General features: G+C 42.5%; 99 protein-coding genes (2 of these 99 cut by a window edge). 41 read left to right on the top strand and 58 right to left on the bottom strand.

What is annotated here, in order from left to right:
- Both ACOOE0_RS04620 and ACOOE0_RS04615 read right to left on the bottom strand, forming a co-directional pair.
- Nucleotides 1-296 carry the 5' end (the start) of a sensor histidine kinase gene (locus tag ACOOE0_RS04620; RefSeq protein ID WP_420401304.1) on the bottom strand. Its footprint begins 1,054 nt before the window's first position, so the window shows 296 of its 1,350 coding nt (coding positions 1-296); the start codon lies at nt 294-296; its stop codon lies beyond the left edge, outside the window.
- The gene (locus tag ACOOE0_RS04615) at nt 296-1,660 is read right to left on the bottom strand and encodes a sigma-54-dependent transcriptional regulator (RefSeq protein ID WP_420401303.1); all 1,365 of its coding nucleotides are present in this window, start codon (nt 1,658-1,660) and stop codon (nt 296-298) included. Before ACOOE0_RS04615 ends, ACOOE0_RS04620 begins: the two co-directional genes overlap by 1 nt.
- 204 nt (nt 1,661-1,864) lie before the next feature.
- Between ACOOE0_RS04615 and ACOOE0_RS04610 the strand changes: the two genes are divergently transcribed.
- The 12 genes from ACOOE0_RS04610 to ACOOE0_RS04555 all read left to right on the top strand — a co-directional run bounded on the left by ACOOE0_RS04610 (nt 1,865) and on the right by ACOOE0_RS04555 (nt 25,403).
- On the top strand, nt 1,865-3,205 hold the full coding sequence (locus tag ACOOE0_RS04610) for a TolC family protein (protein WP_420401302.1): 1,341 nt from the start codon (nt 1,865-1,867) through the stop codon (nt 3,203-3,205).
- Between the two features lie 8 nt (nt 3,206-3,213).
- A complete protein-coding gene (locus tag ACOOE0_RS04605) occupies nt 3,214-4,464 on the top strand; it encodes an efflux RND transporter periplasmic adaptor subunit (protein ID WP_420401301.1) in 1,251 nt (416 codons plus the stop codon).
- A 72-nt stretch (nt 4,465-4,536) separates the two neighbouring features.
- Nucleotides 4,537-5,232 (top strand): ABC transporter ATP-binding protein, encoded by a 696-nt coding sequence (locus tag ACOOE0_RS04600; RefSeq protein WP_420401300.1) that lies wholly within the window; start codon nt 4,537-4,539, stop codon nt 5,230-5,232.
- A gap of 98 nt (nt 5,233-5,330) precedes the next feature.
- The gene (locus tag ACOOE0_RS04595; protein WP_420401299.1) at nt 5,331-7,715 is read left to right on the top strand and encodes an ABC transporter permease; all 2,385 of its coding nucleotides are present in this window, start codon (nt 5,331-5,333) and stop codon (nt 7,713-7,715) included.
- A 50-nt stretch (nt 7,716-7,765) separates the two neighbouring features.
- Nucleotides 7,766-10,201 (top strand): ABC transporter permease, encoded by a 2,436-nt coding sequence (locus ACOOE0_RS04590; protein ID WP_420401298.1) that lies wholly within the window; start codon nt 7,766-7,768, stop codon nt 10,199-10,201.
- A 61-nt stretch (nt 10,202-10,262) separates the two neighbouring features.
- Nucleotides 10,263-12,695, top strand: a complete 2,433-nt coding sequence (locus tag ACOOE0_RS04585; protein ID WP_420401297.1) for an ABC transporter permease — start codon at nt 10,263-10,265, stop codon at nt 12,693-12,695.
- A 76-nt stretch (nt 12,696-12,771) separates the two neighbouring features.
- Complete coding sequence (locus tag ACOOE0_RS04580) at nt 12,772-15,156, top strand: ABC transporter permease (RefSeq protein WP_420401296.1); 2,385 nt, start codon at nt 12,772-12,774, stop codon at nt 15,154-15,156.
- Nucleotides 15,157-15,178: 22 nt separating this feature from the next.
- A complete protein-coding gene (locus tag ACOOE0_RS04575; RefSeq protein WP_420401295.1) occupies nt 15,179-17,551 on the top strand; it encodes an FtsX-like permease family protein in 2,373 nt (790 codons plus the stop codon).
- A gap of 27 nt (nt 17,552-17,578) precedes the next feature.
- A complete protein-coding gene (locus tag ACOOE0_RS04570; RefSeq protein ID WP_420401294.1) occupies nt 17,579-19,978 on the top strand; it encodes an ABC transporter permease in 2,400 nt (799 codons plus the stop codon).
- A 10-nt stretch (nt 19,979-19,988) separates the two neighbouring features.
- On the top strand, nt 19,989-22,403 hold the full coding sequence (locus tag ACOOE0_RS04565) for an FtsX-like permease family protein (RefSeq protein WP_420401293.1): 2,415 nt from the start codon (nt 19,989-19,991) through the stop codon (nt 22,401-22,403).
- 7 nt (nt 22,404-22,410) lie between these two features.
- Entirely contained in the window at nt 22,411-24,720 is a 2,310-nt protein-coding gene (locus ACOOE0_RS04560) for an ABC transporter permease (RefSeq protein WP_420401292.1), read from the top strand.
- Between the two features lie 20 nt (nt 24,721-24,740).
- Complete coding sequence (locus ACOOE0_RS04555) at nt 24,741-25,403, top strand: ABC transporter ATP-binding protein (RefSeq protein WP_420401291.1); 663 nt, start codon at nt 24,741-24,743, stop codon at nt 25,401-25,403.
- Nucleotides 25,404-25,544: 141 nt separating this feature from the next.
- Here the strand turns inward: ACOOE0_RS04555 and ACOOE0_RS04550 are convergent, their stop codons facing one another.
- The 7 genes from ACOOE0_RS04550 to pdxA all read right to left on the bottom strand — a co-directional run bounded on the left by ACOOE0_RS04550 (nt 25,545) and on the right by pdxA (nt 31,814).
- Complete coding sequence (locus ACOOE0_RS04550; protein ID WP_420401290.1) at nt 25,545-26,660, bottom strand: NAD(P)/FAD-dependent oxidoreductase; 1,116 nt, start codon at nt 26,658-26,660, stop codon at nt 25,545-25,547.
- Nucleotides 26,661-26,787: 127 nt separating this feature from the next.
- On the bottom strand, nt 26,788-28,140 hold the full coding sequence (gene accC / locus ACOOE0_RS04545) for an acetyl-CoA carboxylase biotin carboxylase subunit (protein ID WP_420401289.1): 1,353 nt from the start codon (nt 28,138-28,140) through the stop codon (nt 26,788-26,790).
- Nucleotides 28,141-28,220: 80 nt separating this feature from the next.
- Nucleotides 28,221-28,712: an acetyl-CoA carboxylase biotin carboxyl carrier protein gene (gene accB, locus ACOOE0_RS04540; RefSeq protein WP_420401288.1), complete on the bottom strand. Its 492-nt coding sequence runs from the start codon at nt 28,710-28,712 to the stop codon at nt 28,221-28,223.
- Nucleotides 28,713-28,739: 27 nt separating this feature from the next.
- The gene (locus ACOOE0_RS04535) at nt 28,740-29,735 is read right to left on the bottom strand and encodes a beta-ketoacyl-ACP synthase III (RefSeq protein ID WP_420401287.1); all 996 of its coding nucleotides are present in this window, start codon (nt 29,733-29,735) and stop codon (nt 28,740-28,742) included.
- 174 nt (nt 29,736-29,909) lie between these two features.
- Entirely contained in the window at nt 29,910-30,110 is a 201-nt protein-coding gene (rpmF, locus tag ACOOE0_RS04530) for a 50S ribosomal protein L32 (protein ID WP_138837132.1), read from the bottom strand.
- A gap of 8 nt (nt 30,111-30,118) precedes the next feature.
- Nucleotides 30,119-30,652 (bottom strand): YceD family protein, encoded by a 534-nt coding sequence (locus ACOOE0_RS04525; protein ID WP_420401286.1) that lies wholly within the window; start codon nt 30,650-30,652, stop codon nt 30,119-30,121.
- A 109-nt stretch (nt 30,653-30,761) separates the two neighbouring features.
- Nucleotides 30,762-31,814, bottom strand: coding sequence for a 4-hydroxythreonine-4-phosphate dehydrogenase PdxA (gene pdxA / locus ACOOE0_RS04520; RefSeq protein ID WP_420401285.1), 1,053 nt, complete (start codon nt 31,812-31,814; stop codon nt 30,762-30,764).
- A 58-nt stretch (nt 31,815-31,872) separates the two neighbouring features.
- Between pdxA and ACOOE0_RS04515 the strand changes: the two genes are divergently transcribed.
- Nucleotides 31,873-32,463: a riboflavin synthase gene (locus ACOOE0_RS04515; RefSeq protein WP_420401284.1), complete on the top strand. Its 591-nt coding sequence runs from the start codon at nt 31,873-31,875 to the stop codon at nt 32,461-32,463.
- Nucleotides 32,464-32,534: 71 nt separating this feature from the next.
- On the opposite strand, the gene ACOOE0_RS04510 is transcribed toward ACOOE0_RS04515, so the two are convergent.
- Both ACOOE0_RS04510 and ACOOE0_RS04505 read right to left on the bottom strand, forming a co-directional pair.
- Nucleotides 32,535-33,623 (bottom strand): acyltransferase family protein, encoded by a 1,089-nt coding sequence (locus ACOOE0_RS04510; protein ID WP_420401283.1) that lies wholly within the window; start codon nt 33,621-33,623, stop codon nt 32,535-32,537.
- A gap of 6 nt (nt 33,624-33,629) precedes the next feature.
- Nucleotides 33,630-35,438 (bottom strand): sodium:solute symporter family protein, encoded by a 1,809-nt coding sequence (locus ACOOE0_RS04505; protein WP_420401282.1) that lies wholly within the window; start codon nt 35,436-35,438, stop codon nt 33,630-33,632.
- A 75-nt stretch (nt 35,439-35,513) separates the two neighbouring features.
- On the opposite strand from ACOOE0_RS04505, the gene ACOOE0_RS04500 reads away from it, so the two are divergent.
- A complete protein-coding gene (locus ACOOE0_RS04500; RefSeq protein ID WP_420401281.1) occupies nt 35,514-36,269 on the top strand; it encodes a sulfite exporter TauE/SafE family protein in 756 nt (251 codons plus the stop codon).
- Between the two features lie 2 nt (nt 36,270-36,271).
- On the opposite strand, the gene ACOOE0_RS04495 is transcribed toward ACOOE0_RS04500, so the two are convergent.
- Together ACOOE0_RS04495 and ACOOE0_RS04490 are read right to left on the bottom strand one after the other, a co-directional pair.
- Nucleotides 36,272-36,676, bottom strand: a complete 405-nt coding sequence (locus ACOOE0_RS04495) for a response regulator (RefSeq protein ID WP_420401280.1) — start codon at nt 36,674-36,676, stop codon at nt 36,272-36,274.
- Nucleotides 36,673-38,493: a PAS domain-containing protein gene (locus ACOOE0_RS04490; protein ID WP_420401279.1), complete on the bottom strand. Its 1,821-nt coding sequence runs from the start codon at nt 38,491-38,493 to the stop codon at nt 36,673-36,675. Before ACOOE0_RS04490 ends, ACOOE0_RS04495 begins: the two co-directional genes overlap by 4 nt.
- A 175-nt stretch (nt 38,494-38,668) precedes the next feature.
- Between ACOOE0_RS04490 and ACOOE0_RS04485 the strand changes: the two genes are divergently transcribed.
- A complete protein-coding gene (locus ACOOE0_RS04485) occupies nt 38,669-39,379 on the top strand; it encodes an SDR family oxidoreductase (RefSeq protein WP_420401278.1) in 711 nt (236 codons plus the stop codon).
- Here ACOOE0_RS04485 and ACOOE0_RS04480 read toward each other — a convergent pair whose 3' ends face one another.
- The 4 genes from ACOOE0_RS04480 to ACOOE0_RS04465 form a co-directional block, all read right to left on the bottom strand.
- Complete coding sequence (locus tag ACOOE0_RS04480) at nt 39,380-42,106, bottom strand: PD-(D/E)XK nuclease family protein (RefSeq protein WP_420401277.1); 2,727 nt, start codon at nt 42,104-42,106, stop codon at nt 39,380-39,382.
- A 69-nt stretch (nt 42,107-42,175) separates the two neighbouring features.
- Nucleotides 42,176-43,534 (bottom strand): OmpA family protein, encoded by a 1,359-nt coding sequence (locus ACOOE0_RS04475; protein ID WP_420401276.1) that lies wholly within the window; start codon nt 43,532-43,534, stop codon nt 42,176-42,178.
- 104 nt (nt 43,535-43,638) lie between these two features.
- A complete protein-coding gene (kbl, locus tag ACOOE0_RS04470; protein ID WP_420401275.1) occupies nt 43,639-44,841 on the bottom strand; it encodes a glycine C-acetyltransferase in 1,203 nt (400 codons plus the stop codon).
- Nucleotides 44,842-44,851: 10 nt separating this feature from the next.
- Nucleotides 44,852-47,911: a UvrD-helicase domain-containing protein gene (locus ACOOE0_RS04465; RefSeq protein ID WP_420401274.1), complete on the bottom strand. Its 3,060-nt coding sequence runs from the start codon at nt 47,909-47,911 to the stop codon at nt 44,852-44,854.
- Nucleotides 47,912-48,089: 178 nt separating this feature from the next.
- On the opposite strand from ACOOE0_RS04465, the gene ACOOE0_RS04460 reads away from it, so the two are divergent.
- The gene (locus ACOOE0_RS04460; protein WP_420401273.1) at nt 48,090-48,698 is read left to right on the top strand and encodes a superoxide dismutase; all 609 of its coding nucleotides are present in this window, start codon (nt 48,090-48,092) and stop codon (nt 48,696-48,698) included.
- A gap of 379 nt (nt 48,699-49,077) precedes the next feature.
- Complete coding sequence (locus ACOOE0_RS04455) at nt 49,078-49,419, top strand: IPT/TIG domain-containing protein (protein WP_420401272.1); 342 nt, start codon at nt 49,078-49,080, stop codon at nt 49,417-49,419.
- A gap of 905 nt (nt 49,420-50,324) precedes the next feature.
- Here the strand turns inward: ACOOE0_RS04455 and ACOOE0_RS04450 are convergent.
- The 4 genes from ACOOE0_RS04450 to purN form a co-directional block, all read right to left on the bottom strand.
- A complete protein-coding gene (locus tag ACOOE0_RS04450) occupies nt 50,325-52,223 on the bottom strand; it encodes an amidophosphoribosyltransferase (protein WP_420401271.1) in 1,899 nt (632 codons plus the stop codon).
- Between the two features lie 45 nt (nt 52,224-52,268).
- On the bottom strand, nt 52,269-53,195 hold the full coding sequence (locus tag ACOOE0_RS04445) for a PfkB family carbohydrate kinase (RefSeq protein WP_420401270.1): 927 nt from the start codon (nt 53,193-53,195) through the stop codon (nt 52,269-52,271).
- Nucleotides 53,196-53,291: 96 nt separating this feature from the next.
- On the bottom strand, nt 53,292-53,927 hold the full coding sequence (locus ACOOE0_RS04440; protein ID WP_420401269.1) for a viroplasmin family protein: 636 nt from the start codon (nt 53,925-53,927) through the stop codon (nt 53,292-53,294).
- On the bottom strand, nt 53,917-54,522 hold the full coding sequence (gene purN / locus ACOOE0_RS04435; protein WP_420401268.1) for a phosphoribosylglycinamide formyltransferase: 606 nt from the start codon (nt 54,520-54,522) through the stop codon (nt 53,917-53,919). The genes ACOOE0_RS04440 and purN overlap by 11 nt, the downstream gene beginning before the upstream one ends.
- A 130-nt stretch (nt 54,523-54,652) precedes the next feature.
- On the opposite strand from purN, the gene ACOOE0_RS04430 reads away from it, so the two are divergent.
- The 5 genes from ACOOE0_RS04430 (at nt 54,653) to pyk (ending at nt 59,008) form a co-directional block, all read left to right on the top strand.
- Nucleotides 54,653-54,886, top strand: coding sequence for an acyl carrier protein (locus ACOOE0_RS04430; RefSeq protein WP_009778413.1), 234 nt, complete (start codon nt 54,653-54,655; stop codon nt 54,884-54,886).
- Between the two features lie 100 nt (nt 54,887-54,986).
- Nucleotides 54,987-56,237, top strand: coding sequence for a beta-ketoacyl-ACP synthase II (fabF, locus tag ACOOE0_RS04425; RefSeq protein ID WP_420401267.1), 1,251 nt, complete (start codon nt 54,987-54,989; stop codon nt 56,235-56,237).
- Between the two features lie 12 nt (nt 56,238-56,249).
- Entirely contained in the window at nt 56,250-56,987 is a 738-nt protein-coding gene (gene rnc / locus ACOOE0_RS04420; protein ID WP_420401266.1) for a ribonuclease III, read from the top strand.
- Nucleotides 56,988-57,098: 111 nt separating this feature from the next.
- Nucleotides 57,099-57,563, top strand: coding sequence for an IPExxxVDY family protein (locus ACOOE0_RS04415; RefSeq protein WP_420401265.1), 465 nt, complete (start codon nt 57,099-57,101; stop codon nt 57,561-57,563).
- A gap of 2 nt (nt 57,564-57,565) precedes the next feature.
- Entirely contained in the window at nt 57,566-59,008 is a 1,443-nt protein-coding gene (gene pyk / locus ACOOE0_RS04410) for a pyruvate kinase (RefSeq protein WP_420401264.1), read from the top strand.
- On the opposite strand, the gene ACOOE0_RS04405 is transcribed toward pyk, so the two are convergent.
- Nucleotides 59,005-59,523 carry a PAS domain-containing protein gene (locus ACOOE0_RS04405; RefSeq protein WP_420401263.1) on the bottom strand — a complete coding sequence of 173 codons (519 nt, stop codon included), beginning with the start codon at nt 59,521-59,523 and terminating at the stop codon, nt 59,005-59,007. The genes pyk and ACOOE0_RS04405 overlap by 4 nt on opposite strands.
- A gap of 174 nt (nt 59,524-59,697) precedes the next feature.
- Between ACOOE0_RS04405 and ACOOE0_RS04400 the strand changes: the two genes are divergently transcribed.
- The 3 genes from ACOOE0_RS04400 (at nt 59,698) to ACOOE0_RS04390 (ending at nt 61,792) form a co-directional block, all read left to right on the top strand.
- A complete protein-coding gene (locus ACOOE0_RS04400; protein ID WP_420401262.1) occupies nt 59,698-60,546 on the top strand; it encodes a helix-turn-helix domain-containing protein in 849 nt (282 codons plus the stop codon).
- Nucleotides 60,547-60,826: 280 nt separating this feature from the next.
- The gene (locus ACOOE0_RS04395; RefSeq protein WP_420401261.1) at nt 60,827-61,372 is read left to right on the top strand and encodes a carboxymuconolactone decarboxylase family protein; all 546 of its coding nucleotides are present in this window, start codon (nt 60,827-60,829) and stop codon (nt 61,370-61,372) included.
- A 27-nt stretch (nt 61,373-61,399) separates the two neighbouring features.
- Nucleotides 61,400-61,792, top strand: a complete 393-nt coding sequence (locus ACOOE0_RS04390; RefSeq protein ID WP_420401260.1) for a plastocyanin/azurin family copper-binding protein — start codon at nt 61,400-61,402, stop codon at nt 61,790-61,792.
- A gap of 48 nt (nt 61,793-61,840) precedes the next feature.
- On the opposite strand, the gene ACOOE0_RS04385 is transcribed toward ACOOE0_RS04390, so the two are convergent.
- Nucleotides 61,841-62,419, bottom strand: coding sequence for a TetR/AcrR family transcriptional regulator (locus tag ACOOE0_RS04385; protein ID WP_420401259.1), 579 nt, complete (start codon nt 62,417-62,419; stop codon nt 61,841-61,843).
- Nucleotides 62,420-62,456: 37 nt separating this feature from the next.
- On the bottom strand, nt 62,457-63,557 hold the full coding sequence (dinB, locus tag ACOOE0_RS04380) for a DNA polymerase IV (RefSeq protein ID WP_420401258.1): 1,101 nt from the start codon (nt 63,555-63,557) through the stop codon (nt 62,457-62,459).
- A gap of 27 nt (nt 63,558-63,584) precedes the next feature.
- Here dinB and ACOOE0_RS04375 point away from each other — a divergent pair, with 27 nt between their 5' ends.
- Complete coding sequence (locus ACOOE0_RS04375; RefSeq protein WP_420401257.1) at nt 63,585-64,058, top strand: CYTH domain-containing protein; 474 nt, start codon at nt 63,585-63,587, stop codon at nt 64,056-64,058.
- Between the two features lie 37 nt (nt 64,059-64,095).
- Here ACOOE0_RS04375 and ACOOE0_RS04370 read toward each other — a convergent pair whose 3' ends face one another.
- From ACOOE0_RS04370 to ACOOE0_RS04295, 16 genes are all read right to left on the bottom strand, one after another.
- A complete protein-coding gene (locus tag ACOOE0_RS04370; protein WP_420401256.1) occupies nt 64,096-64,572 on the bottom strand; it encodes a GyrI-like domain-containing protein in 477 nt (158 codons plus the stop codon).
- A 7-nt stretch (nt 64,573-64,579) separates the two neighbouring features.
- A complete protein-coding gene (pheS, locus tag ACOOE0_RS04365; RefSeq protein ID WP_420401255.1) occupies nt 64,580-65,599 on the bottom strand; it encodes a phenylalanine--tRNA ligase subunit alpha in 1,020 nt (339 codons plus the stop codon).
- Nucleotides 65,592-66,287, bottom strand: a complete 696-nt coding sequence (locus tag ACOOE0_RS04360; RefSeq protein WP_420401254.1) for a hypothetical protein — start codon at nt 66,285-66,287, stop codon at nt 65,592-65,594. The genes pheS and ACOOE0_RS04360 overlap by 8 nt, the downstream gene beginning before the upstream one ends.
- Nucleotides 66,288-66,311: 24 nt before the next feature.
- Nucleotides 66,312-68,168 carry a SulP family inorganic anion transporter gene (locus tag ACOOE0_RS04355; protein WP_420401253.1) on the bottom strand — a complete coding sequence of 619 codons (1,857 nt, stop codon included), beginning with the start codon at nt 68,166-68,168 and terminating at the stop codon, nt 66,312-66,314.
- Nucleotides 68,169-68,278: 110 nt separating this feature from the next.
- Nucleotides 68,279-68,905 carry a carbonic anhydrase family protein gene (locus ACOOE0_RS04350; RefSeq protein WP_420401252.1) on the bottom strand — a complete coding sequence of 209 codons (627 nt, stop codon included), beginning with the start codon at nt 68,903-68,905 and terminating at the stop codon, nt 68,279-68,281.
- A gap of 17 nt (nt 68,906-68,922) precedes the next feature.
- Complete coding sequence (locus tag ACOOE0_RS04345) at nt 68,923-69,738, bottom strand: universal stress protein (RefSeq protein WP_420401251.1); 816 nt, start codon at nt 69,736-69,738, stop codon at nt 68,923-68,925.
- Between the two features lie 6 nt (nt 69,739-69,744).
- Nucleotides 69,745-71,337, bottom strand: a complete 1,593-nt coding sequence (locus ACOOE0_RS04340) for a SulP family inorganic anion transporter (protein WP_420401250.1) — start codon at nt 71,335-71,337, stop codon at nt 69,745-69,747.
- A 73-nt stretch (nt 71,338-71,410) separates the two neighbouring features.
- A complete protein-coding gene (locus ACOOE0_RS04335) occupies nt 71,411-71,719 on the bottom strand; it encodes a hypothetical protein (protein ID WP_420401249.1) in 309 nt (102 codons plus the stop codon).
- Between the two features lie 56 nt (nt 71,720-71,775).
- Nucleotides 71,776-72,537 carry an SH3 domain-containing protein gene (locus tag ACOOE0_RS04330; RefSeq protein ID WP_420401248.1) on the bottom strand — a complete coding sequence of 254 codons (762 nt, stop codon included), beginning with the start codon at nt 72,535-72,537 and terminating at the stop codon, nt 71,776-71,778.
- A complete protein-coding gene (locus ACOOE0_RS04325) occupies nt 72,534-74,324 on the bottom strand; it encodes a BatD family protein (protein ID WP_420401247.1) in 1,791 nt (596 codons plus the stop codon). Before ACOOE0_RS04325 ends, ACOOE0_RS04330 begins: the two co-directional genes overlap by 4 nt.
- A complete protein-coding gene (locus ACOOE0_RS04320; protein ID WP_420402197.1) occupies nt 74,324-75,202 on the bottom strand; it encodes a tetratricopeptide repeat protein in 879 nt (292 codons plus the stop codon). Before ACOOE0_RS04320 ends, ACOOE0_RS04325 begins: the two co-directional genes overlap by 1 nt.
- The gene (locus ACOOE0_RS04315) at nt 75,195-76,241 is read right to left on the bottom strand and encodes a VWA domain-containing protein (protein ID WP_420401246.1); all 1,047 of its coding nucleotides are present in this window, start codon (nt 76,239-76,241) and stop codon (nt 75,195-75,197) included. Before ACOOE0_RS04315 ends, ACOOE0_RS04320 begins: the two co-directional genes overlap by 8 nt.
- Before the next feature lie 4 nt (nt 76,242-76,245).
- A complete protein-coding gene (locus ACOOE0_RS04310) occupies nt 76,246-77,244 on the bottom strand; it encodes a vWA domain-containing protein (RefSeq protein ID WP_420401245.1) in 999 nt (332 codons plus the stop codon).
- Nucleotides 77,245-78,885, bottom strand: a complete 1,641-nt coding sequence (locus tag ACOOE0_RS04305) for a BatD family protein (RefSeq protein WP_420402196.1) — start codon at nt 78,883-78,885, stop codon at nt 77,245-77,247. It lies immediately after the preceding gene.
- Nucleotides 78,886-78,905: 20 nt separating this feature from the next.
- The gene (locus tag ACOOE0_RS04300) at nt 78,906-79,772 is read right to left on the bottom strand and encodes a DUF58 domain-containing protein (RefSeq protein ID WP_420401244.1); all 867 of its coding nucleotides are present in this window, start codon (nt 79,770-79,772) and stop codon (nt 78,906-78,908) included.
- An 83-nt stretch (nt 79,773-79,855) separates the two neighbouring features.
- Complete coding sequence (locus ACOOE0_RS04295) at nt 79,856-80,857, bottom strand: AAA family ATPase (protein WP_420401243.1); 1,002 nt, start codon at nt 80,855-80,857, stop codon at nt 79,856-79,858.
- 157 nt (nt 80,858-81,014) lie between these two features.
- Between ACOOE0_RS04295 and ACOOE0_RS04290 the strand changes: the two genes are divergently transcribed.
- The 4 genes from ACOOE0_RS04290 to ACOOE0_RS04275 are packed head-to-tail and all read left to right on the top strand — an operon-like array spanning nt 81,015 to nt 84,269.
- A complete protein-coding gene (locus ACOOE0_RS04290) occupies nt 81,015-81,887 on the top strand; it encodes an aldo/keto reductase (protein WP_420401242.1) in 873 nt (290 codons plus the stop codon).
- A gap of 9 nt (nt 81,888-81,896) precedes the next feature.
- The gene (locus ACOOE0_RS04285) at nt 81,897-82,655 is read left to right on the top strand and encodes an SDR family NAD(P)-dependent oxidoreductase (protein WP_420401241.1); all 759 of its coding nucleotides are present in this window, start codon (nt 81,897-81,899) and stop codon (nt 82,653-82,655) included.
- A 51-nt stretch (nt 82,656-82,706) separates the two neighbouring features.
- The gene (locus ACOOE0_RS04280) at nt 82,707-83,087 is read left to right on the top strand and encodes a four helix bundle protein (RefSeq protein WP_420401240.1); all 381 of its coding nucleotides are present in this window, start codon (nt 82,707-82,709) and stop codon (nt 83,085-83,087) included.
- Nucleotides 83,088-83,132: 45 nt separating this feature from the next.
- Entirely contained in the window at nt 83,133-84,269 is a 1,137-nt protein-coding gene (locus ACOOE0_RS04275; RefSeq protein ID WP_420401239.1) for an ATP-binding protein, read from the top strand.
- Here the strand turns inward: ACOOE0_RS04275 and ACOOE0_RS04270 are convergent.
- The 4 genes from ACOOE0_RS04270 to ACOOE0_RS04255 all read right to left on the bottom strand — a co-directional run bounded on the left by ACOOE0_RS04270 (nt 84,266) and on the right by ACOOE0_RS04255 (nt 91,395).
- Nucleotides 84,266-86,194 carry an amylosucrase gene (locus ACOOE0_RS04270; protein WP_420401238.1) on the bottom strand — a complete coding sequence of 643 codons (1,929 nt, stop codon included), beginning with the start codon at nt 86,192-86,194 and terminating at the stop codon, nt 84,266-84,268. The two genes, ACOOE0_RS04275 and ACOOE0_RS04270, sit on opposite strands and share 4 nt — an antisense overlap.
- A complete protein-coding gene (locus ACOOE0_RS04265) occupies nt 86,194-87,138 on the bottom strand; it encodes a carbohydrate kinase family protein (protein ID WP_420401237.1) in 945 nt (314 codons plus the stop codon). The genes ACOOE0_RS04270 and ACOOE0_RS04265 overlap by 1 nt, the downstream gene beginning before the upstream one ends.
- Nucleotides 87,139-87,182: 44 nt before the next feature.
- On the bottom strand, nt 87,183-87,626 hold the full coding sequence (locus tag ACOOE0_RS04260; RefSeq protein WP_420401236.1) for a hypothetical protein: 444 nt from the start codon (nt 87,624-87,626) through the stop codon (nt 87,183-87,185).
- 94 nt (nt 87,627-87,720) lie between these two features.
- Nucleotides 87,721-91,395: a T9SS type A sorting domain-containing protein gene (locus ACOOE0_RS04255; RefSeq protein ID WP_420401235.1), complete on the bottom strand. Its 3,675-nt coding sequence runs from the start codon at nt 91,393-91,395 to the stop codon at nt 87,721-87,723.
- Between the two features lie 205 nt (nt 91,396-91,600).
- On the opposite strand from ACOOE0_RS04255, the gene ACOOE0_RS04250 reads away from it, so the two are divergent.
- Nucleotides 91,601-92,326, top strand: coding sequence for a metallophosphoesterase (locus tag ACOOE0_RS04250; RefSeq protein WP_420401234.1), 726 nt, complete (start codon nt 91,601-91,603; stop codon nt 92,324-92,326).
- 1 nt (nt 92,327) lies between these two features.
- Here the strand turns inward: ACOOE0_RS04250 and ACOOE0_RS04245 are convergent, their stop codons facing one another.
- From ACOOE0_RS04245 to ACOOE0_RS04215, 7 genes are all read right to left on the bottom strand, one after another.
- Nucleotides 92,328-92,894 (bottom strand): hypothetical protein, encoded by a 567-nt coding sequence (locus ACOOE0_RS04245; protein WP_420401233.1) that lies wholly within the window; start codon nt 92,892-92,894, stop codon nt 92,328-92,330.
- Between the two features lie 10 nt (nt 92,895-92,904).
- Nucleotides 92,905-93,456 carry an OmpA family protein gene (locus tag ACOOE0_RS04240; RefSeq protein WP_420401232.1) on the bottom strand — a complete coding sequence of 184 codons (552 nt, stop codon included), beginning with the start codon at nt 93,454-93,456 and terminating at the stop codon, nt 92,905-92,907.
- 353 nt (nt 93,457-93,809) lie between these two features.
- Nucleotides 93,810-95,363, bottom strand: coding sequence for an aldehyde dehydrogenase family protein (locus ACOOE0_RS04235; protein WP_420401231.1), 1,554 nt, complete (start codon nt 95,361-95,363; stop codon nt 93,810-93,812).
- A gap of 74 nt (nt 95,364-95,437) precedes the next feature.
- On the bottom strand, nt 95,438-95,809 hold the full coding sequence (locus ACOOE0_RS04230) for a DUF1304 domain-containing protein (protein ID WP_420401230.1): 372 nt from the start codon (nt 95,807-95,809) through the stop codon (nt 95,438-95,440).
- A gap of 2 nt (nt 95,810-95,811) precedes the next feature.
- The gene (locus ACOOE0_RS04225) at nt 95,812-96,351 is read right to left on the bottom strand and encodes a 3-hydroxyanthranilate 3,4-dioxygenase (protein ID WP_420401229.1); all 540 of its coding nucleotides are present in this window, start codon (nt 96,349-96,351) and stop codon (nt 95,812-95,814) included.
- Nucleotides 96,352-96,460: 109 nt separating this feature from the next.
- Nucleotides 96,461-96,979, bottom strand: coding sequence for a CAP domain-containing protein (locus tag ACOOE0_RS04220; protein ID WP_420401228.1), 519 nt, complete (start codon nt 96,977-96,979; stop codon nt 96,461-96,463).
- Nucleotides 96,980-97,166: 187 nt separating this feature from the next.
- Nucleotides 97,167-97,709, bottom strand: a complete 543-nt coding sequence (locus ACOOE0_RS04215) for a CvpA family protein (protein ID WP_420401227.1) — start codon at nt 97,707-97,709, stop codon at nt 97,167-97,169.
- 64 nt (nt 97,710-97,773) lie between these two features.
- On the opposite strand from ACOOE0_RS04215, the gene ACOOE0_RS04210 reads away from it, so the two are divergent.
- From ACOOE0_RS04210 to ACOOE0_RS04195, 4 genes are all read left to right on the top strand, one after another.
- On the top strand, nt 97,774-98,130 hold the full coding sequence (locus tag ACOOE0_RS04210) for a hypothetical protein (protein WP_420401226.1): 357 nt from the start codon (nt 97,774-97,776) through the stop codon (nt 98,128-98,130).
- A 15-nt stretch (nt 98,131-98,145) separates the two neighbouring features.
- Nucleotides 98,146-99,813 carry a glycerol-3-phosphate dehydrogenase/oxidase gene (locus ACOOE0_RS04205; RefSeq protein ID WP_420401225.1) on the top strand — a complete coding sequence of 556 codons (1,668 nt, stop codon included), beginning with the start codon at nt 98,146-98,148 and terminating at the stop codon, nt 99,811-99,813.
- Nucleotides 99,814-99,885: 72 nt separating this feature from the next.
- A complete protein-coding gene (locus ACOOE0_RS04200) occupies nt 99,886-100,971 on the top strand; it encodes a hypothetical protein (protein ID WP_420401224.1) in 1,086 nt (361 codons plus the stop codon).
- Nucleotides 100,972-101,093: 122 nt separating this feature from the next.
- Nucleotides 101,094-102,653 carry an alanine/glycine:cation symporter family protein gene (locus tag ACOOE0_RS04195; protein ID WP_420401223.1) on the top strand — a complete coding sequence of 520 codons (1,560 nt, stop codon included), beginning with the start codon at nt 101,094-101,096 and terminating at the stop codon, nt 102,651-102,653.
- A gap of 2 nt (nt 102,654-102,655) precedes the next feature.
- Here ACOOE0_RS04195 and ACOOE0_RS04190 read toward each other — a convergent pair whose 3' ends face one another.
- On the bottom strand, nt 102,656-103,987 hold the full coding sequence (locus ACOOE0_RS04190; protein WP_420401222.1) for an alpha/beta fold hydrolase: 1,332 nt from the start codon (nt 103,985-103,987) through the stop codon (nt 102,656-102,658).
- Nucleotides 103,988-104,110: 123 nt separating this feature from the next.
- On the opposite strand from ACOOE0_RS04190, the gene ACOOE0_RS04185 reads away from it, so the two are divergent.
- Nucleotides 104,111-104,863 carry a LytR/AlgR family response regulator transcription factor gene (locus ACOOE0_RS04185; protein WP_420401221.1) on the top strand — a complete coding sequence of 251 codons (753 nt, stop codon included), beginning with the start codon at nt 104,111-104,113 and terminating at the stop codon, nt 104,861-104,863.
- On the opposite strand, the gene ACOOE0_RS04180 is transcribed toward ACOOE0_RS04185, so the two are convergent.
- Entirely contained in the window at nt 104,860-105,861 is a 1,002-nt protein-coding gene (locus tag ACOOE0_RS04180; RefSeq protein WP_420401220.1) for an NAD(P)H-dependent glycerol-3-phosphate dehydrogenase, read from the bottom strand. The two genes, ACOOE0_RS04185 and ACOOE0_RS04180, sit on opposite strands and share 4 nt — an antisense overlap.
- A 122-nt stretch (nt 105,862-105,983) precedes the next feature.
- On the opposite strand from ACOOE0_RS04180, the gene ACOOE0_RS04175 reads away from it, so the two are divergent.
- Nucleotides 105,984-106,907, top strand: coding sequence for a nicotinic acid mononucleotide adenyltransferase (locus ACOOE0_RS04175; RefSeq protein ID WP_420401219.1), 924 nt, complete (start codon nt 105,984-105,986; stop codon nt 106,905-106,907).
- 114 nt (nt 106,908-107,021) lie between these two features.
- Here the strand turns inward: ACOOE0_RS04175 and ACOOE0_RS04170 are convergent, their stop codons facing one another.
- Nucleotides 107,022-107,885: an AraC family transcriptional regulator gene (locus tag ACOOE0_RS04170; protein ID WP_420401218.1), complete on the bottom strand. Its 864-nt coding sequence runs from the start codon at nt 107,883-107,885 to the stop codon at nt 107,022-107,024.
- 144 nt (nt 107,886-108,029) lie between these two features.
- Between ACOOE0_RS04170 and ACOOE0_RS04165 the strand changes: the two genes are divergently transcribed.
- The 4 genes from ACOOE0_RS04165 to ACOOE0_RS04150 all read left to right on the top strand — a co-directional run bounded on the left by ACOOE0_RS04165 (nt 108,030) and on the right by ACOOE0_RS04150 (nt 113,211).
- Nucleotides 108,030-109,001 carry a phytanoyl-CoA dioxygenase family protein gene (locus tag ACOOE0_RS04165; RefSeq protein WP_420401217.1) on the top strand — a complete coding sequence of 324 codons (972 nt, stop codon included), beginning with the start codon at nt 108,030-108,032 and terminating at the stop codon, nt 108,999-109,001.
- Between the two features lie 28 nt (nt 109,002-109,029).
- Nucleotides 109,030-110,709 carry a sodium:solute symporter gene (locus ACOOE0_RS04160; RefSeq protein WP_420401216.1) on the top strand — a complete coding sequence of 560 codons (1,680 nt, stop codon included), beginning with the start codon at nt 109,030-109,032 and terminating at the stop codon, nt 110,707-110,709.
- A 2-nt stretch (nt 110,710-110,711) separates the two neighbouring features.
- Nucleotides 110,712-111,506: an SDR family NAD(P)-dependent oxidoreductase gene (locus ACOOE0_RS04155; protein WP_420401215.1), complete on the top strand. Its 795-nt coding sequence runs from the start codon at nt 110,712-110,714 to the stop codon at nt 111,504-111,506.
- Between the two features lie 127 nt (nt 111,507-111,633).
- Nucleotides 111,634-113,211, top strand: a complete 1,578-nt coding sequence (locus ACOOE0_RS04150) for a SulP family inorganic anion transporter (protein ID WP_420401214.1) — start codon at nt 111,634-111,636, stop codon at nt 113,209-113,211.
- On the opposite strand, the gene ACOOE0_RS04145 is transcribed toward ACOOE0_RS04150, so the two are convergent.
- From ACOOE0_RS04145 to ACOOE0_RS04130, 4 genes are all read right to left on the bottom strand, one after another.
- On the bottom strand, nt 113,208-113,813 hold the full coding sequence (locus ACOOE0_RS04145; RefSeq protein WP_420401213.1) for a DinB family protein: 606 nt from the start codon (nt 113,811-113,813) through the stop codon (nt 113,208-113,210). The genes ACOOE0_RS04150 and ACOOE0_RS04145 overlap by 4 nt on opposite strands.
- Before the next feature lie 76 nt (nt 113,814-113,889).
- Entirely contained in the window at nt 113,890-114,378 is a 489-nt protein-coding gene (locus ACOOE0_RS04140; protein ID WP_420401212.1) for a hypothetical protein, read from the bottom strand.
- 34 nt (nt 114,379-114,412) lie between these two features.
- A complete protein-coding gene (locus ACOOE0_RS04135) occupies nt 114,413-114,820 on the bottom strand; it encodes a hypothetical protein (RefSeq protein WP_420401211.1) in 408 nt (135 codons plus the stop codon).
- Nucleotides 114,817-115,343 carry the 3' portion of a membrane or secreted protein gene (locus ACOOE0_RS04130; protein ID WP_420401210.1) on the bottom strand. 187 nt of this gene lie beyond the right edge of the window, so 527 of the gene's 714 nt are visible here — the last part of the coding sequence; its start codon lies off the right edge, out of view; the stop codon is at nt 114,817-114,819. Before ACOOE0_RS04130 ends, ACOOE0_RS04135 begins: the two co-directional genes overlap by 4 nt.

Below are 115,343 nucleotides of genomic sequence, written 5' to 3'. Positions count from 1 at the left end.
AGCCCGTTGACCCGATTAAGGCTTTGGTTAAGTTCCTTGAATGATTTTATCGTGACTCTTTCAGGGAATCGGAGCGTGAAGTCCTCATTTCGGATAGCATCAAAAAAATAGGCGATTTTACGGTTGGTTCTATTGATGAATCGGATCAAGGCATGCACTTGGGCTACCATCAAAATAATGGCTAGTCCCAAAGTAAAATACCAGCCCTCAACAACAGACCAAGCTAGAAGCAAAGCCGTAAGCGTAATCAAGATAACACTAAAAACAAGCTGCAAATAAAAATTCCGACTGGCCATTACCTATTCTTTTTTTTCATTTTGTTGTACAGGGTCTGTCTGGAAATTCCCAGCTGATCGGCCGCAGCACTATAATTTCCGTCATGCTGTTCCAAGGCTTTGGAAATCATTTGTTGTTCCATTTCATCCAAAGTTGCAGGTCCGGCATCAAAAGATTGTGAGGGTTTGGAGTGTAGTAAAAAATCCGTGGGTTTTAAAACATTTCCTTCGGAAAGAATTACCGCACGTTCCATGGTGTGCTGGAGTTCTCTTACATTGCCCGGCCATGGATATTCCATTAGCTTTTCCTGGGCCAAATTGTTGATTCGCAATCCCGGTTTATCGTATTTGCTGGCGAATTTCTTCAGAAAAAAATCGGCTAAAATCAAAATATCCCCTTCCCGCTCCCTTAAGGGAGGAACTTCTATATTGATGGTGTTGATCCTATAAAGTAGATCTTCCCTGAACAATCCGTCGGCAACCATCTGTGGCAAATTGCAATTGGTAGCACAAATGAGGCGTATATCAACATCAATGGGTTTGTTGGAGCCAACCCTAACCACAGTTTTGTTTTGTATGGCTGACAATAATTTGGCCTGCATTTGTAGGGAAAGGTTTCCCATTTCATCCATGAACAGGGTACCTTTATGGGCGGCTTCAAATTTACCGGCGCGGTCATCCTTGGCATCGGTAAATGCTCCCTTCATATGCCCAAACAGCTCGCTTTCAAACAGATTTTCTGCAATAGACCCCATGTCTACTCCAATGAAAAGCTCGTCTTTTCTTATGGATAGACGATGCAATTCCCTGGCAATAAGTTCTTTTCCCGTGCCATTTTCACCGGTTATCAAAACATTGACATCGGTCTTGGCCACTTTCCGAACCAAGTTTAACACGGAAGTCAACGCTTGGGAATTTCCTATTATGAAATTCTTGTCCTCATTAATGACCTGCTTGAGTTCATTTTCCTTTTTCTTGAGTTGATGAATTTCTTGTTTGGATTTCCTGAGCTCAAATGCGGATTTAACCGTGGTCAACAAACGCTCGTTGTTCCAAGGTTTTAGTACAAAGTCTGACGCGCCCTGCTTCAAAGCCTTAACGGCCAGGTCAACCGCTCCGTAGGCAGTCATCATAATTACAGAGGTATGGGGGGATTTTTTCTTGATTTCATTCAACCAGTACAATCCTTCATTGCCCGTGTTCACCCCGGCAGAAAAATTCATGTCCAAAAGCACAATGTCTATTTGATCCATATGGGCAAAAGAGGAAATTTGGTTGGGGTTGAAAAGCGTTTCCACACTTTTATACTCAAATTGCAATAGAATTTCCAGAGCACTCAACACGCTCTTGTTATCGTCTATCACTAAGATTTTGGCGTCCGTCATGGAATATCTATTTCGACTTTGGATTTAAAACTACAAATTGACCCACATAGTTTTGGAAAAGTGTAAAATAATTTGACATTTTTTGTATAAATATTTTACACTTGGGCAGCAGTCTAAATTATGGCAATCATGTTAATTGCTGAAATTCAACATGTTGAGTATTTGGCACAGGAATAGTAATAAGTTTGGCACAGTAAATAAAAAATGACTTTAAAACATCATATTTTCTTCTTTGCCTTGCTGATTTCAACAGCCGCCCTGAGTCAAAAAACGTGGTCGTTGGATGATTGCGTGGCATATGCCATTGCCCATAACCTTCAAGTGAAGAACACTTCCTATACGGAGGACTCCAATCAGGAAAGTTACAGGCAATCGGTACGGAATCTTTTGCCCAGTGTTACAGGTTACTCAGATTATAGAATACAGTTTGGTAGATCTGAAGATCCAAACACCAACGATTTTGTCAACACCGAATTTTTTAGAAACAACTATTCACTTGGAGCCAATTTGGATGTATTCCGAGGGTTTCAAAAAATCAATGCAATTAAAGCTTCCAAGTTTATCTATAAGGCGGCCCAGGAAGATGTGACCCAGCAAAAGTTTCTGCTGGCCTTTAGGGTAATGAGTGCTTTTTATGACATCAAATTTTTTGAAGGTGTGGTGGCCAATTCTTTGGAGCAACAAGAAATTTCCCAATCCAACTACGATTTGGTTCAAAAACAAGTGGAGTTGGGCATGATGGCCGGAGCCGATCTCTACGAAGCGGAATCCAATTTGCTGGGGGATAAATTACTGGTGACCCAAAATCAAAACTTGTTGGCCAATGCCAAACTGGTGCTTTTTCAGGAAATGAACTATACGGAAAATGAGGAAATCACATTGCAAACCGCCATTGAATCGGTTGGAGATGCCAACACCGAAGACGTGTCTTTGGATTCGCTTTACCAAACAGCGAGGGGATTTGTTCCCTTGGTAAAATCCCAAGAATATCGCCTAAAAGCAGCCAAAAAGCAATTACAATCAACGCGTGGAAATTTGTTCCCATCATTGGCATTAATTGCAGGAATTGGGACCAGTTACTTTGAGACCAACGTGGACGCCGATGGCAACCTCATTCCCTTTAGAACACAGATCAAGGACAACACCTCCAAGTTTATAGGAGCGGAGCTCAACATACCCATAAGCTTGGGTTGGTCCAATCGTTCACAGGTAAAGCAACAGAAGATCGCTTATTTACAAGCCAAGAACAATTTGGAAATTCAGGAACAAGAACTGTTTCAATTGCTACAGCAATTGGTTCAGACGCAAAGAGCGTTGGTGGCAGAATATGAGCAGAGCAATAAAAGAGTGCAGGCGCAGGAACTTGCCTTTACCATTGCCCAAAAAAGATATGAGAAAGGGCTGATCAATGCACTGGATCTTTTCCAAGCCAAGAATTTGTATGGGGTTGCCCAAAATGAAAATTTACAGGTAGGACTGCGGTTGAAAATAAACAAGAGCACGATAGATTTCTACAATGGACTACCAATTTTTAATATCAACTAAAAAGTAAAATGGATATACAACTCGAAAAAAAGAAAGGACTGCGTCCAAAACACTATGGCTACATTGCCCTAGGGCTATTGCTATTGTTTGTGGGATGGAAGTTGCTTTTCTCCACTTCGGTATCAACTTATAGAACCCAAAAGGAACGACTTTCCATTGCGCAGGTGAGTGAAGGTAAGTTTGACGACTTCATTACCATCAATGGCAACGTGGCACCCATAGCCACCATATATATGGATGCCTACGAAGGAGGGCGCGTTGCTGAAAAACTGATTGAGGAGGGCACCATGGTAAAGAAAGGGGATATCATCCTGAAGCTGGAGAATATTGGACTTTATGAGCAGATTCTTGCCAGCGAAAGCAACTTGGCCTTGAAACAGAACGACCTTCGTTCCACCAAACTGACCTTTGATTCAAGACAGGTGGAGGGACGTCGAAATTTGGCCACGGCGGAATACGACCTTCAGCGGTTGAAACGAAATTATGAGCAGAATGAAGCGCTCTATCAAGATGAATTGATTTCGAAAGAAGCCTATTTGTTGTCCAAAGAAAATTATGAGCTTTCCAAAAGACAATTTGATATTGTAAAACTGCAAACCGAGCAAGATGATGAGTTGCGCAAAACCTCCTTGACCAGTTTGGATGTGGACCTACAGCGTATGCGGCAAACCTTGTCCATGGTCTATGAACGTTTAGATCACCTAAACGTACGCGCTCCCGCGGATGGACAGTTGGGGTTTTTGGATGCTGAAATAGGACAGAACATCTCTCAAGGACAACGTATAGGACAAGTAAATGTCTTGACAGATTTCAAGATTGAAGCTGAAATTGACGAACATTATATTGATAGGGTAAAGCGGGAATTGTCCGCCACCTTGGAGCGCAACGGAAACGAATATGGACTTAGAGTCCGCAAAGTTTATCCAGAGGTGAGAAATGGAAGGTTCCAAGTGGACTTGGTCTTCACTGGAGAAAAGCCAGAAACCATAAGAACCGGACAAAGCTACAATATCCGATTGCAGTTGGGAGCATCCAATGAGGCCTTGCTTTTGCCCAAAGGAGGATTTTTCCAGAGCACTGGAGGACAGTGGGTCTTTGTGGTCAATGAAAATGAAAACGAAGCTTTAAAGCGTAATATCAGAATAGGAAAACAGAACTCGAGATATTTTGAAGTGCTGGAAGGACTGCAGCCCGGGGAACGGGTCATCACCTCCAATTACGACAGTTTTGGGACCGCGGAAAGAATTGTATTAAAATAAAATTGAAGTGTCACATCTAGCGCAGTCGAGATGTCTTTACATACAGAAGTCAAATTAGATAACAATCAAAAAATGATACAAATACAGAAACTAAAAAAAAGCTTTAGAACCGAAGAAGTGGAGACCCTGGCCCTTAACGGGGTAGACCTCAACGTTGCCGAAGGGGAATTCGTTGCCATTATGGGTCCTTCCGGATGTGGAAAATCAACTTTGCTCAACATCATTGGTATGTTGGACAATCCCACGGAAGGCAGTTATGAATTTGCTGGTCATCAGGTGGGTGGGCTTAAGGAAAGTCAACGCACCCAATTGCGGAAGGGGAACTTAGGTTTTGTTTTTCAAAGCTTTAACCTGATTGACGAGCTTACCGTCTATGAAAATGTGGAATTGCCACTCATCTATTTAAAGATGAACAAAAGCGAACGCAGGGAGAAGGTGAAAAAGGTTCTGGAGCGAATGAAAATTGCGCACCGCGAAAAACATTTTCCACAGCAGCTTTCTGGTGGACAACAACAAAGAGTCGCTATTGCCCGTGCCGTTGTGACCAATCCAAAGTTGATCTTGGCGGATGAGCCCACGGGTAATTTGGACTCCAAAAATGGGATAGAGGTCATGAACCTGTTGACTGAATTGAATCAAGAAGGGACCACCATCGTTATGGTGACGCACTCCGATCGAGATTCGCATTATGCGCACAGGGTCATCAACCTCTTCGATGGGCAAATTGTAACCCAAAGTCAAAACAAACCAATGGGAGCTATGGTTTAAAAGTGCTCCCGAGTTTATTCATCAATCTATGCTGAACTTGATTCAGTATCAAAAATCAGCCTGTGTTAAACCACAGGCACAATCAAAAAACGAGAACCATGTTTAAGAACCATTTCCGAATTGCCTGGAGAAATTTAATCAAGAGAAAGGTATTTACCGCAATCAACATCCTTGGACTTGCGGTAGGATTTGGTAGTAGCATCCTGATCTACCTGTTCTTAAACTATCATCTTTCATTTGACAATTTTCATGCAAATTCGGATCGGATCTACAGGATGGTCACCGAGGAACACAGGGATGATATTGAATATGACCCCAGTGTTCCCCCCGCTTTTGCCAAGACTTTTTTGAATGAATATGATTATGCAGAAAAGGTGGCAAAAATTGTCAACTATGATGGGCTGGTGGTCGATACAGAAATCAATGGTGTGGAAAGCAAGTTTAAGGAAGACATTGTTTTTGCCGAGGAAGATTTCTTCAAAATCTTTAATTATCCTCTTGTAGACGGAAGCAATAATATCTCCCTTGCAGCGCCCAATAGTGCGGTGTTAACGGAAACTGCTGCAAACAGACTTTTTGGGGAAACCGATATTGTTGGCGAAACTTTTGTGCTTGAAAATGACAGAACAATCCAAATCACAGGGGTTTTAAAAGATCTTCCAAAAACAACCTTCCTTAAAAGTGAGCTGTTTGTTTCCTTCGACAATGTCAAGGATTTCTTTGAGTTTGCAGGCTCGGAAAGCTGGGGTGGGATCACAACCAATCTTCAGTGCTACTCCCTGCTTAGGCCAAATCAGGATATAAGTACTATTGAAACAGCGCTTTTGGAACTCCCAAAAAAGCATAGGGCAAAAAGTAAAAACAAACATATTTATAAGTTGCAACCTTTAGCGGAAGCTCATTTGGATCCAGCCTATGGAGGTTTGGATCCAACCCTTCTTTGGGTGTTTGGGATTATCGGACTTTTCTTGATCATCATTGCTTCCATCAATTTCATCAACATATCAACGGCACAAGCTTTCTACCGATCAAAGGAAATTGGTGTGCGTAAGGTCTTGGGAAGCTTTAAACAACATCTGTTTTGGCAGTTTCTTTCGGAGACTTTTGTAATTGGGTTGTTTGCACTCCTTATCGGTATAGGATTGGCCATTTTGTTTCTACCGTCGTTTAATGCATTATTTCAGATTGAGTTATCGGCGTATAATCTTTTGAACACACAATTTATTGTCTTTTTGACCCTGGTATTATTGATTGTTTCCTTCCTTTCGGGAAGTTATCCTGGCATTCTCATGTCGCGTATTGTTCCCGTCCTTGCCCTAAAAGGAAAACTGGACCACAATGATACTGGAGGAGCAACTACCCGAAAAATATTGGTAGTTGCCCAGTTTGCCATTTCCATCACCTTGATTGCGGCCACTTTGATCATCTCCAGACAAATTGACTATGCCGTAAATACCGATTTAGGGTTTGACAAAGATTTTGTTGTCATGGTGGACATTCCTAGCGAGTTGGATCCGGTTCAGCTGAATGGGCTAAAGGAACGACTAGGTCAAATTGCTGGAGTTGAAAATGTTTCGGCTTGTTTAAGCAGCCCAGGGGGCTCCAACAGCAATTGGGGAACAAGTATAAAATATCACAACAAAGCAGAGTCGGAGGAATTCAGTATTGAGATTAAGGCGGGCGACACCAATTACCTGAACACATTTGATATTCCTTTGGTTGCAGGTCGCAACTTCTTTGAAAACGATTCCCTTGCAGAAGTATTGGTCAATGAGAGATTGGGAGAGAAACTGGGCTTGAATTCGCCCGAGGAGATGTTGGGCAAAAAATTTGAAGCCAGTGGAGGAAGTGTAAAAGCTACCATTGTTGGTGTGGTCAAAGATTTTCATGACACCGATTTTACCCATGCGATCAATCCAGTTTTTATTGGTGCCAAAAACTCCTGGTTTTCGGAATTGGCCATCAAGATAAACAACACCAATACCGCGCTTACCTTGGAGCAAATAGGAGAAGAATGGTCCAACGCTTTTTCGGGATATATCTACGAGTATCGCTTTTTGGATGAGAGAGTGGCAGAACAATACGAAACGGAACAACGTTACCTATCATTGTCCAAAGTCTTTTCGGCATTGGCCATTTTAATAGGTTGTTTGGGCCTATATGGTCTCATCCTATTCTATGTGGGGCAACGTACCAAGGAAATTGGGATTCGAAAAGTTTTGGGAAGCAATGTAGCCAACATATTGGCGCTTTTTTCCATGGACTTCTTTAAGCTTATCCTCATTGCGGGCTTGTTTGCAACCCCAATAGCCTGGTATTTAATGGAACAGTGGCTACAAGGGTACACGTATAGAACAGAGATTCATTGGTGGGTTTTTGCCTTGGCCATTTTCTCCATAATGGTGATTACCCTGCTTACAATAAGTTACCAAACGTTGAAGGCGGCCATAGCCAACCCGATTAAAAGTTTAAGAACAGAATAAACAACTTGCCCTGAGTAAAGTCGAAGGGCCAAATAGAAAAACGAACAGTCATGTTTAAAAATCATATAAAAATCGCATGGAGAAGTTTAAAAAAGCAGCCCTTTTTTACTTTTCTGAATTTATTTGGATTGGCCATTGGGATTGCAGGTGCGCTCCTGATTGCCCTTTACATTCAAGATGAACTGAGTTATGATACCATGTTTGCCGATGCTGATCGCATTCATAGGATAAATGCCGATATCAAATTTGGAGGTGAGGACCGCAAGTTTGCTGTAGCCCCGGCACCCTTGGCGGAGGCTTTGGACAACGATTTTGCTGAGGTGGAACTCACCACAAGATTTCGCACCAGGGGAAGTGTCCTGATCAAACGCACAGGGACCGAAGTGAACGTAAAAGAGCAGCAATCTACTTTTGTGGATTCCACCTTTCTAAAAATGTTTGGGCTAAAACTACTGGCAGGAGACCCCAACACAGCTCTAAAATTGCCGAACACACTATTGCTCACCAAAACTGCAGCAGAAAAGCACTTTAATGTTAACGAAGCTGTGGGCCAGACCTTGGAACTGAACAACACCCAGACTTTTACCGTGGCCGGGGTAGTTGAGGATATGCCAAAAAACTCGTTTTTAAGAGATCACTCTGTTTTTATGGCAATGTCTGGGTATGAGGATTCCCGAGTGGTAAATTGGGGCAGCAATAATTACCAAACATTTTTTAAGCTGATTCCTTCCGCCAAAGCTGCGGATTTGGAGGATCCGCTCCGCGCATTTTTAGGGAAATATGTTATTCCAGGAGTTCAACAATTTATGCCTGGAATTACTGAAGAACAATTCTTGGCCGCTGGAAATCATTTGTTCTATCATTCCATTCCACTTACGGATATTCACTTGAATTCGGATCGGGTTGCGGAAATAAGTCCAAACAACAATATCCAGAGTATTTATATCCTGTCCTTTATTGCCATTTTCCTCTTGGTGTTGGCCTGTGTAAATTTCATGAATCTTTCGACGGCCCAATCGTTGAAAAGAGCCAAGGAGGTTGGAGTACGAAAAACATTGGGATCCAACAAAGTTGATCTGATCCGTCAATTCTTGGTCGAGTCGGGACTGGTATCTTTTGGAGCCTTGCTCTTGGCCATTTTAGTGGCCGTTATTGCTTTGCCATTTTTCAATGATTTGGCGGACAAGGCAATTGTATTCCCGTACGCGAGTCCTGCTTTTTGGTTTAGTCTTGTGGCCGCTGGGGTCCTCCTAGGTGTTTTCTCAGGAAGTTATCCAGCATTCTTTATGTCAAAGTTTATTCCTGTAAAAGTATTGAAAGGCTCCAACAGCAATAGCCTCGGCGGAAGTAAGGTGCGCAACGGACTGGTTATTTTCCAGTTTGCCATATCTGTCTTCCTGATCATTGGCACCCTTGTGGTCTACCAACAGTTGGAGTACATTCAAAACAAAGATTTGGGCTTCTCCAAAGAACAGGTACTCGTTGTGAACGATGTATATACCGTAGGTGATCAGGCGGAGTCCTTTAAGGAAGAGGTCAAAAAATTGGGATTTGTAAAAAATGCGACCTTGACAAGCTTTTTCCCTACCCCTTCCTCTAGGGGCGATAGCACTTTTGCTCCAGAAGATGGGGTAACCGATCAAGAACGGGCTGTAAGTATGCAGACGTGGTATGTGGACCAAGACTATGTCAATACCATGGGATTTGATCTAATTGCCGGGCGGGACTTTGACAGAAGGTTCAAAAATGATTCCACCAGCATCATTATCAATGAATCCGCTTTGGCCACTATGGGTCTTTCCCCAGAAGAAGTGCTTGGAAAGCGTTTTACTAGCGATTGGGGATTGGAAAATCCCAAGTTTTATTCTGTAATAGGAGTGGTAAAGGATTTTCATTTCTCTCCATTCCGTGAGGACATTGAAGCCCTTAGCCTTTTTCTGGGCGACGATACAGGATCCATGGCCATTAAGCTGGAAACCGCAGATTTTCAAGGAGCTTTGACCAGCGTACAGGACATCTGGAGGAGATTGGCCCCTGGCCAGCCATTTGATTACTACTTTATGGAAGATTCCTTTAACAAGACCTATAAGGCTGAGCAACGCCTGGGCAGAATCTTTTTCATCTTTACCACCCTTTCCATCTTAATTGCCTGTCTTGGCTTGTTTGGTTTGGCGGCATTTAATGCAGAAAAACGCACCAAGGAGATCGGGGTCCGTAAAGTGTTGGGTGCCAGTGTGGGTCAAATCACATACAAGCTTTCTGCTGATTTCTTGAAATTGGTTGCGGTAGCCATTGTGATTTCGTTACCCGTGGGATGGTATGCCATGAACCAATGGTTGGCGGATTTTTCCTATCGTATAGAAGTGAAATGGTGGGTTTTGGTACTAGCCGCGGTCTTGGCAGTGGTTATATCGCTGCTCACCGTGAGCTACCAAAGTATTAAGGCAGCTATTGTTAATCCTGTAAACAGTTTACGCACCGAATGAAATAAAGAATTTATCATCAATCAACCCTGAGTGTAGTCAAAGGGTCTAAAAACGGACAATCATGTTTAAAAATCATATCAAAATTGCCTGGAGAAGTCTAAAAAAGCAACCCTTTTTTACTTTTCTGAACACCTTTGGCCTTGCCATTGGGATGGCTGGAAGCTTGCTGATTGCATTGTACATATATGATGAATTGAGCTATGACACCATGTTTACCGATGCCGATCGGATCTATCGTATAAATGCGGATGTTAAATTTGGTGGTTTGGCGGAAGAACTGGCAGAGGTTTCGGAACCCATGGCCGCCACCTTGAAACGGGATTGTCCTCAAATAGAAGAAGTTACCCGACTCGTAAACAACGGAAATCTACTGCTCAGGAAAAGCAATGTTACCACAAACATCAAGGAATTGCATACGGCATATGCAGATTCCACACTTTTTAAATTATTTGACCTAAATATGTTGGTTGGCAACCCCAACAATGCGCTCAGCAATCCCAATACGTTGGTAATGACCAGGACCGCTGCTGAAAAACACTTTGGCATAAACAATGCCGTGGGCCAAAAAATGGTCGTCAACAATTCACTAACCTATACAGTAACGGGGGTAATTGAGGATTTTCCCAAAAACTCCTTACTGCGCGACCATTCCATCTTCATGAATATGTCCGGCTATCCAAACATACAATTGGGGCATTGGGGGAGCCACAATTATTACACCTTTATCAAACTGGTTCCGTCTGCTCGTATCTCGGATTTAGAAGCGCCCTTAGGATCGGTTATCGGGAAATATCTAATACCGTGGATTCAGGTATATTATCCGGGCATGACCGAGGATTCCTTTGCCGCATCAGGCAACTATCTGAGGTATAGTACCATGCCTTTAAAGGATATTCATTTACACTCCTCCAAGAAGTCAGAGCTGAGTCCTAATGGCACCATGCAGAACATTTACATTCTTTCATTTATTGCGTTGTTCCTAATGGTTTTGGCCTGTGTCAATTTTATGAATCTTTCAACCTCATATTCCTTAAAAAGAGCAAAAGAAGTAGGCGTAAGAAAGACATTGGGATCCCAAAAAACAGATTTGGTGAGGCAGTTTTTGATTGAATCAGGGCTGGTTTCCTTTGTATCTCTCCTCCTGGCCATTGGGATTGCGTTACTAGCCATGCCTTACTTCAACGAATTGGCAGGGAAAGACATCGCTATCCCATTTTCCAACCCAATTTTTTGGTTGGTTTTGGTAGGAGCAGCGATAATTTTAGGGTTGTTTTCGGGAACCTACCCCGCCTTTTTTATGTCCAGGTTCATTCCTGTGAAAGTCTTGAAATCTGGTGGGCAAAATAGTGTGGGCGGCGGAAAGGTGAGGAATGCGTTGGTGGTTTTTCAATTTGCCATTTCGGTCTTCTTAATTGTGGGCACCTTAACCATTTTCCAACAACTGCGCTTCATTCAAAATAAAGAGTTAGGGTTTGAAAAAAGTCAGGTTTTGGTCATCAACGATGTTCGAAATGCGGGCAATCAGGTGCAATCTTTTAAGGAGGAAGTTACCCAACTTGCACAGGTAACCAATGCAACCTTAAGTGGTTATTTACCAACTCCGTCCGTTCGGAGCAGTAGTACCTATTTTAAGGAAGGTGCAAGAGACCAGGAAAATGCCATAAACATGGAGAATTGGAGAGTGGACCATGATTATGTCTCAACCTTAGATCTTGAAATTATAGCAGGAAGGGATTTTGATGTCAGGATTCCAACGGATTCTTCCGCAAGTATTGTGAATGAATCCGCTTTAAAGGTGCTTGGAATAGCACCCAATGAGGCCATCGGCACAAGAATTTCCACAGACTTGGGTTCAGAGAACCCATCGTTCACAACAATCGTGGGAGTAGTAAAGGATTTCCATTTTGAATCGCTAAGAGAACCCATTGAGGCTCTGGCCTTGACCATTGGCACTTTTTCAAACGCCCTGGTTGTAAAGTTGAATACGGAAAACCTATCCCAAAGCATCTCCAGTATTGAACAGCTATGGAACCAAGTGGCCCCAGGTCAGCCTTTTGACTACTACTTTATGGACGAGTCTTTTAACAACACCTATCAAGCGGAGCAAAGACTGGGTCGGATTTTTATGATTTTTACGGTTCTTTCCATTTTAATTGCTTGTCTTGGACTATTGGGCTTGGCTGCGTTCAACGCGCAAAAAAGGACTAAGGAGATCGGAGTCCGCAAGGTTCTAGGTGCTACGGTAAGTCAGATTACCTACCGATTGACGGTGGACTTTCTTAGGCTGGTTGGAATAGGAATCCTTATTGCGTTGCCCGTGGGTTGGTTTTCCATGGACCAATGGCTGCAAGATTTCTCATATCGAATTTCAATCAGTTGGGAGGTATTTGTGCTTGCCGCCATGCTGGCTGTAGGAACTGCGGTTCTCACGGTGAGCTATCAGAGTATAAAAGCCGCTATTGTAAATCCTGTAAAAAGCTTGCGTACGGAATAGAAAATGAAATGAACCCATGTTGAAAAACAATATCAAAATAGCTTGGAGGAGTATTTGGAAAAGCAAAATATTTTCCTTGATCAATATCGTTGGTCTTTCCATCGGTTTGAGCGCATCCTTTGTTATAGGTATTCTGATATATTATGACTTTACTTTTGACAAATTCCACAAGGACGCATCCCAGATTTATAGAGTTACTACGGATTGGTTTACTCCAGAGGGAGAGTTATATAATCGAGGGGTGGCAGTTCCCTTGGCGCAAACACTGAAAAGTGATGTTCCTGGAATTGAATCCGTTGGAACATTTTTCAACACCAACATATCCAAAGTAGAAGATCCCAGGAGTGAAAAAGCTTTCAAAGAGATTAGGGATGTTATCTATACAGATGCCTCGTATTTTGAAATGTTCAGTTACGAATGGCTTTCTGGAAGCCCCAAGGAAGTATTGTCCAACCCAATGGAAGTAGTCCTTACCAAATCCAGGGCAGCCAAATACTTTCCGTTGGAAACTGCCCAACAAATTCTGGGACATACCTTGATCTACAATGATTCCATTACGGTAAAGGTTGCTGGGGTGGTGGAAGACTTTAAGGAACGAAGTGATTTGAACTTTAACGAATTCCTTTCCCTTAAAACGGCAATCTATTCCCCACAAAAGACCTCAATCTTTACAGACTCTTGGATCAATACGAATTCAGCGACGCAGGTTTTCGTCAAGCTTGGAAACCAAAGCAGCATCGGAAATATTAGAACGCAATTGGACAAGATTGCGGAAGACAATGCCGATGAAAGTCTTACTGCTCTAGGCATGACCAGGGCATTTAAGCTGCAGCCCTTGTCAGATATTCATTTCAATGGAGCTTATGGTAAGTTTGACAACAATAGCGGTGTGGCCAACAAAGAAGTTCTTATGGGTCTGGCTATGTTAGCCCTATTTCTACTTTTACTGGGCTGTGCCAATTTTATCAACCTAAATACGGCCCAGGTAACCAAAAGAGCAAAGGAAGTAGGGATTCGAAAAACACTCGGAAGTTCAAGGAAGCAATTGGTCAGTCAATTTTTGGGAGAAACCTTTATTTTAATCTTAAGTGCCACGGTGCTCTCCTTGCTTGTTTCATTTTACTTGTTTCGCGCGTTTTCGGATTTCATTCCCTTTGATATTGGACTCCATCTATATTGGAATCCATTCGTTGTAATTACTATAGTGATTCTATTGCTCGTGGTAACTTTGTTATCCGGGTTTTATCCGGCTATGGTTCTTTCCCGATTCAGACCGGTAAAAGCCCTCAAGAGCAAAAACCTAAAGGTTGGGAAAAGCGGATCCTTGCGTAGATATCTAACCGTCTTTCAATTTACCATTGCCCAAGTTTTAATTGTTGCGACCCTTTTTGTCGGGAAGCAGTTGAATTTTTTGATGTCCAAGGATATGGGGTTTAAAACTGAAGCCAATGCTTATGTTCGAGCTTGGCATGGGGATCTTGGTAAACGCATCAATTTTGTCCAAGCCCTTGAAAGTATACCGGAGGTTTCCGCCATCAGTTTGGCAAAGGACCCTCCTGCTTCGTCAAACACCAATTCCACCATGGCAACCTTTTTTAAGGAGGGCCAGGAAATAAACACGGAGTTACAACAACTTTTTGGCGACTTGAATTACCTAAAGCTATATGATATTCAATTATTGGCTGGCCGGGACCGATTGAATGATACCATAAAAGAGCTTGTCATCAACGAGACTTATTCCCGAAATCTAGGGTTTGACAATCCTCAGGATGCACTGGACCAACAAATAGCTTTATGGGAAAACGAAACAGGGACCATTGTAGGAGTTATGGAGGATTTTTATCATCGCTCATTACATTTCGGTATCCGACCAATGGCTTTGATGGGGGATACGAACAGGGAGAGCTACACTCAGTTTAACACGATACATTTCTCCTTGGAAAGCACTGGAATGGCCAATCTGGACAATTCAATTGCAAAGGTTCAGCAAGTCTGGGAATCCATTTATCCAGAAGAAGAGTTTGAGGTAAACTTTGTAGATGATGCCATTCGGCAGTTTTATGAGCAAGAACGTAAAACGGCCAATTTATTAAAATGGGCCACAGCCTTGGCTATTCTAATTAGCTGTCTGGGCTTATTGGGATTGGTAATACATTCCACAGAAAGAAGAACCAAGGAATTAGGTATCCGAAAAGTTCTGGGAGCATCCATCCTGCAACTCAACCTCCTGCTTTGTAAGGAATTTTTGGCTCTAGTGGTGATAGCATTTGTGATAGGCGCACCCATTGCTTGGTATAGTCTCAATAATTGGTTGGAAGGTTTCGCATACAAGACTACACTAAGTTGGGGAACATTTGCTTTTGGGGGTCTAACGACTCTCATAATTGCCTTGCTGGTAATGAGCTTTAGAACAACTGTGGCCGCGAATACCAACCCAGTAAAAAGTTTGCACACGGAATGAAAAACTTGTAAAACGGACAATCATGTTTAGGAATTATTTAAAAACTGCCTGGAGGAACCTTTTAAAGAACAAGGTTTATTTCTTGATCAACACCGTGGGATTATCCATCGCCATTGCCGTTTCCGTGCTCATGCTGCTTTGGGTTTTTGACGAGTACAGCATGAACAAATATCACGAAAAGGATGATCAGCTTTATCTCGTGAAGCGAACCATTCCTTTGGAAGATGGCATCTTGGATGTGTATGCAGGTATTTCCTATCCGTTGCTAAACGCAGCCAAAGAAAAGTTTCCAGAGATAGAGGACTATATTACCTTGGGCGCAACTTTTGAAGACAACCTTAGAATAGGGGATACCGATTTTAGGGCTCCAGGCGCATTTACCAATGCTGCATTTTTTAAACATTTTACGGTTCCAATCCTTTTGGGAAACGTGGATGATTTGGATAACAAGCCCGAATCCATAGCTATTTCCGAAAGTTTAGCCAAACGGTTTTGGGGCGAGGAATGGGCAACCAAAGCGTTAGGAAGTCCAGTGCATATTTATGACAATGGTGATTATGCTGTGGCCATGGTTTATGAGGATTTTACAAGTCAATCTTCCATCCAAAACGATTTCTACTACGGATTCAACCGCCACCTTAGTCAGAACGATTGGTTATTGGAATGGGGCAACAATGGGATGCAGGGTGCATTTTTGTTGCGTGAAGGTTCAGATATTGCGCAGGTCGTTCCCAAAGTGGAGGCCTTGTTCAAGGAAAACATTTCTGGGGAGTTTAAGGAAGGGATCGTACTTCAAAAATTTTCAGACAACTACCTACACAACCAATTTGATGAGCGAGCACAAGTCTCCGGAGGGCGTATTGAATATGTTCGAATCTTCACTTGGGCGGCTATCTTTCTTTTGGTGATTTCCTGTATCAATTTTATAAACCTTTCTACGGCCTATGCTACCAAGAGAGCCAGCGAAATAGGAGTCAGAAAAGCCATTGGTGCCAAAAAGAACATGCTGATAGGGCAATTTTTTACGGAAACCTCATTGATAACCGCAACATCTTTTTTGGTGGGCATAGTGATTACATTGTTGCTGTTGCCCTTTGTAAATGTACTGACCAATAAGAATCTTGGCTTTGATATTTCCGAACCACAGCTTTGGCTCACTCTGCTTGGCGTTTTTCTCTTGACCACATTTTTGTCCGCGGTGTACCCCTCATTCATTATTTCCTCTTTTAAACCGGTGGCCGCCCTAAAGGGATTGGGAAAAGAACAGAAGAGTACCACTTCATTCCGAAAAGGATTGGTGGTGCTGCAGTTCTCCCTGGCTCTGTTGCTCATTATTTCGGCACTTGTCATCCAAAAGCAGGTGGATTTTGTCAATAAGAAGGATTTGGGAATTGCAAAGAACCATATCATATCCATTCATCAAGATGAGGTACTGACCCAAAAATATGAAGCTTTAAAAAATGAACTCATGGCTTCAGATGGCATAGCAGATGTAACCTTGGTAGGGCCATCCCCGCTATCAACTCCAGCCTCTAGTAGTGGGGTAAGCTGGCCAGGGAAAACCCAGGAACAGGAAAATATTGAATTCGCTTTACTATGGACTGCCCACAATTTTCCAGAAGCTTTTGAAATTCCAATAAAGCATGGAGCCTATTATCGGGAAGGAACCCAAGACACACTTAATTTGGTTGTCAACCACACAGCAGCCGAGCTAATGAATCTGGGTGACAATCCCATTGGAAAAACAGTACAGTTATGGGGTAGCAAAAGGCACATTATTGGAGTTGTGGAAGATTTTCATAACCGCTCGCTGTTTGAACCCATTCAGCCTACCGTGTTTCTTTTGGACCCCAATGATGCGGGGGAGATGATGATAAAATTGGATGGAAACCAAACCAAGGTGGCTTTAGCATCGGTGCATGCAGTTTTTGACAAAGTACTCCCCGATAATCCGTTGCATTACGACTTTCTGGACGAAGAATATGCTGCCAATTACAACGCTGAAATCTTGACGGGAACCCTGGCGCGATATTTTGCTTTGATTTCTGTCATTTTATCCTGTTTGGGGCTATTTGGGCTAGCAGCATTCACGGCCAAGGAACGTACCAAGGAAATTGGGATTCGGAAAGTTCTTGGGGCCAGTGTACAAAATATAACCTTATTGGTGTCCAAAGACTTTTTCAAACTCATTGCCATCGCCATTCTAATTGCCTCACCACTGGCATATTATTTTATGAGCAACTGGTTAAATGGTTTTGCCTATAGCATAAACATTCCAATGTTTGCCTTTGTCATTGCAGGGGGACTGACCTTGTTGGTAGCATTGCTTACTATAAGTTTTCAGGCGATTAAATCAGCTACAGCTAACCCAGTTAATAGTATACGAACCGAATAAATCAATCAATCAAAAACCCAGTCAGTCATGTTGAAAAATTATCTCAAAATTGCTTGGAGGAACCTTTTAAAGAACAAGGCCTATACCATCATCAATATTGGAGGATTGGCCTTGGGGATGGCAGTTACACTGATCATCGGCCTTTGGATGGAAGATGAACTTACGTACAACAGTTACTTTTCAAACAGGGAGGAAATCGCACAAATCTACCAATCGGAAAACTTCAACGGCACCATCGGTACGGGACCAGCCATTCCACGTCCTTTGGAAAAAGCTTTGCGCGAAGAGTATGGAGCTAGTTTCAAGCATATTGTGATGTCTTCCTGGAGCACTTCCCAGTATTTGGAATACATGGAAACCAGTATTTCCAGGGATGGGAATTTTATGCAAAGTGAGGCACCTCAAATGCTGGATCTGAACATTCTTAAGGGTGAAAAGGATGGATTGAGGGATATAAATTCCATCATGCTAAACGAATCCACTGCGCATGTTTTGTTTGGAAATGAGGACCCTATAGGTAAAATCATCACCGTTAATAGTGAGTCTCCAATGACCGTGACCGCCGTGTATGAAGATATTCCTGTCAACAACTCGTTCAAACACCTAAGCTATATTGTTCCCTGGGACAAGTATGTGGCCTCCATGGAATGGGTGAAGAATTCTGAGGATAATTGGGGGAACAATTCTTTTCAAATGTTTGTGCAGATAGCGGAAAATACGACGATGTCGTCCATTAGTGCCGCCATCAAGGATGTAAAGAAAGAAAGTGGTGAAGACATTGCCGAGTTTGACCCCCAGCTTTTTCTCTTTCCCATGCAAGAATGGTATTTGCGCGGGAATTTTGAAAACGGCAAGCAGGTTGGTGGAAGAATAAAATATGTTTGGCTTTTTGGCATTATCGGTGTTTTTGTTTTGCTATTGGCCTGCATCAACTTCATGAATCTGAGCACGGCCCGATCCGAGAAACGAGCCAAGGAAGTAGGTGTTCGTAAATCCATTGGCTCCCAAAGAGGACAGCTTATTTCCCAGTTTTTAAGCGAATCCTTTTTGGTGGTTATGTTGGCCTTTCTCATGGCTATTCTTATAGTCTTGATTTCCTTGGATGGATTCAATGACCTATCCCGCAAGAGCATAGAATTTCCATGGAGCAGTATTAATTTCTGGGGCATCTCTCTAATTTTTGTGCTTTTGACCGCTCTTTTGGCTGGAAGCTATCCTGCCTTGTACCTGTCTTCTTTTAAGCCTGTTCGTGTATTGAAGGGAACATTTAAGGCCGGAAAATATGCCAGCATGCCTAGAAAGATTCTGGTGGTATTGCAGTTTACGGTTTCCGTTGCCTTTATCATAGGAACCGTAATAGTAATGCAGCAAATCAACTTTGCCAAGAACAGACCTGTAGGGTATGACAAGGAAGGATTGATTCAAATCCCAACTTTTAGTGAAGATTTTACGGGCAAATACGATTTAATGCGAAGTGAGTTTTTAGCATCGGGCGCAGCAGTTGAAATGTCAGCCTCCAGCTCTCCCACTACAAGAGTATGGTCCAACCGAAACGGTTTTGATTGGGAAGGCAAACCTGAAGGATTTCAAGAAGATTTGGCGTGGACGGACGTCTCATCTGAGTATGCCAAGTCGCTTAATCTAAAGATAATCAAGGGCAGGGATTTTTCCCGCGAATTTGCTTCTGACTCTGCAGCAATTCTCATCAATGAAACTGCAATGAAATATATGGGACTCACCAATCCTATTGGAGTGCTTTTGAAGGACAATGCACCTACAGACCCAGACCCTCCAGTAAAGATCATAGGGGTGGTGGAAGATATGGTTGCCCAATCTCCATACGAGCCGGTCAAACAAGCGGTATATGCTTTTAATAGAGAGGATTATACCAATTTTTATAACCTTCGACTCAATCCCAAACAAAGCACCAGTCAAAACCTGGCAATTATTGAGCGGGTATTCAATCAGCATTTTCCGGGGCTGCCTTTTCAATATCAGTTTATAGACGAGGAATACGGAAAAAAGTTTGCTGCGGAGGAGCGCGTGGGGCGGCTTTCGGGAATTTTTACGGCCCTAGCCATTTTGATCAGCTGTTTGGGACTGTTTGGCCTTACCTCCTTTGTGGCCGAACAGCGTACCAAGGAGATTGGGGTAAGAAAAGTACTGGGCGCCACAGTTTTCAACGTATGGAATATGCTGTCCAAAGACTTTTTAAAACTGGTGATCATCTCCTGTTTTATTGCGGTTCCCATTGCGTATTATGTGATGAATGGGTGGCTGCAAGAGTACCCATATAGGGTTATTCTTAAGTGGTGGATTTTTGCTTTGGCCATGATCGGGGCTATGCTGGTCACGGTGGTCACGGTCAGCTTTCAAGCCATTAGAGTGGCAAAATCCAATCCAATCAAGAGTCTTAGAACAGAGTAAGTGTATCGTTATGATCAAAAACTATCTAAAAATCGCTTGGAGAAGTCTCCTTAAGAACAAAGTCTTCACCTTATTGAACATCATAGGGCTGTCCGTTGCATTCGGAGTGGCTATTTTGCTGTCCATGGCGGGGTTTTTTGACCTGTCTTTTGATAAATTCCATGAGAACGGTGACGCCATTTATAAAGTGTATTCCATATGGCAAAATCCGAAAGGGCAACAGGTTAGTGAAAGCCATGGGGTACCGCTAATGCCAACCTTAAAACAAGAAGTTCCGGGCATTGAAAAAGCGACCCGCCACCTAGAGGAAGAGGTTATCATCTCCTATGGAGAGAAAGAAATCAATATGGAGGTTAGTTGGGTGGATGCCGATTTCTTTTCAATGTTCACATTTCCGGTTGTCAAAGGGAAAATGGAAAATCCATTGGAAAAACGTTCGGATATTGTTCTCACCGAAGAAATGGCCCATGTGTTGTTCGGTGGGGAAAATGCCGTGGGAAAAACAGTTCAGGTACTCGTTGATGGCAAGGACAAACCTTTCAACATTAGTGCCGTGGTTGCCAATATCCCTGAAAACAGCAGCATTGATTTTGAAGTGGCGATGCGATTTGAAGAAGAAGCTTCCTATCAAGAAAATATTGATGCATGGGATTCCAGATACCATAGCGTTTATCTACAACTATACAAAAACATGACTCCCACGCAATTTGACCCTGCCACGCGTTCACTCATAGACATCAATTTTGCACAGCGGATAGCCAATGCCAAACGTGACGGTGCATTACCGGATGCAGATGGTAGGTTTTACCGCTTTGAACTTTTACCATTGGGAGATGAAAATTTTGTAAGATTCAAAAATGGTGCCTTGGAAGTGGTACGGAGTGGTCCCTTTTTGGTTTTGGGGATAGCCCTTTTGATTCTTTTTATTGCCTGTGTCAATTTTATAAACATGAGTGTCGCCCAAAGTGGGCAACGACTCAAGGAGATAGGCATGCGAAAAACGCTGGGAGCCAAACGCAAGCAACTTTTCTTTCAATTCTGGAATGAGAGTCTTCTTGTCTTTTTGGTTTCTCTAGGTATTGGGGCATTCCTGAGCGTCCTGTTTCTAGAACAGTTCAAAACTATTTTTGATTCCGAAGTTTCATTTGATGTTATCATGACCCCGACCATTATATTGATTTTTGCTGGGGCAGTTATGATGATCACACTACTTGTTGGAGGTTATCCGGCCATGCTGTTGAGCAAGTTGGGAACGCTACAGTCCCTAAAGGGCAAAATTGAGATTTCAGGAGAAAATCGGGTTCGTGACACCCTTATGGTAGTTCAGTTTAGCATTGCCATCCTGCTGATTACGGGGACATTGGTGCTAAGGAGCCAGCTTGATTTCATGCGAAATAAAGATTTGGGTTTCAACAAGGAACAGGTAGTTTCTTTTCCCATGGATGGAAAGAAAAACAGCTATGATGCCCTTGATCTTCTTCGTCATGAACTAGCGGGCAATCCCGATATATTGGAAATATCAGGGGCGGATAATAATCTGGGCTATGGAAAAGACGGTAGTATCTCCAAGAGCATGTTCGGTTTTGAATATAAGAACAGAATCATTAACACCAACTACCTAACGGTTGATTATGATTATGTGGAGACTCTGGATTTAGAGCTTGTTGCAGGGCGTAGTTTTAGCAGGGAATTTTCGAGTGGCAACTCAGGGGTGGTCATCAATGAGGCCATGGCCAAAGAGTTTGGTGAAAAAGACCCGTTGACGGCCTATATAAGTTTTAATGATTCCATACGATTTCCAGTGATTGGGGTGGTCAAAGACTACCATTTTGAAAAATTGGACAGGTCCATAGAACCTATTTCCATGATGATGGGTAGGGACTATCCTTTATTCTATGCTTACGTCAAGGTCTCTCCAAAAAACATAGCCAAATCCTTTGACGCCATTAAGCAAGCATGGGCTAAAATAGAGCCAAACGCTGAATTTTTGGGGTCTTTCTTGGACGAAAACGTCAATCGCACCTTTAGAAAGGAGGAGAAAATAAACACAATGATTACCTCGGGTTCAATCATAGCTATTATCCTAAGCTGTATTGGGCTTTTTGCCATTTCATTATTGGTCGTAACGCAACGTACCAAGGAAATAGGTGTAAGAAAAGTTATTGGGGCGAGCGTTGCCAACATTACATTTTTATTGACCAAGGACTTTTTAAAACTAGTGCTCATTGCATTTTTAATTGCCTCGCCCATAGCTTGGTGGTTTATGGACGAATGGCTACAAAACTATCCGTTCAAAATAGATTTAAGCATCTGGTTTTTTCTAGCATCGGGATTATTGGCCACGCTTATTGCGCTATTGACAATTAGTGCAAAGACCATTAAAGCCGCTTCGCAAAACCCGGTTAAAAGTTTACGAACCGAATAAAATCTAAATGATGGAGATAAAATCTTATATAAGACATTTATTGAAGAACAAATTGTATGGTTTGGTTACCGTACTTGGATTTGCCATTTCCATGACCTTTGTATTGCTTCTGAGCATTTATATTCAGGAGGAGTTGGCCGTGGATGAATTTCATGTCCATAAAGACCGCATTTATAGAATGGAGAATGAAGCGGTTGATTTTTCACCTCCCATTGCCCAAGACCTGAAAAATAGCATCCCAGAGATTGAAACTTTTACCAGGGTTCTTGATAGCGATGGAAGAATTTCCACTGCAGATAGTCAAAAAATGAAGTTTGATTATTTGGGTGTTGATGATTCCTTTTTTGAGATGTTTTCCTTTCCCTTGATAAAAGGAAGACCCAAAGAGGTTTTGCAGACCCCCAATAGTATTGTATTGTCCAAGTCTTTGGCATTGCGACTTTTTGGAACCCTTGATGTTGTTGATAAACAGGTTTCGATTAACACCGAGCACAAGTTTATGGTTACTGGAATCATGGACGACTTTCCGAAGAACACACACTTTAAACCACAGGATGCCATTGTTAATTTCAAGGCATTCAAAACGCTCTGGGGATTTGAAACCATTTTGGAAGAATACGGATTTGCTTCCGTGAGCATGTATTTTTTGGCAAAACCCAACACCAACCTTTCGGCTAAAGCGCCAGAAATCTTGGAACGGTTCAAAAAAGAGTATTGGCTTTATAAGGATGGTTGGGCCCACTCCCTGGTTTTTACCCCACTCCAAGAGCTTTATTTTAGCCCTAAAGAAGGCAACGGGACCCAAAGCAACAGCAAGACCTTGGTAGTTGTTTTGTCCATTATTGTTTTGCTTATCCTGATATTGGCCATCGGTAACTACATCAACCTTACCATAGCCCAGGCAACGTTTAGAGGGAAGGAAGTGGCCATAAAAAAACTGTTGGGAAGCTCCAAAGGGAGATTGCTGCTTCAATTTGTAAGGGAATCAATGCTCCTCACGGGTATTGCCCTGCTTTTATCTTTGGTTTTATTGAAGTTGGTGGAACCCGTATTCAATTCCCTTTTAAACACCCAAATTGACCTGGATGCGAAAATTGGTTTCTGGAACTTGTTAAAAATCGTATCTGTTTTTGGCTTTATTGGGGCATTTTCTGGGATTGTCCCCGCACTCAAAATATCAAGTTTTAGGCCCATTGAAGTTGTACGGGGCCAACTAAGGAAAAAAGCCAAAACAGTTTACGGCAAAGTGTTCATCACTTTTCAATATACCGTTACCATTGGTCTGCTGATCTGTAGTTGGATTATCGTCAAGCAAACCAATTTCTTGCGTAGCAAGGAGCTGGGATTCTCCAAAGACAATATTGTACAAATTGAATATTTAGGAGCGATGAACGAAAAGGCAACCATTAAAAATGCGTTGCTTAACATTCCAGGAGTAGAAGATGTTTCACTGACCTGGCAAAGCCCTCTTGATGGGGGTAGTAACCAGACTTTTGATTACAATGGAAAGCCCATGAGTTTTCAAGAAATCGCTATTGATTCCTCTTTTTTCAGCGTCTTTGATATTAAAATGACGCCTACCCAGGTCGCAAAAGCGCAAAACGGAGTGTATCTGAATGAGGCTGCAATTAGCGCATTGGAAATTACGGATGATCCAGTGTCCTTTAAGATGGAGCAATTTACCGTGCCCATTATTGGGATTACCAACAACTTTAATTTTAACCATTTACGCGAGAATATTGGGCCGTTGATGCTGAGGGATTTGGGGGAATCCTTTTACCCCCAAAACATCTTTGTCCGGATTAATGGAAAGGGAATGTTTAAAACTTTGGATGAGATAAAGTCCACTTACGCTGGTCTGTTGGACAAAACCCCGTTTGAAGTCAGGTTTGTGGATGAAACCATAAACAATTGGTATATCAACGAAGAAAGAACGGGGAAGATTATTGGATATTTTACCCTATTATCGTTTATTATTTCCGTAATGGGGATAGTGGCAATGTCTGTTTTTTATATGCAGCAAAGGAGAAAAGAAGTGGGAATCAGAAAGGTGAATGGCGCATCAATTACGCAAATTCTGTCCATGTTGAACAAGGATTATATTAAATGGGTGGGAGTGGCTTTTGTTTTAGCCGTGCCCATATCGTGGTATGCGCTACAAAGTTGGCTACAAGGGTTTGCATACAAAACAACACTCAGCTGGTGGGTTTTTGCCCTGAGTGGTTTAACAGCGCTGTGCATAGCCTTATTGACCGTGAGCTGGCAAAGTATAAAAACCGCATCCGCCAACCCTGTTGAGGCGCTTAGGGATGAATAAAAATTACTAAAGATAAAATCATGTTATTACAACTAAACAACATATTCAAATGGGTCAACTCTGGAGGCCAACGTATCTTTTTATTGAAGGACATTAACCTTGAGGTCCAGGAAGGGGAATTTATTTCTGTGATGGGCCCTTCTGGCTCTGGGAAGTCCACCTTGCTAAACGTTATCGGAATGCTTGACGGGTTTCAAGAAGGGGAGTACCATTTTTTGGACGAGTCGGTGCATAGCCTTAAGGAGAAGCACAGGGCCAACCTATACAAGGAATATATTGGGTTCGTTTTCCAACAGTACCATTTGTTGGATGATCTTACCGTTCAGGAAAATCTGGAAATGCCTTTACTGTATAAAAAATTAAAGGGGGCCGAACGTAAGGCCAAAGTTGCCGATATGTTGGACAGATTCAATATTGTTGGTAAAAAGGATTTGTTTCCTGCCCAGTTGAGCGGAGGTCAACAGCAATTGGTGGGGATAGCCCGGGCATTGATTTCCAATCCCAAATTGATTCTGGCAGATGAGCCTACGGGAAACCTAAATTCCAAACAAGGGGAAGAAATCATGGATTTGTTCAAACAGTTGAATGAGGAAGGAGTTACCATCATTCAGGTGACACATTCTGAGAAAAATGCGGCCTATGGCTCCAGGATCATCAATTTGTTGGATGGAAGAATGATTTGAAAATAGAAGCCTGCAGAATACACTTATATATCTGCGAATTCAAGTAAAAAACAACTTCTTTTTTTTTGATGACTTCGCGCAAATTAGTGTAATTCGTGTCAAACAGTTGCCTTTAATTTAAACCTGTTAAAATCGAAAAATCTAAGCCAGTTCCGCTAGCTCTTTTCCTACCAAGCTTCCCAATGCAACACCCATTCCACCCAAACGGACACCACAACTTATGTTGTTGGAAAGTTGTTTGACTATGGGCGATTTCTGCTTACCAACACCCATGATACCACTCCATCTTTGGGCGATTTCAACTTGTTGCTGGGGCAGTATAACGGTGTTCAATAATTTTTCAAGATGGTCTTGAATAAGTGTGGTTTGACCAAAATTGGAGGTTTCCTCGGTTTTCATATCCAAGTTTCTGCCACCCCCGAACAAAATTCGGTCATCTATATTCCTGAAGTAATAGTATCCCTGATCAAAATGGAAGGTGCCCTTGATTTTCAGGTTTTTGATTGGAGTCGTGATCAATACCTGTGCCCGGGCTGGAACTACATTTTCGGAAGGAAGCAGTTTTGAGGCAAACCCATTGGTGGCCACAAGCACTTTTTTGCTTTTAAATTCAAACTGACTTGTTCCCACCACTGCGGAAGTTCCCAAATCGGATAACTCTTCCACAGTAATTCCGTTGAGAATATGAATGCTCTTTTTTAGGCATTTTTGAAGTAGGGTCTTCATCATTTGACCCGTGTCCAGCTGTCCTTCAAACTGCTGCGAAATGTAATTGGATTGAATCTGTCCAAATCCAAAAAGATTGTCATTTTTCACAAAGGGATTTTGTCCAAAAATGGGTTTGAGCAGCTTGTTCAACCTCTGCATATCGTGCATGCATTGTTCAAACAAAGCAGAATCACTTTCTAGAAAGAGTTCATGCCCTCCTTGCTGTTGAAACCCTATATTGTCATCCCCTAAAAGCTTTCGCATTAATTGGATGCCCCGGTAGCGTCTTTGAACCAGGGTAAACACTTCCTCCTCTGTATGTGATTTTAGGTCTGATAGGATTTCGGAGATGCTTCCAAAACAGGCAAATCCGGCATTTTTGGTGCTGGCTCCTTGGGGAAGACTCCCTTTTTCCAACACCAAAATTTTACTTTGCGGATATTTTTCCCTCAAATGTAAGGCACAGTTAAGGCCTACTATACCACTTCCCACAATGGTAAAGTCTACTTTAGAAAACCAAGATTTATGTTCCCAATAACTAAGTTGCACGCCTATTACTGTTTGATACGAATTTCACAAATTTTCTCGAATCAATTCTATGTGCTTCCCAGAGTTAATCTAAAAAACACTATCCCTTGATATTAATAAAAAACCCCGACATAAATCGGGGTTGGTTTTAATCTTGATATTTTGGATCCATTTCAAAGTCTTCCATGAACTTGGTGGTATAATTACCAGCCAAGTAATCTGGATGTTCCATAAGCTGTCTATGGAATGGAATGGTGGTTTTTACTCCTTCGATCACAAACTCATCCAAAGCTCTTCGCATTTTGTTGATGGCCTCCTCCCTGGTCTGGGCTGTAGTAATCAACTTGGCGATCATGGAATCGTAGTTTGGCGGAATCATGTACCCACTATATACGTGGGTGTCCAAACGTATTCCGTGACCTCCTGGGGTGTGCAAAGTGGTTATTTTACCTGGAGATGGTCTAAAGTCGTTATAAGGATCTTCCGCATTGATTCTGCACTCAATGGAATGCAATTTTGGCAAGTAGTTCTTTCCAGAGATTGGAACGCCTCCAGCTACTAGAATCTGCTCTCGAATCAAATCGTAATCCACCACTTGTTCCGTAATGGGATGCTCCACTTGAATACGGGTGTTCATCTCCATGAAATAGAAATTTCGGTGTTTGTCCACCAAAAATTCCACGGTTCCAGCACCTTCATACTTGATAAATTCAGCGGCCTTGACAGCAGCAGCTCCCATAGCTTCCCGAAGGGAATCTGTCATAAATGGCGATGGGGTTTCTTCTGTCAACTTCTGGTGCCTACGCTGCACGGAACAATCACGTTCAGATAGGTGACAGGCTTTTCCAAACTGGTCACCTACAACCTGAATTTCAATATGTCGAGGCTCTTCAATAAGCTTTTCCATGTACATGCCCCCATTGCCAAAAGCAGCAGTGGCTTCTTGAACCGCACTCTCAAAGTTGCTTTCCATCTCATCTTCGGACCATATGGCACGCATTCCTTTACCTCCACCTCCGGCAGTGGCCTTGATCATAACGGGATAACCCATTTTCTTGGCCGTCTTTTTAGCATCATCCACATCTTTCAACAAACCGTCAGACCCGGGGACGCAAGGTACACCTGCCTTTTTCATGGTCTCTTTGGCGGTTGCCTTATCTCCCATTTTATCAATTTGTTCCCCAGACGCACCAATGAATTTAATCTCGTGCTCTGCACAAATCTTGGAGAATTTGGAATTTTCAGAAAGAAAGCCATATCCTGGGTGGATGGCGTCGGCATTGGTGATTTCCGCAGCCGCTATAATGTTGGGAATTTTCAGATATGATTCATGACTAGGTGCCGGTCCTATGCAAACAGCTTCGTCTGCAAATCTCACGTGAAGACTTTCCTCATCCGCCTTGGAATAAACCGCTACGGTCTTGATTCCCATTTCCTTGCAAGTTCGAATAATTCGAAGGGCAATTTCTCCCCTATTTGCAATCAATACCTTTTTAAACATAATACCTTGAATTTTCAATGCTCAAATTCCAAATTCCAAAGCGTTTGTTGGTATTTGGAGCTTGGGTATTGTGATTTAAATTAAGATGGGTCAACCAAAAACAAAGGCTGATCAAATTCAACTGGTGAGGAATCTTCCACCAATACCTTTACAATTTTACCAGAGACTTCGGATTCAATATCGTTGAAGAGTTTCATGGCTTCAATAACACAAAGAACATCTCCTTGGCTAATGGAGCTACCCACCTCAACAAATGCCGGTTTATCCGGAGCAGGTTTTCTATAAAAGGTTCCTATGATAGGAGATTTGATGGTGATGTATTTCGAATCATCCGCTGCAGGTTCTGGAGAACTGGCTGCAGGAGCGGGCGCTTCAGGCGCAGCAGGTGCAGGAGCAACAGGTACTGCCGGAGCCTGCGCCATTGGAATTTGTTGAACAATAGTGGTCTCTGGAGTAGCAGTTGTGCTACCTGTTCGGATGGTGATTTTTACGTCTTCCATCTCCAGCTTTACCTCGCTGGCACCAGATTTGGCTACGAACTTGATTAAACTTTGAATTTCCTTAATGTCCATGGAATATGATTTAGTTAGTTGTGCAATTTATGGATTGTACGCCCATTTTAGATAAATGGCCCCCCAGGTAAAACCACCCCCGAAAGCGGCAAAAATTAAATTGTCGCCTTTCTTAAGTTGCTTTTCATAATCGTGCAACAACAAGGGCAGCGTTGCCGAAGTGGTATTTCCGTATTTATGTATGTTGATCATTACTTTATCGTGCTCCAAGCCCATTCGTTTGGCAGTGGCATCTATAATTCTTTTGTTGGCTTGATGTGGCACCAACCAGTTGACATCCTCATGGGTAAGTCCGTTACGTTCCATAACCAGAGCAGAAACGTCGGCCATATTGGACACAGCAAACTTAAAAACAGATTTCCCATCTTGATTGACAAAATGCTGTTTGTTCCTCACCGTTTCTTCGGAAGCCGGAAGAATAGATCCACCTGCCTCGATTTTCAAAAACTGACGCCCCACACCATCGGTACGCAAATGTTCATCCTGTAGCCCCAAACCTTCATCATTGGCCTCAAAAAGTACGGCTCCTGCACCATCACCAAAAATGATACACGTGGTACGGTCCGTATAATCTATAATGGAGGACATTTTATCTGCCCCTATCAACAATACTTTCTTGTATTTGCCAGACTCTATATAACTAGAGGCAGTAGACATCCCATATAAAAAACTAGAGCATGCAGCTTGCAAGTCATAGGAGAATGCATTGGTAGCCCCAATTTCAGATGCTACATAAGCTGCTGTTGCTGCAACGGGGAGGTCAGGGGTGGCTGTAGCCACCAACACAAAATCAATTTCCAATGGATCCAGCCCGCGTTTTGCAATTAAATCTTCAGCGGCCTTAATGGCCATGAAAGATGTGCCTTGGTTCTCCTCTTTTAAGATTCTACGTTCTTTGATTCCTGTTCTGGTAGTAATCCATTCGTCGTTGGTATCCACCATGGTTTCCAACACTTTGTTGGACAATACAAACTCCGGAACATACGCCCCCACAGCTGTAATAGCTGCCGTAGTTTTCTTCATATTAGTGTCTTTTTTTGTCAAAAACGTCCAAATTTGACCCAAAAGCTGTGAAAAATAGTCATTTTATATGACTTTTTATGCAGAAAAGGGTTTTTTTGGATTTAAGTATGATCCATAAAAAAACTCCCGCTGTAAATCAACGGGAGTCGTAATTTCTTTGTAAGAAATCCGCCATTAGGCAGCAGTTTCCTCTTCGGTTTTGTCAATCAACACTTGACCACGGTAATACAACTTACCTTCATGCCAGTGCGCTCTGTGGTACAGGTGCATTTCTCCTGTTACAGAATCTTTTGCAATAGTAGGGGCAGTGGCCTTATAGTGGGTTCTTCTCTTGTCCCTTCTGGTTTTTGATATTTTTCTTTTAGGATGTGCCATTATATAACCTATTTATCCGTTAATAACTTCTTTAAGTCGTCCCATCTGGGATCTGTTTTATCTGATTCTTCCTTGATTTCTTTTGGCTGAAGTTCTTCCAGCTTGTCCAAGATTTCCGATTTCAATGATCCGTCCTCAACGCCGGGATGAACCCGTTTGGGAGGTACTGCCAAAGCCAACATTTCATACACGTATTGGGCTATGTTGATGCGGTACTCACCATGGGGAATAATCAATATTTCATCGTTCTCATTATTGTACTCCTCCCCAAATTTGATAACCAGTTTTAAATGCGATGCAATGGGCAAATCAAAAGGTTCACCTGTTAAATCACAATCAACATTTACTGTTCCTTCCGCTTCCAGCTCCAACTCCATCATATTGTTCATCTTGTCCAATATGGCGGTAAGTACTATTGCGGCAGCATTAAATTCTTGGTATTCAAAAGATTCAAAGAACGTATTGTCAATTTTGTACTCAAACGTGTGCTTCCCCAACTTCAATCCTGAAAAAGGAATAAAAAACTCCTTTAGCTCCATCATATATACACTTAAGGTTTGTGTACCAGCCCCATAAAGGCGGGGGCAAAGATACTACTTATTTATAAATCTACAATTCCAAAACCATATTTATGGCCTTGTTCTGTAAATTTTAACTTGCCTTTTTTGTCTTTTGTTTTTGCAGGGGATTTTTATTGAGCTTTATATACTCTTCCCTGTTCCGTAAAACCTGTATGGCGGCAAACACAGCTTCCTTGAACGAACTCTCATCTGCTTCTCTCTTCCCTGCAATCTCATAGGCGGTTCCATGATCTGGAGAAGTCCGTACCTTGGACAGTCCAGCGGTATAATTCACCCCTTTGCCAAAAGAGAGTGTTTTGAATGGAATAAGTCCTTGATCGTGGTAGGCAGCCAACACGGCATCAAAATTTTCATGGGTGTTGGAGCCAAAAAAACTGTCTGCCGAATAAGGCCCATAAGCCAGAATACCTTTGTTGAACAGATCTTGCACCACAGGTTTAAGAATTTTATCGTCTTCCTCCCCAATAGTGCCATTGTCCCCGCTATGCGGATTGATTCCAAGCAACGCAATTTTAGGTTTTCTGATTCCGAAATCCATTTTGAGGGAATTGACCATGGTAGAAACCTTGTCCCTGATCAACTTTGGGGTTATGGCCTCGGCAACATCCTTAACGGCTATATGATCCGTTAACAATCCTACGCGCAACGAATCGGCCACCATGAACATTAGGCTCTCCCCATTTAACTCTTGGGCTAGAAAATCGGTATGGCCGGGAAACTTAAAATCTTCAGCTTGGATATTGTTTTTGTTGATGGGCGCTGTGACCAGCACATCAATTTTATCGGTCTTTAGGGCTTGCACTGCGGCACGAAGGGACTTGATCGCATATTTGCCCCCTTCTTCAGTTGCTTTTCCAAACTCAATTTTGGGAACTTCCTTCCACACATTTACGATATTGATTTTTCCCTCAATTACTTGGGATGCATCCCTAACCCCGTTGAAACCGACATTCAATCCCAATTCATTCTTTTGTTGGGAAATGGTCTTGTTGGAGGCAAAGATTACAGGGGTGCAAAAATCCATCATACGGGAATCCAAAAATGTCTTTAGAGCTACCTCACAGCCAATCCCGTTTAAATCCCCTATGGAGATTCCAAGTTTTATTTTTCCCTTTTCCTTCATATAATTTATGCCGTTATGGCTACATTTACGCTACAAAACTACTCAATTAAAAAGATTCATGTTTACAGGTATTATTGAGACCTTGGGAAGGGTAGAAAAGTTGGAAAATGAGGGCGATAATCTGAATATTACCATATCCTCCAAAATAACCCCAGAACTTAAAATTGACCAAAGTGTGGCCCATAATGGAGTGTGCCTTACCGTGGTCAAAAAAGAGGGGAATGCTTATACGGTAACCGCCATTGAGGAAACCCTGAACAAGACCAATTTGGGGGAACTAAAGGTTGGGGATCAGGTAAATCTTGAAAGGGCCATGGTATTGGGCGCCCGATTGGATGGACATATTGTTCAAGGTCATGTGGACCAAACCGCTACTTGCTCGGCATCCGAAGAAAAAGACGGAAGCTGGATATTTACCTTTCAATACGATTCGGGTTTAAATAATGTAACCATTGAAAAAGGATCTATAACGGTTGATGGGGTGAGTTTGACCGTTGTCGATTCAAAAAAGGACAGCTTTAGCGTGGCCATTATTCCCTACACCCACGAGCATACCAGATTTAATGCCTATAAAAAGGGAACTATCGTCAACTTGGAGTTTGATGTGATTGGAAAGTATGTGGCTCGTCTGTTGGATGTGAGAGGCTAGACTCAAGTCCAAGACAAAATAGCAAGCCCGTGTTCCATTAGCCCTGCCGTTCAAGATTTCGATTCTTAAATCTAGACCTTAATAAAGATTTTCCTTTTGTACATCACATAGGCCAATAGGCAGTAGAAGGAAACCACAGCAAGACCGTACAGCATGGATGAGAATTTCATGGACATGAAATCATGCACAAAGACGGTGTTGAACAGCCAACCATGAACCGAAGTCTCCCCATCCACTTTAATCAGATAAAACAACTTGGTGATAAAGCTGGATAAAAAGTAAACAACAATTGCGTTTGCACCTGCATATCTGAACACACTTCCAAACTGGATTTTCTTTACATCGGTAAGGAAATAAATCAAAGCCAAAAATATATTGGCCCAACCTGCGGTTACCAGCACAAAACTACTGGTCCAAAGAGCTTTGTTGATAGGAAAGGCAAGGTCCCAAAGATGTCCCAAAGCCACTAGTGCGGCACCCAAAATCAACATGAGTCTGGTTTTGTCCTCCCTTTTTGAAGTCAAAATTAAGCCCGTAAAAATTCCCAACAACGAACTTACAATGGCAGGAATGGTACTTAATAATCCCTCAGGGTCGAAGTCGGGTTTGTAGTTATGGGTGCCAAAAATTTGCACATCCAAATAGTTGGCAAAATTGTTGGGAGCCCTTTCCAAGGTAGAAGCCACACCTTCAACTGGAACAAGGGTCATCAAGGCCCAGTAGCCCAGTAATAGAGCAACCGAAAGCCCAATAAGTTTTTTCCAATCAAGATTTAAAAACAGGATGGCTGCAAAAAAGAAAACAACCCCAATGCGTTGCAAAACGCCTGGAAAACGGATGGCTTCAAATTCCTTGATAAAAGGAAAACTTATGGTAAAAGCGCCAAGAAACAATCCCAGCCCTATAAGCTTAAGACTTCTGATGGTAATCTTTTTATACGTAGCGGCTTCAGCCTTTTTGTTTTTATAGGCAAACACAATTGAGGTTCCCACAATAAACAGGAAAAATGGAAACACCAAATCCGTTGGGGTATATCCATGCCATTGGGCGTGCAAAAGTGGGGCATATACATTGGACCAAGTTCCAGGGGTGTTTACCAGAATCATCAAGACAATGGTCAAACCCCTAAAAATATCTACTGCCAGAATCCTGTTCTTCATACCGTCTTATAATATGTTATCTTTCATTTTACCCCAGACCCGAATAAGCAAGAGTCCAGAAACCAATGCTATGACAGACATGATAATTGCCGAGGTGGTCTTGCCATAGATCCAATGTCCTGTAGAGAACATTAGGGAGTAAATCAATACTACCCCCAGTAGCATGGCACCGATTCCTGAAGGCACGGTCCACTTTTCTCCTTTGTCAATCTCAATTCCAGAATCTTTAGCTTCATCAACCACCTTACTCCAACCAGGGCCTCCAGGTTGTATTTTTTTGTAGAAGGATTGCAAGACTTCTTTGGATTCCGGTTGTGTTACAAAGGTGGCCGTTAACCAGATAATACTGGTAACGATCATCACAAATGGAATTTCTCCCCAATCTGGAAAAACGCCCCCATCTGTGGCAAACAACATTGGTCCCAATGGGGTCGCTTTCAAAAGGATGGACAAGATTCCTGATGCGAACATGGCAGAAATCTCCGTCCAGGCGTTAATTCGCCACCAGAACCATCGAAGTATAAAAATGAGACCTGTTCCTGCCCCAAAAAGCAAAAGCATATCAAAAATCTGCATGGCGTTTTGCATGGCCAAGGCCAAAAAGGCACTTAACACCATCAATATTACGGTGGACAAACGGCCTACGTTTACCATTTGTTTTTCCGTAGCGTCTGGATTGATTTGTTTCTTGTAAAAATCAAAAACGATATAGGATGATCCCCAATTCAATTGGGTGGAAATTGTACTCATATAAGCGGCTACCAAGGAGGCCAAAACCAGGCCTAATAGCCCGCTGGGCAATTTGGTCAGCATAGCTGAATAGGCCAAATCATGACCCAGTTTATCTTCACTGACGTTTGGAAAGGCCTCGGAGATACTGGCGATGTCCGGATAGACTACCAAGGAGGCCAGGGCTACCAAAATCCACGGCCAAGGTCTTAGTGCGTAATGCATGATATTGAAAAAGAAGGTGGCGCCAATGGCATGATTTTCATTTTTTGCCGCCAACATCCGTTGCGCAATATATCCACCCCCACCAGGTTCCCCGCCTGGATACCAGGAACTCCACCATTGCACGGCCAGTGGAATAACCAACAAGGTAATCACCATTTTGGTATCGCTAAGTTCGGGTAGTATATTCATTTTGGACTTTACCAAGTCATTGGACATCATGGCACTGACTCCTCCCACTTCCGGAAGGTTCACAAGATAAAAAGCCGCCCCAATAGCACCAACCATGGCAACAAAAAACAGGAGGAAATCGCTATAAACAACGCCCTTAAATCCACCAAGCGCACTAAAAACAACCGTAATCAATCCTGCGCCAACCACCGTTACCCAAGGCTCCAAATCCAACATAACCCCACCAATCTTTATGGCTGCCAGGGTTACCGCCGACATGGTGATCACATTGAATATCAATCCGAGATAAATGGCTCTAAATTTTCGCAAAAAGCTAGCAGGCTTTCCTCCATATCGCAGCTCATAAAACTCAAGATCTGTTTTGACATTTGATTTACGCCATAGTTTGGCATAAACAAAAACGGTCAACATCCCTGTAAGCAAAAAACACCACCAACCCCAGTTGCCGGAAACCCCTGTGTCACGGACAAAATCGGTTACCAAATTGGGTGTGTCCGTTGAAAAAGTAGTGGCCACCATTGACATTCCCAGGAGCCACCAAGGCATGCTCCGACCCGATAAAAAGTATTCTGATGAGTTTTTTCCAGATTTTTTGGAAACGTACACACCTATGAAAAGTACAATTGCGAAAAATCCGAAGATTATGAAATAATCTAATGTTTGTATGTCCATTTGGTTAAAGTTGGTTAACCACTAAAGGTATGATTTTTTGGGATACCTTTGCCCATTGTTCGCTAAACATCAACTTTGACCCTATCGACAACATTGGAGCCTTCTTTAATGGCTTGGAGCCTAGCTTTTAGTGCTACTTTCCTTATGGGAACGTCCAAAGCAGGGCTCAAAGGACTTGCCACTTTTAACGTGACTTTGTTCGCACTAGCGTTTGGAGCACGGATGTCCACGGGATTGATCATCCCCTTGCTGATAGTGGGAGATATTTTTGCGGTTATTTACTACAATCGCCACACCCAATGGAAGTATATTGTTAAGTTTTTGCCTTGGATGCTATCCGGAATTTTGATTGGGGTCGTACTTGGAAAGGACTTGCCGGAACAAGAATTTAAACTGGGCATGGTGATCGTTATTTTTATCAGTTTGGGACTCTTGATTTGGTGGGACAAACGTAAATCGAGCCAAATACCTACCCATTGGTTGTTTGCGGGACCTATTGGAATTATGGCGGGAATTTGCACCATGATCGGGAATTTGGCAGGGGCCTTTACCAACATATTTTTTCTGGCCATGCGGCTTCCAAAAAACGAATTTGTAGGTACAGCTGCCTGGCTGTTTTTTATCACCAATCTCTTTAAACTTCCCTTCCACATTTTTGTTTGGAAAACCATCACTTGGGAAACCTTACTTATAAACATCAAGTTGTTACCCGCAATAGCACTAGGGCTCATTACAGGGGTTTTGGTGGTAAAAAGGATCAATGATAAAAACTACAAACGTTTTATTTTGATTGTTACTGGGATTGGTGCCGTAGTTATGTTGATCAGATAGGGCTATCCGTTGTTTAATTCTTCAGAAAGCTTTTCCAAATCTGCTTTGGTCAAAGGTTTGGTTATATATCCCTTGATAAAGTCGTATTGTTTGGAAAGATTCAGGTCCTCAGGGGCGATTGAAGATGTAAGGATATGGATTTGGACTCCTGTTTTGATTGCGGCGGGACCATCTTTTAATTCTTCCAATAATTCCCAGCCGTTCATTACGGGCATATTGATATCCAATAAAACCAACTCAGGTAAATTTGAAGGAATTTCTGCCAATTGTACCAGTTCTTGGTATACTTGAAGCCCATTTTCAAAATGCGAAATCTCATCGGTCAATCCAGAGCTTTTGATCAACACCTCCGCCACTTCACGAAATACAAAGTCGTCATCTACCACAAACACCTTGGGTTTTGTCATTGCTTGCTGTTTTTGGGATTTGGAAAAGTTAGTGTAAAAATGGCTCCCTGACCTTCCTCGCTCTGTGCGGATATTTCGGCATTCATGGCATCCATTTGATTTTTGGAAATGAACAGCCCTACACCTTTTGCATCCTTGTTGCCGTGAAACGTTTTGTACATCCCAAATAAGTTTGATCCATGTTTTTCCAAATTGATACCCTTGCCATTATCTTGGAAGGAAATGATGGTCTGATGGATTTCGGCTTTGGCTTTTATTTTTATGATCAGTTTCTTTTTGGGATTCCGATACTTCAAGCTATTGGTCAATAGGTTTAAGAAGATGCTGGAGATATAGGCGCTTATGCCATATATCTTAAGATCTTTTGGCACTGCTAATTCAATGCTGGGTTGGATTTCGTCAATATGGGCATTTATACTTTGCAACACGCTGTCCAAAGTTGTTTTGATGGAAACCCATTGGGATTTTTGGTTGTGGTCTGTTTGAATTTTGATTACCTCGTTCAGTTGTACCACGGTTTCATCCAACCGCTCCGAAGATATTCGAATCATCTCCAGAAAGCGTTGTTGTTTGGCAGGCGCAATATCATCCAACAACATTCCTGTAAGCATGGAAAGATTGCTGGAATTTGACCGAAGGTTGTGTGAAACAATGTGGGCAAAGTTCAACAAGCTTTTGTTTTGTTTTTCGGTGGTATTCAATAATTGCCTAAGACGATTGTCCGCTTTTTTAATTCGGGAAACATCGGTATTGGCACCTATCATTCGCAATGCCGTTCCATTTTCATCCCTAAAAACTTTTCCTTGACCATGGATATGTCTAATGGCCCCATCTGCGGTGATTATCCGAAATTCTGTGTTGAAGTCCTTTTTACCCGCAATGGCAAGCTCTACCTCTTTTAGGCTTTTCTCCTTGTCATCTGGATGAATGGTCTGTTCCCAGGCGGCTACTTCACCACTGAACTCGTTTCTGTCTATTTGGTAGAGATCGTACATATTGTCGTCCCAAACCAAAATGTTGTTTACAATATCGTAGTCCCAAATGCCAATGTTGGAACTTTCAACGGCTACCCTCATACGATCCGTAAGCACCTTAATTTTATCGTTGCTTCGTTTGGATATATCGATGTCCTTGAATACCCCAAACAACCTCGCAGCTTTTCCATTGATCATTTCCGCTTTACCAATGGCCCTGACCCATTTCTCATTGCCCTTGGCGGTTACTATGATGAGTTCAACGTCGTAGGGAGTTCCATTTTCAATAGCTTCGGAAACCACCTCAATTATTTTATCGCGATGCTCTCCTTCCTTATAAAAGTTAATACCGGTCTCCAAGTCCGGAACAAAATCGGAAGGAACCTCATGGATTTCCTTGGTCATCTCGGACCAAAATATCTTGTTGTTGACCAAATCCACTTCCCAACTTCCTATTCTTGCGGTCTTTTCCGCTTGTAGTGACAGATCTAATGCAATTTTCTTTTTGGTAACGTCATCAAAATATATGTAGTAATGAGCTGATTCAGAAGATGGATGTAGTACCATCTTGTACCATTTCAATTCGTTTTTTCTGGTGATGTGCGTTATGAACTCGTTAATTTGTGTTTTCTGAAAGCGTTTGCTCTTTTTAATTTTAAGAAGGGATGGTGGGAGTTCACGAATTACAGTTTCCAAATCCAAAAAACCCTCCTTGGGGCGTTCCATTCCAAAAAATTTATAGAAGCTATGGGAACAAGCTTGGATATTCATATGCTGGTCAACCATTACAATGGGGAAGGGCAGGTTTTGGATGGTAGACAGGGGTTGTTCAGTAATTTTCATTGGGCTTGTAAAAAGCATTAAAAATCAAACGTAGGAAAATTCCTAATATTGTACGATTGGATTGGCCAAAACCTGGCCCGCATATTTTAAAATGACATTCCACTATGGTATTTATGCGGACATTGTTTTTCAAACTTGCCCACTTAGTCTAATTTTAAGGTTTAAATAAAAGATTATGGATTTACAGGGAAAAGTGGCCTACATTACAGGTGGAACCAAAGGGATAGGACTTGGTGTTGCCAAATGCCTTTTGGATGAAGGAATGAAGGTAGCTATCAGCGGAAGAAGCCAAGAAGGGGTTAAAATGGCCGTTGAATTATTGGGAGATAATGAAAATGTTCTGGGAGTTCAATCTGACGTGACCAAGCTGCTGGATGAGCAGCAGGCGGTAGAACAGATTCTGGGACATTGGGGCCGATTGGATTTGGTCTTAGCGAATGCTGGGGTCGGTCATTTTGCACCTGTGGATGAGCTTTCTGAAAAAGCGTGGGAACAAATGATCAACACGAATCTCAATGGTGTTTTTTACACCTTAAAGGCTTCTGTGGAGGCACTAAAAAAGTCCGAAGGTTATTATATGACCCTGGCCAGTTTGGCAGGCACCAACTTTTTTCCTCAAGGAGCTGGCTATAATGCCACAAAATTTGGTGTAGTGGGCTTTACCCAGGCTGCCATGTTGGATCTTAGAAAATATAATGTCAAAGTAACCACCATTATGCCTGGCTCGGTGGCCACCTATTTTAATGGAAATGAGCCTTCTGAGAAAGACGCATGGAAGATTCAGGCTGAAGACATTGGAAAATTGGTGGTAGACCTGCTTCAGATGCATCCGAGAACCTTGCCAAGTAAAATTGAGGTAAGACCAACTCGCCCTGACCTAAAATAATCAGGATTCCTTTTCAGCAAAGGCCACTTTTGGATCACAAATTTCAAGAATAATCTGATGGAGATAACTTTCAAAGGTGTGCATGGTCTCTCGATTGATTGAAGTACCTGAAGTGGAAAACGGGAGAAATCCATGCTTTAAATTTTTAAAGGAATACAACCCGGCAATAAGAGTTTCTGTACTGTGTTTGCTATGGTACAAATAGGCATAACATAGCAGTTGAAAAGCTTTGCTTTTGTCATAATTGGAAATTAGGCTGTCCCAATCTTTGATTTTTACATGGGACGGTTCAACCCTTCCGGTTTTGTAATCCACGATCCGAATGGTGCCATCCACCTGGTCTACTCTATCCAATGTCCCTTTTAGTTTGACGGGAAAATCCAGAGCAGGGATGTTCAAGGTTGACTCGTACTTTTCTTCCAACGCGAGGATTTTAACCTCATGTTTTTGAAGCTGTGCCATTTCCATATCCATGAAATTCTGAAGGTACTTTAGAATCACATGGTAAACTAGAAGGTATCTTCCTTTGTTGATATCCACCCCTGGAAGGGTTGATGCAAATTGGGAAGACACCACTTTTGGAATTTGGGCCTGGAGTGATTCCATGTCAGCTTTTTCAAGCACCTTATTGATCAATGGGCTGTACAGCACCTCCAAACTATCGTGAATTATGGTACCAAAGGTGTTGGCCGCAATGGATTGTTCCACCTCCTCGGCATCATGGATTTTAAGAATGTTCTTCTTGTAGAAATCCATGGGATTTCTAATGTAATTGGTAATTGATGTGGGAGAAAAACCATTACTGGCAAAGGTTCGGATGTCCTCCACCAATAAGTTGCTTTTTTCAATTTGTGGGAGGGACGAAGCATCGATTTTCAATTCTGGCGAGGCAATGGAGTGCGTTATAAAGCGCGATACGTTCTTATCGGTTAAGAGCTGGGAAATCAATCGGCTTTTTTCACCACCCTCCAATACATCGGGCTCTGTATTATAGATAAGGTGTACATTTTTGGCCCTCTGGATCAGTCGATAAAAGTGATATGTATATATGGCATCTTTTTCCTTGTAGGTGGGCAATCCAAACTCCCTTTTAACATCAAATGGAAAGAAGGAGTTGCCAGATTTTCCTGCTGGTAGAATGCCTTCGTTGACAGAGGCAATGATGACTGTTTCAAAATCCAAATTCCTACTTTCCAACATCCCCATAATCTGTAAACCGGAAAGCGGTTCCCCTATAAAGTCTGTAGTTTCCAAAGCTGCCAATTGCTTAAAAAAGCTTTTTACGGATTTTAGCTGTTTGATGAAGTTAACGGACTCAATATGTTGTTTGAGTTGATTGAACAACTTATGGAATCGATATAGATACTCCAGTTCCATAAGGTCGTTTTGTTCTTGGCTTATGGTCTTTAACTTTTGGATGAGTTGGAGACATCGGTTTATCCAATCCAATGGAGTTGCAGGATTGGCGGGAAACAGCAAACCCAAGAGCTCTGATAGGCCCGAATACTTCTCAAGATATTGGTGATTGAGATAAAGCCTGTTGTGTTGCTTGATATCTTTGGCGATTGACGCAAGGGCATCCACCTTTTCAGAAGAAGAAAGTGAAAGGCAAAATGGATTGGAGAAAAAGCTGAGGACATCTTCAAAAAACCACCCTTTTTCGGATTGGGCCAGTTGAAGATCCAAAAAAGATAAAAAGAAGGAATACAGAACCGTTTTGTTCAATGGGAAACCCATGGTAATGTTCACCTTGGAAATGGAAGAAGGAAGGGTCTGGAGCATTGGATTGAGCAACGATTCGTCTGCCAGAACCAAGGCCGTATCGCGAATACCATCTGAGGTGCTATCTTGTATTTCCGCCAAAATATTTCCTACATATTGGGCTTGGCTGATACTTTTTGGTACGCCGGTTATGGATATGTTCTTCTGGGTTAAAAAGTTTTGATGGACGCCTTCCAGTTCATTTCGTTGATAATAGGGCCAAGCTTGCTTGTAGTTCCTAATAAATAGTCCGGCATCGTGGATAGAGCTGTCAAGAAAATAAGCATCTATGTCCCAATAAATGTGATTGGCGGGACTATCCAAATAGTGTTGAATGATTAAGGCCTCGGCGGTATTGAGAGCGTTGAACCCAATGAATACAATTGGTGCTTCCTGAAAGATGGAATGGCCAGTATCTATATGCTTTGCGGCCCATCGGTACAAAAGACCCTGATAGCCCTTTTGTTGCGCTATAAGAGTTTTGGTAAAGGCCTCATAAATCGTGCTCAGATTGTTCCAAAGTGCGAGATAGTTCTTGACCAATTCAGATTTGTCCTTTTGCATGGACCAATGATTAAGTTCCTTTATGGCCGATAGATAATTAAGAATTTCGTTTGGCGGAATAAGGTACCGATCTATTTCATTAAAATCCTGAAGCAGGATCTGTCCCCATTTCAGAAAAGTGTCAAAGTCATCGTGCTCTTTAATTTCGGTCTTTTTATAGACCGAATAAAGCTCGAGAATAAGATCTACGTTGGAAGCTTGGGTCAGCCCCGAGATTTGGGTCACAAAATCTTCAATGGCTAGCACATTTGGGCTAAAAATGTTCTTCCCAATGATTTGCGCCATATGTTTTTTAAGGAAGGTCCCTGATCGCTTACTTGGAAGTACATAGGTGCATTCGGTAATGGAGACACCTTTTTGCTGAAGATCATTTAATACGTATTCAAGGAAGCTTTGTTGCATGGACTAAAAATAAAAAAGGCTCCCGACATTGTCGGGAGCCTTTTTTCAAGGAAATCTAAATTCCCTTTATTATTTGATCAAGTTGATTTCAACTCGTCTGTTTTGCGTTCTACCAGCTCTTGTGTTGTTGGTAGCGATTGGCTTGTCTTCACCGTATCCGATGGCAGTCAATCTACCAGCATCGATTCCTTTGTCAATCAAGAAATCACGTACAGAGTTAGCTCTCTTCTCAGATAGAGACTGGTTCAATTTAGCGCTACCTACGCTGTCAGTGTGACCTTCAACAGTAAACTTAGCGTTAGGATACTCGTTCAAAATTTGGATGATGTCAACCATTACTGAAGTAGACTCAGCTTTGATGGAAGATTTACCAGTATCGAACAAGATAGTTCTAGCGTAGTCGTTCAATTGCTTTTGAACTTCTTCTGTTACTTCAGGGCATCCGTTGTTGGCAACAGTACCAGCTACGTCAGGACACTGATCGTCTTTGTCAAGAACGCTGTCACCATCTCTGTCTGGCCAAGGGCATCCGTTGTTCTCAGCAGGACCAGCTTCGTTAACACACTGATCATCTCCATCTCTTACACCGTCACCGTCAGCATCAGGACAACCTGCCAATGCAGCAAGACCAGCTTCGTTAGGACAAGCATCGTCTTTGTCAGCAATTCCGTCACCATCGGTATCAGGGCAACCGTTCATTTCTTTGGAACCAGCTTCGTTAGGACAGCTATCCTTGCTATCTTCGATTCCGTCGCCATCAGCATCAGGACAACCGTTGAAAGCTTCCAAACCAGCAACCTCTGGACAAGCATCGTCTTTGTCATAGATTCCGTCACCGTCAGTATCAGTTCCACCAAATTTGATGCTAATACCTCCCATGTGTTGGAAATGTCTTACCAAGAAATCTTCGAAAGCATGCTTGTATTGAGTTTGTAGGGTAAGACCAACATTTTCGGAGAACCAAATGTTAACACCAATACCACCATTTACCGTACCAGCACCAATTTCATCAACCCAAGTATAACCACCACCGATTTCAGCAAAAGGATCGATAGTTGTGTTTTTTAGGAAGTTGTATTTGATGGTACCATCTACAGCATAGTGAGAAAGGTCGTCAATGGATTGGTCACCATTCTTTTCAAGTCTGTTCAAAGAACCTCTTGCTCCAATAGAGAAACCATCCCCTATATATTTAGAAACAGCCACATAAGAAACGGAAGGCAAAATATTCCAGTGATCAGATACATTGAAATACTCATCGAACAAAGTAGTACTTGAGAACGGGTTGTCCTCGTCGTTGGTTGGGTAAGTGTCAATGGCGTTTACCCCAAAACTGATCTGCCATGGATTATTCTCGTCTTGCGCTTGTACGTTGTTAAAGCCCAAAAAGACTAGGGCAACAACTAATAATTTGCTAAGATGTTTCATGCTCAAAATTTTAAGTTTAAGTGTTTATCAGCAGCAAATGTAAGTTGTTAAGACTTATTAACAAAATCAAATTTTCTTTTTTTTTGGTGCATTACATAGAAGTTTTAGTGCAGTTCAACGATTTTTAAAGCTTTTCCAACTTCGGTGAACGCTGCTATGGCTTTGTCCAAATGATGCTTCTCATGCGCTGCGGACAACTGAACCCTTATCCTTGCCTTTCCCTTGGGGACTACGGGATAAAAGAACCCAATCACATAAATACCCTTTTCCAGGAGCATATCGGCCATTTCCTGGGACAACTTGGCGTCATAGAGCATTACCGGAACAATGGCGGAATCCCCATCTATGATATCGAATCCGGCCTCTTTCATACCTTTTTTGAAATATTCCGTGTTCTTTTGAAGCTTATCCCGTAAGCTGGTGTCTTTATCCAGCATCTCAAACACCTTAATGGAAGCGCCCACTATGGCAGGGGCCAAGGAATTGGAGAAGAGATATGGACGTGAACGCTGTCGCAGCATTTCTATAATTTCTTTTTTACCCGTGGTATAACCTCCCATGGCACCCCCAAGGGCTTTGCCCAAGGTTCCTGTAATGATATCTATTCGGTCCATTACACCTTTTTCTTCCAAGGTGCCCCTGCCGGTTTCTCCAATAAACCCAGCAGAGTGGCATTCATCAATCATGATCATGGCATCATACTTATCTGCCAAATCACATATTTGGTCCAATGGGGCCAATAGGCCATCCATAGAGAACACACCATCTGTAACTATAATTCTGAACCGGGAACCGTCTTCATGGCTCTGCTTAAGTTGGGTCTCAAGATCGGCCATGTCGTTATTGGCATATCTATAGCGTTTGGCTTTGCATAATCGAACCCCATCTATGATGGAGGCATGGTTAAGGGAATCTGAGATAATGGCATCCTCTGCGGTCAACAAGGGTTCAAACACCCCGCCATTGGCATCAAAGGCAGCAGCATATAATATAGTGTCCTCGGTACCGTAAAAATCAGCAATCTTTTGCTCCAGTTTTTTATGGATATCTTGGGTGCCACAGATAAAGCGTACCGATGACATCCCAAAACCATGAGTGTCCAAGGTATCCTTGGCAGCTTGAATTACCTCTGGATGGGATGAAAGCCCCAAATAATTGTTGGCGCAAAAGTTGATTACCTCCTCTCCAGTGGATATTTTGATGACAGCATCTTGTGGGGAGGTAATAATGCGTTCCTTCTTAAAAAGGCCCGCTTCCCTAATGTTGTCCAATTCTTGGGTCAAATGTTGTTTTATAGTTCCGTACATAGTTTTTTGTTTAAAGGAAAAGGGGTTTTATTTCGTGATCAATATATACAATAATAAGATGCTCAAGCGTAAAATCCATGGCTTTTAAAGCATCTGCATATTCCATGATTTGTTCGTGGTGCGAAGGGGCGGGTTTACCTGTTTTGTAATCAATAATGCTAGCCTTTCCATCTTTGATGGCGATTCGATCGGGCCTTAGGGTTTTACCATTGCCCAGAAGGATTTCCTGCTCGTTTAATATTTGGTAGGCCAAGGAAAAGTACTCCCTGAGTTGGGGGTGTTCAACCACCGCTATAATTTTTTCTTTGACATATTCCGAATCGGCCGCCGTAAGCTGGCCTGATACCTGAAGGTCATTTAAAACTGAAGGAACATCATCCGCAGTCTTAATTTTGCTCAAGGCATGGTGAACCAAATTGCCAAGTTCTATCGCTTCCCTGCGTTCATCATCCCACAGATGAACAGATCTGGTGGAAATGGCAAATCCAGTATCCTTTTCATCTTTTGTTACCAATGGAATACCGCTGCTCGGCATGGTCGGTTTCTCTTGTTCCTTATCCCTATGGGTCAATTCCCCAAAAGTATACTTCCCTTCCTTGTTTTCTTCCAATCCTTGTTGATCAAGGAAATATTGGAACAAGTTGAAATAGGAGTTGGATTGTTCCAAGCTGTTTACAGCTTTGTCCGTTTCGGAGATAACAAAAAGTCCTTTTTCGGCTCGGGTCAAGGCCACATAAAGTACATTTAGGGCATCCAGTTCGGTTTTTTCCATTTCCTCCAAGTAGTTCTTGGAAGTGATCTCGTTGTACTGGAGCATTTCCTTTTTTGTATTGATGAGGAATTCGTCCAATCCAAGTTCTTGTTCCTTTGAGGAAGCACCCACCCAAGATTTCTTTTGCTTTCTGGGGTCATGGATCAAGGCATTCGCAAATGGGAAAATCACGATTGGAAATTCAAGCCCCTTGGATTTATGGATGGTCATGATTTTGACAGCTTCAATATGTTCCGGTGCTGCAATGGATAGCTTGTCTTTTTTCTGCTCCCAATACTTAAGGAAGGCATGTATACCCGGACCTTCCCTCTTTTCAACCAACAGCACTTCGTCCAACAGAAAAACCAAATAGGCTTGGGATTGATCCGCTAGCTTAAAATGTCGAATAGCCTTTTCCAAAATGTTGATTGTAGGCTGGGTCTGGAGCTCATTCATGGAAAACCCGTAAGATTCCAAAAGTAATCCCGTTATGTTGTTCAGATGACCTGAGATAAATTGATGGGGGTCAGAAATGTCTTTGGATAGATAGTACAAAAGCGAATAGGCAGCCTCTTGATCCGCTGGATTTCCCATGATCTTCAACAGAGAAATCAGAAAGCCCACAGTGGAGTTGTTTTTCAACAAAAGCGATTCTGATGAAACCACAGGAATTTGATTTTCGGATAGAAAGTTGGCCAAGAGCATGCCATGGTCGTTTTTCCGAACCAAAATGCAGATGTCGGAATATGCATAATCCTTGGATTGTAGATTCTTAATGGTCTTGAGCACCTGCTGACACTGTTCTTCCGCCTTATCATCAACCTCCTTGTCCACAAAGGAAAATTCAATATAACCCCCTTGTTTGTTGTTGGTCTTCTGCTGGCATCCTTCCAAGAAAAGATTGCGATATTCCATATTCCTTAATATAGGTGCAACGGTGCTGAAAAATTGGTTGTTGAACTGAACGATTTCACTGTAGCTCCTCCAATTGGTATCCAAAGCAAATGTAGAAGGGCCAACAGAAAAGGGTCTGGATTTGCCGCTGATCAGGTTTAGGAACTGCTCCGCTTTGCCCCCTCGCCATCTGTAAATGGCCTGCTTAACATCCCCAACCAAAAAAAGGGTGCCCTGTTCGTTTTTCTCGTTCACGCTTTCCAGAGCATTTCCAATTAAGGGAACCAGATTTTCCCACTGCACTTTGGAAGTATCTTGAAACTCATCCAAAAAGTAGTGCCTGTACTTTTCACCCATCCGCTCGTAGATAAAGGGAACGGGTTGGTTCCTGACTTCTTTGGATAAAAGCGAGTTTAAGGCAGAAATGGGAATGATTTCGCGATCCAGTTCAATGTTCTTGATTTCCTTGGCGATTTCACTCAGCAAGGTCAGGGGAACAATGTTGCCATAAATGTTACGCAAATAATGGCGTTGGTACAGTGTTTTCTTGATGGTTTGATAAAGATCAAGGATAAAGGTGGCCAAATGGGAACTATCCCGCTTGTCTGAAGTTTTTAAAAGTCTGCCAGCTTCAAGGGACTCTTCCAGTTTGTTGGCGTAAAGTACTTTGATGTTGAATTCCTTCCCACAGATTTTCTTGAAGTGGTTGGGGAGCGTCTGTCTGGGGAAATCTTCAGGAGCAAATCCTTGCTTTTCAATTTCCTGTAAGACCAAAGTGGCCTGTTGGGTTGCGGAGGTCTCCAAAGCAGCAATTTGTTTGGAAATCTTTTGTTGGACTTCCTTAAAATCCTGAAGGGTTTTGGCTTCCAATGCAGCAATATGGTCGGCATGATCTTCTTGAAAAAGCAGCTTGCCAATTTCCATCAAATCATAGGAAACATCCCAACTTTTGTCCTCATCAATTTTTTCCAGGGAAAATGCAATGAGGGTTTTGGTCAAGGCTTCATCGCTGCCCGCTCGTTCCAATAATCTGCCTACGGCCTCGTGCAATAATAGATCGGTATCCAGCTCCACTTCAAAGCTTTGCGAAAGCTGCAGGTCGCGGGCAAAGGTTTTGATGATTTTATGGTTGAACTTGTCTATGGTGGAAATCTCAAAAAAGGAATAGTTGTGCAAAATCCGTTGCAGTACCGTTTGGGAACGTTGCTGCAATTGTTGTGGACTCAACGCAAGTTCCTCTCGAATTTCATTAAAAAGCGAAGATCTCTTTTCAGGGGGTATGTCCAATCCAAAACTATACAGGCTTTCCAAAATCCGCGACTTCATTTCACCCACCGCTTTGTTGGTAAAAGTGATTGCCAATAGCTGCCTGAATTTGGATGGGGAGCCATCCTTTAACAACAGTAAAAGGTACTCCTTGGTCAAAGAATAGGTCTTGCCGGATCCGGCTGATGCGCTGTATATTTTAAATTGGGGAGACTCCAAAACCATTTTCCTGCAAATTACGGATTACCCGCCTTAAGTTAATCTCCGAGAGCATGAAATATATCCCATAAAGCCGTATTTTTACAGGAATCAATAATAACTTAAAAACAGTACAATTATGGCTTTTGAATTACCAAAATTACCCTATGCATACGATGCCTTGGAGCCACATATAGATGCCAGGACCATGGAGATACACCATACCAAGCACCACAACGGCTATACCACCAAATTAAATGGTGCAATTGCCGGAACGGACTTGGAGGGACAGTCCATAAACGACATCCTTTCCAACTTGGATATGTCCAATGGTGCGGTTAGAAACAATGGTGGAGGTTTTTACAACCATTGCCTTTTCTGGGAAGTAATGTCGCCAAATGGTGGAGGTGCCCCAAGTGGGGATTTGGCTGCTGCCATTGATGCGGCATTTGGCTCTTTTGATGCGTTCAAGGAACAGTTCAGTGCTGCTGCCGGAACTCGATTTGGATCTGGATGGGCATGGCTTTGTGTGCATAAAGGAGGGAAGCTGGAAATCTGCTCCACACCCAACCAAGATAATCCGTTGATGCCGGATACAGGTTGTGCAGGACATCCCATTTTGGGCTTGGATGTTTGGGAACATGCCTATTACCTAAACTACCAAAACCGCAGACCTGACTATGTTGCCGCATTCTTTAATGTGATCAATTGGGATAAGGTAGCGGAAGGATATGCTTCCAATAAATAATAGTTAAACGTACTTCCGTCACTTCGAGTGCCCCGAATTTACTTCAGGGCGTATCGAGAAGTGGAGACTGAATAAAATTACATGATTATAGAGGCCGCACTAGCGGCCTTTTTTTTACGTCAGTTCGAGTATCCCGAAATCTCTTCGGGATGTATCGAGAACTCCTTTATAAGGCAAGTGTCATGACATCTCGACTACGCCCGTCTGTCGACAAAGGCAGGCTCGATATGACCTTTTCTTTTTAAATCAAATTTCCTCTGCAGATGAGCTAGGGTGTATTAACCCAAAACCTCCATCCGTCAATTGAAAAGGGGCATTCGTCAATTGGGAGACTCTTGGCCAAGCGCATTGCACTTCTTTTAAAGTCTAAACCAAGGAGGTGAGGAGTAGAAGGATTTTCAACCTGTTATTTGCGATGCTTATTTTCTCTTGCGGCAATGACGATAGCCTTAATGACCCTAAAGGTAAGCAGACCCAAATTGAAAGTGTGGAACCGATGAGCGGCGCAATAGGCGAAATTGTGGTTGTTGAAGGAAAAGATTTTGGGGATTTGATGGAAGAAAATACGGTGAAATTTAATGGCCATATAGCCTCTATCATAACTGCGAGTACAACAAGATTGGTAGTAACGGTTCCCAATGGGGCAAAGAGCGGCCCAGTAACTGTAAAGGTTGGGAGTAAGACAGTAAAAAGTGATACTGACTTTGTTGTAAAGCCCTAGGCGGTCAATTGGCTTAGTTCAGAAAAGCAATACTGTAATAGTAAAATATTTTTTTTGGGGTAATTGGATTTTTTTTCAATTAGGGGCGTCTTTGGCGTCCCTTTTTTGTGCTTAAATACCCCAAATAGAAAAGGGCGAGGAAGCCCTCACCCTTTTCGTCCCAAATCTTACCATAAACTTAACCTACTTATGCTATGGCGAAACTAAATTACTGGTATTGTGAGAAATAACAAAAGTTTTTGCAGAATTTTTTGAATTGGAACCAAAAATGGAAGGGAAGATTTAGGCAACATTTTTGGTAAATCGTTGGGGTTCAAACATAAAGAAGGCGGACATTGTCCGCCTTCTTTCCCCAAATCTTACCATGAACTTAACCTACTTATGCTATGGTAGCTCCAAAAGTAAGGCAAGGGGTTGTTTTGGGAACAAGCTTTTAGATGAAACTCCTGTTAATTGGGTGAATGGATCAGGGAGGGGTGTGGACGTTCGGGAATTCAGGAAAAGGACTACGGGGAATTATGGCAACCCCTAAAAAATAAAGCGACCGGAGTATTCTCCGGTCGCTTTCCCCAAATCTTACCATGAACTTAACCTACTTATGCTATGGTCCTCCAAATGTAAGGCAGAGCACCGCTTTGGGAGCAAGCTTTTAGACGAAAGCCCAGTTGTTCGGGTGAAATACAATTGTCGTTGAAAAGGACTACGAAATTTGTTGGGGAAAGAGGAATGTAAAATAAAAAAGGTGGAATAGCTTCCACCTTTTTTGCCCCAAATCTTACCATGAACTTAACCTACTTATGCTATGGCAATACTAAAGTAGGTTTGTAGGTTGCCCAGTAGGCATAAATCCGTTCATCTGCACGTTTCATCGATGAAATGCACAGGTAATCCCGATAATGGGAAAACTAGTACGCCCTCTGGTTTTTTCCTTCGTAAAAATTAATGAATGCCCTGTTTACAACACGGTTGCCTCCTGGTGTAGGATAGTTGCCTGTAAAGTACCAGTCCCCCAAATTTTTGGGACAAGCTTGGTGCAAGCCTTCAATACTTTGATAAATGATATCCACCTCCGCATTGATTCCTTTCGGACTTAGGATTTCGGCAATTTTTTTCGAAATCTGATCCGCGGTGAATGGAGCGTAGAATTCCTTTACATAGTTGACCACCTCCTTGTCCTTAGACTCAGTTTGGGTGAGGCACTTTTCATAGATCTCTCGGATCTTGTCCGTGGTGCCATAATCTTCATGTAGCGCTTGGGCCGCTTTGAAGGCTACAAAATCCTCCAGCTTGGCCATGTCTATTCCGTAGCAATCCGGATAACGGATTTGCGGAGCCGAGGAAACCACTATTATCTTTTTGGGAGATAAGCGATCCAAAATTTTTAGGATACTCTTCTTTAAGGTTGTCCCTCTAACAATACTATCATCAATAATTACAAGGTTGTCGCCCTTTTTTACAGATCCATAGGAGACATCATAAACGTGGGCCACAAGATCGTCCCTACTACTATCTTGGGTAATAAAGGTCCTTAGCTTGGCATCTTTAATAGCCACTTTTTCTATGCGTGGGCGAACATCCAAAATTCGATGCAGCTCCTCTCCCGAAATGTTCGGCCCAAGAGCAAGAATTTGCTCCTCCTTGAGTTTGTTGAGGTAGTTCTGTGCCTCTTTGACCATTCCAAAAAAGGAAGTTTCCGCCGTATTGGGGATATAGGAAAAGACCGTGTTGGCCAAATCATTATCAATGGACTGAAGAATTTGTGGGAATACCAATTTCCCCAGCATCTTTCTTTCTTGATATATTTCCTTGTCACTCCCTCTGGAGAAATAAATTCGTTCAAAGGAACAAGCCTTTCTTTCTGTAGGTTCTTGGATTTGCTCCAAATTAACATCACCTTTTTTCTTGATGATCAAGGCATGCCCCGGATCCAGTTCTTTAACCGAATCATAGGGCACATTGAATACGGTTTGTATGGCAGGACGTTCCGAAGCGACCACCACCACTTCATCATCTTGGTAATAATAGGCCGGTCTGATTCCCGCTGGATCCCTGACTACAAATCCATCACCATGACCCAATAGACCACCCATGGTATAACCTCCGTCCCAATTTTTGGAAGCCTTTCTCAATATTTTGGCAACATTTAGGCGTTCTGCAATTAGGGGTGAAGCTTCCCTTTTGTTGTATCCTTCTTTTTTGATTTGTTTGTACAATTTGGCTACGGCATCGTCCAGAAAATGTCCAATCTTTTCCATCACGGTTACCGTATCTGCCATTTCCTTTGGATGCTGACCCAGGGTAACAAGGTTCTCGAACAACTCGTTTACGTTGGTCATATTAAAGTTACCTGCAACAATGAGGTTTCGATGCATCCAGTTGTTCTGCCTTAAAAAGGGGTGAACGCTTTCTATGCTGTTCTTCCCAAAAGTGCCATATCGAACATGCCCCATCAACAACTCCCCTATATAAGGAATGTTGCTTTTCTGCAGCTCCACATCATTTTCCAAGCCTGGATTTTGTTCCAGAGCCGTGTTGATGCGATCGTTGATTTGGGCAAAAATGTCTTGGATGGGCTGTTGCTGGGCGGAACGTACCCGGCTCATATAGCGCTCGCCAGGCTTCATATCCAATTTAATACTGGCAAAACCGGCTCCATCCTGACCTCTGTTGTGCTGTTTTTCCATCATGAGGTACATCTTGTTGACCCCATAAAAAGCAGTACCGTATTTTTCCTTGTAGTACTCCAGTGGTTTAAGCAATCGGATCATGGACAATCCGCACTCGTGCTTAATAGCATCACTCATAACAAACCAAAATAAAAAAGCCCCGAAACGTGTCAGGGCAGTTATTTATGTTAACTCAATATTGAATTGCGTCAATTCTTTAAATTGCATAAGGCGGCGTTCCACCTGCTGCTTCTCCAGTTCCAGCATTCGTTCCGTGCCAAATCGTTCCACACAGAACGAGGCCAGGTTAGATCCATGGATAATGGCATTCTTCAAACTTTCAAACGAGATATTTTTGGACTCGGCCAAATAACCTGCAAATCCACCAGCAAAGGTATCCCCAGCTCCAGTGGGATCAAAAACCTCTTCCAAAGGCAAGGCGGGTGCAAAGAAAACATGTTCTTTATGAAACAAAAGTGCACCATGCTCCCCTTTTTTGATTACCACATATTTAGGCCCCATCTCCTGAATTTTGGCCGCAGCCTTTACAAGGGAATATTCGTTGGTCATCTGTCTTGCCTCTTCATCATTGATGGTAATCACATCAATCTTTGCAATGACCTCCATCAACTCATCCCAAGTATTGTCCATCCAGAAGTTCATGGTATCCGCTATAATAAGTTTTGGTCGTTCTTTCATCTGTGCAATTACACCCAATTGGATGTTTGGATGAAGATTACCCAACATAACCACATCGGCATCCTTGAAGTTGTCCGGGACAATGGGGTTAAAATCGGCCATGGTGTTCAACTCCGTGACCAAGGTGTCCCTGGAATTTAGGTCGTTGTGGTACCTGCCTTTCCAGTAGAAAGTCTTACCTCCTTTTACCACCTCAATTCTGGAAATGTCAATATTATGTGCTGTGAAAATATCTAGATATTCTTGAGGAAAATCTTCTCCCACCACAGAAACTACGGCTGACTCTACCTTAAATTGTGAAGCTGCCAAACCTATAAAGGTGCCCGCGCCACCAAGAATTTTATCACTCTTCCCAAATGGCGTTTCAATATCATCAAAAGCCACGCTGCCTACAATAAGCAATTTGCCCATGCGCTAAAATTTGCTGCAAATATACGGTTAGATATTCCATTTCCCACCACTTGGCATTTAATTAAGAAAATGGCAGGAAATCTATTGGATATGACCCTACTTTCTTCCAAAATCTGCAGGAATTTCACCCCAAGCTTTGGTCTCCCATTTTACAATAGGGGTGTTGTACCTATTTTTTTTCAACCAACTTTCTGCTCTCTCTATCAGTTCAAAGAGCTGGGCATTTTTGGCATTTTTTTTCAGTTTGGTGCCGCACTTTTTCTTTCGTACCCAGCCAATGGCTATCCTGGAATCGGAATAGATCACACGCTCACTTTTTCTTTCCTTTAAAAAAGCAAGGCCATGCACCAAAGCCAAAAACTCTCCTATATTATTGGTTCCTTGCTCAAACGGCCCCTGCTTGAACAACACTTTTTTGGATTTGGTATCCACCCCTTGATATTCCATTTTACCTGGATTGCCACTTGACGCGGCATCCACCGAAATGGAATTGTAGTTGGGGTCGCCGATTCTCAACAACTCTTCCGGGGATAGTTCCTTTTTTCCCTTGGAAGTCCCTTTGTACTCCAAATAATTGCCATTGTATGCTTTTTTGGCCTCTTCAAAAGATGAAAAGGACTTGTATTGGGCACCTTTGAAACCTGTTATCTGAGCTTTGCAGTCGTCCCAGCTCTCAAATATTCCAGGCCGTTTCCCCTTCCAGACCACATAGAATTTTTTCTTATTCGCCATGTTGGATCAAGAGTTTTTCAATCACTTTGGGAAAGTGCTCGTATTCCAATTCGTGAACTTTAAGGGCTATGGTGTCAGGGGTATCCTCTGGTGTCAATTTCGTTTTGGCTTGAAAAATAAAGGCGCCCTCATCATAATTCTCGTTCACGTAGTGAATGGTGATACCCGTTTCCGTTTCCCCGTTTTCTTTTACAGCCTCATGTACTTTGGAACCATACATGCCTTTTCCGCCATACTTAGGTAATAGCGCAGGATGTATGTTGATGATTTGGTTTGGAAATGCATGGATAAAACTTTCAGGAATTTTCCAAAGGAATCCGGCAAGAACAATAAGGTCTGGCTCAAGACTTTGGATCATCCCCAAAAGCTGGTCCGTTCCTATAAACGATTCCCGATTAAAGTAGTAGGCGGGAACCTTCAGCCTTTTGCACCGTTTTAGTACTTGGGCAGTATTTTTATTGGTAAAAACCGCTGCGACTTTGGCTGTTTTATGCTCCCTAAAATGGGTAATGATTTTTTCGGCATTGGAACCGCTGCCGGATGCCAGAATAACTATCTGTTTTACGTTGGGTTTCTCCTGCAAATCGCTATACATGTTTAAAAGGCTAAATTACTGCACGCGTATGTAATATGTTTAATTTGAGGTACATTTTATCGACAAATGGTGTATTTAATCCAAAGTTTTATATTTTTGCCCCGATTAAATTTTTAAAACCGATATAATTATGTCAGACATTGCATCAAGAGTAAAGGCTATCATCGTTGATAAACTAGGTGTTGATGAAAATGAAGTAGTAGCTGAGGCTAGCTTTACCAACGACTTGGGCGCGGATTCCTTGGACACTGTTGAACTTATCATGGAGTTTGAAAAAGAATTTGACATTCAAATCCCTGATGATCAGGCAGAAAACATTGCAACTGTTGGTCAAGCCATTAGCTATATAGAAGAAGCCAAGTAATTTTATGATATTTTACTAAAGATTTTAAATTATCCATGTGGTGAGGATCACATGGATAATTTTTTTTTAATTTAGGTTCATAAGGGTAAATAATAGTTCAATGCAGTTAAAGCGAGTTGTGGTTACTGGAATGGGTGCGTTAACACCTATAGGTAACAATTTGGAGGCTTATTGGGAAGGACTAAAAACAGGGAAAAGCGGTTGCGCCCCCATCACGTACTTCGATACGGAAAAGTTCAAAACCAAGTTTGCCTGCGAACTTAAAGGCTATAAACCTGAAGATTATTTCGATAGAAAGGAAGCCAGAAAACTAGATAGGTTTGCCCAATATGCATTGGTTTCTTCCGATGAAGCCATTGCAGACTCCGGTATCAATTTAGATACGGTCGACAAATTTAGGGTAGGTGTAGTTTGGGGTGCTGGAATAGGCGGTCTGGAAACCTTTCAAAATGAAGTAATCGGTTATGCCGGTGGAGATGGAACTCCAAGGTTCAATCCTTTCTTCATCCCTAAAATGATTGCCGATATTGCCCCTGGAAATATTTCCATCAAGCATGGTTTTATGGGGCCTAACTATACTACGGTATCTGCTTGTGCCTCTTCTGCCAATGCCATGATAGATGCGCTCAATTATATTAGATTGGGCCACTGTGATGTTATTGTAACAGGAGGTAGCGAAGCGGCGGTTACCATTGCAGGAATGGGAGGATTCAATGCCATGCATGCCCTATCCACGAGAAATGACAGCCCAGAGTCGGCTTCAAGACCTTTTGATGCCACTAGGGATGGTTTTGTTTTGGGAGAAGGTGCAGGAGCCCTGATTTTGGAAGAGTACGAACATGCCAAAGCAAGAGGCGCCAAGATTTACGCAGAGGTTTTGGGTGGCGGACTTTCCAGTGATGCCCACCACATGACAGCCCCTCATCCAGAGGGAATTGGAGTGGTTAAGGTTATGGAGAATTGTCTTCAGAATGCCGGACTAAACCCAGAAGATGTAGATGCCATCAATACGCACGGAACATCTACGCCTTTGGGAGATGTGGCCGAATTGAAAGCCATCTCCAAGGTGTTTGGGAAACATGCTCCCAACATTAATATCAATTCCACAAAATCCATGACAGGGCACTTATTGGGTGCTGCTGGGGCCATAGAAGCTATTGCTTCCATCCTTGCCATGGAACACAGTATGGTCCCTCCTACCATCAACCATAGTGTTGTGGATGAGAACATTGATCCTTCATTGAACCTGACGCTTAACAAGGCACAGGAAAGGGAGGTAAATGTGGCCATGAGCAATACCTTTGGGTTTGGCGGACACAATGCTTGTGTTCTGTTCAAAAAAATAGGGTAGTTTTGTAGTGTAATGAAATTCCCCTCCAAAATATTCAATTCCCATCCGAAATCGGATGGGGATTTTTTTTTAGGTATTAAGTCAATTCTGGGATTTAAACCCAAAGATCTTGATATTTATAAAAAGGCATTTCTACATCGATCCGTAAACAAAAGGGATAAAGACGGTAACCCCATGAATTACGAACGATTGGAATTTCTTGGGGATGCCATGCTGGGAACCATTATTTCCAAACACCTATATAATAAGGTGCCTGGAGGAGATGAGGGATATCTAACCAAAATGCGTTCCAAAATAGTCAGTAGAAAACATCTTAACGAGCTTGGAAAGGATTTAAAACTGCTTAAATATGTAGAGAGCAGAATTCCCAAATCCCATTTTGGGGAAAACATTCACGGCAATGTTTTTGAAGCCTTAGTAGGAGCTATTTATTTAGACCGAGGCTATACCTACTGCGAAAAATTCATCAATTCCAGAGTTATAATGCCCTATGTGGATATTGAGCAGTTGGAAGGAAAGGTGATCAGTTACAAAAGCTTGCTCATAGAATGGTGCCAAAAACAGAAAAAGACTTTTCACTACGATGTTTACGAAGATACCGGCAATGACGAGCTAAAGCATTTTGCAGTTAAATTGACCATCAACGAAAGAGTTATGGCCAAAGCACGGGCCACATCCAAAAAGAAGGCAGAGGAAAAAGCTTCAAAAAGAGCCTATTTTGCCCTTCAGAGCAGAATAGAAAATAGTTGACTTTAAATTACGGTAAACTCAAACGTTTTCGTTGTGTTAAAAAGGGTATTGTCCCCATTAAGCTAGGCTGTCAAAGGGAATAGGAGTATATTTGGGGTTCGTGTAAAAGAGATGTTGACGACCCATAAGATATCTGAGGATTTTTATGACGACAACTTTCAGCTTATTGCAATTCATAGTGGGCTGGAAGATTTTGCGATGGGCTATGCCGTTAATTTAGCCTGTGGACTACAATTAAGTAGAAGGAAAAACGACCTGCAATTTGATCAAGACCTCACTTTTTCAGTCTTTGATTGGGACGATGAATTGAGTGACACTTTTTGGACCCTCATGTCCAACAAATCTGCTGTTGAAGAGACCATTCCGTCCATTGGACTTTTTCAGGATAGAACTTCTTCCAGGGCAGATTATTTGATCAAAGAACGCAAGGAAGTAGATTACTTTTTGAAGGTTGATGGCGTGGACGGGCCTACCCTGGTTCACAAAATAAAGGCTATTAACACCATTCCGAAAGTGGTTACTGCGTACCCACTAGAAACACAAACTTTAAAATCAAAAAGAAACCTAATCTTTTAACAATGCCAACCGTTAAAAAAACAAAAATAGTAGCCACCCTTGGACCTGCCACCAGCAAGAAGGAAGTTCTTCAGCAAATGATGGAAGCTGGGGTGGATGTTTTCAGAATAAATTTTTCCCATGCTTCACATGATGACGTAGCCGAGCGTATTAGGCTCATAAGGGAATTGAATGACGAACTTGATACCAACACCGCGATTCTGGCCGATTTGCAAGGACCAAAATTAAGAGTCGGAGTAATGGGAGGTGAAGCTGTGGTGGCACCTGGCGATGAGATTACCTTTGCCACTGGAGAACCCTTTGAAGGAAGTGCCAAAAGGGTTTATATGAACTATGCCAGCTTTCCCCAGGATGTGAAACCGGGAGAGCGCATTTTGTTGGATGATGGAAAGCTGATCTTCGAGGTGAAGTCAACCAACAGGAAGGATGAGGTGAAGGCCGTTGTGGTACAAGGAGGACCATTGAAATCGAAAAAAGGGGTTAATCTCCCCAACACGGATATCTCACTTCCAGCCTTGACTGAAAAGGATATTAAGGACGCCGAGTTTGCCATTTCCCAAGAAGTGGATTGGATTGCACTGTCCTTTGTTAGGCATAGCCAGGACCTTATGGACCTGCAAAATTTGATCAATAAACATTCCGAGCACAAGATTCCGATCATTGCTAAAATTGAAAAGCCAGAGGCAGTGGACAATATAGATAAGATCGTGGCTTATTGTGACGGGCTTATGGTTGCTCGTGGGGATTTGGGAGTGGAAATACCTGCACATGAAGTACCGTTGATTCAAAAACAGTTGGTATTGCGGGCTAAAAAGGCAAGGATTCCCGTGATCATTGCAACACAGATGATGGAAACCATGATCACCAGTCTTACCCCAACCCGAGCCGAGGTCAATGACGTGGCCAACTCTGTTATGGATGGGGCTGATGCCGTGATGTTGTCTGGAGAAACTTCGGTTGGAAATTATCCAGTTCAGGTTATCGAAAAAATGACCAGCATTTTGATGAGCGTGGAAGGTTCCAATCTGATCAGTGTTCCACAGACACCACCCCATATTCGTACGAAAAGATATATTACCAAGTCCGTTTGTTATCATGCCGCCATTATGGCCAACGAAATAGAGGCCAAGGCCATTTCAACCTTGACCAATAGTGGTTATACGGCTTTCCAGATTTCCGCTTGGAGACCCAGCGCCCATATTTTGGTGTTTACCTCCAACAAAAGAATCCTGACCCAACTGAATTTGCTATGGGGAGTAAAAGCGTTCATGTACGATAAGTACGTTTCCACGGATGAGACCATAGAGGATGTAAACCAAATTGCCTGCAAAAAAGGCTATTTGGATGTTGGGGACATGCTGATAAGCTTGGCAGCCATGCCCATAAAGGACAAGGGAATGGTGAATACCCTTAGGGTAACAGAAATAGAAAGCTGTAGTTTCTAGGCGACTTTTTCAAAAGCAATAAAATTGACCAACTTGCCAGCCTTGTCGAATACAGGGCTGCTTTTGATGTGGCATTCGTAGGTGGTGCCATCTTTTCTGTAATTGGTCAAAACCACTTCAAAGGGTCGTTGGTCCTTAATGGCTTGAGAAACTTGACTTGTGGTTTCCCTACAGGTGGCCTCTCCTTGGAACATTCTAGGTTGTTTACCCAAAACCTCGTGCGGCTGATAGCCATTCATTTCAACCATATTTTGAGTAGCATAAACAATGTTCAAATGGGTATCCGTAACAACTACGACGAGGTCTTTTCTAAGAATTTCACTGCCAAAATTGGCCATTTTATGCCATTTTCCGGATAATGCCATGATTTCCAAACTTTTGACATCGGCAAGGTTGCCAGACAGTCGATCAAAAGATTGGGCAAACAAATCCATGGAGTGGAGAGGGTAGCCATGCACATCCAATTTATTGTAAAAAGTATGTGCAGCTTCGTCGTAAAATCGCATCTTTTCCATACCCAATACTATAAAAAGGAATATGGACCAGAAAATCTACGCATAACATTAACACTCTTGTTTAAGAATTTACCTGTTATAGATGGAAATTGGGCTGTAAGTATCAACAGTATTTAAGGACTAAAGTCCAGAAAAACCATCATTAAGGCTTGGAATAAGGCAAGCTTGCATAGCATGAAATACGAATATTCAGATCCAAAACTGGGGGCCATATTAGGACTTACCGATGACATAAGAAAAGACAAAGATTACTTTTCATCAACGGCCAACACCATTAAATTTTTATGGAACCGAAACCCTGAACCCATAGGTCTTGAGGTAGATGGATTTGATTTAATTCTGGAACCTAATCAAATTGTAACGGTAACCTATCTACAACAAGTGTCTTTTGCGAAGACCAGACTGCCGCTGTCTTCGGTGTTGTTCAATAGGGAATTCTATTGTATCTCGGATCATGATGCCGAGGTGTCCTGCAATGGCATCTTGTTTTTTGGCACCCAAGATTTACCCATCATTTCCATACCTACTGATCAAGAGCGAAAATTCAATCTATGGTATGAAGTCTTTGTGGAAGAGTTTTCCACTCCGGACAATATTCAAGGAGATATGTTGCAAATGCTGCTGAAGAGATTGATCATCATGAGCACCCGATTGGCCAAGGAGCAGCTGATCGTAAAAAGTTTGGACAATACGCAAATTGATACCATCCGTAAGTTCAACTATCTGGTTGACATCCACTACAAAACCAAAAGAAAGGTAAGCGACTATGCAGACATGCTCTTTAAGTCGCCCAAGACTCTTTCCAACCTCTTTTCCATTTATAATCAGAAAACACCCCAACAGATTATATTGGACAGACTTATGTTGGAGGCCAAGCGCCTGATCCATTTTACCGAAAAACAAAACCAGGAAATTGCCTACGATTTAGGGTTCAACGACCCAGCTCATTTTAGCCGTTTCTTCAAAAAAATGACGGATATGAGCCCCTCGGAATATAGAGAAAACCTGCTCATTGCTCCCTAAGGGAAATTTTGGCAAGCGGTCGGGAAATCCCTCCTAACACCTCCCCTCTTTTTCGTCACATCTTTGCTCTGTAATTAAAAGAAAGGTAAAGATGAAATCACTGGAAAAATCTGTTTTCAATCTCATTGAGATCTTCAGGTCTGCACGAAGACCAGAAACAAAGTCGATTATTTCTCCCGCACATTGCGAGCAGAAATACCATCACGATTTTTATTGTGATGCAGAAAAACCGTTTGTAAAGAATTTTTAACCCATATAACAATTAATAGAATTTATAATCATGAGCAATTTTAATGTACCAAAAAGAGAAGAAGTAAGTAGTGCCAATCAGGCCATTTTTGACAACTTGGAAAAAGCAGTTGGTTTTGTACCCAACCTTTATGCAACCTATGCATATTCAGAAAATGCCCTAGGGAATTACTTGACTTTTGCCAACGCGAAAACATCGCTTAAAGCAAAAGAGAAAGAAGCAGTGAACCTTGCGGTTAGTGAGGTAAATGGATGTGAATACTGTTTGTCTGCCCATACTGCCATTGGTAAAATGAATGGATACACAGACGAGCAAATTTTGGAATTGAGAACTGGAAGGGCCTCTTTTGACAACAAATTGGACGCATTGGCCAGATTGGCCAAAAACATCACTGAAAACAGAGGTGCAACCGATGCTGCAGTCCTTGAAAATTTCTTCGATGCGGGATGGACCAAAGAAAACTTGATAGATACCATTGTTTTGGTTGGTGACAAAACCATCTCCAATTATATCAACAACACAACACAAATCCCTGTGGATTTTCCAGTGGTACAACCTTTGGAAGCAACAGTTTAATTAAATACAAGAAAACAACAAGTAATTATGAAAAAGACAATTTCAATTTTAGTAGTAGCGCTAGTAACCGCATTTTCTGTACAGGCTCAAGACAGTATGAAAATGGACAAGAATGTCCAAACCATAAAGTTAGAGCAAACACCAGGTGAATTTACCCAGAAAAGCCTAACGGTTTCAGAAGGCACCTATGTATTTGACATAGCCAACAACGGTGTTGGACATGATGTAGGATTTGTTTTGGTGAAGAAAGGGCAGGATTTAAGCAAGCCGGAGAACCATATTCAAACGGCCTATGTGACCAAAGCGGTTGCCACTGGAGCTTCCCAAACCTCCAAGCCCACCAAACTAACAAAAGGCGAATATGTATATTTCTGCCCTTTGAATCCAACATCAACAGACAATATTTTGACGGTGAAGTAGATGGATTGATGTATGGTTGTAGAAGCCTCTTCTGAAAAGAAGGGGCTTTTATTTTACCTCAGAATTGGCAAAAAGGGAAGGGGCCATGTTTTTTGCCATGTAAATGGGCCAATCGTTTTTGAACAGGTAACTTTCAGTGATGGCACTTTCATACAAAAGATAAATTCCCCCTGATATTTTCTCGATTTCCGCTTTGGAGACATTGATGATGTTTTCTCCAACAACTTCCCCCAAATAAAGCAAAAGCTCCTTTTTGTGCTTTTGGATTACCGCAATGATTTTTTTTTGCTTTGGCGAAAGCTCCCCAAACGTCTTAAGCCCCCAGCAACCATGAAAATTCTCTTCACGATACAAATCCCTAAGAAAATCGAAGATGGCCAAAAGCTGGTTTTTTCCGGTCTTTCGCTTGGATACAAAACTCCTTAGTGAATCCAAGAGTCCGTCATGTCGTTGCTGTAGATAGGCAATGCAAATCTCTTCTTTGGACTTAAAATGGCTGTACAAGGTAGCTTTGGCAATACCGCATTTTTCCACGATCTCATTGATTCCCGTGGAGTTGTAACCGTTAAGATAAAAGAGGTTACCCGCAGTGGTTATGATATGTTCATGTAATTCAGGACGTTGCACTGATACAAATTAAGTAAGAAATGGGGTATCCGTGAAATTAAAAATCAAATTTTAGCTGAACCATCACCGATTCTTTGGGAGATTCCTCTTTTTTCTTTTCTGTATTGAGGTTGGCCAGGGAGATTCCCAGTAACCTCACTGAATTTTCCAGTTTGGATTGGTACAACAGTTCTTTGGCGGTCTCTAGGATGAGTTCTTTTTTGGAAACAAAATAGGGTAGGGTTTTGCTTCGGGTCTGAAGCGTAAAATCACTGTATTTGATTTTTAAGGTAATGGTTTTGCCAGCTATTTTCGATTTTTCCAATCGCCGTTCCAATTCATTGGCAATATGATCTAGCCTTTCCAGCATGAATACCTCGCTACTGAGGTTTTCGCTAAATGTACGTTCGGCACCCACGGATTTTGGAATACGATGCGGTTTAACCTCGCTGGTGTGAACCCCGCGCACCACATAATAATAGTACCGCCCACTCTTTCCAAAGTGCTGGTCCAAAAATTCCAGGGATTTTTCCTTAAGGTCGATTCCTGTGAAAATACCAAGCTTGTACATTTTTTCGGCAGTGACCTTCCCCACCCCATAGAACTTTCGGATATCCAGTTTTTCCAAGAACGCAATAACCTCTTCCGGGTTTACCGTTTTTTGTCCGTTGGGTTTGTTGTAATCACTCGCCACTTTGGCAATAAATTTATTGATGGAGATACCAGCAGAAGCAGTCAATCCCGTTTTATCCAGGATTTTCTTTCTAATTTCCTTGGCGATCAAGGTGGCCGAAGGGTTCCCTTTTTTGTTTTGGGTGACATCAAGGTAGGCCTCGTCCAAGGATAGGGGCTCCACTAAATCGGTGTATTCAAAAAATATATCCCGTATTTGATGAGAAACTTCCTGGTAGCGGTCGTAACGGGGCCGAACAAAAATCAGGTCAGGGCAATTTCGCTTTGCGATATAGCCAGCCATGGCACTCCTAACCCCAAATTTTCGAGCTTCATAACTGGCAGCGGAAACCACCCCGCGTTTAGAGCCTCCACCTACGGCAATGGGCTTGCCTTGGAGTTCAGGATTATCGCGCTGCTCTACGGATGCGTAGAAGGCATCCATGTCCACATGAATAATTTTTCGCAATGGAAGGTCCAACTCCATACCCAAATTTAGGCTATATTTAGTTTGATGGAACACTTGGAAATTGAACGGAAATTTTTGGTTAAATCAGAGGGCTACAAGCATCAGGCAAATGAGCAGATTCGAATTGTCCAGGGGTTTTTAAATACGGCACCTGAACGCACAGTTCGCGTAAGGATAAAAGGAGATAAGGGTTTTTTGACCGTGAAAGGAGCCAGCAACGTTTCTGGAACTACCCGATTTGAATGGGAAACGGAAATCAACGTAACTGAGGCGACCAACTTAATTGATTTGTGCGAAGCGGTTATCCTGGAAAAAAACCGATACAAAGTTCCTTTTGGCAATCATGTTTTTGAGGTGGATGAGTTTCTTGGGGAGAATAGGGGACTGGTTGTGGCAGAAGTGGAACTGCAACATGAAGATGAGTTTTTTGATAAACCGGATTGGTTGGGGAAGGAGGTAACAGGAGATGTTAGGTACTATAATTCCCAACTCAGTAAAATCCCGTTTAATCAATGGTAGAAAAACTTGATTAAGGGAGCGGCAGGCTCAATGGCCGCTATTTTTCTTTGATTGGAATCCAGATTTCTTCTTCGGAATTAGGGTCGTTGTTTTTGTATTTACTGCCCAAAACTTCAAAGTGCGGTCGGTCGTCCAATACGTACTTGGAATTGGGGAGCCATTCCATAAAAATATATTGGAAAATGGAAGTGTCAGCACTGGAACCTTTGTAATGAAAAACAGCATAGGTCCCACTTTTTAAGGTAAAACGGGCCATTCCATCAGGGATGTTTTCATGGTCTTGGACTTCTACACTGGCCCATTTTACAAAATTGTTGGTGGGATTGAAATTTATAAAATAGGAAGGGTCGTATACTTGCATGGAAATAAAATCAGAAGAAACCCTGTTCTCTATTTCGTGGATTCTTGACCTGAATTTTCCCCATAGCTCGAAGGTTTTATTGTGAACCAAGCTCATGGAGGTGCGCATACCAACAAGTTGTTTCTCCTTAAGTTCGGTGATTTGGGGTTCCATTTACTTTTTAAAGGGAACTTTTAAATTGCTCCAGAAAACGAATGTCATTTTCACTCAACAATCGGATGTCTGAAATTTGGTGAAGTAGCAACGCAATACGATCAATACCCATTCCAAATGCAAATCCTGAATACACCTCAGGGTCAATATTGCAATTCTTCAATACATTGGGATCTACCATACCGCATCCCATGATTTCCAACCATCCTGTACCCTTGGTCATACGATAATCGGTTTCGGTTTCCAACCCCCAATACACATCCACCTCTGCGCTTGGTTCTGTAAACGGGAAATAGGAGGGGCGCAATCTAATTTTTGATTTGCCGAACATCTCCGAAGTGAAATACTGCAAGGTTTGTTTCAAATCCGCGAAAGAGACGTTTTTGTCCACGTACAATCCTTCCACCTGATGAAAGAAGCAGTGGGAACGTGCTGAAATGGCCTCGTTCCGATATACCCTACCCGGGGAAATGGTTCTTATGGGCGGTTGGTTGTTTTCCATATACCGCACTTGTACACTGGAGGTATGCGTGCGCAAAAGAATGTCAGGGTCGGTCTGGATAAAGAACGTATCCTGCATATCCCTTGCTGGATGATATTCTGGAAGGTTCAAGGCCGTAAAGTTATGCCAATCGTCTTCAATTTCCGGACCTTCGGAAACATTGAAACCAATTCTTGAAAATATATCTATGATTTGGTTCTTTACAATGGAAATAGGGTGCCTGGCCCCCAAAGGGATTGGTTCACCAGGGCGCGTTAAATCCCCAAATTTACCCGCAGTCTCTGCTTGGTTTTCCAAAGCGTCTTTCAGGGAGTTAACCTTGTCGGTGGCTGAGGTTTTCAATTGGTTCACCACCTGCCCAAATTCTTTTTTCTGCTCGTTGGGAACATTCTTGAATTCGGCAAAGAAGGAATTCAGTAACCCTTTTTTCCCTAAGTACTTAATTCGAAAAGCCTCAATTTCATCTTTGGATGCAGAAGTAAAGTTCTCAACTTCAATCAAATGCTCCTTTATGGTCTCAATCATCTTTGTTGGCTGTATTGGCCGACAAATTTAGCAAATTGTCCTTGAATATATAGGCTATGAGAAAATGAACTGCTACCCCACCAAAGAAATGCCATAACCAATGGGTGCCCATAGGAAAAAATGTCTGGGTAAGATCAATACTTCTAAAGTAAATGGCAAGAGCAAAAACCAAAAAGGCCAAACTAGCCAGCCCCGCATTTTTCCATTGGGTTTTATATAGGTGCCAGCCCAAGGGCAATAGGATGGTAAGTGCTGTAATCACGTAGCCCAAAGAGATTCTCAATCCTGATGGGATGGGTAGGGTCCGCAGTAAAAAGGAAGCTCCCAAAATAGCCACAATCAAGAGCAATCGAGACCACCATGTTTGAGCCAGTTTGAAAATAAAATAGATGACCAAAGCCAAACAAAGAAACATGATGGGCATCCAATCCAATCGAAGCCAAAACTCGTGACTACGCGTGGCATGAAACATAGTGCCGCCAACATAGCTGATTGCAATTATGGGGAGCACCCATGCCAAAAACTGATGTTGTTTTGGGTTTTTGTATACCTTCAATCCCCAATAGACCACCAGTACTACAAAAATGAGATTGCTGTAGGTGTTGAAAGGTTCCACAGGAAATCTTCCTTCCAATGTTTCCAGATATATGGGCCCTGTATCGTTCGGGAATTTGGTCAATGGAATCAAAAGAAAATCTTTAAACAAACCTTATTAGGTGTCCATATCCTTTACATTTTCCTGAATCCATACCAAACAGGAATCAAAGTCTTCAAAGATATTTTCTCTCGGAATCAAATCGGGAATAATATCAATACGTTCCATCATATACTTGGGTTGATCTAGGATCCCCACCAACATAACGTGAATATCCTTTTTCCTAAGATCCTGTAGTACATCTTCCATGGCGTACAATCCGGATTGATCCATGTATTGCATCCGATCCATTCGGATGACAACATTGGATGCCGTGGGAGGTATTTGTTCGGCCAATTGTTGGAAATCACTAGTGGAACCAAAGAAAAGCGGCCCTTTTATGTGTTTAATGAAGACTTCTTCCCTAAGTTTTTGTGGAAAATCCTTTTCATCTGCCCAAGGCTGTTCTTTTAGTGGTTTAACGTCAGAACGGGTTGCGGTCAAATCGCCAATTTTCTTCATAAACATAAGGGAGGCAATTACCAGGCCAATCCCTACGGCATATACCAGATTCCAAACAGATGAAAGTACCAAGACGACCAGCATCACAATAACTTCGGAACTGAGTTTTATGGGACCCACTTTCATATCTTTCGGCAAATAGGGGATAGCTTTTAGACCTTTATAATCCATTACTCCAATCCCAACGGTTACCAAAATACCGGCCAAAACAGCTGCTGGAATTTGTGATGCCACAGGACCCAATGCCAATAGAATGACCAAGAGCAACAGACCCGCAATCATTCCTGAAAGACGGGTTTTACCCCCTGAATTGATATTCACCACGGTTCTAATGGTAGCACCTGCACCTGGAATCCCTCCAAAAACGGCCGCAATACTGTTACCAATTCCTTGCCCCACCAGTTCCTTGTTTGGTTTGTGTTTGGTTTGTGTCATGTTGTCGGCAACAACAGACGTCAACAAAGAATCTATTGCCCCTAAGAGTGAGAGGGTAAGTGCAGTAAAAATGTAAGGGGTGAGCGAAGACAGTTTAAACTGGGTAAAGATGTCCATTTGAAGGATTGGAAGCCCTTCGGGGATTTTTTCAATGGGTCTGTAATCCCACCCAAGCCCATAGGCTAATCCAGAGACCACAATAAGTGCCACAAGGGTACTGGGTACCGCGGTAGTGATCCTTTTGAATCCGTAAATGATGAAGATGGTGGCCAAGGCCAGCCCCAATTCCAACCACTCGATGTTCTGTAGGGCACGTGGAAGTACTTTTATGGTCCCGACAACCCCAGAAGCATCTTTGGCAGCCAAAGTCTTGGCCTCCTTTTGCATGTCCTCAGGGGTGATCTGGTTTGCCCTTCTAATGGTTTCCTCAAAATCCTCGAGTACCAGAATTCCTTCACCAGCCTCTTCCTTTAGAATGTTTTCCAGAATCTCCTCTTCTGCAGCTGCCTTAAACTGATTCACATATTCGGTATCCTCTTTTGGATAGTAACCTACCGCAGGTAGAATTTGGGTAACCAGAATGATCACACCAATGGCTGTCATGAACCCAGAAACTACGGGGTACGGAATATACTTGATATACTTTCCGAGACCAATGAGCCCCAGTCCTATTTGCATTAAACCAGACAATAGGAATACCGCCAAAATAATGGGCAAGGCCTTATTGACATCCCCATCATGAACGGCAAGAATTCCACCAATAATAACCATACTCACGGCAGTCATAGGTGCGGTAGGCCCAGAAATCTGCGTGTTGGTTCCTCCAAAGAGGGCTGCAAAAAAACTAATGAAAATTGCACCGTACAATCCGGCACTTGGGCCCAATCCGGAGCTTACCCCGAAAGCAAGAGCCAGGGGCAAAGCCACAATCCCTGCGGTGATTCCCCCAAATAAATCCCCTTTAAAATGCTTGAACATACCTTACAGTTGGTTATAAGTTGTAATGTAAGATAGTGATTTTAGAAAATTAAAAAAGGCCAATGAAATGTTAAACACTGGCCTTTTCGAAATTGTTGGGGAAAGGGGCTTTACATATAACTCACCTTTCCGTTGGAGATGTCGTACATGCCTCCAACAATCAGAATCTCCCCATTGTCCTCCATTTCTTTTAAAACAGGGCTTTGGGTTCTAATGTTATCCATGGTCAACTGCACGTTCTTCTCTGCAACTGTATTTACAAAATCCAAATTCTTGGAAGTTCTTTCCGAAGCTTCGGAAGGTTCTGAAACGGCATTGACAGCGGGCTTAATTTTACTAAGTAATTCTGTAAGATTTCCCATTTTCGCATCGTCACAGGCACCTTTAACTGCTCCACAGGCGGTGTGGCCAAGTACAACAATGATCTTGGTGCCAGCAAGCTTGCAAGCAAACTCCATGCTGCCCAAGATATCCTCGTTTACAATGTTACCGGCTACCCTAGCGCTAAAGATGTCTCCAACCCCCTGGTCAAAAATCAATTCTGCTGACACCCTTGAATCGATACAGCTTAGGATGGTGGCAAAGGGAAATTGCCCTGACGATGTTTGGGCCACTTGAGCCAACAGATCGCGATCGGCCTGGTTCGTTTCTACAAAACGACTATTGCCTTCTTTCAATAGATCCCAGGCAGCTTGAGGTGTCAAAGCTGCTTGGGTTTCTTTCGTTTGTGTTATCATAATTTCTTCGGTTGTCTTTAATTTAAAGTGTTAGCAAATTTTGTGCTGCGCTTTCCAGCTAAAAGGAAAGGCACATTAAATTTACCAATTACATTTTTAACATTGATATTGGCCTTGGATGCATCTTCCAAATCCACGTACAGCAAATCAACATTTGTTCTAGAGAGGTAGGTTGCCATGTTGTTTATGGCATTGTCCTGTGGCTCAAAAACATATTCCACCATTTTTGGCCCCTCCTCGTCTTGAACGCCTTGGTCCTCACGATTGGCAATTTTGAATGATTTTAGAGGCTGGGAACTTTGAGCTATCAACTTCTCCATCAAATCCATGTTCCCAAAATCTTTTTTGCCATTCACTACCCCCAAAGAAAGTTCTTTGTTGTTGGAGATAACCTGTTCGTGGGAAGCAATCATTACCAAGCCATCAAAAGTTGACATGACGTGTTTGGTGATTCCATCTCCCAAAAATTTGATTGGAATGGATTTTCGTTGACCCAAAATGATAACATCAGGGCGCATTTCCTGGATTTGTCTGTTAATTTCTTCCTTAACGTTACCCACTTTAAACGTAGTGTCGATTTTTAACCCAAAATCCTCTTCAATGGGCTTAACCAACTGTTTAATGTGTTTTTTAGAGGTTGTATAGGTATCATTGATCGATCGTACCGCAGACAACTGATTGTCTTGTTTTACAACAACCAGAGGTTGCTTTACATGTAAAAGGGAAATTTCCCCTCCAATCATTTTCGCCAATCCGGCGGTGTTTTTCAAAATAGTATCGGTCTTTTTCTTTAGATCCGCAAGGATCAATATTTTATAATTCTTATTTTTCATAATAAATTAATTTAAGCTTAAACTTGATTTTGGGCGAGTTCTAAAGAACTCAATAAAACTGGCGGGGTTTTCTTCAATCCCGCGCTTTGACACCAATTTTATATCGATATTCCTTTCTTTGGCCTTAAAGGCAAAATCTTCGAGAATTTCGATGATATCATTGTCGAGGTATCTAGTATTCAAAAGACTGAGTTCCAAATAGGTGTCATTGGGAAGACTGTCCAATTCTTTTAGAATGGCTCCTTTGTTAAAGAAGGTCACCTCCTCGGCCAATGTCATTTTAATTTTATGCTTCCCGTTGCTCTTATCCTCAATATGAAGGAAGTGCGAGTTTTGGTAGCTCTTCAATAAAATGACCACAATCCCAACCATCAGACCCAATCCGATTCCGATGAGTAAATCTGTGAAAACAATACCGAACACGGTAACCACAAAGGGTACAAATTGTTTCCAGCCCAGTTCGTACATTTTTTTGAACAATGCCGGTTTTGCCAATTTGTATCCAACGATGAACAATATGGCTGCCAATACAGATAGTGGAATCATATTCAACAGTCTTGGAATTAAAATAATGGATATCAACAGGAAGAATCCATGAATAATTGCAGAAGCCTTGGTTCTACCTCCAGATTGGATGTTGGCAGAACTTCTAACAATAACCTGCGTTACAGGTAATCCCCCCAACAAACCAGAAATACTATTTCCCACACCTTGTGCAAAAAGTTCCTTGTTAGTAGGGGTAGTTCGTTTATGGGGATCTAGCTTATCAGTCGCTTCCACACATAAAAGGGTCTCTAAACTGGCCACTAAGGCAATGGTGAAAGCCGTTATCCAAATTTCAGAATTACCTATCACGCTAAAGTTGGGAAAGCTAAGTAAGGTACCCAGGGTATCAATACTTTCGGGAATCGGCACACTTACCAAAAGTTTATCGGAAATGCCAAAGGTGGAATCATCTTTTGTGAAAACATAAAACAAAATCCCCAAAACCACTGCAACCAACGGGCCTTGTACCAATTGGAAAAATTTGGATTTTTTGCTAAGCACCTTATCCCAAAGCAATAGAATTGCCAGCGCCACAATAGCGACAATGGTCGCTCCTGGACTGATATAGTTTAAGGAGTTTATAATTTCCGTGAAAGTGTTTTCCCCATCTACCTGGAAAAAGGCAAAATTTCCTTCTGTGTTTTCACTATATCCGAAGAAATGCGGAATCTGCTTTAAGATGATAATAATACCGATTCCAGTAAGCATTCCTTTAATTACAGAAGATGGAAAGTAATAGGCAATAACCCCAGCTTTTAGGATACTGAAGAGAATTTGAATTAGACCACCCAAAACAACGGCAACCAAAAAGTTTTCAAAACCACCTAAAGTTCCAATAGCGGTCAATACGATGGCCGCCAAACCTGCGGCAGGACCACTTACTCCAATTTGGGAACCACTTAGGGCACCCACTACGATTCCCCCAATAATACCGGCAATAAGACCCGAAAACAAGGGTGCTCCACTGGCAAGTGCAATACCTAAACATAGTGGCAATGCAACAAAAAATACTACGATACTTGCAGGCAAGTCGCTTTTAATATGCTTGAACATGAAATAAAAAGTTGTTGCCTCCGCTATAGTTTTTAGGTTGGAGGCGGTTAAAAATTGATAAAAAAGTATTGGGTTATACCAATTCTTCTGGAGGGGGGAGCAAAATCTCGGTTGTTACATCCAATAAAAGAGATGGGTCTTCTGTATTTTCAACCTTTGCATTTTGGTCAAAAAAGTTATTGTCAGAAGAGAATGGACTTAGAAACAAATCCTTTTCGCCAAATTTTTTCTCAGATTCCTTTTCCGATTTTTTTTCTTCATCGCCGGAATCCATGTGTATAGCAATAGAGCAATCCCTATCCACCAAAGGTGCTATTGATGGTGCCAATATGGAGAATATTAGCATTAAACAAATAAAAGGATGCGCTATGGCCTTCAACATTTGGGAAATTTTAGACAAAAATAAACTTATGTGGTTTTATTATTGTTAAATAAATTTTAAAAATCTTTCAACATTCGTATACTTTCTTTAGGCAACCAACCCGTTTGCCCATCAGCCAATTGGATTTTTTTCCATTCGTCCAACTGATCCAACACCTTAACCTTGGTTCCTTCGTGAAGCGTAAACACAACTTCACTGTTGGAATTGGGCTCTGAACTGATTTTTACTTCCTGACTAAAAATTATCGCAGGATTATCATTTTTAAATTCCTGATATTGCAAATAGGCCAATAGCACGCACATTACCCCGAGGATTAGGGCAAATACACTGGAAATAAAAGCAATTCGTTTTTGGGTAGCGTGTCGTAAAAAGAAGTAGGTCAAATACGCCAAAACAAACAAAAGAATAAGCGCTACGGCCAAATACGCCCATTGATCAAATGAGAAAAAGTTGACCAATCCGTAATAGAATTGCGCGATTTCTGTCTTTGGCATTTCCTCCACGGCATCCAACCTCATGTTTTGGGCGTACCCTAAATTATTTAGAATTTCCTTGTCGTTTGGCTTTAACAATAAGGCTTTTTCATAATACAGAATACTGGGCCCGATAGCATTTAATTTGTAATGGCAATTCCCCAGATTGAAGTACAGTTCTGCAGAGTGCTCCCCATTTTCCAAGATTTTCCCATAGTTTTCAATGGCCTTGGTGTATTCTCCTTTATTATAAAATTCTGTAGCCTGTTTAAACAAGGCACTATTTTGGGCGGTTACCAAAACGACTGACAAACAGAGGGTCAAGGTCAAGAGGAACTGTCTCATAATTGTTTATCCAGTTTAGAGATTACTTCACTTGCCTTTGCATAATCATTTTGCATTTGCACATCGGAGAAAGGGCTGTACCTGGCCTTTTCACAATTTTGCAAGAGACTTATAAAACCTTCAATATCGGCACTGTCTACATTTTTGTCGGATAAAATCTGTGTAATTTTTTCCTTGCTAAATTCCGAGGTCTCAATCTTCAACTTGGCCTTAAGGTAATTGTGCAATCCTTTTTCCAAGGCCACATAAAATGCCTCTTTGTTCCCTAGCTCCTTTTTGGCGGTGGAGAGATACTTTCTTGCCAACCTATTGGCCTTCTTGATCTTATTGCCTACCACGTCGCTTGCAATGGCTTCCCTTTTCTTAAAGGAGAACACCGCAATTGGAATAAGAACAAGTGGTGCAAACAACAGAAGATAGAAGGTATTGGAGCCAAAGAAATAATTGGTGCCGATCTTGGTTAAATTGGGATTCAATTTTATAAAATGAAACTGCTTTCCTGTGGGAACCACCAACTGCCTATTGGCTGCCGTAGCCGTTTCACTTTCTGTTGAGCCCAATGGGCCTTCCAAAACTTCAATGTTGATTTCTTCAGAATCAATGGTTACATATTTTGAGGTTTTGGGATTGAAATAGCTAAATGAGATGCTCGGAATAGGATATTTGCCTCTATAAGACGGAACAATGGTATAATTATTGGCCACGCGACCTTCCATACCCGTGCTAATGGTGCGCACCTTTTCGTCAAATTCAGGTTCATAAACCTCCAGGGCACTGGGCAGTTCAGGCTCAGGAAGTTGGAAAAGCTTAAGATTTCCCTTCCCTGAAACCTCCACTTTTGCTTGCAGGGATTCCGAAGCATTGAGTGTTTGCTTGCTCGTGGTCACCTTAAAATCGAAGTCTCCAACGGCCCCTCCAAAGTTGGCTGGTTTGCCCGCTTCAGGTAGTGACATTACACTTAAGGTTCTTCTTCCGGCGGAGACCGTTTTGGTGGTTTGGGTGAAAATTCTACCTCCAAAGAAATCCCTTCTATTGGTGGGCACATCTACATAAATTTCCAAAGCAAGTGGCTCAATATCCAATTTTCCGGATTTCTGGGGATACAGGACTACTTTTTTCAGCACAACGGATAAATAGGGCTTACCGTTATAAGTTGTGTTTTTTGGTTTGGGTTTGGAAACGTCAATTTCCTGACTCCAAAAGTTATTATAGGTCGGATTGTCCAAGGAGCGGTAGTTGGTCACCCTAATGGAATGGCCTACATAAAGTTTATAGGTAACCGTGACCGCCTCGTTCAAATAAGGGCTTCCGTTGGATACTTCTGCTACCAAATGAAGACTTTCGTCCGCAACATCGTCCACCGTTTTCTGATCATTGGGCTTGTCAACAGCAGCGGTTACTTCTACCGTCTTTGGTAAAGTTTTATAGGTTTCGCCACTGATTTCTATGGTAGCCTGCTTAATGTTGAATCTCCCTCTGGCCGTAGGAACCAAAATATAGGAGTAGGTTTTGGAGAAGCTTCGCTTCCCGTTGACCCATGAAGAACTAATGGATTGGGATGGTCCCATGACTACTTTGAATCCATCAAAGGAAGGTGGATTGAAATTATCTCCATCCTTGTTCATGGTAAACTCTACCCTTAGGCGCTCGTTTATGCCTAGTTTTTCCTTGCTGAGGTTCATTTCAAACGTAACCTCTTCTTCCTGTTTTTCTTGGGCATACAAAGGATTGCCCAAAAAGATTGGGGAACAAATCAACACCCATAAAATGGACCATTTGATTTTCATTACCAATCCTTCTCGTTTTTGATTTTTTTGCCTTTCACTTTTTTAGCCTCCATCTTCTCCTGTACTTTTTTCTCCTCGTTCTGCATGGCTTCTAGCAGATTTTGAATCTGCTGTTTTGAAAGTTGGTTGGGGCGGGGTTGTTGTTGCTTCTCATCTGGCTGATCCCCCTCGCTGGGTTTTTGCTCTTGCTCCTTCTTTTCGTCACCATCGCCCTCAGTATTTTCTTCAGGTTTGTTTTCTCCATTTTCCCCATCATCGCCTTGATCTTTGTTTTCATCCTGATCTTGTTCCCCTTCTTGATCTTTGTCGTTTTCCCCGTCGTTGTTTTGGTCTTGGTTCTTGTCTTTTTGATCTTGTTGATCCTGCTGATCTTGGTTATCGTCGTTTTGGTCGTTGTTCTGCTCGTCTTGCTGATTTTCCATCATTTTTTTGGCTAAAGCAAGATTGTATCGGGTCTCTTCATCCGTTGGATTGTTGCGCAAGGCCTCTTTATAAGCTTCAACCGCTTTTTGGTATTCCTTGTTCTTCATAAACACATTGCCCATGTTGTGGAACGCTTTGTGCTTACCCGGTTTTTCCTTGGATTTTTCTCCCGCTTGTTTGAATCGGCCAAAGGCCTCCTCAAAACTTTCTCGGTTATAATAAGCCGTTCCCAAATTAAAGGGCGCAACGGTATTGTCCGAACTCTTTGAAATGGCTTTTCTGTATTCACCCTCTGCGGCGATAAAATCATTGGTGGTCAATTCCTTATTGGCATCCCAGGTTAGATTCGTGGACGCCTGCAGTGCCTTCTCTGCCTCTTTGGCCGCTTCGCCTTCTTGTCCATAAGCCCAAACGGTACAGAACAAGAGACCCAAAATCAATCTTAGCTTATGCATCATCGTGTTCATTAAAAAGGTTTAGTTTTTTCAACCACTTGGTTTTTCTATCCAGCAAGAAAACGTCCAAAAATAAAAAGAAAAGACCTATGCCCAAGAACCACTGAAACTGGTCTTTGTATTCGGCAAATTGCTTGGCCTCGAATTCTTTTTTGTCCATTTGGTTCAACTGTTCCTTGATATATTCCACAGCATTTTCAGTGTTGGAACCATCAATATATTCCCCATTGCCCTCTTGGGCAATTTCGGAAAGTACAGCCTCATTCAGCTTTGTGATGACCACTTCCCCTTGGTTGTCCTTCTTTAGGCCCTCAACAATGCCATTTCTTTTGAGTGGAATGGGTGCTCCTTTGGGTTTTCCTACCCCAATGGTAAAAATGCGAATACCATTTTGAATGGCATTGTCCACTGCTTCAATGGTAGAACGTTCTGAATGATCCTCACCATCGGAAACAATGAACAAAACCCTATTGGTCTGTTCTGCATCGTTGTAATAGGTACTTGCCAAATCTATGGCCGCATTGATTGCCGTTCCTTGGGAGGACAACATATTGGTGTTCATGCTTTGAAGGAACATCTTGGCCGCACCATAATCCGTGGTAATGGGCAGTTGTGGATAGGCCTGCCCTGCATAGGCAATAATTCCAATCCGATCGCTCGCCAATTGATTGATAATCTCTGAGACCAGGCGTTTGGATTTCTCCAGTCGGTTGGGAGCAATGTCCTCAGCCAGCATACTTTTGGAAACATCTACTGCAAAAACAATATCGACCCCTTCCCGTTTAACCGTCTCCAACTTGGTTCCAATTTTGGGGTTGACCAAGCCCAAAATCAAAAAGCTTAGACCCAGTAAAAGAAAAATGAGTTTAAGGGCAGACTTAAAACTTGAACGATTGGGCGCCAACTTGCGCAAAAGCCCAACTTCTGCAAACTGCCTTTGGGTTCTCTTCTTCCAAACTTGAAGAAAAAAGAAAGCCACCACCATTACGGGGATAATGGCCAAAAGATAGAAATATGCTTTTTCGTCAAGCTGAATCATTGTATTATATAAAACTTTTAAAAACAGAGTTGCGCAACGCCCACTCCAACAACAATAGAATGCCCGCAAGGAAAATCAAGGGGCGGTACTTTTCGTCATATTTATAATATTTAAATTCCTCTATCTCGGTCTTTTCAAGTTTGTTGATCTCATCATAAATCTCCTCCAACTTTTCGTTGTCGGTTGCCCTGAAATATTTTCCGCCTGTTACTTTGGCGATGTCTTTTAGCAAGACCTCGTCTATTTCCACTTGGCGCATTCCGTATCTAAATGTACCGTCTCTATTGTAAGCCACAGGAGATAAGGCGTTTCCGTTCGTTCCCAAACCAATGGTATAGGTTTTTATTCCAAATTCCACAGCTAGATCTGCTGCAGTTTTGGGCTCTATAAAACCAGAATTGTTGACTCCGTCCGTCAACAAAATGATCACCTTGCTGATGGCCTTGCTTTCCTTTAACCTATTGACTGAGGTTGCCAATCCCATTCCAATGGCGGTGCCATCCTCCAAATCGCCATAAGAGATTTCCCGAAGTGCATTCAGTACGATGGACTTGTCACTTGTAATAGGAGTTTTGGTATAGCTTTCTCCCGCATATCCCACCAAACCAATCCGATCATTTGGGCGTTTTTTGATAAACTCACCTGCTACGTTCCTTAAGGCGGTAAGTCTATTGGGCTTGAGGTCACGTGCCAGCATACTTGACGAAACATCAATGGCCATGACAATATCTATTCCTTTTGTGGTTTTGGTCCTAGTGGAAATATCCTCAATCTGTGGACGGGCCAAAGCGGTAATTATGGAGGCCAGGGCCAGCAGTCGCAGCGCAAAAAGCACCGGCCTTAGTTTTGAGGCCAAACTGCTAACGGTAAAACCTTTGATACTTGAGATTTTTAAGGACGCCACTTCATCCCGATGCTTGAAAAGATACCATAGCAAAGCCATCGGCAGCAGAAGGAACAGCCAAAAAAATTGTGGGTTTGCAAATTCGATATTATCAAACATTTATACCTGTGTTTTTACGTCAAGTGATTCCAACATGCGCTGTACGATTTGTTCTGCATAGGCATCGCCCCTTTCATGATAGATGATTACCTGCTGTACAAATCCTTTACCTCCAAAGCATAAAATCATATATTCAATTTTGGCAGATTTCTTGGTCAACGGATGTTCGAACGAACCCGACCCATAGGTTTTTAAACCGGCCACTCCGGATTTTGTATTGAACTCATCGGTCTTGGTAAGCATATTTCTTACCCCCATGCTTTCAAATTGGGCCAGATTGGCCTCAACCACTGCTTCAAAATTGGGATCTACAGCTTCTTTATAAGTGGTAGAGTTGGTCGATACAGAAAATAGACCGTCCACTTTTCCATTCATGAAGGTTTGGTGCGATTTGATCACTTCGGCTGCCTCTGTAGGCAATTCCACCTCTTGCCGGATCAACACCTGCGGGGTTTCAATTTCTATCGGTGGATATCCATAGGAACTGGCCACCCATTCGCCCTCCAACAAATCCTTGGTAGGATGACCAAAAACGGTATCCTTGACTTCTTTGAATCCAAAATAGACTATGGAAGAAGCTCCTCCAACTACAATTAGTCCCGCAAAAATGGCAGCCGCCAAAATAATGCGTTTCCGCTGTTTTTTCTTGGCCAATTCCAATTGGTATTCCTCCGTAAGCATGAGTTCTTCTTCCGTGGGTTCCGGAAGGGCATCATGGGTCTTGACCACAATTTGTTCTACCATTTTCCGATCTTCCTCTGCTACGGAAGTGGACGGCTTTGACTTGGCAAATTTGACCAAATCAGCGGTTTGGAGAATCTTTTGGAATTGAACAATGGTCTCATGATCCAAGTCCAGCTGTCCTGCATCCTTCAGCATTTCCAATTTGGAAATAAGCTGTGCCGTAGTACTTTCCAATGCAGAAACATGAACATCTTCTTCCAAATAAGAACGTACAATGTCCGTTAGTTCGGAATAGTACTTTTTGTATTCGTCCTGGATAAGATATCTCGAATTTTCGAGCTTTTTCAGCTCTAACAAGGCACGGTCATAAGGCGGTAACAAGGCTTCTTTTTCTTCCTCGGTCAATGGCTTTTTTCGCAAAAAGAACCAATAGACCAATCCACCTATAATCAACAACGCCAACAGCACCCAAAGCACGATCATCCATATTTTGGCGTAACTTTTATCCACTTCGATAAGTGGCTTAATGTCGTACATCTTCTGTTTGGTGGTGTCCACCACAACATCGGCCACTTTAATGTTAAAAGAGTCAGTGAAAAAGGGTTGTTCGTTAATGGAAATACGCTGAGGCGGAATGGTATACGATCCACTGTCAAACTGGGTTAATGCATATATCTGCTGAAGGATTACCCTGTTGTTGTTTTTGACGGTATCCTGCATTATGGCCTCCACGGACTCCAAAGGGGAAAAGGTTTGTCCTTCCGGAAAATGGACCACGTTCAGGGAATCGGTTTCTACCGTTATGGTGTATTTGATTTGTTCCCCTATTTTGATCCCTGTGGTGTCAATTTCCGCAGTGACTTTGGAAACTTGCGAAAAGCCAAGGGTAGGAAGTAAAAAGAGACAGAGTAAAACCACACCGCACAGCAGTGAAGATTTTCTTTGAACTTCCAACATGGGGGAACTTATCTGCTGCATTATCCTCTTCTTTTAAAGTAGCCCAACAATTTTTTCACATAGCTTTCATCCACACGGCAATTGATTACCCCGCAACCTGATTTGGTGAAGGAATCCATGAAGTACTCCACTTTTTCCTTATGGAAAGTGCCATAGGCGTTCCGTACTTTTTTGGACCTTGTGTTCACTAGTTGGAGCGTTCCAGTTTCAGCATCAAGCATTTGAACCATACCCAAATTTGGGATGGACTCCTCCTTGGAATCATATACCCTAATCCCGGTTACATCGTGTTTGTTGCCAACAATGCGCAAGGTGTTATCATAATCATCAGTAATGAAGTCCGACAGCACAAATACGATGGCCTTTTTCTTCATCACATTGGTCAAGAATTTCAGAGCTTCGGCAATATTGGTCTCACTACTTTGCGGTTTAAATTCCAACAATTCCCGAATGATGCGCAAAACATGGCTTTTCCCTTTTTTAGGTGGGATAAAGAGCTCAACCTCATCCGAAAACAGGATTAAACCGACTTTGTCATTGTTTTGAAGTGCCGAGAAAGCAAGCGTGGCTGAAATCTCAGTAATAACTTCTTTTTTGAATTGGTTGGTGGTTCCAAACAGCTCGGAGCCACTTACATCAACCATCAGCATCATGGTAAGTTCCCGCTCCTCCTCAAAAACCTTTACGAAGGGCTCATTATATCTTGCGGTAACATTCCAATCAATGGTTCTTACATCATCCCCAAATTGATACTGCCTTACCTCACTGAACGTCATACCTCTACCTTTAAAGGTAGAATGGTATTCCCCACCAAAGATATGGTCGGAAAGACGCCGGGTCTTTATTTCAATTTTACGTACTTTTTTAAGTAACTCTTTCGTATCCATCAGTAAGCAAACCGTATTTAGGTTTCAGTTTTAGGTGATGGTAGGTTGTTGTTGGGAGATCACCTGTAAGGCCAAAGATCCCGTTAAGGAACTTCTACCTCATTCACAATCTTGTTGATGATCTCTTCGGAAGTGATGTTCTCAGCTTCGGCTTCATAAGTAATCCCAATACGGTGCCTTAGTACGTCATGTACAACAGCCCTTACATCTTCCGGGATAACATATCCTCTTCGTTTAATGAATGCATAGCATTTAGAGGCACTGGCCAAATTGATACTTCCCCGAGGAGAGGCACCAAAACTGATAAGGGGTTTTAAATTTTCTAGATTGTATTTTTCGGGATAACGGGTGGCAAACACCAAATCCAAAATGTACTTTTCAATTTTTTCGTCCATGTAGACTTCCCGTACCGCCTGTTGCGCGCTCAAAATTTGTTTTAGGGTAACTACAGGTTTCACTTCCTCTGTGGCGCCCTTGAGGTTTTGCCTAATAATGAGCTGTTCCTCGTTCAGTTTGGGATAATCAATTACGGTTTTCAGCATAAAACGGTCCACCTGGGCTTCCGGAAGCGGATAGGTTCCTTCCTGTTCCACTGGGTTTTGTGTGGCCATTACCAAGAATGGGGCATCCAGTTTAAAGGTTTCATCCCCAATGGTCACCTGCTTCTCCTGCATGGCTTCCAAAAGTGCCGATTGTACTTTAGCAGGCGCCCTATTGATCTCATCCGCCAAGACGAAGTTGGCAAAAATAGGCCCCTTTTTTATCGAAAAATCGTTCTCTTTGATATTGTAGATCAAAGTACCCACCACATCAGCAGGCAAAAGATCGGGAGTGAACTGAATTCTACTAAAACTTCCCTTAACCGCTTTGGAAAGGGTGTTGATGGCTAAGGTTTTAGCCAGTCCGGGAACACCTTCCAAAAGTATATGCCCTTGACCCAAAAGTCCAATTAGCAGTCGTTCCACCATATGTTTTTGCCCAACAATGGCTTTGTTCATTTCCTGGGTCAGCAGGTCAATAAAAGCACTTTCCTGGGCAATTTTCTCATTCACAGCACTAATATCTATAGTAGTGTTTTCTTCCATATAACCTTTTATTCTTTAGGTATTTCTGTCAATTTTTTTCTAGATGTGCAAAATGAAAATTTATTTAAAATCCATCTGTTAATTAATGGTTAAAAAAATCCCTGGAGCCCCAGTTTTGTGAAGGTTTTAAGGGTTTAATTTTATACTTTCACCTCTGATGCAAAATACAGATAAATATTCCAAAGTTATTGCTGGAACCATGACATGGGGGAGTTGGGGCAAACAACTTTCCAAACATGGGATGATTGAATTAATGGAACATTGTCTGGAAAACGGGCTTACCACCTTTGATCATGCCGATATTTATGGGGACTATACTACCGAAGCGGATTTTGGGAAAGCCTTTGCTGAAAGCGGTATAGATCGATCGCAAATTCAACTGGTAACCAAATGCGGCATTCAGATGACATCTGGTAGGGACAACCGCCTAAAGCATTATGAATACGGAAAGGACTACATTATTTGGTCTGCTGAGGAGTCTTTGAGAAAACTGAAGACGGAGTACCTGGATTTGTTCCTGTTGCATCGCCCCAGTCCGCTAATGCATCCTTTGGAAATTGGAGAGGCCGTCAACCACTTGTTGGAGAGTGGAAAAATCAAGCAATTTGGAGTGTCCAATTTTACACCTTCACAGATAGCAATGTTGGAAAGTGTGGTGAAAGTTGAAGCCAATCAAGTTGAGTTTTCCTTAACGCATACGGCGCCAATGTACGATGGAACTTTTGATGATTGCATAGCCAATAAAAGGCTGGCCATGTCATGGAGTCCTCTTGGGCTGGTTTTTAGAGAGGAAAATGCACAAACCGTGAGAATCAACAAAACCTTGTCCCAACTTGGAAAGAAATATGGCGTGGAGGAAAGCGAAGTTCTTTTGGCTTGGATGCTAAAACATCCTGCCGTTCCCAGACCTGTTATTGGAACCACCACCAAGGAAAGAATAGCTTCATCTGCCAAGGCCGTGCAATTGGATCTGGAATTACAGGATTGGTTTGCACTTCTGGAAGCAAGCCAAGGGCAGGAAGTACCTTAAACTTTATGTATGGAATTGAAGACTGCATTGATAACGGGAGCCACCAGTGGAATTGGTAAAGCAACCGCCGAGCTTTTGGCGAAGAATGGATTTAATTTGGTGCTATGTGGCCGACGAAGGGATCGTTTAGACCAACTTCGGAACACATTGGGGGCAAAGACAGAAGTTCATACCCTAACTTTTGATGTTAGAAATCGAGAGGAGGTTTTTAAGGCTTTGGAAAGTTTACCCCAAAACTTTTCCCAGATAGATGTGTTGATCAATAATGCCGGCAATGCACATGGGATGGATTTTATTGATTCAGGAAGTATGGACGATTGGGATGCCATGCTTGATATTAATGTTAGGGGATTGCTTCATGTTTCCAAGGCCATCATGCCGCAAATGGTGGAAAGAAAGGCAGGGCATATTATCAATATTGGATCTCTGGCAGGGAAGGAAGTATACCCCAAGGGAAATGTGTATTGTGCCAGTAAATTTGCTGTTGACGCCATTAGTCAAGGGATGCGAATTGATCTTAATGCGCATGGTATTAGGGTTGGAGCGGTAAATCCAGGTCTGGTGGAAACGGAATTCAGTGATGTACGATTTAAAGGGGATGCCAATCGGGCAAAAACCGTTTATCAAGGCTATCAAGCACTAAAGGCGGAAGATATTGCCGACATAATTCACTTCGTCATTACAAGACCATATCATGTAAATATCGCCGATTTGTTGGTGTTGCCAACTGCGCAAGCTGGCAGTACAATCGTGAACAAAAAAGTGTAGTGTTTCGGGATACGGGTTGAAAGTTGGGTGCAGAAGTTAAATAGTTGAGAAATGAAGGGTTTTGAGGAATTGGAAGTTTGGAAAATGTCCCGAGAATTGTGCAATGAAGTTTGGCAAATTATTCTGAATACAACCCTGGCAAAAGATTTTGAATTAAAAAATCAAATGAATTCGGCTTCAGGTTCGGTTATGGACAATATTGCAGAAGGATATGAAAGAAATGGCAATCGAGAGTTTATTCAGTTTTTAAGCATATCCAAAGCATCTTGTGGAGAGCTTCGTTCGCAATTATATAGGTGTTTGGACAGAAGGCATATTTCGCAAAAACAATTTGACGTTATTTATAATATGACATTGACCTTGGGTAAGAAATTAGGCGCTTTTATGTCTTATTTAAAGAAATCTGAAAGAAAGGGTTCTAAATATGATTGACCAAGTAACGCGAAACTTGTAACGCACCGCCCGAAACTAAAGAAAATGATCAACAAACGCCTCCTTGTTAAAAACCTGCTTGCCCATAATGATGAAAATAGTTTTTACGACAAAAAACGATTCATCGCCATTGGGGAAAAGGAAGGGAAGGCGAAATTCTTAAAACATGTTTGCGCCCTTGCCAACAGTAACCCTTTGAATAATTCGTTTATTGTGGTTGGGGTAGAGGATGAAGACAATAAAATTGTTGGGGTTGATTTTTTTGACGATAGCAAAATCCAAAACCTGGTCAACGCCTATCTGGACAACCCGCCCATAATTTCATATGAGAACATTCCCTTTCCGCACCTTCCGGAAGGTAAAGTAGTGGGTCTGGTTACCATTCGTTCCAATGGTAAGGTATGTGCCCTTCGAAAAAATATCTGGAAGTATTACGGAGGAGCTGTTTTTTTTAGGGAAGGAAGCATAAGTCTTCCCAAAGCTTTTGATATTGAGCTCAAGGACATCAATTCAGAAGCAGTGGCCACCATAGAACAGCACGCCCGCAATAATATAGAATTGACCTTGGATGCCGTCATCAATTTTATAAATAACAGACACGCGGACCTCACTAGCGATTACAAAGTATTTAAGGAACAGTTTGTGGTTTGCTGGGCAGGAAACAAGAAAATAGTTAAGAACAAGACGTACTTTTCCAGGGTAGATATTGAACTGATCAACGAGCAGGTCAAATTGTTTTATTCGGCCTTGGATGAAATCACGATAGACTATACCGAAGATTCCTTTACCATGCTGGAATTTGTGCAATTGGGATTGGGAACCGAACAAAAATATTATCCGTTGGAAGAAATGGTGATTACTTTTTCAGAAAATGGGAAATATACGATTAACAGCAAACTGGTATTTGAACCACCCCAATATGACAAAAAAACGCTGCACCATGTCTTGAACACCAACAATACGCTATTGCAAAAATTGGAAAAGAACATTGGGCTCAACAAAGTTGAGACTGCGGATTTGATGCATTTGCCGGCCACCTATCTCATTTGCTATCTCAATGGATTTGAAGAGGCCAAGGAGCAAATGGAACAAGCCCGGCCACTCATAAAACGACAGGACGCCAATATTTATCAATCCCTTAAAGAATCGTTGCGAATACTTCGAAAGGTGAGGTACAATTAGGATTTTTTAAGCCAGATCATTTGATAGGGGCGGAGTTCCAACAGTCCACTTTTCACATCAATTTTTTTATCGGTTACCAGATCTTTTGGATTTCCTTTGGTGAAATACCCCAATTTCATCAACCAGCCTGAATCTATTACTTGAGGGTTTTCATCAAAATTGCAGATCACGATAATCCCTTTCTTGGTACCTTGGGTCCTTTCAAAAACCAGCATATGATTATTTCCACTCTGATGCAGGACTAGATTGTTGGTGTCGGCCAAAACAGGGTTGGCCTTACGGACGGAGATTAGATGTTTGAGGGTGTGATAAACTTTGCTCTGGGGTAAATCCCCATTCCCAAGTCTTTTAACCATGGCCCAATCTTGCTGGGGGCGATTCACCCATCGGCTATCTCCACTTTTGCTGGAATCTGCAGTATAGGAGTAATCGTTTAAGGTGGCAATTTCATCCCCGGCATAAATCATGGGAATGCCTCCAAATGATAGGACGATTCCGTGCAGCAAATTGATTTTGGAGATAGCTTTTTCTAGTAGGTCTTTATCCTCGTTTTCCAATGCCGATTCCAATCCCAATAAAGAGGCAGCACTTCCTGTGATTCTTCCGTCCCCTGTTTTGGGATTGTACATGAATAGCAAGCCTTTGGCAGGAGACCAATCCAATCTTTGACAATAATAATCCAATAAGAATTTTCGGTGCTGCTGCGGATTCCATCCCATTTCACGGATAAAGGAATCATCGTATCCAAGACCTATGTCATCATGGCAACGGATGTAATTGATCCAGGTGCATTCTTTTGGTTTAGCAGGAACTTTCGTAAGACTTTTATACAGCAGTCCTGTTTTTTTGGTGGCTATGGAGTTCCATAAAAGGGCCATAAGCGATGCGTTGTAGGCTACTTCGCACTCATTGCCCAGTTTTGGCCCTTCGCCAAAATATTTGATGATGTCCTTAGGGGCCACAATGGCCTCCGCCAAAAAAATAGTGCCGGGAGCAACCACCTGAAGACACATCCGGAACAAGGATACCAAATTGTGGGCTTCGGGCAAATTTTGGGAGATGGTCCCTATTTTCTTCCACAAGAATGCCAGGGCGTCAAACCGAACCACATCAACACCCAAATTCACCATTTTGACCAAGTTGGTCAGCATCGCCATAAAAACTTCCGGGTTGGTATAGTTCAAATCCCATTGATAGCTGTTGAAAACGGTCATCACCCAGCGATCCATTTCTGGAACATATGTGAAGTTGCCCGGTGAGGTTTCAGGGAATACTTCCGGAAGCACCTTCTCAAAGGCGTCAGGGATGGTCCTGTCTTCAAAGGTGTAGTAGTAATCCAGATATTTTTGCTCCCCTTTTTTGGCCTTTTTGGCCCATGGATACTCATCTGAAGTGTGGTTCACAACAAAATCCAGCATCAATAAAATACCTTGTTTCCTAAAGGCGGAGGTTAACTTCAGCAAATCTTCTTGGGAGCCGTATTTTTTATCGACCTTCAGATAACTATTAACCGCATATCCACCATCACTTTCTCCCTTAGGGCGCGTGGTAATGGGCATTACATGAATAAAATTGACCCCAAGATCTTTGAAGTAGGATATTTTTTTATGTAAACCCTTCAGGTCTTTGTTGAAGTTTTCCACATACAATTGCATCCCTACAATGTTCTCGTTTTGGTACCAAGATTCTGCATCCAAGCGTTCCAGATCCTGACGCTGAAGTTCGTCTGGCCGAAGGGCATATAGTTTGGGTAAAAGTTTTAATAGTTTATCAAAATCCTTATCGTGCTTATCTACGGGATATAGCGAAAAGAAGAGCTGTTGGATCAAACTAAGATTGGTACTTAGCCTTAAATCAAAAAGGGCTTTGGGAGTTTTGACATTGAGCCGATTTGAAACGAGCTTATGTAAAGCAGCTTGGTTCATTAGGCTTCCAATTGTGATCTAGAAGGCAGCGAGGGGATGGCTCCGTAGTTAGTGGTAGTGATGGCTCCTGCTTTATTGGCCAAGGCCACCATGGGAAGAAGGGAATCGAAGTCGTCCAGGAGATGTTCAAAATTATCCATATCCGCAATTTGTTTCAACAGACAACCAATAAAAGCATCTCCCGCACCTGTAGTATCAACGGGCTTGACCTTGATACTGGGAACAACTTGTTTGTTTTTGTCCATGCTTACCAAAGTGCCTTCCTTGCCCAGGGTTACCGCAATAATTTTTGTTCCAACGTGATGGAGAAAATCGCACGCCTCATTTAGGTCGTCCTTTCCAGATAGTAATTGGGCTTCCTCCAAACTGAATTTGCACAAATGGGATTTTTCAATGAGGGGCATACATTTTTTAATGAACCGTTGTTCGTTGTCTTTCCAAAGATCTCCCCTAAAATTTGGGTCAAAGCTGATAAACATCTCCTTGGTAAGGGCATCAAAGAGGTATTTGCCATATGCCTTCTCCAGTTCACCTCCCAACAATGCGGTTGCAGCCCCCAAATGCATAATGTTGCCGTGAAAATCTTTCCTTAGCGATGGGTCATAGGTCAACTCCCGATCGGCACCCCTGCTGAAAACAAAGTCACGCTCACCATCTTCGGCAAGGGAGACAAAAGCAAGGGTGGTAAAAGTTTTTGAAATTTGGGCAAGGGATACGTCGACACCTTCTTTTTTTATGACATCCAGCAAGAACTTCCCAAAGGGATCTTCGCCAACCGCACCAACAAATACACCTTTACCTCCCAATTTGGAAATGGCACAGGCCACATTGGCTGGAGCGCCGCCTGCTTTTTTGGTAAAGATGGTGGCTTGGGTAAGGTCACTGCCCTGCTTTTCAGCAACAAAATCAATTAGTAACTCACCTACACAGAATACTTTTTTCATCCCTACATCTAAATAGAAGACTCAATGTAAGGAGAAAAAAGCGGCTAATCCAAAATTTTGTGGGCTATGACGGTAAAATATGTTGTGGAAGCATCTTCACACAGGGATTCCCGCGCTTTGGCCTCTAGTGTTGAATTGGCTTGAAGTTGTCCAGGTTCAAAAAGAAATGCGACTGAAATTTGTTGATTTTCTGAAACTTTTTGCTGGAGACTCCCTCCAGATTCCATGATTTCCAAGACCTCAATCTTGTACAGATGATCCTTGGTAACACCACAAATTTCCTTGTTGTCCTGAACGGCCGAAAGTACTTTTATCTTAAATACTATTTCATTTGGACCTAGCATTTCTTGGTCAGTTGCACCATTGGCTTCTTCGTTTTGACCCGCGGATTGTTCCTGTATCTGGGAGTTTTCAGTCATCAAACCTTCTTGCGATTTTGAACAGGACTGCCCCAAGATAAAAACTAGTATGAAGATTAGGGGTTTCATATTGATTGCGTTTTAATGATATACGGAACAAGCCATTGGATTGGATGTTAAAAAGGCGCGATTACCATCGCGCCTTTTCCAAACTCTTCTACTATTATTTTTTTATGATTTTAAAATTTTCATTCGTGGTCAAACCGCTAATTTTTACAAAGTAAATTCCGTCAGGACTATTGGAAGCATTCCAAATAAAGGGTTGCGAACTATCCACGTTTTGCTGATCAAAGACTTTTTGTCCAAGAATGTTGAAAATTTGGGCGCTAACCTTGCTGTCCCTATTGTTTTTAACAGCAAAATAGAACTGGTTTGTGGATGGGTTGGGCCATACCGCAGTGATGACTTCCGTCTCCAAGGTCGCCAGATTTTGCTGGACTTGGTCAGCTTGGCCAGACGGAGGAATTTGCATGGCAATATCATCAGAGGATCCGCTGACCACTGTTCCATATATTTGGAAAACCTGATCCGTAATTCCATCACCGAAAGCTGCTGACTGGGCCGTCCAATCTACCGCACCTGTTCCAAAGAGGTCAACGGCATCCTTAAATACAGCTTCGTTGCCAATTAAACCTGCCTGTGTCAACCAGAACCACTGCGTGGCATCAGGCGAGAAATTGAGATTGGCATAGACCGATATCCAATAGGTACCTGCCTCCAAAACCAATGGTTCGGGAAGCTCAATGCTGATATTGCTATCTGTTGGTTCTGAAGAGGGAACCACAGCGCCACTATCATAAACCACTTCACCGGGCTGTCCCCCATTGTCAGCGTAAATCACCACATTGGCACTTGTTAGCAAAGGACTATTATTGCCGCCTCCAAAGGCAACAACACTATTCACAGTCCACTGGCTATCCGCAGGAACAATGAAATCATCAGCGGATTGGGCCAAGGCCCCGCCAAAGTCAGGGAACAATTGGGAAGGTCTACTTCCTATTGCCGCTTCGTTCTGCTCGTAAATTGGCAATTCCGTTAAGGTCACTGTAAAGCCTTCCGCAACCTGCTCTTTTCCAGATGTGGCAATTAAGCCTATGGCAGCGCTTCCTTCCATACCAGGTGCAAAGGACAATTTGATGATATCCCCATCCATTTCGGCGGTGACCAGCTCTGGATTGGAATTGGTCATCTCAATGGAAATATCCCTGCCTCTGGAATGGACAAATAAATCTTTTACATTCACTTCCTTGTCCGGACTGCTTATAGGCAGTACAAGATCGGGCAGCAAATAGGCTACGCTTAGCTTGGAGGTTGGAGATTTGGAGGCATAGAATTTTGCATTGTAAACCCCATTTCCATGGGCGGCAACAGCAACAAACCCATCTGTTCTTGTGCGCACTTGAGGCACAACCACATTTCCAACAATGCAGGGCTCCCGATACCAACGTGTCCTATCCCCATTGAGGTAGTATGTTGCATAAAGCCCTGTACTGGTACCTACATAGTATATATTGTTGTTCCCACCTATGGAAAACCATCTTGCGGATGGGCCATTACCTGTACCGTCATTGTTTTCTTCCAAATTGCCACTGATACTTTCCCAAGTCTCGCCAGCATCACTACTCATGAAGATACTTTTGATATTGTAGTTGGAAAACACCGCAAATACTTTATCCGAATTGTTGGGGTCCACATAAATCTGGTTGATGTTTCCAGCGGGCAGACCTTTACCGGTTGAAATATCCACAGGGGGTTGGTCATCAATGTTGGCATTTTCCATTTTGAAAATCATACCTGTTGAGGTTCCGTAATACAATCTGTTGGCCACAGGATATTTGGACACATCCAAACCAGTAATCAGGGAGCCATCTGGGGTGGCCGTTTGATCTTGGCGAACCCAGTTCACCGTGGTCGGGGCATTGGAGAACAATGGAATTTCATCCAGATTGTTATTCCTCCACATGCGGTCCCCTGCGGGCATATACATAATGTTGTCGTTGTTGGCATCCAGAATAAATGGAGCCACAAAATCAAATCCACTGGCACCGGAAGGCTGTACCCTGGTAAAGGAGATAAACTCACCCGCTTCGTTAAAATTAAATCGGAACACCACACCGAACTGGGCGGAGACATATCGGGTCAGTCCTCCATCAGCTATGGCATTAAAGGAACCATCGCCCCCAAAATCTTCCTCCCATGGATCTTTTCCGTTAGTGGAGTTGGTGAACCATGTGCCATTATCCTGGAATCCTGCCACTACATCTTGGCTGTTCCCTTCCGGGTCTACGGCAATGGCATAAGGCTGGGTGGTTATGTAACCGTTATTCAAGGATGTCCAACTCACAGGTTCGCTGGCAATTGTTATATCCTCGGTGACCTGAACACCACCATCGTTTGCCGAAATTGCCTTATTGGGATTGGATGGAAGAAAAACCAAATTGTGCTGATCGGGATGATGATTGGGATACAATCCAAAGCTGTCACTAAAAATGGTGTAGCCCCCAATCCAGGTTTCGAATCCAGCTGGGGTGGTGAACCCAGAATTTGAACGATACAAATTGGTACCGCCCAAAAAGACTATATCAGGATGGGTAGGATGTACTTTCACCACCATATTATATCCTCCCTGCAAGTTTAGATCACTGGCGATACCACCAATTCCTATGGGCAAATTGGCCGTTAGATCTACCCATTGTTCCTCAGGGGTGGCTGCATCTGCTTGGTATCTCCACAAAAAGGCCTCCCCCGCATTGCTTAAATCATAGGAGAAAAAGTAAATTCTATTCTCATCAGATGGATCGTATGCCATGACGGTTCTTCCGAAGGAAGGGAATAGTCCTACAGGAGTAATGTTGGTCCAACTCACCCCATCTTCAGAGGTGAAGAAACCTGCGTTTTCCCCTCCAAAAATGTCCACTGTTCCGTAAAGGGTACCACCTGGAGTAACCATAACTTCAGTTTGACTATCGAATCCACTTGGGAGCACTTCATCAAAAGACCGCCCGCCGTTCTTGGAGCGAAACAAACCATCAAAAGTTGCAGCATAGACATGACCCGTGTGTGGATGCACAACCAGGCTGTTGATCAAATCAAAGGATGAGAAAGAGGTTACATCGTTATCCGAAGTGTTGCGCAACGGGAACCAGCTTCTACCATTATTATTGGATTTAAATATACCGGAGCCTTGGTAAAAAGCTCCTGGCGCTCCGGCCGAGTTACCAAAACGCTCGCCCGAGGCATAATACCAAATATGTTGTTTGTTTTTTCTGGGATCTTGAACAATAGCCGTAATGCTTGGGGATTGCCTTCTACGGGTTACTTTGCGCCAGGTGTTCCCCGAATTGGTGGATCTCCAAAGTCCACCCGAGACGCCCCCGGCAAAAATTATGTCTTCATTTTTCATGTCCAAGGCAAGTGCCCTGGTCCTTCCCCCAACGTTAAATGGGCCTCTATTCCTAAAGTAGAAATACTTCTTTTTTGAAGCTTCACTCCCATAGGATTTGGACATTTGGGATTGGATATCGGTTGAATCAATTTTACCAACAAATTCCGCTTCCCGCTCTTTGATGTGCTCTGGAATTTTTTTGGTAAACGGATCTTGAACCTGTCTATGCTCGTAGGCCATTCGATCTAAGGCTCGATCACCAATGGGCTTAGGTGCAACGCCAACAGGTCCTTGTTTACTATCGTAAATTTTGGTTTGCTTGTACAGATTATGCCCTTTCTGTGGAGCGTCATCATGTGTCTTTTTTAGGTTCTGTGCCTGTAAACCCGAGAAGGAAAGGGAAATACAGATTAAAAAAGAAAAAAGAAGTTGATAGGGTAGTGTTCTTTTCATATAGTAGAGATTAAATGAATTAGCTTTTCAATATAACAAAAAGAAGCGTCATTGTTAAAAAAATCCAAAGAAATCGATTAACAGGAATCAGCTTACAAAGCTAAATTGGGAAATTCCCATTGATGGAAAATGTTTTCACCGAAAGTTTAGCCTGATTTTGGTCCAAATTTGCTTTTGTTGTGTATCATTGCCCAAAATTTGGTTCATGAGAACTTTGGTAATTGGAGATGTTCATTCCGGCTTTAAAGCGCTAGAGCAATTACTTCAGCGAGCAAAGGTGACGACGGATGATCACCTCATTTTTTTGGGGGATTATGTGGATGCTTGGAGTACTGCTGTGGAAACAGTTGATTTTTTGATGGAACTGGACAAGCGTTACCAATGTACTTTCATAAGGGGCAACCATGACGAACTATGTAGGGAGTGGTTGATTACCCAAAAAGAAAACCCACAGTGGTTGGCCCATGGAGGCGTGGCAACAAGGGACTCTTATTTGGCTGCAAGCAAGGAAAAATGGGAAAAGCATTTGGAATTTTATGCTGGGCTGCAAAACTACTTTTTGGACAAGGACAATAGACTGTACCTACACGCTGGATATACCAATTTAAAGGGTGTGGAATATGAGTATTTTGACCAGCTTTTTTACTGGGACCGAACCCTTTGGGAACTGGCCAAAGCCCTGGATCCCAACATGTCTCCCGATGATCCTAACTTCCCGCAAAGGTTAACCCATTACAAGGAGGTATTTATTGGGCATACCCCACTCTCCAAAATAGGGGAAGCCGTACCCCTAAAGGGCGCCAACGTTTGGAATGTGGACACGGGAGCAGCTTTTAAGGGAGCTTTGACCATGATGGATGTGGAGACCAAAGAGTATTGGCAAAGCGACCCCGTTCACACCTTTTATCCAGGAGAAAGAGGGAGGAACTAACTTAAAATTTACCCGATTTGTGCTTGTCTTGCCATTTGGCCAACTCAGCCCATTGCCCTTTATAGGCCATTTTGGCCTGCATGGGCCAGGAAGCCGGGTCGTGAATTCGGTAGCGATCCCCTCCTGAATTAAGTACTTCTTGACATTTTACAGTGGATATTTCCGAGAGGTCTTTCCAGGTCTTGATTCCAAAATTATGGAACAGCCCTTCTATTTTTGGCCCTATACCCTCTACTATCTTGAGGTCATTTTCCTTTACTCGCTTTTTCAAGGCAGCTTTGGCGGCATTGGCATCAAATCCTTTGGTTTTGCTTGTTGAAGGAGAAGCAAGGGAGTTGGAAATGGCTTCTGTTTTTTCCGTTGCTGCTTCATCAACCAGCTTTTTGTTGCAAGCTTCCAGTTCAGCTTTCAATCGGGCATTCTCTGATTCCAGAGTTGCCAGTTCTGCAGAGGAATCAACAACTGCGGCATCCTTGCCTTTTCCAATTAAATAACCCAAGATGCCAGCAATTAGGCCTACCAAAGCTGGAATAATCCAACACCAAATATTAATATTTTCAGCACTCATAATTAGTGGTTTAAGGTTTTTCTTCTTCCTTCTTCTGAATCAATGCATACGACACAGCTCCTAAATAAACATTGCCTTCCTTTTCTAATTCCTCATCTAGTTTTCCCAACACTTTAATTTGATCGGAAGGGATTCCCGAAATGATAAAATGGTTTTTAACGGATTGTGCCCGTGCCAAACCAAGATTGGAATATGAGGTAGTGTTTTCTTCTTTAGGTGTAAAATGTCCAATGATATTGACAACGGAAGAGTCGTTGGCAATCAAATAGTTCCGTAAGGTCTCAATCCCATCTTTCAAATCCTTCGAAATGGGCATTAGAAAGGTAGGGTTGGAAGGATTGAAATCAAAATTGTCCTTGATGTTGAGCGTAAAGCTCCCGTCACTAAGGGCAAAAGGGTAGGCCAGCTTATCACTTGACTGTTTTAGAACTACCGAATCTTCCAATTGACGGGGTTCTTGATTTGCTTCGTTAAGACACCCGCTGCAGAGATTGAGATACATCCAAGTTCCAATAGCAATAACTGCCACTATCCCTAGCAGGTATAAATTCTTGTTGGACATCGGAACAAAAGTTAGCGTTCGTTCCTACAAAATATTAAAAAAATGCTAAAGAATCAGGGTTTAACCGATAGAATCCGAGGGACTTATGTCAATTATACGATTTTGGAAAGATATCATTTCAACGAAAGAAGTATCAAAAAAGACCAATCATACAGTTTTCATGACCAATGGTAACTTTCCGATGGAACCTCAAGCGGAATAATGGGAAATTTGTACCATATATATTAGGTAAGGAACCCTATTTCTCCCGACCAAGTTCCGGCATTGAAATAGGGTTTAATTTAAGTTTGAGTTAGTTAAGTTGGTTTAAAGAAAGCCGATGCTGCGTTTGTACAGCAACGGCTTCTTTATTTTTAAAGATCAAATTTGATGCCTTGGGCCAACGGAAGTTCTGTAGTATAGTTGATCGTGTTTGTTTGCCTACGCATATACACTTTCCATGCATCAGAACCACTTTCACGTCCACCACCGGTTTCCTTCTCACCTCCAAATGCTCCACCAATCTCCGCTCCGGATGTACCTATGTTTACATTGGCAATTCCGCAATCACTTCCAGAAGAGGACAAGAATCGTTCCGCCTCTCTAAGGTTATTGGTCATAATAGCAGATGATAAACCTTGGACAACACCATTCTGTTGTGCAATGGCGTCCTCAACGTTTCCTGAATATTTTAAAAGATAAAGAATGGGCGCAAAAGTCTCTTCCTGTACAATCTGAAAACTGTTTTTGGCCTCCACAATAGCAGGTTTTACATAGCAGCCACTTTCATAGCCTTCACCAGTTAGAACACCACCCTCTACCAAAACGGAACCACCTTCCTTCTCGGCTTCTTCCAAGGCTTTTTGATACATGGCAACCGCATCGGTGTCAATAAGGGGACCAACATGATTGTTCTCATCCAGTGGATTTCCAATCCGAAGTTGTTGGTAGGCATCGGTTACCGCTTCTTTTACTTGATCGTAAATAGATTCGTGGATGATCAATCTACGGGTCGAGGTACAGCGTTGTCCTGCGGTACCCACAGCTCCAAAGACTGCCCCAATCACCGTCATTTTGATATCGGCATCAGGGGTAACAATGATAGCGTTATTTCCGCCTAGCTCCAATAGTGATTTACCCAATCTGGCAGCAACCGCTTGCGCCACTATTTTACCCATGCGGATAGAACCCGTGGCAGATACCAAAGGCACTCTTTTATCCGTGGTCATCATTTCTCCCACTTTGTAATCGCCATTGATCAAGCAGGAAATACCTTCGGGAAGGTTATTTTCTTTTAAAACTTCGGCAATGATATTTTGACAAGCAACACCACACATTGGTGTTTTTTCAGAGGGTTTCCAAACGCAAACATCTCCACATACCCAGGCTAAAGCGGTATTCCAGGCCCAAACGGCCACAGGGAAGTTAAAGGCCGAAATGATTCCGACAATTCCCAGAGGATGGTACTGTTCATACATACGATGCCCTGGTCGTTCCGAGTGCATTGTCAATCCATGCAATTGACGGGAAAGGCCAACTGCAAAATCACAGATATCTATCATTTCCTGAACTTCCCCCAAACCTTCTTGGTAGGATTTTCCCATTTCATAGGAAACCAATTTTCCAAGAGGTTCTTTAAGCTCGCGAAGTTTCTCACCAAATTGACGAACCATCTCACCTCTTTGGGGAGCAGGAACCAATCGCCATTCCTTGAAAGCCGAAGTGGCGGCTTGCATTACTTTTTCGTAATCTTCGGATGTGGTGCTCTTTACCTTTCCGATCAACGCTCCATCCACAGGGGAGTAGGAAGCTATGGTATCTCCTGAACCGAAGTTGTTTGAACCGGTGGAAGTACCTTCGTTTATTTGGTTTAAGCCCAATTTTTGAAGAGCTTCATCTATTCCAAATGATACTGCAGTTTCTGACATTTATAACTTTTTATAGGTGCATTGTTATATTTCGCAAAAATACGAATATTCCCGATGAACATAGCGAAGATTTCCTAAAGGAAAAAATGGATGATCAATAATCCCAATCCAATCAAAGCAGGAAGTGCTTGGATCGTAAAAATCTTTTTTGAAGCTGTCAATGCTCCATAGATTCCTGCCACAGAAACACAGCCCAAAAAGAACATGGCAACATACACTTGCCATTCTGGATTTTTAATGAGTAAGGACCAGATCAGTCCTGCTGACAAAAAACCATTGTACAGCCCCTGATTGGCAGCTAGGGTTTTGGTAGGTTCAAACAATTCCTCCGGAAACTTTCGGAACACTTTTTTGGCTTTGGTGGTCCAGGCAAACATTTCCAACCACAAAAAATATAGGTGCAAAATGGCAACTAAAACGATTAGTATTTTGGCGATTATCAGCATGATCAATCTTTTGCAGTAAAACGTTCATCAACAGGCATGACCGTTCCACAATTATCACAGGTTCTTAGTTCTTCGGAACCATAAAAATGCTCAAAATGAGATAAAAAATCCTTCTCAATATCATGTAAGGTAAAATAAGCCTCGTAAAGTTTATGGTTACAATTGTCGCAGAACCACAAAAGTCCGTCATCAACGTTCATGTGGTCCCGTTTACGTTCCACAACCAAACCTATAGAGTCTTTATGCCGCACGGGTGAATGGGGTACTTTGGCTGGGTGGAGGTACATATCCCCCGGTCCCAACTTCATTGTTTTCTTCTGTCCTTCCTCTTGAATGTGAACCTCAATATTGCCTTCCAATTGATAGAACAATTCTTCCGTTTCGTTGTAGTGATAGTCCTTACGGGCATTGGGCCCTGCCACAATCATTACAATATAATCACCAGCGTCTTTATATAGATTCCTATTGCCCACGGGAGGTTTTAGGGTATCCCTATTTTCCGCTATCCACTGATTTAGGTTGAAAGGAGCTTGTGCTGCCATGTCCAAGATTTTTTGAAAGGTATAAAAATCCTTTTTGTCAGCATAGGCTTTAACAAAAAGACCCATGCATAGCATGGGTCCGAATAATATGTTGACGTATAAATAAGGTCTATTGCGCCTCTACCTTCATAAATATTTGGGTAAAGTATGGCCTACCTTCTTTATCCACTTGCACACTTAAAGTGGTATGGGTAAAATCTCCTTCCAAAGTGGTTTTATGGGAGCTGCTATTTAGCCAGCCTTCCAATGTCTTTTCGGCTGTGGAATAATATCGGGCCACATTTTCACTCACCTGCACCGCATTTATTTCCGATGCAATCTTGGAAGCTCTGGCTTCAAAATTATCGTGGCTCAGCTCGTTCTTGGAAATCATGTAGTTGTTATGGTCCTTGGCATGCCCATAAGAGGAGGGACTATTTTCTAGTGTTGTTGCGCCAATGGACGATCTGTGTTCGTTCACCAGATTCACCAATTCAGATTCCATCTCCTCGGGATCAACGGTCATCTTTTCATTCTGAAGAAAGGATTCAGCAATAGCTTTTTCCTCTTCAATCGTGGACGACGTGCTGCACATGGTCAAACCTACAACAGCTGCCGTAAGCCATAAGGTGTAAAATACTCTTTTCATTTTCAGGGCTATGCTTTGGGGGATGTTTTGGCACCCCATATGTTCTAGGTGCTAAACTAGCGGAGAAGCTTCCCCTAGCCATAAATTTTCCATGGGAACACGAAATTATCCGTTAAGAGGTCAAAAACCCCCATTTTCAATCAGAACTGGATGAATCCCAGTTCCTTTCGTCGAGAAAATTTACCGTTTAAATGATGATGTTTTGCTCTGAAGACGTTGGATCCTCTTCAGGATTTGGGTTGGGCTGCTCAGCTTCCAAAACCCAAGAAAATACCAGAGCACCTATTTCCTTTACCGGATGGTAAAAAAGGGATTCTTTTTTTGTATCCTCATTGATAAAATTTAATGGAGCCGTAAGTCGTTCAAAGAAGATAAGTAGGGCACCGACGATAATGGCAACCTTGAGCATCCCAAAAATGCCTCCAGCCACCTTGTTTAAGAGACCAAGCATTGCAAAATCGGCAATTTTGGTCAGGAACTTGCCAGCAAAGTGAACCAACAGAACGATACCAAAAAAAGTGATAAGAAAAGCAGTGATTTTTAAATACTGTCCATTCCAACCCATGTTTTCAGACAAATGGTCCGCAGTGAGATATGAAAAATGAATGGCGCCATAAATTCCCGCTATCAGGGCCACAAGGGAAGCAATTTCTACGAAAAGCCCATTTTTAAGGCCTTTATACAATCCCCAAATCAAAAGAACACCTATAACAATATCCAGAAAGTTCATTGCTTCGATTTTAACAAATATAGGATATTGATTACTACCTTTGGTGACCGTCAAACAAAGGGATATGGCAAGGGACGAGGAACTTAAGGAACGATGGGATCAATTGGTTGTAAAGCTGTCCGAACAATTTTCGGATGGGGATCCTTTGGACATAGACGGAATGGTCTATTTGGTAGGTGTACAAGAACTGGGAAACTACCATAGAACTTTTAAGAAGGATGAAAAAGTCAATCTTATGCATATTGCCATTTGCAGATTGCTGGAGCCTTATGGGTATTACGACTTTGATTTTTATGACGATGATGGTTGGCCCCATTACACGGTCAAAGAACAACTACCTCCCCTAAAACCAGGGGAGCAATCCATTTTGATGAAGGAGGCCTTGGTGAACTATTTCCTGGAAAAAGAGTACATTAAATAATTAGAAATCCAAAAAATGGAAACACCCTTAAGTTTTACCAACCTTGAAAGGAAAAAAAAGATTGACAAGGCTATAAAAACAGACTTCGACCTTGTGGTCATTGGTGGCGGAATAACCGGCGGGGGTATTGCCTTGGATGCAGCCTCTAGAGGGCTAAAAGTTCTCTTGTTGGAAAAACGGGATTTTGCTTCCGGCACTAGTAGTAAGTCTACCAAATTGATTCATGGGGGTCTACGATATCTCAAACAATTCGATTTTTGGTTGGTCAAGGAAGTGGGTTCCGAAAGGGCCATTGTACACAAGTTGGCTCCCCATTTGGTTTTGCCGGAGAAGATGCTTCTCCCCTTAATTGAGGGTGGTTCTTACGGGAAATGGTTAACCTCCATTGGGCTTAAGGTATATGATATCCTTGCCCAAGTGACCGGAGATGATAAGCGGCAAATGCTGGAGAAAAAGCAAGCCTTGAAACTGGAGCCTCTCTTGCCCAAAAAGATATTGAACGGGGCAGGATACTATGCGGAGTATCGAACAGACGATGCCCGTTTAACCTTGGAGAATATCAAGACCAGTCTTCAATATGGGGCAGACGCCCTGAACTATATGAGGGTAACGGGATTTGTTTACGAGAATGAAAAGGTGTCAGGAGTCAAGGTGAGGGATGAGGTCTCTGGAACGGAACACCAAATCAATGCGAAATATGTAGTGAGTGCCGCAGGCCCTTGGGTGGATGAGTTACGTATCATCAACAACTCCAAAAAGGGTAAGCGTTTGCATTTGACAAAAGGGGTCCATTTGGTATTCCCAAGAGAAAAATTGCCCGTAAAACAATCCGTCTATTTCGATGTACCTGATGGGCGCATGATGTTCGCGATTCCACGGGGCAAAATAACCTATGTGGGAACTACCGACACCAATTTCAACCTGGACAAGGATCAGGTTCGCACCGATTTGGCAGACGCTATCTACCTTATTTCTGCAGTCAACAATATGTTTCCGGAGATTCATTTGGAAATGGAGGACATCATTTCTTCTTGGGCTGGCTTGAGGCCTTTGATTCATGAGGAGGGAAAATCGGCCTCAGAACTGTCCAGAAAGGATGAGATTTTCACTTCGGATACGGGACTGATCAGCATCGCTGGAGGTAAACTGACCGGGTATCGCAAGATGGCGGAGCGAACGGTAAATCGGATTGCCCAAAAAATGCAAGAAGACCATGAGTTGGAGCTTCCATCCAGTCAAACGGAAAACATTCCGCTCTGTGGAAGCAATTTTAAGAAATTCAAACAGGTCAAGAAATACATTGCAGAAGTGCATGAGCGCATCCAAGCGGATGGTTTGTCTGAGTACGATGCATGGTACCTCGTCACCACCTACGGAAAGCAAACGGAGCTGATATTGGAACTTTACGAAGCCCAGAAACAGCAAGATGCTTATGAACGGATGATTCGAGCAGAGACCAAGTTTTCCATTGCTCATGAAATGGTGCTGAACCCCATGGATTTCTTTATACGAAGAACAGGAAGGCTTTATTTTGACATTGAGAGCGTTAAATTGTTCATGGAACCGGTTTTGGATGAATTCCAACAGGCATTTGGGTACACCAAGGAAGAAAACCAATCCTTTAAGGAGTCGTTGTTGCACGAGCTTGATTCCCATTCCAATTTTTCCTTGGATAGGGTTTAGGCCCTTCCTTTGCCAACCAATGCAGCTATAGGAATTCCCTATATTTGGTTAAACTAAACTTCCGCGTTTCCAATGGACGCCAACCTTTACTTTTTCTATGGCTGGTGGCAGTTTGCTGTCTGCCTTTTCGCATTTTTTGCGTTGATTGCCATTTGGTGGCAGATTGGAAAAAAGCAAAATGATTTCGGACAGGTCTGGCTGGCCTTGTCCATACTTGCTTGGGCTTTTTCGGGTTTGTTGGAAGTTTATTTTACTGGAGTTTCACAAACTAATACCCTATATCTGGACAGCGGGCGGAGCATATTCTCCTTGTTTAACAGTTTGTTCATCTTGCTGGCCTTACCATGGTTTAGATACCTTCCCAAACCCCTTGCCCCAGTTATCAAAGGTGGTTTTTGGAGATATATTGTTGGGGTCCCATTCTTATTTTGTTTGGCGTTTACCGTTCACAAACTGGTGGTAGGAAGGGAATATGGCTATATCCAAGAACTTGATGTGTATTATGCGGTTTTCACCCTTATTTTTTTGGGAGGAGTACTTTGGGAATCCTTCGCAAAAAGAAGATTAAAAGTGCTGTCTTGGCTTTCGCTGGTATGCATTCTGATTATTCTAGTGGCCCAGTTTTTTAAGCTATCGGAATCTGAACATATACTGTTGCTTTTTTCAGCCATTTTCAAAACAAGCTTGATCATGCTGTTTTTTGCACTGGCACTCAGCTGGGTCAAGGAGTTGGCAGAAAACATCATACCCAAATCGGCTCATTTGAGTTTGGTTTTTTCCAGGGAGAAGGACATATCAGGAAAATGGATGTCCACCGTGGTGTTAAACGGTTTTCCTGGAACCAAGGAGCGGAAAATTGTACTTACTCCCAAGTTGCATTCGTTGCTTTTGGAGTTTGCCCAGCGATGCAAAAGTGGCGAGAAACCCTGGCTCGAGATCAAGCCGAAAAACTTCACAGCAGGAGAAAAAAACTACGACATTGGGGATTACAATCAAATAAAACGATTGCTGAATGCACTTCTGGATGGACTTTTTGGTAAGGGGAATTGGAGCAGGGAACAGCATTTAATACCCCTAAAAAACACCTTGTTCGAAATGTCGGAAAGTAGAAATCGAAAGATTCGAATGATTCTTCCACCAGAAAACATATTCCTGTAAAACAGCAACTTACAAAATATTTGTCGGTTCACAGACTTACCGACATCGCATAAGCTTTTCCGACAACGGCTTCTATTCATTGCGTCTTTTTTCAATTTCCCGAAAATCTGAAAATAGGATCCATGAAATTCAAGCATCTCTTTTTGTTGCCCCTACTTATTTTTTTGCCTCAGCTTTCATCTGCCCAAGGCTTGGATCAGCAAATCAATGATTCCTTCATGCCCTTCGCCATTTGGTGGGAGGCTTTTATACTGGGCACGGTACCTATTGGTGGTGCCAATATCCCCATAGTTTTGATTCTCCTCATTATGGGCGCTCTCTTCTTTACCATCTACTTTAAGGGAATCAATGTGCGACTTTTTCCAGTAGCAATCAATGTGGTCTGGGGGAAGTATGATGAAGTGGAAGCTGCAGCATCAGAAGGAGAGCAGGGAGAGGTCAATCATTTTCAAGCTTTGGCAACAGCTGTATCGGGTACGGTTGGATTGGGAAATATCTCCATGGTGGCCGTAGCTATATCCATTGGCGGGCCAGGCGCCACTTTTTGGATGATTTTGGCCGGACTTCTAGGGATGTCCACCAAATTTGTGGAATGCACTTTGGGGGTGGCGTATCGGGATATTGATGAAAATGGAAAAGTATTTGGCGGCCCCATGTATTATTTGTCAAGAGGACTAAAGGGGAAGGGATTTAAAACTTTTGGGAAACTATTGGCAGGCATTTTTGCCATCCTATGCGTTGGCGCATCCTTAGGAGGAGGGAACGCCTTTCAAACCAACCAAGCAGCGGCACAAATAATGGGCCAATTCCAAATAGAACACGAAGCTTCGGGAACTATTATTGGGATGATATTCGCCATTTTTGTGGGAATCGTGATTATTGGAGGTATCAAACGCATCGCCAATGTGACTGGGAAAGTTGTCCCTTTTATGGCCTTGCTCTATGTGTTGGCCGCGCTATTTATCATTTGTTCCAATATATCATTGGTGGATGACGCACTATCCCTGATTGTTAGTGAAGCATTTACCCCCAAAGCTACCGTAACGGGCGGTTTTATTGGGGTAATGATTCAGGGTTTCCGAAGGGCGGCCTTTTCCAATGAGGCTGGAGCAGGATCATCTGCCATTGCACATTCTGCCGTGAACACCCCTTTTGCTGCATCGGAAGGTTTGGTTGGACTGCTGGAACCTTTTATTGACACGGTCTTGATTTGTACAATGACGGCCATAGTGATCATCCTCTTTAATATGGATGGCATGTTTGTATATGGTGACGTGGTCAACGGCAAAGCTCTAATGCTTGACGGATCTAGGATTGGGGGAATCAATCTTACTTCCCAAGCTTTTGAACATGCCATTCAGGGGTCTTCCTTTGTGTTGGTTATAGCGGTGATTCTCTTTGCATTTTCTACCATTCTTTCCTGGTCTTACTATGGCCTTCAGGCTTGGAAATACCTATTTGGAAGAAGTAAATGGACGGATCTTAGCTATAAGGTTTTATTCCTGATGTTTACCATACTTGGTGCAGCCATCACTTTGGATGCTGTGATAAAATTCTCGGATGCCATGATTCTTGCCATGGTTTTCCCCAATATGATCGGACTGCTCTTTTTGTTCCCAAAGGCCAAAAAGGAACTCGGGAAGTACTTACATGCTATTAAAGTTGGGACTTCAAAATCTTAGAGTTATGGAGATACCATGGGAGCTAGACCCACTATTTCCCGAGCCCAATTAACAATAAGGTTGATGGTTCCTTCGTCCCATTTCCCAGGCTTTCCTTCAAAAGAGTTTTTGGGGTTCTCGTGAATGGTGTTCCAATGATCCAATCCGGGATACTCATGCAAAATATGGTCTTTATGTTCATTCCTTTTTAGGACATCGATAATCATTTGATTGTCAAATGAGGACATGATCCAATCGTTGGAACCCCTTAAAATCCTAACAGGAACTTTGACTTTTTCCCATTGTCCGGCAAGATCAATATCCTGTAGTTGTTGGTAATAAGCAACTGGACGGCCATACATGTGGGCGGCTGAATGATAATTGTAATTTGCTAGGGCAGGTTGCTCATCCACCACTTCCTGATAGGTTTTCTTTTGAATCAACATTCCATAATAAAGTGGGATATAGTATTTGTTCATTTTATCCACGATCTCGGATTCCGTGTTGCCCTTAAATTGAAGAAGACGCCGCTCGATTTCCAACATATGTTCAAACCAGGTCTTAAAAAAAGTTCCATCAGAAATAACACCTGCCAAATCAAATTCGTTGGCCAATAGCGGAGCTAACGCGCTGCCCATACTGGAGCCATATACCACAATTTTGGAAGGATCCACATAAGGCTTGGCCTTGAAATTTGCTATGGCAGCACGGTAACCAGCTAGATCAGTTATAAAGTCAGATTGGCTGCAATCCCCATCACTATCACCTACCCCTGGCTTTTCTATGCGCATGACCACCATTCCCGATTTTTTAACCAGATCTTTAATGGTCTGTACCCAATTACCCTTTCGTCCTGGATAGGTTTCAATACTGGAACAACTTAGACCCCCAATAAGCACCACGGCGGGTTGTTTTCCCTGTTTTTTGGGTTTGGTGATAATGATGCGTTGGGTGATACCGTGGGAACTGGTCACTTCTTCATAATAGGTCTCCAAATTTTTATGGATTTCCCGTTCCAAGGGATTGAAAGTCACCTCCTTTTCAATCAATTTCTGATTTCTAATCGCCTTGATTTGAGTTGGCACCTTGGCTCTAAGACCATAGGATATCTCCGTCCACTTTTCATCAGAGTTGGCGGCAATTCCATCGACTTCAATAATCAAATCATTGACCAAGAATCCCGCTTTGGCCAACGGGCTGTTGTCTTCAATTTCTAGGATTTTGGCTCCTGGATTGTCCGCTTGCGGACCTTGAATTTTAGCTTCCCAAGAGCTTCTTCTGCCCAGTTGCTGAGCTTGGATGGAACTGGATATGGATAACAATAATAAAGCGATAAATAAGGAACAGTATTTCATGACTGATGTTTTATGATTTCCTTAAAAGTAGATTGCCTAATTTTAGACAAGGGACAATTTATGTCTACGACCTTGTTTTTTATACGTAAGCCACTTTGGTAATGACATAGGAAAAGCTTGTTCATGAAACCGAATACCAACTTTTATCTATTTGGATCAAGGATTGCCACCCACTGCATATTCTGGGTACTGTACTATATCTTGTTTGGATTGATATGGGTGAGTGAGGAAGGCTATTTAGCCTCCTTTTATTTGGAGTTTGTATTGCTGCCCATCCGAATTTTGGCAGTTTATATCACCCTATATTATCTATTGCCGCAATTTTTGCTCCAAAGAAAGTACAAGGAGTTTTTCCTGGGCTATGGTTTAACGCTGCTGCTGGGAGGGGTGTTGCAAAGGGTATTGATCCATCTTTTTTATGAGGAGCTGTTGTTGAACGATTCCTCTGCTGGACTTTTTAGTGTAATGATGTTGGTGCGTGCCATCGTGTTGATCAATACCACGGTACTCTTTGTACTGGGCGCAAAACTTTTTCAACTGTGGGCCTTGGAGCAGGAAAAGAACAAAAGTTTGGAAAGTGAGATTTTGGAAATCCGCTCCAACAGAAAAACGCATCGAGTTCCCGTGGATAGCATTCTCTTTGTGGAGGGATTGGGAAACTACGTCACTTTTCACCTAGAGGACAAATCCAAGATAACAAGCTATGGAAGCATTAAAAAAACACTGGAACAGCTCCCCTCAAATTTTAGGCGGGTTCACAAGTCCTTTATTGTAAACAAGGAACATATTAAATCCTATGATGCCTTGACGATCGACATTCAGGATAACTCCATACCCAGGGGCAAAAGTATTGCGGACGATGTTTTGCTGAACTAGTTCAGCTTTTCCGTCAACTTTTTGAAGACTTTTTTCGGATTTTTCTTTTCATACAGCACTTGAAATACGGCATTGATGATCGGGGTTTTGGTCTTTTTGATCCTGTTTTGATTGATGAGGTGTGCACTCTTGGTGGCATAGTAACCTTCCGCTACCATGTTCATCTCCATCATGGCACTTTTCACGGTATACCCCTTGCCAATCATGTTCCCGAACATTCTATTTCGGCTAAAGGTGGAATATCCGGTGACGAGCAAATCGCCCAAGTAGGCCGAATTGTTGATGTTCCGTTTCATTTTATAGACTTTGTCTATAAACCGTTTCATCTCCCTAATGGCGTTGCTCATCAGTACGCTTTGAAAGTTATCGCCATAACCAAGTCCATGGGCTATTCCAGCAGCAATCGCATAAATGTTCTTCAGCATGGCGGCGTATTCAGTGCCGATGATATCATCTGAAATTTTAGTACGGATGTAATGGCTTTGAAGCGCATTGGCCACACTTTGGGCTTTTTGCTCATCCGCACAGGCAATGGTGAGGTAAGAAAGACGTTCTAAGGCTACCTCTTCCGCGTGGCATGGCCCAGTGATTACCCCAATATTTTTGAATGGAATTTGATAGACATCATGAAAGTGTTCCCCAACGATCAATCCACTTTCAGGAACTATACCTTTAATGGCAGAAAAGATGATTTTGCTTTCCAAGGAAGCAAACAGTTTTTTGAGTTCTCCTTCTAAAAATGCGGAAGGAATGGCAAAAATGAGCACGTCGGAACCGTTAACCACGGTGTTCATATTATTGCTTAGTTGAAGCTTGGAAATATCAAACTCCACAGAGCTCAGATAGTTGGGATTGTGCTTTTCCTTTAGAATATGATCAATAGCTGATTCGCTACGCATGTACCAAGCCACTTGATCTTGGGTTTCTACCAACATTTTCACAATTGCAGTTCCCCAACTACCACCTCCAATGACTCCAAAACGAAGTTTTTTGTCCATCCATCTAATTTGGAAGCAAAGCTAAAAAATATATTCAACCACCTATTATCATCTGATTATCAAAAGGTTACGGTTTTGGCATGGTGCTTGGTTTATATAAAAGGAATCAAAACGTCCAGATTATGAAAATGGGAAAACTACTTTTTGGAAGCTTAATTATAGGCCTTTTGGCCAGCTCTTGCTATACAGATGTTGTCTTTGAAGATGACTTTATCGAAGAATCACCAGTTAATACAGCCCTGGTTTTGGAATCTTATGATTTATGGTACGTGGATATCAATGCAACCAAAGGAAGTGGGGAAGTTCCTTTTTTGCAAAGGGCCTTTACCATATCCTTTGATTATGGAACGATAAGGGCCAACAACAACCTGGTGGGTATAGGAAAAACTGGGAATGGATTGGGAATTGATGTTGGGGATTACGGAACCTTGTTTGGCGCTGTTGAAATTGACCATGATGTGGACGGTGTTTGGGTACTGGATGTTTTTGCGGTCAATAACAACACCTTGGAATTGTACGATTCCCGTTCGGATACTTCATACATTATTAGAGGGTATCAGCGGAATAGTTTTGATTATGACCAAATATTCTACGACAACCTCCATTACTTTTTGCAGGAATATGAGGCATGGGAAAAGACCTATACCAGCGAAGTTGGGGCCATCAATGAATTTGATGATGAGAATTTCCTTCAATTTTTATCCGGAACCGATGGAGACTTTTTTAGATCCTCTGTGGATGGTTCAGGAACCGCAGTAGCAAATCTGCATTGGGATTTTGAGGGGGATTATGAAATATTTGATGTGGCGAACGATCCCACCCTGAAAACTTTAACACTGGATTATGACTTCTTGGGCAATGACTATTTTGAGCTATACGTTATAGATGATAGTACCATAGAGTTGTACCATGTGGACAGCGAAACGGTTTATGAGTTTCAAGGTAGAGGATATATCGAGTTTTTGAAGTCTGGAGACAAAGTGGGAAAAAAGCGTTCAAAAGTTAAATCTTCCTTAATGAACGTAACAAGGCAAAGAAAAATGTAAGGAGAAAAAATAGTGTTCGACTATTTAGACAAGTTTTTTGGTTGGTTATTTAGTTAAGAATCGCCTCAAGTTCTCAGCTTGGGGCGGTTCTTCTTTTATACATATAGTAAAGAGTTAAACCTTCCTTTTAAGATTGACCAAATATTGTCTTTTAAAATCGGACGGGTTTTCCCCACTTATTTTTTTAAAAGTCCTGTTGAAGTACGAAAGACTTTCAAATCCGCATTCGTAACAAGTTTCGCTCACATTCTTCCCAATAAGCAGTAACCTTTTGGCCTGACTGATACGGTACTGGTTTAAAAAATTGGTAAACGTATTTCCCGTACTCTTCTTAAAATATCTACAAAAGGCCTCTTTGCCCAAATTGCATAGGGCGGCTACCTCGGCAATTTCAATTTTTCGCTGATAGTTCTTATCCACAAAAGCATGTAAGTCCCTTAATCGTGCCTGCTCTTTTTTTCGATAGCGATTCACAAACGGATATTCGTGCAATAAAAAATAATCGTTGCTACTGGCAAGTTCCTTTAAAATATGGATGGATTCCATAAACAAGTCAAAAGGGGAAAGCAGGTGCAGTTTTTTCAATCGTTCCCCAATACGTTTTTTGGTATCCCCAGTGAACACGATTCCATATTTGGATTTTTCAAAGAGCGCATTGATGGATTCCAGTTCTGGAATGTTGGTCAACAGCTCATCCTTAAAGCTGGGCTTAATATGAAGTACTTCCTTAATGTAATCCGTTTGTACCCCATAATCAAAATTCAAGTGGGGAATATTCGAGCCAATAAAGACCAGGTCGCTTTCCTCAAAATTGGAAATACTGTCCCCTACATGTCGGGTGGCGCTGGCACCTTCAATATAAACCAACTCGTACTCTGGATGAAAATGCCAATAGAACAAATGGTTTAAACGCGGGAGGTGCAAAAGTCGGAATGGACTTTTGGTATTGGGCGCTATGGTCTCTAATTGAATCTTCAATTTTCACTTTTATGTCTATTAAAATATACATTTTGCTCGGAATTATCAATATAGTTCAAATTTATATCAATATGAAGGTTGAGAAACCCTAAGGCGCTATCTAGTTTTATCCCATAGAATTTAGAAACGGAAAAAATAGAAAACATGGAAAAAGAAGCAAAAATGGAGATGGCCAACAAGGCCCACGAGGAAATTCCAGGAAATCCATCCACAGCAACGAGCAGTAAGATCAGACTAAATGACCGATCTAATGGAAAGTCACTTCGGGTACTTTCAGAAGAAGATTGGGACTTTTGGATTCACAATGGCTATATCGTAATAAAAAATGCCATTCCGAAGGAGCAAGCAAAAGCAACTGCCGATTTTATATGGGAATTTGATGAAAAAGATCCCAACGACCCCAATACTTGGTACGCTCCCGCGAGGGCAGAAATGAAAATGAAGGAACTCACCGGAACGGGAATGGTAGAGGTGTATAACCATCAGCATTTATGGAATAACAGACAAATGCCCAGAGTGTATGATGCCTTTGTGGATGTTTGGGGCACAGAAAAACTTTGGGTAACCATTGACCGTGCCAATTTGAATTTCCCATTGCCACCTGGTTTGGAGAAAAAAGGATTTATCCATTGGGACTATGATCCCGAGACCCGACCACAAAATGTTCAAGGGGTTTTGGCCCTGGCAGACCAGACGGATGAGAACATGGGAGGTTTCCAATGTATTCCTTGGCTGTACCGAAATTATGATACCTGGAAATTGACCCAGCCCGAAGATCGTGATCACTTTCAGCCAGACTTGGAAGGATTGGAAGATAAAATCGTTAAAGTAAAGATGGAGGCTGGGGATTTGTTGATATTCAACAGTACGCAACCCCATGGTATCAGGCCCAACAAATCCAAAAACAAGGTTAGGATTGCCCAATACATTTCCATGATGCCCGCGGAAGAGGAAAATGAGGAATTGAGACAATGGCGTATCAATTCTTGGAAGAACCGTGTGGCTCCAGAAGGATATGCTTTTCCAGGTGACCCTCGGAATTGGGAAAGGGATAAATACGGAACCGCAGAACTTACCGATCTGGGACAAAAGTTATTGGGGTTAAAAAACTGGTAACTTTAAGCATTGACCAAACCAAACCTTTATGTTAACCAATATTAGTAGTTGGGATATACTTATTATCCTTGCTTATTTTGGAATTATTTTATGGATTGCCAAATGGGCGTCAAAAGGCAAAGGTGGCTCTGGGGCCGCGGCGGATTATTTCTTGGCAGGACGTGACCAAGGATGGCTGGTGGTGGGAGCATCGCTTTTTGCATCCAATATTGGTTCCGAAATTATTTTGGGAGTCTCTGGAGCTGGGGCAAGAGCGAACATGCCCATGGCCAATTTTGAGATTTTGGCAGCCCTGGTGCTTATCCTTCTAGGCTGGGTTTTTGTTCCCTTTTATCTTAGAACGGGAGTATATACCATGCCGGAGTTTTTGGAGAAAAGATACTCCAAAGCCTGTCGTAACTACCTCTCCATGGTCTCTATTTTGGCCTATGTGATCACCAAAATTTCCCTGATCATATTTGCTGGTGCGCTGGTTTTTGAAACCATAGGAGTACCCTTTTGGACAGGGGCTATCGTTACCGTATTGGCTACAGGGTTTTACACCGTTTTAGGTGGATTGAAGGCGGTTATATATACCGATATGGTACAGGCGGTGATTCTATTGCTGGGAACCATTGCAGTTACCTTGTTCGGGATTCACCAGTTAGGGGGATGGGAAGGTCTTATAAGCACTTTGGATATGGCCGCAAACACTGAGGGTAATCCTCCAACGGAACGTTTTTTTAATTTATGGCGGCCCATGACGGATACAGAATACCCTTGGACAGGAATGCTCTTTGGAGCACCTATACTTGGGGTTTGGTATTGGTGTACGGACCAATATATTGTGCAACGTACCCTCTCCGCAAAGGATGTATCCAATGCCAGAAAGGGAGCATTATTTGCCGGATATTTAAAACTGTTGCCGGTATTTATCTTTTTTATTCCTGGGGTAATCGCTTATGCATTGATGCAAAAAGGGGAGATCAATTTCGCCTTGGAAAATGCAGACCAGGCGCTTCCGGCCATGATCACCAATTTTTTGCCATTGGGATTAAAAGGGTTGGCCATAGCAGGACTTTTGGCCGCTTTGATGAGCTCTTTGTCTTCAGCGTTTAATTCAAGTTCTACACTCCTGACCATGGATTTTTACAAACAGTACAGACCACAAGCTTCAGATAAAAACTTGGTCAGATTTGGTCAGTTGGCAACGGTGGTTTTGGTCATTGTAAGTCTAGGGTGGATTCCCTTCATGAAAACCTTGATGGGTGGGGGAATATTCCATTATCTGCAAAGTGTGCAAGCCTATATTTCACCTCCAATAGCAGCAGTATTTTTATTCGGACTCTTTTACAAGTGGATCAATGCCAAGGGCGCCATCGTGGCCCTTTGGTCTGGCTTCTTTTTGGGGATACTTCGCTTGGTAACGGAATTTATGGCCAAAGAAGGAATCTTGATGGTGGGCGAGGGCTCCGTCTTGGCTTTCTTTCTGGACATAAACTTTCTACATTTTGCTCTTTTCCTGTTTGTGTTTTGTGCCTTGGTATTGGCCTTGGTCAGCAAAACCGGGCTACCCAAATCGGATGAGGCATTGAGGCTGGTTACCTTTCAGAAAAAGGACAAACTTCCTTCCAAGGAACGCTCAAGAGATATGGTATTGACCATAGTGTTGATTGTTTTGGTCTTGATTTTATGGGCTGTCTTTAGTCCATTGGGATTAGCAGGTTAGTTATGGATTTACAGTTAAAAGGGAAAACAACATTTATTTCAGGATCAACCGCGGGGATTGGTTTTGCCTTGGCCAAAAGCATGTTGGCAGAAGGAGCTGAGGTCACCCTCAACGGGCGTTCATCAAAGTCGGTGGACAAGGCCCTGGAAGAGTTACAAAAAGAATTTCCCCAGGGCAAAGTAAATGGCATTGCCGCGGATTTTGAAAATCGAGATGATATAGAGCAACTCCTAGATCAACTACCCGAGGTAGACATCCTAATCAACAATATTGGAATTTATAAGGCAGAATCCTTTTTCCAAATGAAGGACGAGGATTGGTATCAGCAGTTTGAGGTTAATGTGATGAGTGGGGTGCGTTTGTCCAGATTGCTTCTGCCCAAAATGTTGGAACGCAATTGGGGCCGCATACTATTCGTCTCCAGTGAATGCGCCTCCTTGGTGCCTCCAGATATGTTGGCCTATAGTACTACAAAAACAGCTATGTTGGCCATTTCCAAAGGACTGGCTCAATTGACCAAGGGTACAGGAGTCACCGTTAACTCGGTTTTACCTGGATCCACGCTCTCCGAAGGAGCAGAGCAATTTTTGGAAACTGAGGCGGAAAAACAGGGAAAAACCAAAGCGGAAGTAGAGGCGGATTTTTTTAAGGATGTACGGACGTCATCGCTTTTACAGCGTTTTGCATCCGTGGATGAAGTAGCCCATACCATTACGTATTTGTCAAGCCCCCTTGCCGCAGCTACCAACGGAGCGGCCATTAAGATTGATGGTGGTAGCACAAGCGGAATTTTTTAGAAATCAGCACATTATCTTCCGAAATAGTGATTTTCTTGAGCTTGGGATCATGAATTCGTGAATTCCCACATAGGGATTCGTGTCATAAGCTGAATAGTGCTATTTTTGCCGCCTTCAAACAGAAGCTATGAAAAAGTATCTCAATCTTTTCGACTTTTCACAAAAGGTAAACTACCGAACGGAAGTGCTTTCCGGATTGACCGTTGCCTTGGCTTTGGTACCCGAAGCCATTGCCTTTGCTTTGATTCCTGGGTTTTCTCCCTTGACAGGATTGTACGCTGCGTTCGTTTTAGCCTTGGTGACTTCCATTTTGGGCGGTCGTCCAGGTATGATTTCTGGGGCTACAGGAGCAGTAGCCGTAATTTTTGTAGGCTTGATCTTGGAGCTTAAACAGACCTTTCCTGGAATAGACCCAACCACCATTTTGAACTACACTTTTGCCACTGTGATCATAGCAGGAGGTATACAGATATTGGCAGGAGTACTACGATTGGGAAAATTTATTCGCTTGGTACCACATCCGGTGATGTTCGGGTTTGTCAATGGCTTGGCCATTATCATATTTATGGCCCAATTCCCAAATTTCTATGTGAAGGGAACTAGCGATCTCTTGTCTGGATCAGCACTCTACACCATGTTGGGATTGACTTTGCTTACCATGCTCATTATTTGGGGATTTCCCAAGTTGACCAAGGCAGTTCCGTCCTCCTTGTTGGCTATAATTGTGGTTTCTGCCATCGTTATCGGTTTTGGGATTGATACTCTCACGGTTGCTGACACCATGCAGGAAGGAGAGAGTATCAAAGGGGGATTCCCACCCTTGTCCATTCCCAAAATACCATTGACCATGGACACGTTCCTAATTATCATTCCCTATGCCGCAATTGTTGCTGGAGTAGGTTTAATTGAGAGCTTGCTGACCTTGAACATTATTGATGAAATTACCGAAACCCGAGGTAGTGGAAACAAGGAGTGCGTAGCTCAAGGAACGGCAAACATACTTTCTGGTTTCCTATCTGGAATGGGGGGTTGTGCCATGATCGGTCAAAGTTTGATCAACACTTCCTCTGGTGCTAGAGCAAGGCTTTCAGGAATCACCGCGGCAGTAATGCTCTTGGTGTTTATTATGTTTGGAAGTAGTCTTATTGAGCGGTTGCCCATGGCCGCCTTAGTTGGGCTTATGTTTATGGTTGCCATTGGAACTTTTGAATGGGCCAGTTTTAAAACCTTCCGTAAAATGCCCAATTCTGATGTGATTGTAATGGTATTGGTGACTTTGATCACAGCCATAACCCATAATTTGGCCATTGCGGTTTTATTGGGGGTTGTTATCTCGGCTTTGGCTTATTCTTGGGAGAATGCCAAGCGCATTCGAGCCAGAAAACATGTAGATGAAGATGGAGTTAAACACTATGAAATCTATGGCCCACTTTTCTTTGGATCCACCACCTTGTTTGCTGAAAAGTTTGACGTACAGAACGACCCGTCAGAGGTAATTATAGATTTTCAGGAAAGCCGTGTGGCAGACATGTCAGGTATTGAAGCCTTAAACAAAATCACGGAGCGTTATGCCAAAGCGGGTAAAAAAGTACACCTAAGACATTTGAGCAAGGACTGTATTCGCCTTTTGAAAAACGCAGAGGACATCATTGAAGTTAACGTCCTTGAAGATCCAACTTATAAGGTAGTTGCGGATAGGGTTTAATCCCTCAATTTGCCATTGAACATACTAACCTTTGGGTGAATGGGATTACCAGACGCACGGCGCATTAGAGTAATTTGACCGGCGTGGTAAATGCAATCCGATAGCATCCCGTTGATCAAATTCCAATAAGGATACTTGGACTCTTGATCACCACGTTGAAAAACTACGCCTGTTGCTTCAAAATCCTTAGCCTGTTTCCCAAGCATTTTGGTGCTGGCGGCTTTTAGGTTCAACAAGGTTTCCCTCCTAAGCTCTTCAAAGGAAAGCTCTGGCGGATTTTCCACTCGAACATTGGGTGTAGCATCTGCTGCATTCAAGATCATTTTGGACATACCGTGAATATGGCGCAAGGTCTCTATGCAGGCCCTGCCATCTTCCGAAGGTTTGTATTCCAGGTCTTTTTGGGTTAGACCTTGGGTGGCCCAATAGTATCGAAAGCCTAGACCATCTATCATTCGGGCGGCAACATTTCCAGGACTATAGTCCTCGGGATAATCTGGAATTTCGTGATACGGTAATTCTTCCTGTGCACTCATTGGGTTACATAAAAATAGGGAAAGGAGCAGCACCAAAGTACTGACGAGAGGTTTCTTGGTTATCATATGCATTTAAATAAGGAATCAAATTAACCGTTTTGAATGTTACCGCCCAGCGTTTTGACAAACATTTAGCATATAATTACTTGACGAAGGTCAATTCCAATGTTTCACCCTCACCCAAGGCATTCCATTGAGCTAACAAGTCATTTAGGGATTGTTGAATTTTAGCTAAGGAATCCGTGTTAAGACCATGGGGATAAGGTAAACCTTCCCGAGTCAAAATTTCTTTTAGGGTTGGGATAAGATCCATATGCTCCCCGCCAGATTGAAGGTTAGTTAACAACAGGTTCACTAGGTGCTCGGTTTGCAACGATTCAGGAGGAAGGTTTGCAGGAACCAACGCTTCAGGTCTTTTATCCCGTGGCAATTCAAAATCCTCAATATTGAACCCATCGGACAGCATGCCGTAAAAGGCCTTTTTAAAGTCCAAAACGGTTTCCACGGCAAAATGGGCAAGGTCATGGACTTCAAAATTTGGATGTATTTGGGACCAAGTAACACTGCCATCTTCCCTAATACAGTTGAGTATACTGGCTTTGCCTTTTCTTTTTTTGAACTGAATTTTCATAGGGCTAAATCAGACTTAAGGGTCCGTTCATAGGCTATTCAATGCATCCTTTGTAGAAGGGAGCAAAGGGATGGATTTCCAGCTTAAAAAGTTTATGTTGAATGGCCAAATCCGCATGAAGCATGTCTGTCACCTCCTGAAGATCCTTACCAAGAATAATCAACATTCCTGTATCACTATAGCGTGCTCCCACAGAGATTTTCTTTTCCTTCCGCAGTTGGGACAAAAAGGAAGAATGCTCTTTAAAGTACGCTTGTTCGTGAGGTTCTTTTTCCGTATCCCAGTTTTCACCAAGGGTGTATAGGGCCACAAAATGGGACGCTGTTTTTTCTTCGCTTTGCGAAAAGGAATGGAATGGCAGAACCCATAAAAACAACCAAAGGATTAATGTCTTGGGCGTTTTGATGACATCAATTACGTTTATGTTAAGATTGATTTTCATTGCTTTCGTAAACTCCAAATCTCATAAAGGGGTGCACCCTTGCTACTGAATCCTGAATGGTGCCAATCACCATTTTTTAGGTCAAATTCAAACTCTAGGCTTGCCCCAACCCGAGTGTTATCCCTGGAGAAAAATTTGATATTTTCCGTGTACTTCCCGTCAACGGTAGTATAAGTTCCGCCTCCGGTTCCCATGAATTGTTTGGTTTCGGTATTATAAGCAATCCATTGAAAACGGGTGCCGGATAAAATTTTCATGGTTTTTCTTGGCCTGTTGGTGTCACGGTGCCGTAACGTTCCATCTGTTTTTCTCCCAGACATGAGCCATGCTCCAGCTAACGCACCAGGAGCACCATCGTCCAATCTATTCCATGTGCGCTCGCCATCTTTTACTTTAAGGGAATCTTGCATCAAAACAATTTCAAAACTGATTTGGGTTCCGACCCTGTCCGGATTTTTAGTGTCAAATTCCACCGTTTCGGTCAACACAGTGCCGTTTAATTCCCATCCCCCACCATTGGTGC

It is taken from the genome of Flagellimonas sp. (assembly GCF_965215805.1).
Classification (GTDB): domain Bacteria; phylum Bacteroidota; class Bacteroidia; order Flavobacteriales; family Flavobacteriaceae; genus Flagellimonas.
The sequence above is the reverse complement of the archived record's forward strand: the minus strand, read 5'-3'. Positions and strand labels throughout refer to the sequence as shown.

Coding starts and splice junctions, on each gene's coding strand:
- ACOOE0_RS04555 (WP_420401291.1), top strand. CDS start 24,741: ATGTTATTACAACTAAACAACATATTCAAATGGGTCAACTCTGGAGGC.
- ACOOE0_RS04315 (WP_420401246.1), bottom strand. CDS start 76,241: ATGATTCAGCTTGACGAAAAAGCATATTTCTATCTTTTGGCCATTATC.
- ACOOE0_RS04260 (WP_420401236.1), bottom strand. CDS start 87,626: ATGAAACCCCTAATCTTCATACTAGTTTTTATCTTGGGGCAGTCCTGT.
- ACOOE0_RS04175 (WP_420401219.1), top strand. CDS start 105,984: ATGAAAATGGGAAAACTACTTTTTGGAAGCTTAATTATAGGCCTTTTG.
- ACOOE0_RS04255 (WP_420401235.1), bottom strand. CDS start 91,395: ATGAAAAGAACACTACCCTATCAACTTCTTTTTTCTTTTTTAATCTGT.
- ACOOE0_RS04325 (WP_420401247.1), bottom strand. CDS start 74,324: ATGAAAATCAAATGGTCCATTTTATGGGTGTTGATTTGTTCCCCAATC.
- ACOOE0_RS04335 (WP_420401249.1), bottom strand. CDS start 71,719: ATGTTGAAGGCCATAGCGCATCCTTTTATTTGTTTAATGCTAATATTC.
- ACOOE0_RS04375 (WP_420401257.1), top strand. CDS start 63,585: ATGGAACACTTGGAAATTGAACGGAAATTTTTGGTTAAATCAGAGGGC.
- ACOOE0_RS04460 (WP_420401273.1), top strand. CDS start 48,090: ATGGCTTTTGAATTACCAAAATTACCCTATGCATACGATGCCTTGGAG.
- ACOOE0_RS04150 (WP_420401214.1), top strand. CDS start 111,634: ATGAAAAAGTATCTCAATCTTTTCGACTTTTCACAAAAGGTAAACTAC.
- ACOOE0_RS04600 (WP_420401300.1), top strand. CDS start 4,537: ATGATACAAATACAGAAACTAAAAAAAAGCTTTAGAACCGAAGAAGTG.
- ACOOE0_RS04300 (WP_420401244.1), bottom strand. CDS start 79,772: ATGGATACGAAAGAGTTACTTAAAAAAGTACGTAAAATTGAAATAAAG.
- ACOOE0_RS04190 (WP_420401222.1), bottom strand. CDS start 103,987: ATGAAATACTGTTCCTTATTTATCGCTTTATTATTGTTATCCATATCC.
- ACOOE0_RS04390 (WP_420401260.1), top strand. CDS start 61,400: ATGAAAAAGACAATTTCAATTTTAGTAGTAGCGCTAGTAACCGCATTT.
- ACOOE0_RS04370 (WP_420401256.1), bottom strand. CDS start 64,572: ATGGAACCCCAAATCACCGAACTTAAGGAGAAACAACTTGTTGGTATG.
- dinB (WP_420401258.1), bottom strand. CDS start 63,557: ATGGAGTTGGACCTTCCATTGCGAAAAATTATTCATGTGGACATGGAT.
- ACOOE0_RS04270 (WP_420401238.1), bottom strand. CDS start 86,194: ATGAACCAAGCTGCTTTACATAAGCTCGTTTCAAATCGGCTCAATGTC.
- ACOOE0_RS04430 (WP_009778413.1), top strand. CDS start 54,653: ATGTCAGACATTGCATCAAGAGTAAAGGCTATCATCGTTGATAAACTA.
- ACOOE0_RS04590 (WP_420401298.1), top strand. CDS start 7,766: ATGTTTAAAAATCATATAAAAATCGCATGGAGAAGTTTAAAAAAGCAG.
- ACOOE0_RS04585 (WP_420401297.1), top strand. CDS start 10,263: ATGTTTAAAAATCATATCAAAATTGCCTGGAGAAGTCTAAAAAAGCAA.
- pyk (WP_420401264.1), top strand. CDS start 57,566: ATGCCAACCGTTAAAAAAACAAAAATAGTAGCCACCCTTGGACCTGCC.
- ACOOE0_RS04160 (WP_420401216.1), top strand. CDS start 109,030: ATGTTAACCAATATTAGTAGTTGGGATATACTTATTATCCTTGCTTAT.
- purN (WP_420401268.1), bottom strand. CDS start 54,522: ATGTATAGCGATTTGCAGGAGAAACCCAACGTAAAACAGATAGTTATT.
- ACOOE0_RS04265 (WP_420401237.1), bottom strand. CDS start 87,138: ATGAAAAAAGTATTCTGTGTAGGTGAGTTACTAATTGATTTTGTTGCT.
- ACOOE0_RS04565 (WP_420401293.1), top strand. CDS start 19,989: ATGATCAAAAACTATCTAAAAATCGCTTGGAGAAGTCTCCTTAAGAAC.
- ACOOE0_RS04415 (WP_420401265.1), top strand. CDS start 57,099: ATGTTGACGACCCATAAGATATCTGAGGATTTTTATGACGACAACTTT.
- ACOOE0_RS04345 (WP_420401251.1), bottom strand. CDS start 69,738: ATGAAAAATAAGAATTATAAAATATTGATCCTTGCGGATCTAAAGAAA.
- fabF (WP_420401267.1), top strand. CDS start 54,987: ATGCAGTTAAAGCGAGTTGTGGTTACTGGAATGGGTGCGTTAACACCT.
- ACOOE0_RS04475 (WP_420401276.1), bottom strand. CDS start 43,534: ATGAAACATCTTAGCAAATTATTAGTTGTTGCCCTAGTCTTTTTGGGC.
- ACOOE0_RS04440 (WP_420401269.1), bottom strand. CDS start 53,927: ATGGCGAATAAGAAAAAATTCTATGTGGTCTGGAAGGGGAAACGGCCT.
- ACOOE0_RS04235 (WP_420401231.1), bottom strand. CDS start 95,363: ATGTCAGAAACTGCAGTATCATTTGGAATAGATGAAGCTCTTCAAAAA.
- ACOOE0_RS04450 (WP_420401271.1), bottom strand. CDS start 52,223: ATGAGTGATGCTATTAAGCACGAGTGCGGATTGTCCATGATCCGATTG.
- ACOOE0_RS04320 (WP_420402197.1), bottom strand. CDS start 75,202: ATGCATAAGCTAAGATTGATTTTGGGTCTCTTGTTCTGTACCGTTTGG.
- ACOOE0_RS04155 (WP_420401215.1), top strand. CDS start 110,712: ATGGATTTACAGTTAAAAGGGAAAACAACATTTATTTCAGGATCAACC.
- ACOOE0_RS04510 (WP_420401283.1), bottom strand. CDS start 33,623: ATGAAGAACAGGATTCTGGCAGTAGATATTTTTAGGGGTTTGACCATT.
- accB (WP_420401288.1), bottom strand. CDS start 28,712: ATGGACATTAAGGAAATTCAAAGTTTAATCAAGTTCGTAGCCAAATCT.
- ACOOE0_RS04225 (WP_420401229.1), bottom strand. CDS start 96,351: ATGGCAGCACAAGCTCCTTTCAACCTAAATCAGTGGATAGCGGAAAAT.
- ACOOE0_RS04570 (WP_420401294.1), top strand. CDS start 17,579: ATGTTGAAAAATTATCTCAAAATTGCTTGGAGGAACCTTTTAAAGAAC.
- ACOOE0_RS04250 (WP_420401234.1), top strand. CDS start 91,601: ATGAGAACTTTGGTAATTGGAGATGTTCATTCCGGCTTTAAAGCGCTA.
- ACOOE0_RS04220 (WP_420401228.1), bottom strand. CDS start 96,979: ATGAAAAGAGTATTTTACACCTTATGGCTTACGGCAGCTGTTGTAGGT.
- ACOOE0_RS04205 (WP_420401225.1), top strand. CDS start 98,146: ATGGAAACACCCTTAAGTTTTACCAACCTTGAAAGGAAAAAAAAGATT.
- rnc (WP_420401266.1), top strand. CDS start 56,250: ATGAAATTCCCCTCCAAAATATTCAATTCCCATCCGAAATCGGATGGG.
- ACOOE0_RS04480 (WP_420401277.1), bottom strand. CDS start 42,106: ATGCAACAAAGCTTCCTTGAATACGTATTAAATGATCTTCAGCAAAAA.
- ACOOE0_RS04575 (WP_420401295.1), top strand. CDS start 15,179: ATGTTTAGGAATTATTTAAAAACTGCCTGGAGGAACCTTTTAAAGAAC.
- ACOOE0_RS04215 (WP_420401227.1), bottom strand. CDS start 97,709: ATGAACTTTCTGGATATTGTTATAGGTGTTCTTTTGATTTGGGGATTG.
- ACOOE0_RS04525 (WP_420401286.1), bottom strand. CDS start 30,652: ATGATGGAGCTAAAGGAGTTTTTTATTCCTTTTTCAGGATTGAAGTTG.
- ACOOE0_RS04535 (WP_420401287.1), bottom strand. CDS start 29,735: ATGAAGAAAACTACGGCAGCTATTACAGCTGTGGGGGCGTATGTTCCG.
- ACOOE0_RS04275 (WP_420401239.1), top strand. CDS start 83,133: ATGATCAACAAACGCCTCCTTGTTAAAAACCTGCTTGCCCATAATGAT.
- ACOOE0_RS04240 (WP_420401232.1), bottom strand. CDS start 93,456: ATGTCCAACAAGAATTTATACCTGCTAGGGATAGTGGCAGTTATTGCT.
- ACOOE0_RS04515 (WP_420401284.1), top strand. CDS start 31,873: ATGTTTACAGGTATTATTGAGACCTTGGGAAGGGTAGAAAAGTTGGAA.
- ACOOE0_RS04280 (WP_420401240.1), top strand. CDS start 82,707: ATGAAGGGTTTTGAGGAATTGGAAGTTTGGAAAATGTCCCGAGAATTG.
- rpmF (WP_138837132.1), bottom strand. CDS start 30,110: ATGGCACATCCTAAAAGAAAAATATCAAAAACCAGAAGGGACAAGAGA.
- ACOOE0_RS04145 (WP_420401213.1), bottom strand. CDS start 113,813: ATGATAACCAAGAAACCTCTCGTCAGTACTTTGGTGCTGCTCCTTTCC.
- pheS (WP_420401255.1), bottom strand. CDS start 65,599: ATGATTGAGACCATAAAGGAGCATTTGATTGAAGTTGAGAACTTTACT.
- ACOOE0_RS04210 (WP_420401226.1), top strand. CDS start 97,774: ATGGCAAGGGACGAGGAACTTAAGGAACGATGGGATCAATTGGTTGTA.
- ACOOE0_RS04610 (WP_420401302.1), top strand. CDS start 1,865: ATGACTTTAAAACATCATATTTTCTTCTTTGCCTTGCTGATTTCAACA.
- ACOOE0_RS04405 (WP_420401263.1), bottom strand. CDS start 59,523: ATGGAAAAGATGCGATTTTACGACGAAGCTGCACATACTTTTTACAAT.
- ACOOE0_RS04495 (WP_420401280.1), bottom strand. CDS start 36,676: ATGACAAAACCCAAGGTGTTTGTGGTAGATGACGACTTTGTATTTCGT.
- ACOOE0_RS04245 (WP_420401233.1), bottom strand. CDS start 92,894: ATGAGTGCTGAAAATATTAATATTTGGTGTTGGATTATTCCAGCTTTG.
- ACOOE0_RS04165 (WP_420401217.1), top strand. CDS start 108,030: ATGGAAAAAGAAGCAAAAATGGAGATGGCCAACAAGGCCCACGAGGAA.
- ACOOE0_RS04230 (WP_420401230.1), bottom strand. CDS start 95,809: ATGCTGATAATCGCCAAAATACTAATCGTTTTAGTTGCCATTTTGCAC.
- ACOOE0_RS04180 (WP_420401220.1), bottom strand. CDS start 105,861: ATGGACAAAAAACTTCGTTTTGGAGTCATTGGAGGTGGTAGTTGGGGA.
- ACOOE0_RS04505 (WP_420401282.1), bottom strand. CDS start 35,438: ATGGACATACAAACATTAGATTATTTCATAATCTTCGGATTTTTCGCA.
- ACOOE0_RS04195 (WP_420401223.1), top strand. CDS start 101,094: ATGAAATTCAAGCATCTCTTTTTGTTGCCCCTACTTATTTTTTTGCCT.
- ACOOE0_RS04560 (WP_420401292.1), top strand. CDS start 22,411: ATGATGGAGATAAAATCTTATATAAGACATTTATTGAAGAACAAATTG.
- ACOOE0_RS04140 (WP_420401212.1), bottom strand. CDS start 114,378: ATGAAAATTCAGTTCAAAAAAAGAAAAGGCAAAGCCAGTATACTCAAC.
- ACOOE0_RS04135 (WP_420401211.1), bottom strand. CDS start 114,820: ATGAAAATCAATCTTAACATAAACGTAATTGATGTCATCAAAACGCCC.
- ACOOE0_RS04615 (WP_420401303.1), bottom strand. CDS start 1,660: ATGACGGACGCCAAAATCTTAGTGATAGACGATAACAAGAGCGTGTTG.
- ACOOE0_RS04310 (WP_420401245.1), bottom strand. CDS start 77,244: ATGTTTGATAATATCGAATTTGCAAACCCACAATTTTTTTGGCTGTTC.
- ACOOE0_RS04305 (WP_420402196.1), bottom strand. CDS start 78,885: ATGTTGGAAGTTCAAAGAAAATCTTCACTGCTGTGCGGTGTGGTTTTA.
- ACOOE0_RS04340 (WP_420401250.1), bottom strand. CDS start 71,337: ATGTTCAAGCATATTAAAAGCGACTTGCCTGCAAGTATCGTAGTATTT.
- ACOOE0_RS04595 (WP_420401299.1), top strand. CDS start 5,331: ATGTTTAAGAACCATTTCCGAATTGCCTGGAGAAATTTAATCAAGAGA.
- ACOOE0_RS04350 (WP_420401252.1), bottom strand. CDS start 68,905: ATGATAACACAAACGAAAGAAACCCAAGCAGCTTTGACACCTCAAGCT.
- accC (WP_420401289.1), bottom strand. CDS start 28,140: ATGTTTAAAAAGGTATTGATTGCAAATAGGGGAGAAATTGCCCTTCGA.
- ACOOE0_RS04290 (WP_420401242.1), top strand. CDS start 81,015: ATGCAAAATACAGATAAATATTCCAAAGTTATTGCTGGAACCATGACA.
- ACOOE0_RS04485 (WP_420401278.1), top strand. CDS start 38,669: ATGGATTTACAGGGAAAAGTGGCCTACATTACAGGTGGAACCAAAGGG.
- ACOOE0_RS04400 (WP_420401262.1), top strand. CDS start 59,698: ATGAAATACGAATATTCAGATCCAAAACTGGGGGCCATATTAGGACTT.
- ACOOE0_RS04395 (WP_420401261.1), top strand. CDS start 60,827: ATGAGCAATTTTAATGTACCAAAAAGAGAAGAAGTAAGTAGTGCCAAT.
- ACOOE0_RS04330 (WP_420401248.1), bottom strand. CDS start 72,537: ATGAGACAGTTCCTCTTGACCTTGACCCTCTGTTTGTCAGTCGTTTTG.
- ACOOE0_RS04605 (WP_420401301.1), top strand. CDS start 3,214: ATGGATATACAACTCGAAAAAAAGAAAGGACTGCGTCCAAAACACTAT.
- kbl (WP_420401275.1), bottom strand. CDS start 44,841: ATGTACGGAACTATAAAACAACATTTGACCCAAGAATTGGACAACATT.
- ACOOE0_RS04355 (WP_420401253.1), bottom strand. CDS start 68,168: ATGTTCAAGCATTTTAAAGGGGATTTATTTGGGGGAATCACCGCAGGG.
- ACOOE0_RS04445 (WP_420401270.1), bottom strand. CDS start 53,195: ATGGGCAAATTGCTTATTGTAGGCAGCGTGGCTTTTGATGATATTGAA.
- ACOOE0_RS04295 (WP_420401243.1), bottom strand. CDS start 80,857: ATGGAAGAAAACACTACTATAGATATTAGTGCTGTGAATGAGAAAATT.
- ACOOE0_RS04185 (WP_420401221.1), top strand. CDS start 104,111: ATGAAACCGAATACCAACTTTTATCTATTTGGATCAAGGATTGCCACC.
- ACOOE0_RS04490 (WP_420401279.1), bottom strand. CDS start 38,493: ATGAAAATTACTGAACAACCCCTGTCTACCATCCAAAACCTGCCCTTC.
- ACOOE0_RS04285 (WP_420401241.1), top strand. CDS start 81,897: ATGGAATTGAAGACTGCATTGATAACGGGAGCCACCAGTGGAATTGGT.
- pdxA (WP_420401285.1), bottom strand. CDS start 31,814: ATGAAGGAAAAGGGAAAAATAAAACTTGGAATCTCCATAGGGGATTTA.
- ACOOE0_RS04200 (WP_420401224.1), top strand. CDS start 99,886: ATGGACGCCAACCTTTACTTTTTCTATGGCTGGTGGCAGTTTGCTGTC.